The following is a 114307-nucleotide window of genomic DNA, read 5'->3' as shown; positions in this document are numbered from 1 at the left end:
CGGCCGTCACCCGCGCCAAGGGGCTGGTCGTCCTCGTCGGCTCCCGCAAGGCGATCGGCCAGGCGGTGCGCACGGTGTCGGCGGGCCGCCGCTGCACCGCCCTCGACTTCCGGCTCGCGGGCGGGCGCGGAAAATGATCGATCAAATGAGTCACGAAGGTCACAGAGCTCTTCCGCAACCGTGACGGAGGCGGCAGGATGAGCAAGTTGGCGGCACTGAGTGCCGTCGATAAGCCCAATGGCCGACCCCGAGTGCACTCTCATGCGCCAAATGGGGGATGGTAGAGACAGTCAGGGCAACCTCGAAGAAGAGGCACAACGTCGGTGAGGGATGACGTGAGCGAGCACACCAACAACGCTGTAGTACTGCGGTACGGCGACGGCGAGTACACCTACCCGGTGATCGACAGCACCGTCGGCGACAAGGGCTTCGACATCGGGAAGCTCCGCGCCCAGACCGGTCTCGTGACCCTGGACAGCGGCTACGGCAACACCGCCGCCTATAAATCCGCCATCACCTACCTCGACGGCGAACAGGGCATCCTCCGGTACCGCGGCTACCCGATCGAGCAGCTGGCCGAGCGGTCGACCTTCCTCGAGGTCGCGTACCTGCTGATCAACGGCGAGCTGCCGACCGTCGACGAGCTCACCGTCTTCAAGAACGACATCACGCAGCACACCCTGCTGCACGAGGACGTCAAGAACTTCTACAAGGGTTTCCCGCGCGACGCCCACCCGATGGCCATGCTGTCGTCGGTGGTGTCCGCGCTGTCCACGTTCTACCAGGACAGCCACAACCCGTTCGACGAGACGCAGCGCAACCTCTCGACGATCCGTCTGCTCGCCAAGCTCCCGACGATCGCGGCGTACGCCTACAAGAAGTCGATCGGTCACCCGTTCGTCTACCCGCGCAACGACCTCGGCTACGTCGAGAACTTCCTGCGCATGACCTTCTCGGTCCCCGCGCAGGAGTACGACCTGGACCCGGTCGTCGTCTCCGCGCTCGACAAGCTGCTGATCCTGCACGCGGACCACGAGCAGAACTGTTCGACGTCCACGGTCCGCCTGGTCGGCTCCTCGCAGGCCAACATGTTCGCCTCGATCTCGGCCGGCATCAACGCCCTGTGGGGCCCGCTGCACGGCGGCGCCAACCAGTCCGTCCTGGAGATGCTCGAGGGCATCCAGGCCAACGGCGGCGACGTCGACTCCTTCATCCGCAAGGTGAAGAACAAGGAGGACGGCGTCCGCCTGATGGGCTTCGGCCACCGGGTGTACAAGTCCTTCGACCCGCGCGCGAAGATCATCAAGGCCGCGGCCCACGACGTCCTCTCCGCCCTCGGCAAGTCCGACGAGCTGCTGGACATCGCGCTCAAGCTGGAGGAGCACGCGCTCTCCGACGACTACTTCGTCTCGCGCAACCTCTACCCGAACGTCGACTTCTACACCGGCCTGATCTACCGGGCCATGGGCTTCCCGACCGAGATGTTCACGGTCCTGTTCGCCCTCGGCCGCCTGCCGGGCTGGATCGCCCAGTGGCACGAGATGATCAAGGAGCCGGGCTCTCGCATCGGCCGCCCGCGCCAGATCTACACGGGCATCGTCGAGCGTGACTTCGTCCCGGTCGAGGAGCGCTGACGGCTTCCGGCGGCGAGCGCTGACACCTGTCGGCGCGGGGTGCCTCTTTCCGGTGCCCCGGCTGCCCGGGTCGCGTCTGCTCGGCTTTGGCCGGCGGGGCCTTTCGGCAGGGGCGCGGGTGGCTTGCGGGTCCGGCCGGGGGTCCGGGGGTTGTCCCCCGGGGCAGTACAGCCGCGGGCGTCGTCGAGCGTGACTTCGTCCCGGTCGAGGAGCGCTGACGGCTTCCGGCGGCGAGCGCTGACACCTGTCGGCGCGGGGTGCCTCTCTCCGGTGCCCCGCTGCCCGGGTCGCGCGGGCGCACGGCCGAGGGGCTGTCCGAAAGGGCAGCCCCGTACGCGCCGCACGGCCCGGCGGGCATGAAGAAGGCGCCCTGGTGCGTCGGTCCCCCCACGGGCCGACGACCAGGGCGCCTTCCCATGTCCCGGTGCGGATTCCCCCCACGGGATCCGGCCGGGCGTCTGGAGGACACAGCGCCTGAATTCGCTGATGCCGTATGTGATTGTCGTGCGGCCGGAGTCGAGCGGAACGAGCGGGACTCGTCGTACTCCTGCCGTGTGCGGTCTGCCGGGACAGCGCACGCTGGGAGGGCCGCTCAAAGCTTCCCGGTGTGCGTGCCCCGGCAACGCATCTCTGGAGAAGTCCCCCAAGACATCCCCAGATGCCAGTCCGCGCCCCCCAAGACGCTTCCTGACATCGCCAACTTAGACCGTCGAACCCCTTCGATGGTTACGTTCACATCACTGTGATCTGTGTCTCTTGCGTATGTCCCGTTAGATACGCAAGAGCCCGGATACGGCGATCGAGGCCCAAGCGTAAGGATGATGCGCGAGCCTTGTGAAGAGCTTATGTGAGGCTCGCGCCGGACTCCAGGGGGGCCGTGGTCTCGACTTGGTCCTAATCGCCGGTAACTTCCCGGTGCTTCGTTCCCCGTCGGAGGAGCGTCCGCAGCCGCAAACTGTTCGTCACCGCGAACGCGGACGAGAAGGCCGTCGCAGCCCCGGCGGGCATCGGGTCGAGCGGCCCGGTCGCGGCCGGCGGCAGTGCGGCCGCGTTGTGGCCGAAGGCCCGCACAGGGTTGCCCTTGATGACGGCCGGGGTTCGCCGGGACGGCCGGAGACGACCGGCTCGAAGGGGTGCCGCATGCCGGACGTGCCCGCGCCGCCCAGGGGCAGCGCCCGCAGCGACCGGCCGAACGCCGCCACGGTGCCGACGGCTCGCGGTCCCCGGGGTGCCCGGAGACGGCCGGGTTCGTGAGGGTGGTGCTGGACGTGTCCGTGACGCCAGGGAGCGGAACGGGCCGTGCCGACCGGTGAACACCGGTCGCCACGGCCCGCTGTCGGGGAACGGCTCAGGCGCGGCCGGCCAGCTCGAAGCCGGCCTCGTCGACGGCGGCGCGCACGGCCTCGTCGTCCAGTGCGGTGGCGGAGACGACGGTGACCTCGCCGGTGGAGGCGACGGCCTTCACCGAGGTGACGCCGGGAAGCCGGGAGATCTCGCCGGAGACGGCGCCCTCGCAGTGGCCGCAGCTCATGCCGCTCACCTGATAGACGGCGGTGACGGTTCCCGGAGTGTCGGTGTGGGCGGTCATCTCGTTACTCCTCGTCGAGGCGGGTGGGCTGGGTGGTCGGCCGCGGGCCCGACGCGGGCCGGCCGCAGACCGGCCGAGGTGGTCCTGGAGGGCCTCCACTCCGCCCACGTTATACCCCTGGGGGGTATTTCTCAAAGGCGCCCCGCCGGTGCCCCGCCGCGGCCGAGGCGCTCGCCGACCAGTGGTTCGAGGTAGCGGACGAGGACGTTCTTCAGCTCCCGGACATACGCCTCCCGCTCGGCGCCCTCGTGGCCGAGGACCAGCTCCAGGCCCGCCTTGTACAGGCCCAGGCACATCTGCGCGGTGCGGGAGAGGTCGGCGGGGGAGGTGTCGGGCAGCAGCGAGGAGAGCAGTCCCTCGACCCGGGCGAGCAGGGTGGCGTGCAGTGCGTCGTGCTCCTCGGCGATGCGGCCGGGGATGTCGGGGCCGTGCATGAGGGCGAAGAACACCGGGTGGTCGCAGTTGAAGGCGATGAACCGGTCGACGGCGGCGCCGACTGCCTCCTCCAGGGGGGTCGCGGGGTCCACCGGGGCGAGCGCCTCGCCGTAGGCGTCGCGCATCTCGTGCATCAGCCGGTCGCCCAGCTCGATGGCGATCGCTTCCTTGTTCGGGAAGAACTGGTAGAGCGTGCCGGGGGAGACCCCGGCCTCGCGGGCGATGGCGTTGGTGCTCGCGGCCGTGTAGCCGGTGGTGCAGAAGACCGAGGCGGCGGCCTCGAGGAGTTGGGCGATCCGGCGCTCGCCGCGGGCCTGTCGGCGGCGCGGCTGTTCCTTCGCCCGGTTCTCCGGCTGTTCCTTCGCCTGGTTCTCGGCGGTGTCGGGCACGAGTTTTCCCCAGCTATCCGAACGCGATTGACAAACACGAGTGACCGCTCACATTCTGGTTCCGGTGAAACGCGAGCGATGTCTCGTGTTTGTCAGTCTATGGCAGTGGTGACCCATGCTGCCTGCTCATGTCGGCACGGGTCACGTCCAATCATGCTGAGGGGACACCGCACGATGACCGAAGTCAACCGCCCACCGCGGGTCGGGGGCTGGACCCGCTTCGTGACAGCCCGGCCCGGGCTGTCACTGCTCGCCGCCCTGGTGCTGACCGTGCTCGCGGTGCTGGCGGGCAGCGGGGTCGCCGACAGACTGGGCAGCGGCGGCTGGGAGGACCCGGACGCCGAGTCCACCTACGCCACCAAGGCCCTGGAGCGCGAGTTCCCCGGCTCCCAGCCCAATCTGCTGCTGCTCGTCGACTCCGGCCGCGCCTTTGTCGACGCCCCGGCCGTCGCCGCCGAGGCCACCCGCCTCACCGAGCGGCTGTCGGCCGAGGAAGGCGTCGTGGGCGTCGGCTCCTACTGGCTGACCAGGACACCCGCCCTGCGCGCGGAGGACGGCCACGAGGCGGTGATCGCCGCCCGCATCACGGGCGACGAGAAGACCATGGGCGAGACCCTCGACCGCATCGCCCCCTCCTACCGTGGCACCCGGGGCCCGCTGGAGGTCAGGATCGGCGGCGCCGTGGCCGTGCGGCACGAGATGCAGACGATCATCCAGGAGGATCTCACCCGCGCCGAGATCATCGCCCTGCCGGTCACACTCGTGCTGCTGGTGATGGTCTTCGGCAGCGCGGTCGCCGCCCTGCTGCCGCTCGGCATCGGCATCGTCGCCATCCTCGGCACCAACGCGGTCCTCGCCGGCCTCACGGAGTTCACCGACGTCTCCGTCTTCGCGATGAACCTCACGACCGCCCTGGGCCTCGGCCTCGCCATCGACTACGCCCTGTTCATCGTCCGCCGCTTCCGCGAGGAACTCTCCGGCGGCGCCGACCCGACGGCCGCCATCGGCACCACCCTGCGCACGGCCGGCCGCACCGTGCTGTTCTCCGCGCTCACGGTCGCGGTCTCGCTGGCCGCGATGCTCGTCTTCCCCCAGTACTTCCTGCGCTCCTTCGCCTACGCCGGCATCGCGGTCGTCCTGCTCGCCGCGGCCGCCGCGCTGATCCTGCTCCCGGCGGCCCTGATCCTGCTCGGCCACCGGGTCGACTCCCTCGACCTGCGCCGCCTGTTCCGGCGCGGGCGGGCGAAGGACGCCGGCCCTGGCCCGGACGCCGGCACGGCCTGGGGGCGCGCGGCGATCCTCGTCATGCGCCGCGCCCCCTTCTTCGCGCTGGGCACGACGGCCGTCCTCGTGCTGCTCGGACTGCCCTTCCTGGGCGTGAAGTTCGGCACCGCCGACGACCGTCAGCTGCCCTCCTCCGCCGAGTCCCACGTCGTGCAGCAGCACCTCAGGGACGGCTTCCCCGGCACCCCCGGCGGCGGCCTGGAGGTCCTCGCCGAGGGCAGGGCCACACAGGCCGAGTACGCCGCCTACAAGGAACGCGTCGCCGCTCTCCCGGAAGTCGCGCGCGTGGACGGTCCGCTGGTGAACGGCGACTCGGCGTACTTCACGGTGCAGCCCGAGGGCGAGGCCGTCGACGACGCCGCCCAGCGGCTGGTGGGCGACCTGCGCGCCACCGGGGCCCCCTTCGACACCAAGGTGACCGGCGCCGCCGCCGTGCTGGTCGACTCCAAGGACGCGATAGGCGGCCGGCTTCCCCTGGCGGCGGTCTTCATCACCGTGGTCACCCTGCTCCTGGTGTTCCTCCTGACCGGCAGCGTGCTGATACCGGTCCAGGCCGTCCTGCTCAACGCGCTCAGCCTGACCGCGATGTTCGGTGCCGTGGTGTGGGTCTTCCAGGACGGCCACCTCTCCGGCCTGCTCGGCTTCACCGGCACCGGCTCCATCGAGACGACCCTGCCGGTCCTGATGTTCTGCGTGGCCTTCGGCCTCTCCATGGACTACGGCGTGTTCCTGCTCTCCCGCATCAAGGAGGAGCACGACCGCAGCGGCGACCACGAGGGGGCGGTCCGGCTGGGCCTGCAGCGCACGGGCGGTCTGATCACGGCGGCGGCGGTCATCCTGGCCGTCGTGATGGTCGCGATCGGCACCTCGCGGGTCACCAACACCAAGATGCTCGGGCTGGGCATCGCCCTCGCGGTCCTGATGGACGCGATGGTCGTCCGCAGCCTGCTGGTGCCGGCCATCATGCGCCTCACCGGCAGGGCCACCTGGTGGGCGCCGGCCCCGCTGCGCAGGTTCCACCAGCGGTTCGGCCTCAGCGAGGGAGAGCCGGCCCCGGCCGGGGACCGGGAGCCGGACCCGGAGCCGGACCTGGAGCCGGACGTGGTGGGAGCGCGCGGCTAGAGGCTCCCGCTCGAACCACGGCGCAGCCGCAGAAGCGGACCCGGCCCGGCGCGATCAGCTTCCGCAGGGCCGGCCCGGTGAGACCGGCCTCCACCCACCCTGCCTTCCTGGGCTCGACCGCTCGACCGCTCGACCGCTCGACCGCTCGACCGCTCGACCCGGCCGTTCGGGCGGGAGCCGCTCGGCCGCTCACCGGGCGCCGTCGCCACCCCGCCACCCGATCGACGGGACCGGGCATTAGCGTTCACGGTGATCGCCCCCGCGCGGCGGGCGGCGGTGACCGGGACGGATGGAAGGAGCCGCGCATGCGGGCTGTGGTGTTCGAGCGGTACGGGGAGCCGGCCGAGGTCCGGGAGGTGCCCGACCCGCGGCCCGCCGACCACGGCGTGGTGGTCCGCGTCGAGGCCACCGGCCTGTGCCGCAGCGACTGGCACGGCTGGATGGGCCACGACCCGGACATCACCCTGCCGCACGTTCCGGGCCACGAACTCGCCGGTGTCGTCGAGGAGGCCGGCGCCCGCGTCACCCGGTGGAGCCGCGGCGACCGGGTGACCGTGCCCTTCGTGTGCGGTTGCGGCAGCTGCCCGTCCTGCGCGGCGGGCGACCACCAGGTCTGCGAGCGCCAGACCCAGCCCGGCTTCACGCACTGGGGCTCCTTCGCCCAGTACGTGGCGCTGGACCACGCCGACGTGAACCTGGTCGCGATCCCCGGCGACCTGTCCTACGCCACCGCCGCCGGCCTCGGCTGCCGGTTCGCCACCGCGTTCCGGGCGGTCGTGCAGCAGGGCCGGGTCGCGGCGGGGGAGTGGGTGGCCGTGCACGGCTGCGGCGGGGTGGGCCTGTCCGCGGTGATGATCGCGGCGGCCTCGGGAGCGCGGGTCATCGCCGTGGACGTCGCTCCGAAGGCCCTGGACCTGGCGCGGACGTTCGGCGCCGCCGCGTGCGTGGACGCGCGGGACACCCCGGACACCGCTGCGGCGGTCCGGGAACTGACCGGCGGCGGGGCGCACCTCTCCCTCGACGCCCTCGGTTCCCCCACCACCTGTGCCGCCTCGGTGAACGGCCTGCGCCGCCGCGGCCGGCACGTCCAGGTCGGCCTGCTGCCCTCGGCGGACGGCACGACCCCCGTCCCCCTGGCCCGCGCCATCGCCCTGGAGCTGGAACTGCTCGGCAGTCACGGCATGGCCGCCCACACCTACCCCCCGATGCTGGAGCTGGTCCGGGCGGGCGTACTCCGGCCCGACCTGCTGGTGACGTCCACGATCGTCCTGGACGCCGTACCGGACGCGTTGGCGGCGATGGGGGCGGCGCCGGCCGCCGGGGCCACGGTCATCGAGCCGTGGCGGTGAGGGCGGCCCACTCCCGGTCCAGGAGCGCCATCAGCACCTCGTCCACCCAGCCCCCGTCCCGCGGCGCGGCCTCCCGCCGTACGCCCTCCACCACGAAGCCGACCTTCTCGTAGACGCGCCGGGCCCGGGCATTGTCGCCGTACAGCTCCAGCTGGATGCGGTGCAGGCCCAGGTGCCCGAAGCCGTGGCCGACGATCAGGCGGGTCGCCTCGGTGCCCAGTCCGCGGCCGCGGCCCCGGGGGCCGATCAGGGTGCGGAAGGTGCAGGTGCGGGTGTGCGCGTCGTACTCGTGGAGGACCACTTCGCCGACCAGTTCGCCGGTGGCCCGGTCGGTGACGGCGAGGTCGAGGCGGTCGGGCTGCGCGGAGCGCGTGGCGTACCAGGAGCGCAGCCGCTCCAGGGTGAGTTCGCCGTTCGCCGGGAAGGTGAAGCGGACGACCTCGGGGTCCCTGATGATCTCCCACATGGTCTCGGCGTCCGCCTCGGTGAACGGCCGCAGCACGGTCGTCTCGCCGGTGAGCCGCGGTTTGAAGGAGAAGCCGGAGAAGCCCGAGAAGCCGGAGAGGTCCATGCACGGCACTGTGCCCCACCCGGAGGTGGGGCACGGAACGGTTTTCCGGTGGGGCGGTCGGTCCCCGCGGAACGGTCCTCCGGGCGGGCGGTCGGTCCCGCACGGTTCGGTTTCCCGTCGGGACGGTCAGCCCCGGCGGCCCCGGTTTCCGGGCCGTGCGGCGACCCAGGTGCGGACGGTGTCGGCGTACCAGTAGGGCTTGCCGCCCTCCACGTGGTCGGGCGGGGGAAGCAGTCCGTGCTTGCGGTAGGACCGCACGGTGTCCGTCTGCACCTTGATGTGTGCCGCGATCTCCTTGTAGGACCAGAGCCTTCGGTCGGTCATGAGACGCACCTCCGTGCGCGTGCGGGCGGCGGCCGGGAGGCCGCCGGGGGGAGCCCGGCGCTGCGCTGGCGATCACCAGGCCTGTGCCCGCTCAACGACGCACGGTGACAGAGGGGAAGCGGCTGTCGACAGCGTGCGACGTGGCGTGAACGTAGCCGCGACATCGGTGACGGGAGGCGGACTTTCGTGACGTGAGTGTCACAAAAGAACCCAAGAGGTGCGAGGGGCGGGAGGGCCGCGCCCGGCCGCCTCCGCCCCGTTCCGCTCTTGCTCCGTCCGCGGCCGCCTACGCCCCGCAGGACCGCAGGAACGCCCGGGTCCGCCGGGCGATGGGCAGCGGCGCGTCCGGCTCGCACGGGTACATGTCCTGCTCCACGATCGCGAACAGGTCGACGTCCAGCTTCTGCGCGGCCTCCAGCACGGGCCCCAGGGCCGGCACCCCCGAGGGCGGCTCGCACATCACCCCGCGCGCGACGGCCGGCCCGAAGGGCACCTCCTGCGCCCGCACCTGCGCGAGGATCTCGGGGTCGACCTGCTTGAGGTGCAGGTACCCGATCCGCTCCCCGTAGGTCTCGATCAGCTTGACGCTGTCGCCGCCGCAGTAGGCGTAGTGCCCGGTGTCGAGGCACAGGGACACCAGGTCCGGGTCGGTGCCGTCCAGGAACCGGACGACGTTCTCCTCGCTGTCGATGTGGGTGTCGGCGTGCGGGTGGACCACGATCTGCAGCCCGTACCGCTCCCGCACGTGCTTGCCGAGCCGCTCGGTCAGCGAGGTGAGGTTGCGCCACTGTTCGGGCGTGAGCGTGTCCGGCTCCAGCACCTCGCCGGTCTTGTCGTCCCGCCAGAAGGAGGGGATGACCACCAGGTGCCGGGCCCCCATGGCCTGCGCGAGCACCGCGTTGTCGGCGACGTGCGCCCAGGTCTTCTCCCACACGGCCTCGCCGTGGTGCAGCCCCGTGAACACCGTGCCGGCCGACACCTTCAGGCCGCGCCTGGCGGTCTCCTCGGTGAGGACGGCGGGATCGGTCGGCAGGTAGCCGTAGGGGCCGAGTTCGATCCACTCGTAGCCGGAGAGCGCGACCTCGTCGAGGAAGCGCTGCCAGGGCACCTGCCGCGGATCGTCCGGGAACCAGACGCCCCAGCTGTCGGGGGCCGAACCGACCCGGATGCGGGAAAGTGAGGGCTGAGGTGACAACGACGTCATGGCCGTCAGCGTGCGGTCTGGCCACAGGGGTGTCAAGAGCTGGTCCGAATGTCTGGACAAAACATTGACAGGGTCCGTCGTGCGGGACTAGAAAGCCGTGGAGAGCCGATACGAAGGGAACTCGATGGCCTACGACCTGATCACCATGGGGCGGATCGGAGTGGACCTCTACCCGTTGCAGACGGGCGTGCCGCTGCCGCAGGTCACGTCCTTCGGGAAGTTCCTGGGCGGCTCCGCCACCAACGTCGCGGTCGCCGCCGCCCGCCTCGGCCGGACCACCGCGGTGATCACCCGCACCGGCGACGACCCCTTCGGCACCTACCTCCACGAGGCCCTGCGCGACTTCGGCGTCGACGACCGCTGGGTGACCCCGGTCCCCGGCCTGCCGACCCCCGTCACCTTCTGCGAGGTCTTCCCCCCGGACGACTTCCCGCTCTACTTCTACCGCCTGCCCAAGGCGCCCGACCTGGAGATCGACGCCCACGACCTCGACCTCGACGCCGTCCGCGAGGCTCGCGTCTTCTGGGTCACCGGCACCGGCCTGAGCGAGGAGCCCAGCCGTACGGCGACGCTGGCCGCCCTCGCCCACCGCGCCAAGGCCGGCACCACCGTCTTCGACCTCGACTGGCGGTCCATGTTCTGGTCCGACCCGGACGCGGCCCGCCCCTTCTACGCCGAGGCCCTGAAGCACACCACCGTCGCCGTGGGCAACCTGGACGAGGTGGAGGTCGCCACCGGGGTGCGCGACCCGCACGACGCCGCCCGCGCCCTCCTCGACGCCGGGGTCGAACTCGCCGTCGTCAAGCAGGGTCCCAAGGGCGTCCTGGCCGTCAGCGGCGCGGGCGAGCGTGCCGAGGTCCCGCCGCTCCCCGTGCACGTCCTCAACGGCCTCGGGGCCGGCGACGCCTTCGGGGGCTCCCTCTGCCACGGCCTGCTCGCGGGCTGGGACCTGGAGAAGACCATGCGCCACGCCAACGCCGCCGGCGCCATCGTCGCCTCCCGCCTGGAGTGCTCCTCCGCCATGCCGACGCCCGCCGAGATCGAGGAAGCGCTCACCGCCGGAGCGGTGCTGTGAGGGCGGGCCGCGGGGCGGCGACCCCGCCGCCGGACACCGGCCCGGCAGCCACGGCCGCGACCGTCCCCGCCCCCACCCCCGCTCCCACGACCGTCGACGTCTCCGAACTGGTCCGCCTGCGCACCCACCGCCCCGAGGCGGTCGCCGAGGCCGCCGCCCGCCGCACCCGCCGCCCGCTCGTCGACACGACCGGCCGGCTGATGATCGTCGCCGCCGACCACCCGGCCCGCGGCGCCCTCGGCGTCGGCGGCCGCAAGCTGGCCATGGCCAACCGCGCCGACCTGCTGGAACGCCTCTGCCTGGCGCTCGGCAGACCCGGCGTGGACGGCGTCCTCGCGACCGCCGACATCCTCGACGACCTGCTCCTTCTCGGCGCCCTCGACGGCAAGGTCGTCATGGGCTCGATGAACCGCGGCGGCCTCCAGGGCGCCCGCTTCGAACTCGACGACCGCTTCACCGGCCACCGCGCCGAGGACATCGAGCGGCTCGGATTCGACGCGGGCAAGCTGCTCCTGCGCATCGACTACGACGACCCGGGCTCGCTCACCACCCTGGAGTCCACCGCCCGCGCGATCGACGACATGGCGGCCCGCCGGCTGCCCCTCTTCGTCGAGCCGTTCATCAGCCGGCGCGCCCCGGACGGAAAGCTGGCCAACGACCTCTCCGCCGAGGCCGTCACCAGGTCGATCGCCATCGCCTCCGGCCTGGGCGGCACCTCCGCCTACACCTGGCTGAAGGTCCCGGTCACCGACGACCCCGACGACATGGCCGAGGTCATGGCGACCTCCACGCTCCCCGCCGTCCTGCTGGGCGGCGAGGTGGGCGACGACCAGGACGGCGCGTACGAGAAGTGGCGCGGCGCGCTGCGGCTCCCCACCGTCCGCGGCCTGGTGGTCGGCCGTTCGCTGCTGTACCCGGCGGACGGCGATGTGGCCGCCGCCGTGGACACCGCCGTAGGACTGCTGTGAGGGCCGCGTCGACCGCGAGCGTCGCGGGGAACGTGAGGGTGGCGGGGAACGTGAGGGTGGCAAGGAGCGTGAGGGCCGCATGAACGACCGGTTGTACATTCCGCACGGCAGCACCGCCGACCCGCGGCACGTGCTCGACATCGGCCCCGAGCGGGCCGGCTGGACGCACAGCAGTCTGCGGATCGTCGAGCTGCCGCCGGGCGGCACCCATGACTTCACCACCGGTGACAGCGAGTGGATCGTGCTTCCGCTGGACGGCGGATGTACCGTGCGCACAGCCGACGAAGAGTTCCAACTCCTGGGCAGGGAAAGCGTGTTCGCGTCGGTCACCGACTTCGCGTACGTTCCCCGCGACGCCCGGGTCCAGATCGCCTCCGGCGCGGGAGGCCGCTTCGCCCTGGCAGGAGCGAAGTGCGAGCGCCAACTCCCCGCCCGCTACGGCCCCGCGCCGGAGGTCCCCGTCGAGGAACGCGGCAGTGGCGACTGCGCCCGCCTGGTGCGCAACTTCGCCTCCGCCGACGCCTTCGACTGCGACAAGCTGATCGCCGTCGAGGTCGTCACCCCCGGCGGCAACTGGTCCTCGTACCCGCCGCACAAGCACGACGAGCACCGGCCGGGCGAGGAGTCGGAGCTGGAGGAGATCTACTACTTCGAGATCGACGGCCCCGACGGCTTCGGCTACCAGCGCGTGTCCCCCTCGCGCGAGGGCGGCTCCGACGTCCTCGCCGAGGTCCGCTCCGGCGACGCCGTCCTGGTCCCCGACGGCTGGCACGGCCCGTCGATCGCCCAGCCCGGCCACGCCATGTACTACCTCAACGTCATGGCCGGACCCGGCGAGACCCGCGAGTGGCGGATCTGCTTCCACCCGGCCCACACCGCGACCACAGGGGGTTACCGATGACCACCAGGCTCACCGTGGCCCAGGCGCTGGTGCGCTTCCTCGCCGCCCAGTACACCGAGCGCGACGGCGTGCGGCGGCGGCTGATCGGCGCTACCTGGGGCATCTTCGGCCACGGCAACGTCGCCGGTCTCGGCCAGGCGCTCGTCGAGTACGCCGACGAGATGCCCTACCACCAGGGCCGCAACGAGCAGTCCATGGTGCACGCGGCCGTCGGCTACGCCCGCCAGTCCAACCGCCTCTCCACGCACGCGGTGACCACCTCCATCGGCCCCGGCGCGACCAACCTGGTCACCGGAGCCGCCCTGGCGACCGTCAACCACCTCCCGGTCCTCCTCCTGCCCGGCGACACCTTCGCGACCCGGGTCGCCGACCCCGTCCTCCAGCAGCTCGAAGTCCCCTACGCGGGCGACGTGTCGGTCAACGACGCGCTGCGCCCGGTGTCGAGGTACTTCGACCGCGTCACCCGCCCCGAGGCCCTGATCCCGGCCGCCCTCCAGGCGATGCGGGTGCTGACGGACCCGGTGGAGACGGGCGCGGTCACCCTCGCGCTGCCCCAGGACGTCCAGGCCGAGGCCCACGACTGGCCCGACGAGTTCTTCGCCGAGCGCACCTGGACCGTACGGCGTCCGGGCGCCGACCCCACCGAACTCGCCGAGGCGGTGACCGCCGTCCGTGCGGCGAAGCGCCCCCTGCTCGTCGCGGGCGGCGGCGTCCACCACAGCCGCGCCGAGGAGGCCCTCGCCGAGTTCGCTGCCGCCACCGGCATCCCGGTCGCCTCCACCCAGGCCGGCAAGGGCTCGCTGCGCCACGACCACCCCCAGGACGTCGGCGGCGTCGGCCACACCGGCACCGCGACGGCGGACGAACTGGCCCGCACCGCCGACCTGGTGATCGGCGTCGGCACCCGCTGGACCGACTTCACCACGGCCTCGAGCACCCTCTTCGGCCACCCCGGCGTCCGCTTCCTCAACCTGAACATCGCGCCCTACGACGGCCACAAGCTCGCCGGGATGCCGCTCGTCGCGGACGCCCGCAGCGGCCTCCAGGAGCTGACCGAGGCCCTCGGCATGCACGGCCACCGCGTCGCGGACGCCTACCTCGCCGAGTACGCCGAGGACAAGGAGCGCTGGGAACAGCGCGTCGACGCCTGCTACGAGGCCGAGGAGCCCGACGTACGCCCGACGCAGCCGCAGGTGCTCGGCGCGCTGGACGCGATCGTCGACGAGTCGGACGTGATCATCAACGCGGCCGGCTCGCTCCCCGGCGACCTGCACAAGCTGTGGCGGACCCGCTCGCGCGACCAGTACCACCTGGAGTACGGCTACTCCTGCATGGGCTACGAGATCCCGGCCGCGATCGGCGTGAAGCTCGCCGCGCCCGACCGGCCGGTGTGGGCGCTGGTCGGCGACGGCACCTACCTGATGATGCCGACGGAGATCGTCACGGCCGTGCAGGAGGGGATCGCGATCAAGATCCTGCTCGTGCAGAACCACGGCTACGCCTCCATCGGCGGTCTGTCCGAGGAGACCGGCGGCGAGCGCTACGGCACCGCCTACCGCTACCGGGCCGACGACGGGACGTTCACCGGCGCCCCGCTCCCCGTCGACCTCGCCGCCAACGTGGCCAGCCTCGGCATGCGCGTCCTGCGCGCGAGGACCGTCCACGACCTGCGCGAGGCCCTCGCCGAGGCGCGCGCCGCCGACACTCCCACTTGTGTCTACGTCGAGACCCGAACGGCAGACACTGTGTCGGGCGCGCCTCCGGCGCAGGCCTGGTGGGATGTACCCGTGGCCGAGACCGCGACCCGAGCGTCCGCGGTGAAGGCCCGTGAGCTGTACGAACGGCACGTCTCGACCCGACGCCGCCATCTGTGAAGGAGTACTCGGTCATGACGAAGATCGTCAACCACTGGATCGGCGGCAAGTCCGTCGAAGGCGCGTCGGGTACGTACGGGCCGGTCACCGACCCGGCGACCGGCGCGGTCACCACCAAGGTCGCGTTCGCGACCGTCGACGAGGTCGACGCCGCCGTGGCCGCCGCCAAGGACGCCTACGTCACCTGGGGACAGTCCTCGCTGGCCAGGCGGACGGAGATCCTCTTCCGCTTCCGCGCCCTGCTCGACGCCAACCGCGACGCGATCGCCGAGCTGATCACCGCCGAGCACGGCAAGGTGCACTCCGACGCGCTCGGCGAGGTCGCCCGCGGCCTGGAGATCGTCGACCTGGCCTGCGGCATCAGCGTCCAGCTGAAGGGCGAGCTGTCCACGCAGGTCGCCAGCCGCGTCGACGTGTCGTCGATCCGGCAGCCGCTGGGCGTCGTCGCCGGCATCACGCCGTTCAACTTCCCGGCCATGGTGCCGATGTGGATGTTCCCGATCGCCATCGCGTGCGGCAACACCTTCGTGCTGAAGCCGAGCGAGAAGGACCCGTCGGCGTCCCTGAAGCTCGCCGAGCTGCTCGCGGAGGCCGGCCTGCCGGACGGCGTCTTCAACGTCGTCCACGGTGACAAGGTCGCCGTCGACCGGCTCCTGGAGCACCCGGACGTCAAGGCCGTCTCCTTCGTCGGCTCGACCCCGATCGCCCGGTACATCCACACCACGGCCTCGGCCAACCACAAGCGCGTCCAGGCCCTGGGCGGCGCCAAGAACCACATGCTGGTCCTCCCGGACGCGGACCTGGACGCGGCGGCGGACGCGGCGGTCAGCGCGGCCTACGGCTCGGCCGGCGAGCGCTGCATGGCCATCTCGGCCGTGGTCGCGGTCGGCGCGGTCGGCGACGAGCTGGTGGCGAAGATCCGCGAGCGCGCCGAGAAGATCAGGATCGGTCCCGGCAACGACCCGTCCTCCGAGATGGGCCCGCTCATCACCAAGGCCCACCGCGACAAGGTGGCGTCGTACGTCGAGGGCGCGGCCGCCGAGGGGGCCGAGGTCGTCCTGGACGGCACCGGCCACACCGTCGAGGGCTTCGAGGACGGCCACTGGATCGGCATCTCGCTGCTCGACAGGGTGCCGACCACCGCGAAGGCCTACCAGGACGAGATCTTCGGCCCCGTCCTGTGCGTCCTGCGCGTGGACACCTACGACGAGGGTGTGGCGCTGATCAACGCGTCGCCCTTCGGCAACGGCACCGCGATCTTCACCCGCGACGGCGGCGCCGCCCGCCGCTTCCAGCTGGAGATCGAGGCCGGCATGGTCGGCGTGAACGTCCCGATCCCGGTCCCCGTCGGCTACCACAGCTTCGGCGGCTGGAAGGACTCCCTCTTCGGCGACCACCACATCTACGGCAACGACGGCACGCACTTCTACACCCGCGGCAAGGTCGTCACCACCCGCTGGCCGGACCCGGCCGACGCCCCGTCGGGCGTCGACCTGGGCTTCCCGCGCAACCACTGACCCGGCGGCACGGTGCCCCGTCCCCTCGCGGGGCGGGGCACCGCCGTGTCACTGCGCCGCGCCGCTCTCCTTGAGAGCCTCGGTGAGGTCGCCGGTCTGCGCGGCCGGCGGGGCCTTCACCGCGGCCGTCTCGCCGAACTTGTCGAAGTCCATGGTGACCTTGATGGTGCCGAACTCCTGGATCATGCGGACCGGAAGGTCCTTCGCACCCACCCAGACCTCCATCGTGAGGGAGGTGGCACCCGAGCCCGTGAGGGTTCCGAAGGCGTCCTTGAACTTGCCCATCTGCTCCTGGCCGACGACGGCCCGGTAGTGGGTCGTGGCCTTCCCGTTCACCGTCTCCGGACCGAGGTCCTCGACGTCGTCGGCGTACTTCAGGCCCTTCATGGACGCCGACGGGCTGCCGTTGCTGCCGCTGAGGGCCTGCGCGCCCTGCTCGCCGAACACGGCCGAGCTGTCGACCTTCATCCACTCCTTGCCCTCCAGGGGGCCGGTGGTCTGCGGGTCGACGTCGTAGTAGTACGCCCCGTCCACGAACAGCATGCGCGTCGTCGGAGCGTCCTGGAGCTGCTGCATCTGCGCGGCGGCGGTGTCCATCTCGACGTCGAACGCGTACCCGTCGCCCCAGGAGTAGGTGCCCTCCATGGTGACCGGGGCGCCGGTGCCCATGTCGGTGGTCATCCGCACCTCGGCCGAGCCGAGCTGCTCGGTCCGGTCCGTCGCGCGCGTGAGCGCCGCCATGATCTGCTCGGAGCTGTCGGCCACCTCGGCGGCCTTGCGCGCGGTGTCCCTGACCGGGTCGGAGCTGCACCCGGTGGCCGCCATCAGTGCCGCCGCCGTGAACCCCACCCAGGCAGCGGTGTACTTGACCTTCATTCGTCCCCACCCCGTTGCTGTGAACCGTCTGTGTCCCAGACTCTAGGGCCTCTCGTTTGGATCATGCCGGGCTCGCGGGGCCTGGCACCGTCCCTCGCCGCGTTGTCGTCGGTTGCCAGGGCTCCGCCATGGCGCCCTCCTCCGCCTTGCGATGAACGGCACCAGGCCCCGCTCCCTGATCCGGCCTGATCCAAACGAAAGACCCTGGCGGCCCCCACCGACACGTCCGGATAGCGGACGGCGGCACGTTTTTTCACCCCCTCCCCTACGGTTCCCGTACGCCCCACCACCCCTTCGGGGCTTGCCTGTCGCTGCGGAATACCTCCATCAACTCACCCATGGTCAACGGATTCCGTAGATGAACACCTATTGACGCAGTGGTTTTCGTCGAGGTTCCATGCAGCGCCGGGAGCGGCCACAACGAGTACCACCCCAGCCGCCGGAGGCGATAGCGCTCCCGACCGAACCTCGCCGCACCAGTCGATCGGAACTCCATGACCGACACGCTCCGCCCCGCCCAGGCCCCCGCCGACGGGACCGCCGTCCCCGACGCCCAGGACGGCCCCCAGAAGCTCAAGCGTTCCATCGGAGTGGTCGGCGGCACCCTGCTGACCCTGTCCTGCGTGACCCCCGCCTCCACCCTGTTCGTCGTCGTGCCCGACCTGTTCGGCTCGCTCGGCACCGCGACCGCCCTCACGATCGCGATCGGCTCCCTCCTCTGCGTCGCGGTGGCGTTCTGCTACTCGGAACTGGGCACCCTCATCCCCAGCGCGGGCGGCGAGTACGCGATGGTCTCCACGATGGCCGGGCGGCTCGCGGGCTGGCTGGTGTTCGTCCTCTCCCTCCTGGTCGTGATGATCGTCCCGCCGGTGATCGCCATGGGCACGGCCGACTACCTGGCCCCCGTCGTCCACCTCGACCCGTCGCTGGCCGGCGCCGCCGTGATGCTGCTCGCCACCCTCGCGGGCCTGCTCGACCTGCGCGCCAACGCCTGGATCACCGGCGTCTTCCTGGTCCTGGAGGTCATCGCGGCGGCCGTCGTCGCGGTGCTGGGCTTCGCGCACAGCGAGCGCGGCGCCGGCAGCCTGGTCTCCCTGGAGGTCGCGGGCGCGGACGGCCACGCCGACACCGTGACGGCCATGCTGATCGTCTCCGGCCTCGCCATCGCCCTCTTCGTCACCCAGGGCTTCTCCACCGCCGTCTACCTCTCCGAGGAACTGGAGAACCCGCGCCGCAACGTCGCCCGCACGGTGCTGGCCACCCTCGCCATCTCCACCGTGATCATCCTCGTCCCGGTCGTCGGCATCACCCTCGGCGCCTCCGACCTCACCGAACTGACCGGCGGCGACATCGGCGCCATGGTGACCGCCTGGTCCAACTCCGCCGTCGGCACCTTCGTCAGCCTCTGCGTGGCCCTCGCCATCGTCAACGCCGGCATCGTCATGGTCATCCAGAACTCCCGCGTCCTGTTCGCCTCCGCCCGCGACCAGGCCTGGCCGCAGCCGGTCAACACCGTCTTCGCCAAGCTCGGCCGCTTCGGCTCCCCGTGGGTGGCCACCCTCGCCGTCGGCGTCCCCGGCGCCCTGCTCTGCTTCGTCGACCTGGACACCCTGTACGGCGTCACCGGCGTCTCCGTGACCGGCATGTACCTGCTCGTCGCGGTCGCCGCACTGCTCTCCCGCCGCGGCCACCACCGCCACACGCACGCCTGGCGCATGCCCCTGTGGCCGGTCGTCCCGGCCCTCCTGATCGCGGTCCTGGCCTACATCCTGACCCAGCAGGAGACCGTCTACCTGCTGTGGACCGGCGGCATCACCGTCGCGGCCAGCCTCTACTGGGCGTTCTACCTCCGGCCCCGTCCCACCACCCGCTGGCTGGTGTCGGTCCCGGACGACGCGCGGGACTGACCCGTACCGCGCCTGCTGTACGCCGGCACCCCGCCGTACACCCACGGGAGGTCGGGGAGTTCGGTCTCCGGTCGACAACTCCCCGACAGTTTCACCCCGTACCGTTGACGCATGGATCTTCGACTGCGCGGACTGCGGCGGCCGCGGCGGATCATCGCCGCCGCGGCCGCCGTCGCCGTGCTCGCCGCCGGCGGCACCTGGACGGCCGTGGCCTCGGACGACACGCCCCCCGTGCACCGCGCCGACCGGGTCATGGCCGTGAACGGCGTGCGCCTGGACACCTCCTGGTTCACCTCCGGCGGCTCCGGCCGCCGCCCCGCCGTCCTGCTCGGACACGGCTTCGGCGGCAGCAAGGAGGACGTCCGCGAGCAGGCGGAGGACCTGGCCGCCGACGGCTACGCGGTACTGACCTGGTCCGCACGCGGCTTCGGCAGGTCCACCGGGAAGATCGGACTGAACGACCCCGAGGGCGAGGTCGCCGACGTCTCCCGGCTGATCGACTGGGTGGCGAAGCAGCCCCAGGTCCGGCTCGACAAGGCCGGCGACCCGCGCGTGGGCCTGGCCGGCGCCTCCTACGGCGGCGCGATCGCCCTGCTGGCCGCCGGACACGACGACCGCGTCGACGCCATCGCCCCCGCGATCACCTACTGGAACCTCGCCGACGCCCTGTTCCCCGGCGGCGTGTTCAAGAAGCTGTGGACCGGCGTCTTCTTCAACAGCGGCGGCGGCTGCGCCGAGTTCGAGCCCGCGCTGTGCGCGATGTACGAGCGGGTCGCCGAGTCCGGCACCCCCGACGCCGCCGCCCGCGCACTCCTCGAGGAGCGCTCCCCGTCCGCCGTCGGCGACCGCATCGAGGCGCCCACCCTGCTGCTCCAGGGACAGACCGACTCCCTCTTCACCCTCGCCCAGTCCGACGCGGCCGCCAGGGCGATCCGCGCGAACGGCGCCCCCGTCGACGTCGACTGGATCGCGGGCGGCCACGACGGCGGCGATCTGGAGGCGAGCCGCGTCCAGGCCCGCGTCACCTCCTGGTTCGACCGTCACCTCAAGGACGACGAGGGCGCCGGCACCGGTCCCGCCTTCCGGATCACCCGCACCGGAGGCGTCGACTCCACCGACGGCGCCGCCCTCCTGCGCGGCGCGAGCGGCGACACCTACCCCGGCCTCACCGGCGGCGCCCGCCCGATCGCCCTCACCGGCCGCGAGCAGTCCTTCGCCAACCCGCCCGGTGCCAGTCCGCCCGCCGTCTCCGCCCTGCCGGGACTCGGCGGCGGCGGCCTCTCCCAGCTGTCCTCCCTCGGCGTCGGCGTCTCCCTCGACTTCCCCGGCCAGTTCGCCGCCTTCACCTCCGCCCCCCTCACCGCGGACCTGCGCGTCACCGGCTCCCCGACGGCCACCGTCCACGTCAGGTCGACCAGCGAGGACGCCGTCCTGTTCGGCAAGGTCTACGACGTCGGCCCGGACGGCCGGCAGCAGGTGCTGCCCTCCCAGCTGGTCGCCCCGATCCGCGTCGAGGGCGCCAAGGCCGGCAAGGACGTGACGCTCACCCTCCCGGCCGTCGACCACGAGGTCGACAAGGGCCACCGCCTGCGCCTGGTCCTGGCCTCCACCGACCTCGGCTACGCCTCCCCGGCCGCCCCGGCGACGTACACCGTCTCCCTGAAGGGCGACCTGAAGGTGCCCACCGCCGCCGGCGTGAGCACCGCGGCCGCCCCGCTGCCGTCCTGGGTGTGGTGGCTGCCCCTCGCGGGCGCGGGCCTCGCCCTGGCCCTGCTGCTCACGGGCCGCCGCCGCACCGCGACCCCGGCCCCCGACCCGGAGCTGGCCGAGGTCCCGCTCCAGATCACCGACCTGAGCAAGAAGTACGCGGGCGGTGACCGCTACAGCGTCCGCGACCTCTCCTTCCGCGTCGAGAAGGGCCAGGTCCTCGGCCTGCTCGGCCCCAACGGCGCCGGCAAGACGACCACCCTGCGCATGCTGATGGGCCTCATCAAGCCGGACGGCGGCGAGATCCGCGTCTTCGGCCACGCCATCCGCCCCGGCGCCCCCGTCCTCTCCCGCGTCGGCGCCTTCGTCGAGGGTGCCGGCTTCCTCCCCCACCTGTCCGGCCGGCAGAACCTGGAGCTGTACTGGCAGGCCACCGGCCGCCCGGCCGAGGACGCCCACCTGGACGAGGCCCTGGAGATCGCCGGCCTCGGCGACGCCCTGGCCCGCGCCGTGCGCACCTACTCGCAGGGCATGCGCCAGCGCCTGGCCATCGCCCAGGCCATGCTCGGCCTGCCCGACCTGCTCATCCTCGACGAACCGACCAACGGCCTGGACCCGCCCCAGATCCGCGAGATGCGCGAGGTGATGATCCGGTACGCCGCCGCGGGCCGCACGGTGATCGTCTCCAGCCACCTGCTGGCGGAGGTCGAACAGACCTGCACCCACCTCGTGGTCATGGACCGCGGCCGGCTCGTCCAGGCGGGCCCGGTCGGCGTGATCGTCGGCTCCGGCGACACCCTCCTCGTCGGCACCGCCCACCCGGTGGAGGAACCGGTCGCGGAGAAGGTGGCCGCGCTGCCCGGCGTCGCCTCGGCCGTCCGCACCGACGACGGACTCCTCGTCCGCCTCGACACCGACGGCAGCGCCCAGCGCCTGGTCGCCGAACTGGTGCGGCTCGACGTGCCCGTCCGGTCGGTCGGCCCGCACCGCCGCCTGGAAGACGCCTTCCTCACCCTGATCGGAGGCTCCGCATGAGCACGACGACCGAGCCGGACCGGCACACCGGACCCACCGCGCCCGTCACCACCGCCACCGCCCCCGCCTCCGGCTACCACGCCGCGCGCACCCTGCCGTTGCGCGTCGAACTGGCCCGCCAGCTCAAGCGCCGCCGCACCCTGGTCATGGGCGCCGTCCTCGCCGCTCTGCCGTTCGTCCTCGCCGTCGCCTTCGCGATCGGCGGCGAACCGGGCGGCGGCGAGGGCGGCGACCGGATCAACCTGATGGACACGGCCACCGCGTCCGGCGCCAACTTCGCCGCGGTCAACCTGTTCGTCTCCGCGGGCTTCCTGCTGGTCATTCCCGTGGCCCTGTTCTGCGGCGACACCGTGGCCTCGGAGGCCGGCTGGTCCTCCCTGCGCTACCTCCTCGCCGCCCCCGTCCCGCGCGCCCGCCTGCTGTGGTCCAAGCTCGTCGTCGGACTCGGCCTGAGCCTGGCCGCGATGGTCCTGCTGCCGCTGGTCGCCCTCGCCGTCGGCACCGCCGCCTACGGCTGGGGCCCCCTGGCGATCCCCACCGGCGGCGCCCTCGACGCGGGCACCGCCGCCCAGCGGCTCGTGGTGATCGTCGGATACGTCTTCGTGTCCCAGCTGGTCACCGCCGGGCTCGCGTTCTGGCTGTCGACGAGGACCGACGCCCCGCTCGGCGCGGTCGGCGGCGCGGTCGGCCTGACCATCGTCGGCAACGTCCTGGACGCCGTCACCGCCCTCGGCGACTGGCGCGACTTCCTGCCCGCGCACTGGCAGTTCGCGTGGGCCGACGCCATCCAGCCCACCCCCGAGTACGCGGGCATGATCCAGGGCACCGTCGTCTCGGTGACGTACGCGCTCGTCCTGTTCGCCCTGGCCTTCCGCGGCTTCGCCCGCAAGGACATCGTCTCGTAGACGTCCGGGGCATCCGGAAGATCACCCACCGGTCTCGACGGCCGCCCGTCGTGCCCTCTTCGAGACCCATCCGCAACACCCCGTGCCGCACGTTCGGGCCCCCGGTGGCGTCACAGTCGCAGAAGCCGACGCCAACGACCGCAGGGGGAACCGCAGATGGAGACGACCCACCGCATCCGGGGACTGCTCGCCGGCACGGCCGCCGCACTGGTGCTGCTCACCGGCTGCAGCGCGAGCGGCCCGCACGGCAGCGCCGACAGCGCCAAGCGCGGCGGGGGCCACCCCGCCCCCGCCGACGCCGACACCGCGCCCCGGGACCAGGAGCGGGAACCCGCCCGGGACCACCTCTCGACCTTCGCCCTGGACGTCGACACCGCCTCCTACGGCTACGCCCGCCGCGCCCTCGCCGACGGCGACAGCCCCGACCCGTCGACGATCCGCCCCGAGGAGTTCGTCAACAACTTCCGGCAGGACTACCCACGCCCGAACGGCAACGGCTTCTCGGTCACCGTCGACGGCGCCCGCACCGGCGAGGACTGGTCCCTCCTGCGCGTCGGCCTCGCCACCCGCGCCACGACCGCCACCGGCGACCGCCCGCCCGCCGCCCTCACCTTCGTGATCGACATCTCCGGCTCGATGGCCGAACCCGGACGCCTCGACCTCGCCAAGGAGTCCCTCGGCACGATGACCGACCGGCTGCGCGACGACGACTCCGTCGCCCTCGTCACCTTCAGCGGCGAGGCCGAGACCGTGCTGCCGATGACCCGCCTCGGCGACCGCCGCGGCCGTGTCCACGACGCCGTCGACAGCCTGGAGCCGACCGACTCCACCAACCTCGGAGCCGGCGTCGAGACCGGCTACGCCACCGCCGTCGAAGGACTGCGCAAGGGCGCCACCAACCGTGTCGTCCTCGTCTCCGACGCCCTCGCCAACACCGGCGACACCGACGCCGACACCATCCTGGAACGCGTCGCGGGCGCCCGCCGAGACCACGGCATCACCCTCTTCGGCGTCGGCGTCGGCAGCGACTACGGCGACGCCCTGATGGAACGCCTCGCCGACCGGGGCGACGGCCACACCACCTACGTCTCGGACGACGCCGACGCCGAGAAGGTCTTCTGCGAGGAACTCCCGCTCCACGTCGACCTGACCGCCCGCGACGCCAAGGCCCAGGTCGCCTTCGACCCGCGCACGGTCGAGGAGTTCCGCCTCGTCGGCTACGACAACCGCCGGGTCGCCGACGACGACTTCCGCGACGACAGCGTCGACGGCGGCGAGGTCGGCCCCGGCCACACGGTCACCGCGCTGTACGCCGTCCGCACCCGGCCCGGCGCCGAGGGCCACCTCGCCACGGCCACCGTCCGCTGGCTCGACCCCGCCACCCGCACCCCGCACGAGTCCTCGGGCCAGGTGGAGACGGACGCCCTGCACGCGGACCTGCCGAGCGCCCCCGCCCGTTTCCAGGTCGCCGCCACCGCCGCCTACTTCGCCGACGCCCTGCGCTCCGGCGACGACCGCTTCGGCACCCTGCCCGACGCCCCGTCCCTCACCGAACTCGGCAGGACGGCCCGCACCCTGGCGAAGCGGACCGAGGACCCGGAGGTCGGCCGCCTCGCCGACACGATCGACCTGGCCCGCCGGGACGGCGGCCGGTAGCCGGACCGGCACGTGGAAGGGGCGGGCACCGGTACCGGTGCCCGCCCCTTCCACGCGTCGGCGTCAGTCCTCGCTGTTCGCGGACAGGACCGACACGTCCTCCAGGAGGTGGGCCAGCGCACCGTCGCGCTTGGTCTGGGTGGAGTTCTCGGCGCACTGCTGCGTCAGGTCGTCCGACAGGATCGGGATGTTCTGGACCGGGACGAGGTTGACGACGGCGACGGGAATGTCGTTCACGGCGATGCACGGCTTGTTGAACGAGCCCTGGATGAGCGCCATCTGCGGGCTCATGCTGCCGTACGTGGCGGAGTTGCCGTAGCTCTGCATCGCGCCGTTGCCGTTCGCCAGCGTGGGGCCGCTGTCGTCGCCGATCGCCAGAGCCTGCGGAGCGGCGGCGGCGGAGACTCCCATGACGGAAGCGGCGATTGCCGTAGTGGCAAGAACCTTCTTGAACACTGGTCTGTCCTTTCTGCGGAAACCCCGTCCACCGGAGCCTCCTGGTCAACTCCGAACAGGCGAACCGGTTTCTCCCGTTCACCCGGTTGGCTCATGTCCACGGGCGGCGAGCGGTCCGTCCCGGACCGATTCCGCGGCTTTGCGGCCAACCGGGTGAACCCCCGCAACCAAAACCCCTGAGCAGGGTTGATCTCGCCGTAGGACAGTGCGTCGCTACGACGAAAGGAACGCGAAGTGCTCAAGAAGGCAATGGTCGCTGCGGCGGCCGCCGCTTCTGTCATCGGTATGTCGGTTGCGGCCGCTCCCCAGGCTCTTGCCACGGGTGACGACTCGGGACCCACCGTGTCCAACGGCAACGGAAGTTCGTCGGCGTTCGGCAACTCGTCCACCAAGGGCGACATGAGCCCCCAGCTCTCGCTGGTCGACGGCTCGCTCAACAAGCCCTGTGCGGCCCTCGACGACATCAACGTCGCCGCCGTCAACCTCGTCCCGATCCAGGATGTCCCGATCCTGTCGGACGACCTGACGCAGCAGTGCTCCGACAACTCCACCCAGAGCAAGCGCGACGGTGCCCTGTCGCACATCCTGGAGGACCTGTCGGTCCTGTCGGCGAACGGCGGCTGAGACCGATTCGTCCCGCGCGCGGCCCGCTGAGTTCGTTGCGGGCCGCGCGTTCGTGTCCGGCGCGGTTGCTCCCGACGGGGGAGTGGAGCGTCTCGGGGTGGGGCATTCGCGTGAATTCGCCGTGTCGCGGGTTCCGTGGTCGCTTCGGTCGTCAATTCCTCGTGTGCAGGCTGTGGTCATGGTGCGGGCCGTCCCCGTTGTGCCCGCTCGGTTCCGACCGTCACCCAGGCGTGACCGCAGAGAAGGGAAAATCATGAAGAAGACCGCTGCTGTCGTCGCAGGTCTGGTTCTGGCCCTCGGCGGGGCTGCCCCCGCTTTCGCCGACTCCGGTGCCAACGGCACGGCCATCGGCTCCGGTGGTGTCCTCTCCGGCAACGTCATCCAGGTGCCGATCCACATTCCGGTCAACGTCTGCGGCAACAGCGTCAACGTCATCGGTCTGCTGAACCCGGCAGCCGGCAACGTCTGCGTCAACGACTGACCGAAAGCGAAAGCCCTGCCGGCCGCCTGGCCGGATCGAGGCCGGCCCCGGACACCGAGTGGTACGTCCAGGGCCGGCTTTTCCCACTTCTTCAAGCAGGAAGACCACGAGATTGCGACAGACCCTGAGCAGGGGAATGGTCGCGGCCGCCGCCGCGACGAGCATTCTGGCCCTGTACGGAGGTTCCGCCCTGGCCGACTCGCACGCGGGCGGCACCGCTAGGAACTCGCCCGGAGCCGTGTCGGGCAACGGCGCTGAGGCCCCGCTGACGGCCCCGGCGAACGCCTGCGGCGACTCGGTCGACGTCGCCGCCGCCCTGACCCCGGCCTTCGGCGACTCCTGTGCGCACACCTCCGGGGACGAGGAGAAGGACCGCTCCCCCGAGGCACCGCCGTCCGGTGACGACGAGCCGGGCCACGCCGGCTCCGAGTCCGGCGGTGCGGAGCCTGGCTACGGCGCTTCCGAGTCCGGCGAGGACCAGTCGGGTTACGGCGGTTCTGAGTCCGGTGATGAGGAGCCTGGTTACGGCGGTTCTGAGTCCGGTGATGAGGAGCCTGGCTACGGTGGCTCCCAGTCCGGCGAGGATCAGTCGGGCTATGGCGGTTCTGAGTCCGGTGAGGGCAAGCCGGGTTACGGCGGTTCTGAGTCCGGCGAGAGCAAGCCGGGTTACGGCGCTTCCGGGTCCGGTGATGCGGAGCCTGGCTACGGCGCTTCTGAGTCCAGCGAGGATCAGTCGGGCTACGGCGGTTCTGAGTCCGGCGAGGACAAGTCGGGCTACGGCGGTTCCCAGTCTGGCGAGAGCAAGCCGGGTTACGGCGCTTCCGGGTCCGGTGATGCGGAGCCTGGCTACGGCGCTTCCGAGTCCAGCGAGGATCAGTCGGGCTACGGCGGTTCTGAGTCCGGCGAGGACAAGTCGGGCTACGGCGGTTCTGAGTCTGGCGAGAGCAAGCCGGGTTACGGCGGTTCTGAGTCCGGTGACGAGGAGCCTGGCTACGGTGGCTCCCAGCCCAGCGAGGACCAGCCGGGTTACGGCGCTTCCGAGTCCGGCAAGGACGAGCAGGGCTACGGCCACTCCCAGCCAGGCGACGACGAGTCCGGTTACGGCGAGTCCGGTTACGGCCCCGAGGAGGACTGCGGGGGCTACGGGGACACCTGCGGCGGCGAGACGACCCCGCCCCCCGGTGGGCACACGTCCCCGCCTCCGGGACATCACACGCCGCCGCCTCCCGGTGAGCACACCCCGCCCCCGCCCGGTGATCACTCCACCCCGCCTCCGCCTTCCGGTGAGCACCCGACTCCGCCGCCCGGCGGGAACCGGCCGGAGCTGCCGCAGACCGGTAGCGGGGCTCTGCTCGCCGCCTCGGGGGTCAGCGCCGTGCTGATCACCGCGGGCGCCCTGCTGTACCGACGGGGCCGCGCCGCCTCCCGTCGCTGACGGCGCCGGGCGCCGGGCGCCTCGCACGCGCCCGGCGCCCGTGCCGGTCCCCGGGCTCGCGGGCCGAGCCCGGCGGCTGCGGCACGGGACGCCACCGACAGGCCGTACGGCCCGGACCCCACCACCGGCGGGTCGTAGGTCAGCGGCTGCTCGCTCTCTCGTCGTCGGCCGGAACGGCCGACGTCCGCGGTGGGTACGGCACCTCGGGGAGGCCGGTCGAGGACGGCGGCGGCGGGCCCTGGCGGACCACGCGGGGCCGGACGCCGGTCGCGCCCGCCGCGCCCGCCGCGCCCGCCGTGCCGGTCCGGCGCAGCCGGCCCAGCAGACGGCGGGTCACGTGGGCGGTCCACAGGTTCCACATGGCCCGGCCGGGAGCGGTGTCGTCCCCGGCGTGCCAGGCGAGTTCGCGGCTGGCGGGGGCGGTCCTGCGCAGGGCGGTCAGCGGCGCGTAGTTCTCCACGACGAAGGTCCGCCCGGGGAGCGCCCGGCCGTCCGGCAGCGGACGGTGCGTCAGGTCGAGGTGCTGGGCGCGCACGACGTCGAGGCCCGCGGTGTCGGTGAAGAGGGGGCGGCGCCGGGCGGTGGCGGGGGATGCAGCCGACCGACGAACCGGGATCTGCGGACGGGACTTCGGGTCGCCTCGGCGACCAGATGGACGTCGATCCCGGCCCTGCCGAGCGAGCACACGGCCCCCAGGGTTCCGTGATGGAAGGGATTCCGGTCGATGCGCAGGAGTACGGCGGGGACGCGGGTGTCGAGCTGCGACACGTCTTCTTCCTTCGGTTGTCTCACCGGTGCGGGCCATCGGGACACCCGAAAGCCGTAACGCCGGTGGCGTGGTTCCTTTTCCTGTGACTTTCATATGACTGCGTGTCAGTCATGCGCTCGCGCACCGGTGACAGCACGAGAGCGGCGACAAGGAGCAGGCATGACCCCACAGCAGCGACGTGCCCGGTCCCGGCGGCCGGCCGTCGTCGTCGCGGCGGCGGTCGCGGTGGCGGCGGCACTGGCGTCCGGTCCCGGATTCGCCGCGGGCGCGGGCGCGGGCGTGGGGGTGGGCGTGGCGCGGGTCGCCGGTTCTCCCGCTCCCACGCCGAGCGTCCCCGTCACCGCCGGACCGGGGACCTCCGCCGGACCGGCACCGGCCACGCCCCCCGTGGGCACCCCGGCACCGACCGCGAGCCCGAGCGTGACGCCGGCCCCGTCCCGGACCCCGGCCGCGACCGGCACTCCGTCGCCGGCGCCGACCGCGAGGTCCGGACCCGCCTTCGGCGCCTACCTCGACTACGGTCCGCTGGGCGTGGCCCGGATGGCCCGGCTCAGCGGCTGGCTCGGCGGCGCCGAGCTGCGCGTCGGCCACACCTACCTGCCGGGCGACCTGTGGAGCAACATCGAGGGCCGGCCCGGCTTCCTCGACGCGTGGGCCCACTGGCGGACCGAGAAGGACGACCGGATGCTCGTCCTCAACGTCCCCATGCTGGAGCGCAACGAGGAGGGCGTGCCCGACGCAGAGGTGCGCCGACTGCTGCGGCAGGGCGCGGAGGGCCGGTTCGACCACCACTTCCGCGCTCTGGCCGAGCGGCTGGTGAAGGCGAACGTGCCGGACACGGTGATCGTGCTCGGCTGGGAGATGAACGGCATCACGTACACCCACCGCTGCGGACCGGACCCGCAGGCCTGGAAGACGTACTGGAAGCGGATCGTCACCACCATGCGGGCCGTGCCGGGCCAGAAGTTCAGGTTCGACTTCACGCCGAACCGTGGCCGGGACGCCGTTCCCTGGACCGAGTGCTATCCGGGGGACGACACCGTCGACATCATCGGAATGGATTCCTACGACCAGCCGAGCGGAATCTCCTTCGACGAGCAGGTGACGGAGCCCTACGGACTCCAGGCACACGTGGACTTCGCCAGGAGCCACGGCAAGCCCGTCTCCTATCCGGAATGGGGCCTCTTCCGCAACGGTGACAACCCCGAGTACATGCGGCGCATGCTCGCCTGGATGGACGAGCACGAACCGCTGTACAACACGGTGACCGACTACTGCCCGCACGGTGTGTGGCAGTGCTCGAAGAACCCCGAGGCGTCGGAGGTCTACCGTGCGGTCCTCTCCGGCCGCACCGACGGACCGGCGACCGGGCCGACGGCCACGGTCCCGCCCGCACCGGCGACCTCCCCGCCCTCGACCGCGCCCACGACCGAGCCGTCCCCGCGGCCCACGGTGGACTGCTCGCCGCTGGACCTCGGCGACTGGGCCGAGTACTGGATGGGCGGCAAGCCGTGCGTGCGCCTGAACGGGTGGCTGCGCGGCTCCTGAGCCGTCCCCGCGGAGCGCCCCCACCGGCGGCAGGTCCACGTCAGGACCGGCCGCCGGCGGCACGTTCCCGCCGGTCCCGCTCGTCGCCCCGGTCCGGATGCCCCCGCCGTTCCTCCCAGCGGCGCACCAGCTCCTTGCCCCGCCGTCGCGCGGCCACGTCCCACACCGCCGCCGACAGCAGCGGGGCGGTGCGCCGGCGGGCCAGCAGCAGCCGCTGGTTGACGACCGGCTCCGGCCGCCAGTGGTGCTTGTACGGCTCGTTGCCGCGCAGCAGGCTCAGGGTGCCGCGCGCCTCGTGCCGGGTGTGCTCCGCGCAGGCGTCGAGCAGCATCACCGCCACGTCCGCCTTGTGTTCGCGCAGCCGCGGGTGGGCGCCGTAGAGGTAGCCGCCGGCCAGGCGGCGCGAGAGCAGGGTGAGGTCGACGGCCACCACGTCGTCGTCGAGGCGGAACTCGGTGACCACCGCGTCCCCGGAGCGCACCATCGGGCCCACCGAGCGCACCAGGTGCTCGCAGAACCGGTCGCGCAGGTGCTCGCCGGTCACCTTGCGGCCCTGCCACTGCAACCGGTGCAGCTCCAGCAGCCGCCGCAGCGCCGAGTCCACCTCGTCGGGGCGGACCACCTCGCGCCGCACGCCGAGCGCGGTCAGCCGGCGCAGCTTGGCGCGCACCCGCTGGGCCTTCGCCGACGGCAGCCGCGCCACCAGCTCGTCCATCGGTACGGCGGGCAGCTCCAGGCACACCGAGTCGCTCACCCGGTGCCGCGGCCCGCTCCAGCGCTCGTAGACCCGCTCGACGGCGCTGCCCGGCCGGACCTCGCGGAAGTCGATCAGCGCGGTGCGGGCGGCCGCGGCGAGCGCCTCGGTGAGCGCGGCGACGGCCGTCTCGCCCCGCTCGTCGTCGACCAGGACGTCCCCGTAGTCGGAGATCGCCCCGCCGAGCGGCACCAGCGCGGGCAGCGGGCGGCGCACGGCCATCAGCGGGGCGACGGCGAGGAGGTCGTCGCCGGAGCGCACCACGAGCAGCCGCAGCCGGCCCCGCCCGCCGTAGGACAGCCACCACGAGTGCAGCCAGGGGTGGCTCTGGAAGGGGGTGGCCGTCGCGCACTGCCGGTACAGGCGCGCCCAGGCGGGGGCCAGGGCGGCGAAGTCCTGCTCGTCGGTGACGACGTCGGTGACGACGTCGGTGGGGTACGCCGGCTTCACAGCGTTCCGTGGGCGTCGGCGGCGGGTGCCGGGCTCGGCACGGCGGCCGGTCTCCCGGGCTCCGGCCTGCTCCCCCTCGGCCGCACCAGCAGGAACAGCCCGCCCAGCAGGCCGCCCGCGCTCGCGCCGACCAGCCCGGTCAGCACGGGGGACGCCGAGGACGGCCCGGCGGGCTCGACCGCGCGCGCGAACGGCTCGAGTTCGACGTGGGTGGTGGCCTTCGCCCCGGCGGCGTGCCGGGTCAGCGCGCGCGACACCGCGTTGGCCATGTCGGCGGCCAGGTCGGCGCGCGAGGAGGTCGCGGTGATCGACACCATCGGCGCGTCGGGCGAGGTCGCCGTGCGCACCGCGCCCTGGAGGGTCCGCACCGGGACGCCCGCCCACACCTGCGCGTCCCCGAGCACCGCGAGCTGGGTGGCGACCCGGCCGTAGGCCTGCGCGAAGCCGAGGGCGGACGCCGGGTCGGACTTCTCCGTGGGGACGGCGACGACGTACGCCGTGGCGCTGTACACGGGTGGCTTCAGGGCCCCGTAGGCGCCGCCGAGGAGACCGCCGGTGAGGGCGCCGACGGCGAGCAGGGACCACGGCGGCAGCGTCCTGGCGCGGCCCAGGGCGCCGGCTCGGCGGTGCGGGCGGGTGGGGTGGTCGGTCATGAGGAAGGCACTCCCTGGGGTGACGGGGCGGACGAGGGGGACGGCAGGGGCCGGCGGGCCGCCGTGGCCGTGTACACGTCCATGAGCCGGGCGGCGCTGCGGGTGATGTCGTAGTGGCGGGCGGCGTCGGGCGCGGTGCGCGGGCCGGGGGCGGCGGCCCGGGTCTCGGCGAGTGCCCGCACGAAGGCCTCGGGGCCGCCGGTGACGCGCCGGGCGGCGGGCGCGGTGTGCGCGGGGAGGTCCTCGATCGCCGGGCAGGACGCGTACAGCACCGGCAGTCCCGAGGCGAGGGCCTCGACGGCGGCCAGGCCGAACGCCTCCTCCGGCGAGGGGGAGACGAGCACGTCCATCGCGCAGGCGAGGGAGGGCAGGTCGGGGCCGGGGCTGCCGTCCGGGACACAGGGCCGTTCGCCGGTGAACAGGACCCGGTCGGCGACGCCGGCCTCGTGCGCGGTGCGGCGCAGCGCGCTCTCCTCGGGGCCGCCGCCGACCAGCAGCAGGTAGTGGTCGGCCGGGAGCGCGGCGAGGGCGGTGACCAGGACGTCGAAGCGTTTGCCCGGGTGCAGGCGTCCGATGCCGCCGATGACCCGGGCGTGGTCGGGCAGGCCCAGGCGGCGGCGGGTGCGGTGGCGCCGGACCGGGTCGAAGCGGAACCGGGCCAGATCGATGCCGTTGGGGACGACCTCGATCCGGTCGGCCCGGACACCCCAGCGCCGCAGGCGTTCGGCGACCGTGGGGGAGACGGCGACCGTGGTGCGGCCCAGCCGCTCGCCTGCCAGGTACAGGGCGCGGACGCCCGGGGTGAGCGGGCGGCCCTCCATCTGGGAGTCCCCCAGGGAGTGTTCGGTGGCGACGACGGCGCGCACCCCGGCGAGCCGGGCGGCGAGGCGGCCGTAGAGGCAGGCGCGGTAGAGGTGGGTGTGGACGAGGTCGTAGCGGCCGGAGCGGACGATCCGGACCAGGCGGGGCAGGGCGGCCAGGTCGCGGTTGCCGGCCATGCCGAGGTGGACGACGCGCACCCCGTCCGCGGTCAGCCCGTCGGCCACCGGTCCCGGGTCGGTCAGCGTCACGACGTCGCAGTCGGCGGGCAGGTGGCGCAGCAGCAGCCGCAGTTGCTGCTCGGCGCCGCCGATCCCGAGCCCCGTGATGACGTGCAGCACCCTCATCGCAGGCCTGCCACGGGACGGCGGCGCAGCCGGTGCAGCCGGTGCTTGAGGAACAGCCGGGCGGCGGTGTCGTTCTGCCCGACGTGGACGCGCGGCAGGGCGTGCGGGCCGGTCAGCGGGCCGGGGTCGATCGCACAGGCGTACGCGTATCCGGCGTCCCGTACGGCGTCCACGGCGCGCCGGTCGACCGTCCCGTACGGGTAGCAGAATCCCGCGACGTCCGTTCCCAGCAGCTCGGCGAGTGCGGCGCGGCTGCCGGCGGTCTCGGCCGCCAGGGTGCGGTCGTCCGCCCGGGTGAGGTCGACGTGGGTCAGGCCGTGCGAGCCGATCTCGACGCCCTCGGCGGCGGCCTCGCGGATGCCGTCGGCGGTCAGCAGCGGTCTGCGCGGGCCGAGCGGGTCCCAGGCGTTGTCGCCGCCGAGCCGGCCGGGCAGCACGAAGAGGGTCGCGGTGCAGCCGTGCCGGCGCAGCACGGGCAGGGCGCCGGTGAGGAAGTCGGCGTAGCCGTCGTCGAAGGTCAGGCCGGCCAGGTCGCGGCCCCCGCCCCGCGCGCGGGCGGCGAGCAGCACGGCCAGCGAGACACCCCGCAGGCCCCATCGCGCCAGCAGGGTCAGGTGCCGGTCCAGCCGCTCGGGCGTGACCGTGATGCGGTACGGGTCGTCGGAGCAGTCGCCCACGGAGTGGTACATCGCCACCCACGGGACGGGGCCGGTTGCGGTGTCAACGGGAACGGACATGCGGGAGCCTTCGGGTCGCGGGACGAACGGATCGGAGTGCGGAGGCGATGCCCTGGGCGCCCAGCGCCCAGCCCAGCAGGACGAAGACGGCGGTCACGGTGAGCGACCCGGCGGCCAGCCCCGCCGCGGGGCCGTCGAAACGGCTCCCGGCGAAGGCGCCGGCGGGGGCCGCGGCCAGAGCGGCCAGTACCGGCCGGCTCAACTCGTTGACGACGCCCGGGACATGGAGCGGGACGCCGCGCGGCACGCGGTGCGCGCCCCGCCGCGGGCGTGAGCCGGCCGGCCCGCCCGCGGTGCCGGCCAGCAGCACCAGGGCGGTGACGGTGATGCCGGCCGCGTTGGCGGCGGCGATCCCGTACACCCCCCAGGGCGCCACGCACAGCGCGCCCAGCCCGGAGGTCGTGAGGATCCCGACGGCCATCGCGCCGGCCGGGTACCAGGAGGCGCGGCCCGTCGAGAAGTAGGAGCGGGCCAGCACCCCGACCAGCGTCTGGCCGAGCAGCCCGAGCGCGTACACCCGCATCACGCCCGCCGTCGCCGCCGTGTCCCCCGCGGTGAACGCGCCCCGCTGGAAGAACAGTTCGATCATCTGCGGCGCACAGGCGACGACCCCCGCCGTGCCGAGCAGCACCACGCACGCGGCCAGCGCCAGGTCCTGCTGCACCCGGTCGCGGGCCCGCTCGGTGTCACCCTCGGCCAGTGCCCGCGCGACCACCGGGAAGGTGACCGTGCACACCATCAACGACAGGATCATGGGCATCTGCGCGACCTTCTGCGCGTAGTTCAGGTGCGAGATCGCCCCCGACGGCAGCTGCGAGGCGAGGAACCGCTCGACCAGGACCTGCGACTGCCGGCACAGCGCGAACAGCAGCACGGTCGCCACCACGGCCCCGCCCAGCGGCCGCGGCTCCTCGGCGACGTCGCCCACCGGCCGCGCCCCGCGCCTGCGCAACTGCTGCCACAGCGAGGGAAGTTGCACGGCCACCATCAGAAAGCCGCCGACCGCGACCCCGGCCGCCGCCGACCGCACCCCCCAGCGTTCGCCGAGCACGAACATCCCCGTGACGATCCCGGTGTTGTACGCCACGTAGATCGCCGCCGGCGCCACGAACCGCCGGTGCGCGCGCAGGGCCGCGCTGCAGTACCCGGCGAGCCCGAAGCTCACCACGCAGGTCGCGGTGAGCCGGGTGCAGCCGACGGCGAGCCCGGGGTCGGGCAGGCCGGGCGCGAGGACTCCGACCAACTGCGGGGCGAGCGCCGCCACGAGGACGCCGACCGCCACGAACGCCAGCGACAGCCGCGGGAGCGTCCCGGCCACCAGGGCGCGCACCGGGTCGCCGCCGCCCCCCTGGGCGCGCCGGGCCAGGGCCAGGCTGAACGCCGGGATCAGCGCGAACGCCAGCCCGTCCTCGATGAGCAGCGTGGCCGCGAACTCCGGCACCGTCCACGCGACGAGGAAGGCGTCCGTGTCCCGGCCCGCCCCGAACAGCCGGGCCAGCGCCTGGTCGCGGACCAGTCCGAGCAGCGACCCGGCCACCGACAGGAGGGCGGTGACCAGGGCGGCACGGGCCAGGAACCCACCGGACGCCCGCGATTCCCGTGACTCCCGCGATTCCTGTGACTCCCCTGATTCCCGCGGCTTTCGCGATTCCAGGGGCGACCTTCCGGCCGTCTCCCCGGGCCGCGCCACGGGCCGCGCCGGCGGTACGGCCGTGCCGTCGGCCCCGTCGCCGTCCGTCCGCGGGGACCGGGAAGGCGTCACCGTCATCGCCCGAGCGCCTCCTCGCGCCCACCGCTCCCGGGCGTCCGCGCGCGCCCCTCGTGCCCAGTCCGCCCTTCGGCCCCGCGGTCCTGCCCGCCCCCGGCCAGCGCCCACCAGGCCGCGAGCCCCAGCACCACCGCCGTCAGCACCGTCGAGGGCCCGCCGATGTCGGCGTACAGGAAGTCGGTGAGCTGCCAGACGAGCAGGCCGCAGGCGACGAGGGCGCAGTCGAGGCCGTCCGCGCGACGGGCCCGGACCAGTCCCCGCAGCGCGCACACCAGCAGGGCCAGCCAGCTGCCCGCCAGCGCGAGCAGCCCGATCAGGCCCTGCTCACCCAGGACCAGCAGGTACATGTTGTGCGGGGACAGCAGCGGCTGCTTGCGGAAGCCGGCGCCGGCGCCCTCGGTGTCGCTGCCGGCGGACAGCGCCAGCGAGGCGTGTGCGTCCCGGTGCTCGGGGAAACCCTTCAACCCGACCCCGGTCAGCGGGTGTTCGCGCCACATGTCGGCCGCCGCCGACCACATCGTGTACCGGTCGGTGACCGACTGGTCGGGGGCGTCCGCGACCTGCGTGATGCTGCTGACGCGCTCCTGGAGCATCGCCGTACCGACGCCGAGGCCACCGACCAGGACCACGCCCGCCGCCACCGCCACCGCGCCGGCCTTCACCGCCCGCCGCGGCCCGGCCAGCACCAGCTGCGCCGAGCAGGTCACCGCCGTCGCGATCCACGCGCCCCGGCTGAAGGACAGCGCGAGCGGCAGCAGCAGTCCGAGGGCGCAGGCGGTGGCGACGGCCCGCTGCCGCGCCGGGGACCGGCCCAGGGCGAGGCCGACCGCGCAGACCAGCCCGAAGGACACGACCGTCGCCATGCCCATCACGTCCTGCGCCCCGAAGGTGCCGACGGCCCGGATCTCCTCGCCCTGGTAGGAGGCGCCCGTCCCGGTGACGTACTGGTGCACGCCGACCGCGCCCTGCCAGCCCGCGAGAGCCACGAACGACCAGGCCAGCAGCCGGAAATCGGACCGGTCGCGGATCAGCAGCAGCACCGCCGCCGGGACCAGGACGAACACCTGGAGATAGCGGCCGAGGCCACCGATCCCCGCGCCCGGCGAGGACGCCCCCATCGCGGCGAGCGCGAGCCCGGCCACCGGCAGCCCCAGCACCACGGCCGCCGTACGGGACAGCGGGCGCCGCCGCTGCCGCAGCAGCCGCACCGCGCAGAACAGCACGACGAGCGCGGAGAACGCGTCGGCCGGTCCCGCGCCGCCCTCGCCGCCGGGGGAGACCGGCAGCGCGAGCAGGGCCACCACGGCGACGACGGGCAGCACCGGCGACAGCGTCCGGGCACGGGGCGGGGGCGGGGCGAGGGTCATCGGACGGTTTCAGCTCCCGGTCGGTCGCACGAGGGCGGCCGCGGTGCGCAGCAGGATGCAGACGTCCTGCCACAGCGACCAGTTGTCGATGTAGGCGTTGTCGAACCGGGCCCGGTCCTCGATGGAGGTGTCACCGCGCAGCCCGTGGACCTGGGCGAGGCCGGTGATGCCGGTCCGCATCCGGTGCCGGGCCGCGTAACCGGGATAGGTCTGGCTGAACTGGGCGACGAAATAGGGGCGTTCGGGGCGCGGACCGACCAGGCTCATGTCGCCCCGCAGCACGTTCCACAGCTGGAGCAGTTCGTCCAGCGAGGTCTCGCGCAGGAAGCGGCAGAACGGACTCATCCGCACCTCTCCCGCCACGCTCCACCTGGTCGCCGACTCGTGCTCGTCCACCGGGCGGTGGGTGCGGAACTTCAGCAGGGTGAACGGGCGGCCGTCCCGGCCGATGCGCTCCTGCCGGAACACCACGCCCGGCCCGCCGGTCAGCCGCAGCACCGCCGCGAACACCAGCAGCAGCGGGCTGACCAGCACCAGCAGCGTCCCCGACACCGCGATGTCCAGCAGTCGCTTGCGGAGGCCGCCGCCGCGCCCGCCGCCCATGGCCAGCCGCCGGCAGGGGAACCCGGCGAGCTGTTCGCGGGTCGCGTACGACGGGGTGTCGGCGTCGACCTCCCACACGGTGCAGCCCGACTCGGCGAGCGCCCGCAGCAGGGGACCCTGCGCGGTGCGCACCGAGGGGTGCACGCACAGCACCTCGCGGACACCGTTCTGGATGAGGGCCCGCTGCACCTCCTGGCCGGTGGTCAGCACCGGGAGCCCGTCGGTCCCGTCGGGACGGCCGGGGTGTTCGGCGACGATACCGACCGGCCGTACCCCGTAGCGGGGGTGGCGCAGGACGGCGGCGGCCACCCGCTGCGCGGTGGCCACCGGCCCGACGACCAGGGCGGCGCGCGGCCGGTGCAGCAGCGCCCGGCGGCGCCGCAGATGGACGACGGCCCGACCGGCGCAGCCGGCCAGGGCCTGCGCGGCGAACCCGAGGGCCAGCGTCCGCGCGGACAGCGTGTGCGCCGGGGCGTACGCCGCCACGAGCGCCCCCAGCGTGAGCCAGGCCACCGCGATCCGCCCGCACACGGCGGGCAGCTCGTCCAGGATCCCGGTCACAGGCCGGGAGCGGTGGGGGCGCGGCAGTATCGTCGCCGCCACCAGTACGGCGACGAGCAGCGGGCGGCGCTGCGCCCCGGCCAGGGCCAGGGCGCCCGCCAGTGCGGCGAGGCCGTCGGCGAGCAACAGGGGCAGCGGCGAGAGCGGCCGGGTGGCGGGCCGCCGGGCCGGGAACCGGAATCCCGCCGCGCTCTCACGCCGCGGCATGACCGAGACGTGGGCGAACCCGGGCTGCGCGCCGGGCGGGGGGACGGTGCTTTCCGCAGTCGGCGGAGGGACGGTGCTTTCCGCAGTCACGAGTGGATGGACTCCCTGCACTCGGTGGGCACGACCCGCGCCGGGTGACCGGCGGCGGACGGCTGCCGGCCGAGGAGGCCGCGGTACACGTCCGCGACCTGCTCGACCGTGCGCCGCACGTCGTGCGTGGACAGGACGTAACGGCGCCCCTGATGGCCGAGGGACTCCCGCAGCAGCGGGTCGAGCAGCAGACCGGTGACCGCGCGGGCCAGCGCGGCGGCGTCCTGCGGGGCGACCAGACAGCGGGGCGCGAGCGCGGCCGGCAGGCTCTCGCGGGCACCGTCCACATCGGTCACCACCACCGGCCGCCCGCAGGCCAGCGCCTCCAGCGGGGCCAGCGCCATGCCCTCCCAGCGCGAGGGCAGCACCACCAGGTCGGCCCCCTGGTACCAGGGGGCCGAGTCGGCGACGGGCCCCGCGAACAGCACCGACTCCGGGGCGCGGGAGCGCAGCGCGTCGCGGTCCGGACCGTCGCCGACCAGGGCGAGCCGGGCCCCCGGCACCCTGGCCGCGACGGCGTCCCACGCGTCCAGCAGCACGTCCTGCCCCTTCTGCCGGCACAGCCGCCCCACGCACACCACGAGCGGGGCGGCCGGGTCGGTGCCCGGCAGGAGCGCGGCGCGCACGGTGCCGGCGGGGGCCGGGTGGAAGCGCCGCGGATCGATGCCGTTGGGGACGACCGCCCACCGCCCGGCGATGCCGGCCCGCACTCCGGTCGCCCGCTCCGCCTCGCTCACGCACACCAGCCGGTCGGCCCAGCGCGCCCCGAACCGCTCCCACCGGAGGGCCAGCGCGGCGGTGGCCCCGCCGACCGCCTCGAACGACCATGCGTGCGGCTGGAACACGGTCGGGATCCGCCCCCGTACGGCGAGCCGCCCGGCGAGTCCGGCCTTGGCGCTGTGCGCGTGCACCAGGTCGGGCCGCACCGCGTCGAGCACCCGTGCGAGCCGCCGCACCTCACCGGGCAGCGAGGGCCCCGGCGCCCGCGACGCCTCCCACCCCCGCACGTCCGCGCCCAGGGACCGCAGGTCCTCGGCGAGGGAACCGGCGGGGCAGGCGACGGCGACGCTCAGTCCGGCGGCGAGCTGGGCGCGCGCCAGGTCCGTCACGACGCGGGCGACCCCGCCGTCCACGGGTTGGGTGAGGTGCAGGACCCGCGGTCCGACGTCGGGTTCTGGCTGGTGCATCGCGCGGTTTCCTCGCTCACGGTGGCGCTCGGGAAGGGCGGGAACGCGCCTACTGCTTCCGTGTGCCGACGGTGACGAAGAGCCCGCCGGCCCACGCCGCGTCCCGCTGGGAAACGAGCCGGGAGGCCGGCTGGTCACCGCCGCGCCGCAAACCCGCTCGCCGATCGAACACATCGGAGTCCTGACCGGGCGTGTGGGCGTACGCCGGGACACGCGCCGCCGGAGCCGCCCCCGGCTCGCTGATCGTGGATTTCGACGCATCGTCGGATGAGCCGACCGGGCCGGACGACGCCGGGACACCCCGCGAGCCGGTCGAGAGCATGAACGAATCACCCGAACGGCCGCGGTCCCCGTCGTTGCCGCCCGCGAGGCGCTCGGCCTCCGGGGCGGCCTGTGCGGGAGCGGCCGGGGCACCGGCCGGGGCCCGGCGGGAGGCGAGGGCGACGACTCCCACCGTCGCGCGGCGCGGCAGCGGACCCAGGAGATGGCACATGACCGGCGTGCCCTTTCAGGAAAGGTGCGAGGGGGTGGGCGACAGGCGTGCGGGGGCGAGCCGTCACTCTAGTCAGCAACGTGATGAATCAGGAGAAGTCGGTCACCTGTGTCGGAGTCGTGAAGGCCGGCGCGGCGACGCTTCACCCGTTCGGAGGCAAAACTCCGGGCGATGTCACGCGTTGACACACCGCCGGGCACCCCCGCCCGGGTGTATGTGTCAAAACCCCAAGGAGCACCTCTCCATGTCGCGTATCGCGAAGGGCCTGGTCCTGACCTCCGTTGCCGCCGCGGCCGTCGCCGGCGCCTCCGGCATCGCCGCCGCCGACAGTGGCGCCGAAGCGGTCGCCGCGCACTCCCCGGGCGTGCTGTCGGGCAACGTCGTCCAGCTTCCCGTCCACATCCCGGTCAACGTCTGCGGCAACACCGTCGACGTGATCGGCCTGCTGAACCCGGCGTTCGGCAACGCCTGCGTCAACAGCTGACGTCACCTCGACCGAGGTCGCGACGCGTACGGCGTCACACGGCCGCCCTTCCGCCAGAAGGGCGGCCGTTCGCGTCGTCCGCACCGCCCTGTGCGCCACCCTCGTCCTCGGCTTCCCCGCCCCCTGACGGCCGCTCCTCCTTCTGGCGCCCCGGCGTTCGGGTGGGCCCGCGCCGGGGCGCGGAATTCTTCCGCGTCCGGGGTTTCCGCCGTCGCCGCACATCGTTAGGCACGGCGACACAATCCCCCTGGTGACCCGAGTCGCCGGGGCGCCGAAGAAAGGTCCCCGATGAAGTCCCTGAAGGCTGCCGCCGTCGTTGCCGGATCCCTGGTGATCGCGGGTGCCGCCGCACCGGCATTCGCGAACGACACCGCCGACCTCACCCCCACCAGCCTCAACGGCGCCGTCAACACGCTCACCAAGGGCCCCATCGACGTGATGCCGCTGAAGCACCGGTCGAACGCGCTCGACACGGAGAACCAGAACTCCCCCCTCAGCACGGTCAAGGGCGCGACCACCGCGCTCAACGCCCCCGGTTCGCTCCTCGGCGGCCTGCCCCTGCGGGGCTGACGTACCGCCCGCAGACCTTGCCGACGGCCGGTCCCGGCACGAACGGGACCGGCCGTCCGCGCTGTTCGAGACGAGCCGCCCGCACCGTCCCCCGTTCGTGTGGAGCACGCGCCCGATGTCCTCCGCCCGGGTGACAACCGCCGGGGCGGACCCCGGGAACGCCTTAGGGTCGCGCGGTGACCTCAACCTCCAGCACGATCCGCCCCTTTCCCGCCGCCGACCTCGGGACCCTCGTCATGATGCCGTGGAGCGGCGAGGCCGCGGACGGCCGTGCGATGCCCTACCTCCTCGCCTGTTCCCTCGGCAACGGTCCCGGCGGCCCCGAGGGCGCGACGGCCGCTGTCGAGCGGCTGCTGGACTACAGCGGCCTGCCGGTCGGCGACATCACCGACGGCACCCAGAGGCCGAGCCTGCCCGTCAGCATGCTGGTCGTGGCCGGCCAGGCCGTCGTGACCATGCCGTGGCTCAAGACCCAGTGCACGGTGCGGCCGGAGTGGCTCGAAGCGGTGGCCGAGCGCGGCTTCGCCTACCTCCTCTTCACCACCCGCCCCTGGTCCGGTGACATGCCCGGTGCGACGGTCCCGCCCGAGGCGCTGAACGCGTTCGCGGGCGACGAGGAGACCTTGAAGGCGGCCGCGCACATCATCCTGCCCGCCCGGAGCCTGCGCGCCTGACGCCGCGGACCGCCGGCCCCCGCGGCCGCCGCCCGGACGGTACGACGGCTGCCGGTCCGCACGGGCGCGGGGACGCACGAACGCAGCGGGCGCACGAACGCGGCGGGCGCGGCGGCCCTCCCCGGGGAACAGCCCGCACGCCCACACGCCCGCCACCGGATCGACGGACGGTCCGGCCGTCCCGCGGTCGCACCACTGCGGCATCCGGGTGATTCGTGAACTGGTGCCGTTTTCCGGCTCGTTACCCGGTACGCAGGCCACCGCCCCGTCCAGAACTCCGAAAGGGCCCGTACCGAGATGAAGTCGACCACCCGAGGAACCCTCGCCGCCGTGCTCACCTGTGTGGCGGCCGCGGCCGGCGCCGCGACCCCCGCCGCCGCGGTCGGCACGGTCCCCGTCCCCGTCCCGCTGGACGGCGTGGAGAAGTCCCTCCACGTGGAACTGCCCCGGGTCGGCGGCGAGGCCCCGCTGCCGTTGCCGGGCGCCCCCGAAGGCCCGCGGTACGTCGAGGGCCGCCTCCTCCCGGAGCGGGTGGTCCCGCGACTGCCGGTCTCCGCCGGGCTTCCCGGACTGGACACGCGCACGCCGCTGCCCGAGGTCCTCGGCGACGGGTTCCACCACGTCGGCGTCGACGCCCCCGCCTCCGACCTGCGCGCCCTCGGCCCCGGCCTGGCCCTGGACGCCCCGCTCACCGCCCCCGACCCCGACCGGTTCGGCCTGCCGGGTCTCCAACTGCCGCAGGCCGGCGTGCTCACCCCGGTCCTGCAGACGACGCCGGGCGCCGACCTCGGACTCGGCCAGGGCCTGTAGCCGGCCCGCCCGGCCCCCTGAGCAAGCACACCCGACCACACGCCCGGACCCCGCCGTCCGGGCCTGTCGTCCTTCCCGGTCCGCACGGTGACCCCGCGGGCCGCCGGGCGGTTACCGCTGGTGGACAACAGAACCGGACGAGGAGCACACATGGTCGTCAGCGTGGACGGAACCGCCGCCGTGACCACGGCCCCGGCACAGCCGCCGAGACGCACGACACGCAGGGACGCGCTGCGCGGACTGTTCGCCGCCGCCGCGGCCCTCGCGCTCACCCCGCTCGTCGCCGCCTCGCGGCCCGCCCGCCGCCGGGACGGCCCCGGGCCCGCGGAAGCCGCCTTCGACGAGACCTACCTCGGGCGCCACCTGCTCGGCCGGCTCGTCCCGCCGGCCGACGCGGCCGACGCGGCCGACGCGGCCGGCGCCGGGCGCTGGGAGATCACCGTCGACGGCCGCCCGCTGCACCTCATGCGCCGCGCCGACGGCACCTGGCTGAGCATGGTCGACCACTACCGCTCGTACGCCAGTCCGCTGGACGCGGCCCGCGCCGCCGTCGACGAACTGGGCCCCGGACAGATGCTGCGGGCCGCCGCCACCGGCCGTCACACACACCTGGGGGGACACCATGGCCTACATCCGTAAGGACGTCAGCACGCTCACCGCCGACGAGCGCCGGCGCTTCGTCAGAGCCCTGCTGAAGCTGAAACGCCGGGGCGAGTACGACGAGTTCGTGCGCATGCACATCGACCACTACGTCTCCGACGGCGAGGGCGGCCTGCGGACGGCCCACATGGCGCCGTCCTTCCTGCCCTGGCACCGCCGGTTCCTGCTGGACCTGGAGAACGCGCTGCGTCGCGTCGATCCCTCGGTGACGGTGCCGTACTGGGACTGGACGCGGGACCGCACGGCGACCTCCGTGCCCTGGACCGCGGACCTCCTCGGCGGCAACGGGCGGCGCTCCGACCGCCAGGTGACGACGGGGCCGTTCGCCTACGCGACGGGCAACTGGACGATCAGGGAGAACGTCACCGACGTCGAGTTCCTCACCCGCGACCTCGGCCGGGCCCGCGACCCGATCGGACTGCCGACGAAGGCCGACGTCGAGCGGGCGCTGAAGGACCCGGTCTACGACGTCCCGCCCTGGGACTCGACGGTCACCCGCGGCTTCCGCAACAAGCTGGAGGGCTGGGGGACCGGCCGGGGCAGCACCGCCTGGCGCAACCACAACCGGGTGCACCGGTGGGTGGGCGGGGCCATGGTCGGCGGGGCGTCCGTCAACGACCCGGTGTTCTGGCTGCACCACGCCTTCATCGACCTGCTGTGGACCCGCTGGCAGCGACGGCACCGCGAACACCGCTATCTGCCCGCCCGGCCACCGCTGCCGGGCAGTGCCCAGCACGACCGGGTCGTCGCCCGGTACCAGCCGCTGCCCCCGTGGGACGTCACCCCCGACCAGCTGGAGGACGCGGGACGGATCTACCGGTACGCCTGAGCCCGCCTCGCCGACGAGCGCCGGCGCCGGCGGAGGCGCGGGAGTGCGGAGGGCGGGCTGGCGGGCTGGCGGGCTGGCGGGCGGCCCGGGACGGCGTTCCGGAGAAACCGGAAGGAACCGCGGGGAAGCGCGAAGAAAGGCGGGAAAAGGCGGGGAAGGCGGGAAAGAGGAGAGCCCCGGCGCTCGAGGTACCGGGGCTCTCCCGCGGGGTGCCGCGGGACGACGTCAGCCGCCGTAGCCACCGGCGTCGCCACCGTTGTGGTGCTCGCCGCCCTTGTCGTCGCCGCCCTTGTGCTCACCCTCGTCGTGGCCGCTGACGTTGGCGCAGGTGTTGCCGAAGGCCGGGTTGAGCAGGCCGACGACGTTGACGGTGTTGCCGCACAGGTTGACCGGCACGTGGACCGGGGCCTGGACGACGTTGCCGGACAGGACGCCCGGCGAGCCCACGGCCGCGCCCTGCGCGCCCGCGTCCGCCATGGCCAGGCCGGCTCCGCTGACCATCACGGCGCCGGCGCCGACGGCGACAGCGGCTGCCTTCGCGATGCGAGACATCACGTTCTCCTTAGTGATTCGGTTCGCACGGCAGCAGATCGCGCCACCGCACTCCCCGTTCAACGCCGGCTCCCCGGGCAGGTCACGGCGGCACCCGCCGGATCACCCTTGTCGCGCACACGCGGGAGCGCGCGCCTCAGACGGCGCCCCGGTGCGCGGTCACGAAGTCCGTCAGGGTGGCGATGGACTGGAGGCTGTCCAGGCTGAGGTCGAGCGCGGCGACGTCGACACCGAACCGGGCGTCGACCGCGCCCAGCAGCGCCACCCCGGCCAGCGAGGTCAGGCCGATCTCCGGGCCGAACAGGTCGGTGTCGGCGGGGAGCCCGGCGACCAGGGCGGCGTCCAGGCGGGCGGCCTCCGCGATCATCGAGCGGAGTTCCCGCTCCACCGCCGCGCGGTCCGTGGAGGAGGTGTGGGCGTCCGTCACGCGTCGGCGTCCTTTCGGGGGGAGACATGCAGCCAGGCGGGAGGTTTCGGCAGGTCGCCGCCCTCCAGGGAGCGGGCCAGCACCGCCCCGTCGTCGCGGTCGCCGTCGTCCTCGGTACGGCGCAGACCCGCCTGGCGGAGCAGGATCCGCATCTCCAGGTTGGCGTCCGTCGGCCGCAGCGTCACCCGGAACTCCCCGGCACCGGATTCCCGCGCCCGCTCCATCAGCCAGAACAGGAACGCCGCGGCGGCACCCCGGCCGGCGACCCGGCAGGAGAGCGCCAGCAGCGGCACCGACCAGGAGCCGGGGGCGGCCCGGTCGACGAGGGCGGCGCCGATGATGCCGTACTCCCCGAAACGGTCGGACATACGGGCGGTGTACAGCTCGTGCCCGTCCGCGGCGGCCAGCGCGCGCAGCCGGTCGGGGGTCAGGCCGGAGGAGTTCAGACGGTGGGTGCGCGCGGCGAGTTCCAGCGCCCGAGGGACCTCGTCCAGGGCGGCCGGGCCCACCGTGAGGCGCATGTCGCACCAGCGCAGGAACTCCTCCCGGGTGCCCTGGAAGCGCTCGCCCTCGGTCCGGCGGGTCTCCTCGGTGCGGTAGCGGCGGACCCGCTCCCGCGACTCGGGGGTGACCTCGCGGTCCTCGAAGGCGGCGAGCAGCGCGGGGACTTCGCCGGGGGCGAGGGTGCGCACGCCCGGCAGCAGTGCCTCCACCTCGGCGCGCTCGTAGGGGGAGTCGTCGACCAGGACCAGTGCCTCCACGGCGATCCCGAGATCCTTCGCGATCCGGCGCAGCGACTCGCTCTTGTCCTGCCAGGACACCTGCGGGGCCAGGAAGCGCTCCCTCACTTCCGGCACGGCACTCATCCGGTCGAGGACGGCGGGCGCGCTGCGGCTCGCGACGCTGCTGAGCACGCCGCGGGCCGCCAGCGCGTCGATCGCGGCCAGCATCTCGGCCCGGGGGACGGGCAGTTCGTCGGTGGGGGTCTCCACCGCGACCTCGTCCCACAGGGTGCCGTCCAGGTCCCAGACGACGCACTTGATCCGGTCGGGGTCGTAACCGGTCGGGTCGGGCGTCCCCGGCGCACCGGTCATCGGGGGTCCTCCTGCGGAAGGCGCAGCTTCATCGTCAGGGTGGCGGGGTCGAAGCCGAACTTGCGGTAGACCGTGCGCATCGGGACGTTGCCGACGTGGACGCGGCCGACGACCTCCGTGATGCCGTTCGCCAGGCAGAACTCCAGGCCCTCGGTGAGGAGGAGTTCGGCCACGTCGGCGCGGTTGTCCAGGGGCGCGACCGCGAGGGACCGGAAGTTGGCGTAGCGGTCGCCGGTCATCTGGTTCTGGTTGATGCTCACCCAGCACCAGCCGACCACCTCCCCGTCCGGCCGGTGGGCGACGATCATGCCCTCCCTGGACTTCTCCATGGAACGGCCCACGCGGGAGGCGTGCCGGGCGGGGTCGTCCACGGCGTCCTCGCCGAAGGAGATGCGGGCGATCTCGGCCTCGAACTCACCGATGGCCGGCAGGTCGCCCTCGTCGGCCTGACGGGTGAGGCAGGGCCGCGCCCGCTGCTCGAGGGCGGCGCGGGCCGCGGGGTCGGGACGGTGCCAGCCGGGGTGCTGGGGGTGGGAGGGGGCGGGGGCGGGCACCTGTGCCGGCGCCTGTGCTTGTGCCTGTGTCTGTGCCTGAGCTTGGGTCGGTGCTGGTGCTGGTGCTGGTGCTGGTGCTGGTGCCTGCGCCGGTGCGGTGGCGGGTGCCGGTGGTGCGGTGGGTGCCGTGGTTCCGGGTTCGTCCGCCGGGACCAGGCGGCCGGGGCGGAAGGGGCCCTCGCCGCACCGGGGGCAGCCGTCGGCGCGCAGGGCGGCGACCGACGTCCAGCGGGCACCGGGCCCGACACGGAGCTTCGTGCCGCAGGCCACGCACTCGTACTCGCGCTGCCGGGTCCGCTTGTCGCCCGTGTAGAGGGGACCCTCGTAGGCACCCTGCCGGGAGGCCGTCGAGGTGGTGGTCAGCAGGTGCTGGAAGAAGCCGACCCCGCCGAGGATGCCGCTGCCCTCGTACTCGTTGAAATTGCGGATGTAGCCGTTGGTGACCAGGCCGAGCGCCATGATCTCGCGCTGCACCTCGAGCATCTCGTCCGGGCTCTTGCCGCCGAAGGAGAAGAAGATGCTGTGCGCGGGGCCGGGGCGCAGGCCCTCCACGGCGCGCGACAGGAACAGCCGGGCGCCCTCCGGGGTGTACGGCGGGTCGGTCATCGCCACGTCGAAGCCGCCGTGCAGTTCGGCGGGGAGCGGCTCGCGCAGGTCGTGCTCGACCGTCTCGACGCGGGTGCCCAGGCCCGCGGACACCTTCCGGACGTAGGCGAGGATCTCGGGGGAGATGTCGACGACGGTCACACGCTCGACGATCGGGGCGCCGAGGACGTCCCCGACGACGGCGACCGCCAGCGAGACGAGGTCGTCGTCCCCGATCAGCAGCAGGGATCCGCCGGGCAGCGCGCCCGCCGCGAGCAGCGCGAGGACGCGGCGCACCTTGGTCTCGGGCGTGCAGTGGGACTGGTCGATCGCCATGTCGGCGGCGGGACCGGACTCCATCAGGGCGCGCAGTCGTCGTACGGCCTCGTCCAGGACGGACGGGATCACCAGCTCACGGCCTTCGCAGGTGCCGCAGGTCGCGTCGAGCGTGAGGTCCATGCCCAGCTCGGCCACCAGGTCCAGGCCGGCCGGGGTCAGCCGGGAGGGGCGCTCCTTGGTGAGCAGATCGCGGCGGCGCAGTTCGTTCCCCAGCGCGGCCACGATCGGGACGGGCAGGCCGGTGGCCCGGCTGATGTCCTTCGTGGAGGCGGGGGCCAGGCGGCGCAGGGCTCGCAGCACGGAGCGCACTCCGGGCGGGCCCTCCTGAAGCCTGACGGCGTCCGCGACTTCCGTGAGCACTCGATCGGCGGGGATGCTCCGGCGGTGTCGAGGCGCGTTTTTCACAAAGCTGCTCCGGGCGGGCTGATGGAATCCAGGACTGTCGAGTATACGGGCTGGCACGCCGTCGACCGGACCCGGCCGCGACGCTGGTGATGCGGAAAAGGAAAAGAGAAAGGGGAAAGCTCTTTTCCGGGCGTCCGAAGGATTCTTTAGTCGGTATTCGGAGGGTGATGAGGGGGGAGGCGTCGCAGTCCTTGACAGCGTGCGCGCGCGAGCCGTAGAGCGACCCGGATGCTAGGCTGGGCCTCATCGAGCGCCGGTTTTCGGTCTCGGTACCTTCCCCTTCGGACGCGCGGACCAGCGCACCTCTACGTGAAAGGAGACGGGGGCAGCGGATCGCGACCCCCGGTTCCCCATGACCAACTCCGCAAGCCTCGCCACCGAGGGCATAAACGTCGATGATTTGTGCTCCTACGCCGTAGACGTGTGGGTGAGCGACCACAGCATCCTGACCGACGAGGAGCGACTCCTCCAGGTGCTGCGTACGGCCGCCGAAAAAGGAAACGCGCAGGTGCTCGGTGAATCCTCGCACGTTTTCCCCAATGGTGCGGTCACCGCGATTCTGCTGCTTTCGGCCTCCCATCTGAGCATTCACACCTGGCCGGAATTCAGCCTGGCCAACGTCGATCTGCTGGCCTATGGCCGACTGAACGGCGAGCGGATGATGCAGAGTGTGGAACTCGGTCTTTCGCCGACGAAGATCAATGTCACGCGTATGCTGCGTGCGGTGCACTGACTCGGGCACGACGTGATCCGTGACGCCGTGATTCCGATTCCGCGATGCTTCGCTTTTCCGTGTGCATCGATTTCACGGCGCACCGATTTCCCGCCGTACTGACGTCACCGCCACCCCGAGAAGGAGCCGACGAACGCGTCGAACCGGTCCCGGTGGATGGGGGGCGGCGAGCCGGGCACCGTACGCACCTCGAAGCCCCGCCGCACGAGTCCGCCCGCGCCCGCGCGCTCACGAGCGTGCTCGGGCCCGGCACCTGGACCAGCGGAGGGGGCTACGGCCTTCTCCGGGCCGTGGACGGACCTGTGAACTGGTGAACCGGCGGGCCTGCGGGCCTGCGGGCCTGCGGAAAGAGCTGAGGAGCCGTGGCAGTGACAGCGGCAGCGGCAGCACCGGAGCGCGAGGTGCTGGTGTGGTGGGCCCGTACGGGCGACGCCCGGCCCGAGCTCCTCGGCCTGCTCGACGCCGTCGAGCGGGCCCGCCACGAAGCCACCGTCCGGCCGGGCGACAAAGCGCGCTTCCTTGTCGGGTGCGCGCTCAGCCGTGTCGCCCTCGGCGGGCTTCTCGGCGTGCCTCCCGCCGACGTCCCCCTGCGCCGTGTGTGCCCGCGCTGCGGCGGGCCGCACGGCAAGGTGGGGCTGACGGTGCCGGAGCGCTCGCCGTACGCGGACGTCGACTTCTCCGTCACCCACAGCGGGGAGGTGGTCGGGGTCGCGGTCTGCCGGGGGGCCGCCGTGGGGCTCGACGCGGAGGACGACGGCATCGACCTCGACGTGGACGCGGCGGCGCGCACCGCCCTCGGCGAGGGCGAACGGAGGGCTCTGCGCGCCCGCCCGCCGGCCGCGCGCCGCGCCGCCTTCCTGCGCACCTGGACCCGCAAGGAGGCCGTACTGAAGGCGCTCGGCGTGGGACTCCATGTGCCCTTGCGCGAGCTGGAGCTGTCCGCACCGGACGCCGCACCGGCCGTCCTCGGCTGGCCCGGGCGGCTCGGCCGGCTCGGCCGACGTCCCGAGGTGAGCCTGACGGACCTGACGGTCGCGGGGACGCACCCGGCGGCCGTCGCGGTGCTGGCAGGGGGCGGCGTGCGGGTGGCCGTACAGGCGGATCCCGTCCTCTGACGCAGGTCCTTCTCTGACGCCGGTCCTCCGGCGGCGGTCCGCCCCGGGCGGGCCTCAAGGATGAAGCAGGACGAGTGTGAGGGTGGGCAGGAACGTGCCGGCGCCGCTGAGCGGCCAGTGGTTCTGAGCGGACAGTGAGGTCCGGCGGGCGAGGGCACTGTCGGCCGCCCACCACAGCAGCACGTGGAGACCGACCACGGGCGCGATGATCACCAGCCGGAGGGCCGTGCCGTCGTTCCCGTCGGTTCCGGGTCGTACCGGCTCGCCGCCAGGAACCACAGCAGCCAGATCGGCACCACCCCGGAGTGCCGAGCAGCAGGTTGGCACTTCGGGGCCGTCGGCCACCGTCCGATCATCTTTCCGCCCTCTGCCCTCTGCCCTCCGCCCTCCGCCTTCCCCGTGAGCGACCGCGGGGACAGTACAGCGCGGGTCGGCGAGGCTTCGTCGCGTCCGGTGAAACGCGCCGCGAACAGCGAGAAGCCCTTCCCGAGGGGAGGGTGGAGAGCGGGCGCCCCCGGCAGGACTCGAACCTGCGGCCAAGCGCTTGGAAGGCGCCTGGCGAGATCACCGGCACATGTCCTCTGACCTGGCGTTCTCCGGTTGACAACTGCGGGCGCGCGGCGCCCGCGCGGCGCCTTCGACACGCATTCGGCAGAGGGGCGGGCAACACGTGTCGGCTGAAGCCGCACGCCCGGGGTATCCGCCTGAACATGCTTGCTCTGACTGCGTACCGCTCGTACCACGGCGCAACGACCGTGTGGGCTTTCGTGGTTGCCATTCTCATCGTGCTGGTGGCGGGTTGGTACATCCGACGCCGAAGGTAGGCGTGACACCCGCAGACCTGCTTGCCCGGGCCCCGCAGGCAGCTACGGACGGTTGATCGGGATCTCGTGGACGATCTCGCAGTGAGCGGCGGGCACCACGATGTCCGCCGTCTCCACGGGCCGCCCCTGGTCGCTGCAGTACGTCCGTCGGGGCCCGGGGGCAAGCCCTGCTACCTGAGCACGGATGACAAGGGTGACTACATGTCCCGCCTGGCGGACAACATCGAAGCGGACCGACTCGACACGTTCGCGATCCTGTTGGAGCAAGCCTCGGACACCCTCGACGACCAGGACGCGGACCCGGAGGACCTACGCCGGTTGACCGGGGAACTGACCGGGACTCTCCGGGACGTGCTCCGCATCGCCACCAGCCGCGGTCATTTTTTTGGGAGTGAGCGAACCGCACCGCTCCTGAAACAGCGGCCGCAGGCAACGCCCGCCGCCGACGACCCTCCGTTTCAACCGGGGAGGGGAGCTCGAATATGACTCGGCTCCCCTCCCCGCCGCGTTACGCCGGCCACCGCTGAGACTGCGGGCACCCCAGGGCTTCGGCGCAGTCGGCGGGCGTCTGTTTCGTGACCACTCGCGGTGAGGGGAGCGCGAGCGGACGGTTCCTGTCTCATGTCCGTTGCGCCTCGGTGGCCTGCGTCTCCGCGCACCGTCGGGCGGAGCCGGCCGACGGTGCCGGGGGATGATCCCCTGCGTGGCTGAAGAGACAGGTGCAGATGCGGACGACGCTCGTGCACGGGATGAGCGGCGGGGCTGGGCGTTCTGGCTGACAGCAGATGATCCGGCTGCGAGGAGTGCGGCACGCGCCGGCCGTCGTCCTCGACCTGACCGCGTGCGCGATGGCGGACCGACAGCGCACCCCGCGCTATGGCGACCTGGCGCGACCTCGCGGTCGGCGCCCTGCGACTGAACGGCGCGAAGAACATCGCCTCCGGCCGTCGCCGCACTGCGCGTGACGCCCGCCGACCCCTCACGCTCCCCGGCCTCGCCCGAGCACGAAGTGGACGTCACTCGACCGCGCCGAAGCCCTGAGGGCTGTCGCAGAACAACTTCAGGTTTTGATCTTGGTCGGGCGGGCTGTCTCGCGAGGTCATCGAGTGGAACGATGCTTCGGCGTTCGTGAGTTGTTTTCCGACGACTCCCTGGGCCGCTCAGGGATCGACCGGGGCCGACGCATGCGTTCTCGGTGTTCTCTCAGGCCGAGAAAGAGAGGTGACGCCGCCTCAGATGGTCGGGGTGTCGTCAACGATCGGCCTGTGAACCTCGACGACCGGCTTCCACCCCGCGGAGAACTCGATGAAGTCCGCACGGGTGGGGTAGGTGTCGATCGCGCGACGGTCACGCTTGGGGCTGTCGCCCCCCTTGCGCCCCCGGGGAATCTGCTCCTCGAAGATGTCGACCTTCACGTCGGGAACCTCCTTGAGGCCCTGGCGCCAGATCTGCACGACGTCGGCGCCGAACGCCTGCCGGGCCGCAGCGTAAAGGGCCGTGAGGGCCCCCTTGTCCCCACCAGGGACGAAAAGTGCCAGGTCCAGCACGACACCGGCGGACTGGAGGACCTCGATGGTCACCGAGCCGTTCTCGTCGGCCAAGTAGATTCCGGCATCATTCTCGTCGTCGGGAAGGCAGGAGACCTCTTCCTGGAATACGGTCCTCGCCGTGATCGAGCCGCCCTCGAAATTCTCACCGGACTTGGTCAGAAAAGCAGGCACATAGCAGTCGGGAAGCTTGAGTTCTGCCGTGTCGGCGGAAACGAAGATCCTGTCCTTCACGCCGAGCTTCGTCACCTCTTCCAGCGAGAGGCGGCGAGCGGCGATCTTCTCCGTGTTCACGATTTCCCTTTCAGGTTGCACTTTCCCTCCGGACGAGGACGCTACCACGAAACCCTGAGGTCAACTGCCCAGTAATCCTTGGGTAAATGGCCTCCGACGGGCTGCACGGGAGGATACCGAAGCGAGTGCCACTCGGTCGGGAACGTACATCCGCCAGGTAGTGTCCCTCGTCGTGCTGTTGGGGATCAACTGGCGGTTGCGTTTCAGTGCGTTGGGTAGCGCGGAGGAACTAAAAGAGAGCTTACAGTAGATATCGCCCATATCGCCTTCAGGGGGGCGGCGAGGTAAGGCGATCCATTCGTCGCGCATCTCGAAGGACGCAGCGGAAACCAACCGGAAGTCGCGTACTGTCGCGCCCTCTTCGGTCAGGACTTCGGCGTAGTCGGCTGACGCCCGGTTGCTGACGTCTCGTCATGTTGGGCGGGGTTCGGTACACGGCAGGCAGGGACGTCCGCGATCATGGAGTTCTCTACGCTCTGTGACCTTGGACTGTCCGTGCCTGCCAACGCATCACCTCTGGTCCCCCCTTGCTTTTGAACAGCTCAGACCGCATCCGGAAGTGTCCGGGAGCGATCTTCCGGATCTGCCGGAACGCCTCGCACAGGTCCCGGAGCCGTGGGATCCACCGGGATCCACGGGGATCCATGGGGAGTACGGCACCCTCTCGTCACGCTCCTGGCACTGACGGCCTGCGCGGTCCTCGCCGGGGCGCGATCCCTGCTCGCGGTGAGTCAATGGGTGGCCGACGCACCGCCGGCCCTGCTCGAACGGCTCGGCACGGCCGTCGACTCGCTGCTCCCGAAACGGTCCTGGCCCGCGGAATCCATGATCCGGCGACCGCTCGCCGGAATCGACGAGGACGCCCTGGACCGGGCGGTCGGAGCCTGGCTCGCGAACCGGCAGACCAGGAGACAAGGGCTGCGAGGGCTCGCGGTCGACGGGAAGTCGCTGCGGGGTGCGGCCCGCGCGAAGGGACGGAAGATCCACCTCCTGGCCGCCCGCGACCACGTGAACGCACTGGTCCTGGCCCAGATGGACGTCGGTGAGAAGACCGACGAGATCACCCGCTTCCGGCCTCTGCTCGACACCCTCGAGGATCTGGCCGGCACAGTCGTCACCAGCGACGCGAGGCACACCCAGCATGACCACGCCGTCCACCTGCTCGACCGGCAGGCCCACTACATCGTGATCGCCAAGCGCAACACGAAGAAGCTCCGCCGGCAGCTCAAGTCCCTTCCCTGGACGCAGATCCCACTGCAGGACAGGACCCGTGCGACTGGTCACGGCCGCCGGGAGATCCGCCGGCTGAAGGTGTGCACGGTCAACAACCTGCTCTTCCCCGGCGCCCGCGAGGCCGTCCAGATCGTCCGCCGCCGCGTCCACCGCAAGACCGGGAAGATCAGCCTCAAGACCGTCTACGCGGTCACCAGCCTCACCGCCGAGCAGGCCGGCCCGGCTCGGCTCGCCCGACTGATCCGAGGGCGCTGGACCATCGAGGCCCTGCACCACGTCAGGGACGTCACCTTCGCCGAGGACGCCTCCCAGCTGCGGACCGGAAACACCCCCAGAGCGATGGCCACCTGCAGAAACCTCGCGATCGGAGCTCTCCGCCTGACCGGCGCCCGCAACATCGCCTCCGGCCTCCGACGGCCTGAACCTCAGCCGACGACAGTCAGCCACGACGGCGGGTGCGCCGACCGATCAGGCGCGCGTGTGCCTCGCTGTACCCTTACCGGCCTCAGCCACGCTATCGGGGTTTGTCGTTCACCAGAGCAAGCCGCGACGGTCGGTCCGTGAACGGCGGCGGGAGCTCTCGGCTTGGGAAGCTGTCTATGAGACACGTACGCGAAGGGTGCACAAGGGGGCGATCCGGCCACGTCACGGCCACAGGCACGATTGATCGTTCCGTCATCCTGCGGTAGCAATGCCGGATGATACGCGGCGACAAGGTCGGGCTGCGGGCCCGGCACGAAACTGACATTCCAGTGCTCCACGCGGTGCTTTACGACGACGTGGCAACCCGGTCGCGCCAGGATCCTCGGCCCTGGTATCCGCTACCGCCAGGGTCTGCCCACTCTCCCTATGTGGTCGCTGAACCGTCGGACGAGGCAGCACCCTTTTCGGTGGTGGAACTCGATTCGCAGGAACTGGTAGGCGCCGCCTCGCTGTGGGGCATCGACGCTCACAACAGGACGGCGCACCTGGGGATCTCCGTGCTCCCTGAATTCCGCGGTCGTGGGTTTAGCTCGGACATCGTCCGTGTGCTGTGTGAGTACGGGTTCGCGGTACGCGGACTGCAGCGACTTCAGGTGGAGACCATGGCGGACAACGCGCCGATGATCGCGGCGGCGAAGAGAGCGGGGTTCACGATCGAGGGCACGTTACGGCGCTCGGCCTGGGTATATGGAGCATTCGTCGACCAGGTGATCCTCGGCCTCCTCGCTCATGAGTGGACTCCCTGAGGGTGAAGAGGTTGGAGGCCGGGCGACTGATTGCCGAAGAAGCGACGGGCCGGTTCTCTGATCTGGGGTCGTGAAGTCGATCAACACGGGGCCCCCAGTGACCCGATGAGACCTGTGACCGCTGCGTACATGAGGTTGAACGTGAGATTGACCGCCCCAGCCACGAGGTGTTCTGAACCTTGTGCACTTGTGTGCCTACCCCTTGGGCGGGAGCGGACGGCCGGCGGTGCCGAGCGGGGCGGAGCTCGGCGGCAACAGCCGTAAGGACACCGCCAAGACCCTGACGGCGGTCACCATCGCGCTGCTGCGTGCCCAGCCGACCCAGTTGGCCCCGGTGGCCGTGCGGACCGCGCTGCGCGAGTGGGCGTTCAACGCGTCCCGCCGCGCGGACGCCCCGCGGGACGTGGTGACCATCCTCAGGTGGGTGGAGCGCAACTCCCTGCCGGTCTCGGCCTGGGAGGAGCCGGAGAGGGTGGATGAGGTCCTGCGAGCGGTCGACACGTGCCTCGACGGCAAGCAGGCTGCGGCCTGGTCCAGGAAGCGCCATCGCCGGATCCTCAACGTCGTCATGAAGCACGCGATCCGGCGGCGTGTCCTGCGGACCACCCCCCTCCCCAAGGGGAAGGAGTCGACGGCCGTCACCAGGACCAGCGACGCCGTGGACAAGCGGTCCTTGATGAACGCGGACCAGGCGGCGGAGCTCCTCGACTGGATCCGGCGCCGGCCGCGCGGGGGACCGCGACTCCACGCCTTCTTCGCCACGCTGTACTACTGCGCCCTCCGACCGGAGGAAGCCGTAGCCATGCGGGTGCAGGACGTGACGCTGCCCGGTCCCGACGCCGGGGACCAGTGGTGTGAGCTGTTGATCCACACGGCGACCCCGGAGGTCGGCAGGCAGTGGACCGACACCGAGGAGATCCACGAGGAACGCGACCTGAAGGGCTGCGGGCCGAGGGCGAGACGCGCGCCGTGCCGGGGCATCCCGCCCTGACGCGCATCCTGCGGCAGCACATCGAGGACGAGCGGCTCAAGCCCGGGGATCTCCTCTTTCAGGGGGAGACGGGCGGTGTCCTCGCGGATTCGGTCACCCGCCGGGCGTGGCGCGGTGCGCGCAAGGCCGTCCTGCCCCCGCACGTCTTGGAGTCGCCCACCGGCAGGCGGGTGTACGACAACCGGCACACGCGCCTCACGAAGTGGCTCGACGACGGTATCCCGCCCGCCCAGGTGGCCGAATGGACCGGGAACAGCGTGCCGGTGCTGCCGGCCACCTACGCCCGGTGCGTCGAGGGGCGGCTGCCCGACCTGAAACGGCCCCTGGAGGCCGCGGAGGACCTCCCCGAGCCGCCCGGCGCGGACTGAGGTTCCTCGCCGAGAGCTCCGCCGAGAACTGCACCGAGGACTGCACCGAGAACTTCGACACGTATTCGACACAGCCACCCGCGAAAACCCGGTGGCACCCGGACGGCCCCGGACCCTCCTCATGATCATCGGAGGAGTGTCCGGGGCTTCATCACGCCCGGATGGACGTACTCTGACCAGCAAAAATGCCCTCCCGGAGGGAGGGCGGAGACTTGCGCCCCCGGCAGGACTCGAACCTGCGGCCAAGCGCTTAGAAGGCGCCTGCTCTATCCACTGAGCTACGGGGGCCGGTTGTGGTGGCCTCGTACCCGGTGCCCGGGTGCGGGCCGATCCGTGACGCTGCCGGGGACAAGGATAGGGCTCCCGATTCCTTGTCCTGCGTGCTTCGCCTCCGTGGCTCGATGTGGAGGTTCAGTGAAGCGGTCCTGATAATCGCAGGCAGGTACGAATCGTGCACCGCTTTTGGCGCCTGGAGCGCCGGGTGTTGTGCACTCGTTATGCCTGCGCTGCGCCTCTGTCCCGGTCGTACCTTCCGTCCCTTGTGTCCCATCGGCGCGCAGGCATGTCCATATGCTTCATAAATCCCCCGAAATTAGGCATTCTTCGCATGTGGTGACCTTGGACGTACGGCCTCAGCTGCTCAACGCACTCTCCGCCCTGCGCGAACGTGTCGCCGCCGCACGCTTCCCGCTGCCCCTGGCGGGGGCGCCACGCGCGCGTGCCAACCGCGACGAACTCCTCGCCCAGCTCGACGACTATCTGGTGCCCCGGCTGAGACAGCCCGAAGCGCCCTTGCTGGCCGTCGTGGGCGGGTCCACCGGCGCCGGCAAGTCGACCCTCGTCAACTCCCTGGTGGGGCGAAGAGTCAGCGAGGCGGGAGTGCTGCGGCCGACGACCCGGACGCCGGTACTGGTGTGCCATCCGGAGGACCATCACTGGTTCAGCGGAATGCGGGTGCTCCCCGACCTCACGCGCGTGTGGGTGCCCCATCAGGAGCCCGCGGACGACCTGTTGCTGCCCGGCGAGGACGGCAGACGCCTGCTGCGCATCGAGACCGCGGAGACCCTTCCGCCCGGTCTCGCCCTCCTGGACGCGCCCGACGTCGACTCCCTGGTCGCCGACAACCGTGTCCTGGCAGCCGAACTCATCTGCGCCGCCGACATCTGGGTCATGGTCACCACGGCCGCACGGTACGCCGATGCCGTGCCCTGGCATCTCCTGCGCACCGCCAAGGAGTACAACGCGACGCTCGTGAGCGTCCTCGACCGCGTACCCCACCAGGTCGTCTCCGAGGTGTCCCGCCAGTACGGCGCCCTGCTCACCAAGGCAGGCCTGGGTCACGTACCGCGCTTCACCGTGCCCGAACTGCCCGAGTCCGCCTGGGGCGGAGGGCTGCTTCCGGCCACAGCGGTGGCACCGTTGCGCACCTGGCTCATCCATCACGCACAGGACCGGGCCGCCCGCCGCGACGTGATGGCCCGCACGGCGTACGGCGTCCTCGACTCGCTCAACTCCCGGATGCCCGAACTGGCCGGTGCCGCGGCCGCGCAGTACGCGGCCGCACTGCGGCTCACCTCGGCCGTCGACGGGGCGTACGACAGCGAATACGCGCGCGTGCGAGGCCGATTGCAGAGCGGTGCCGTGCTCGCGGGTGACGCCCTCAAGCGCTGGCGGGCCTTCCCGCTGGACTGCACCGCCGGGGAACTGCTCGACGCCCTCGTGGAGAGCCTGGCCGCGCTCCTGCTGTGCGCCGTCACCGCGGCCGACGAGCGGGTCGACGAGGCCTGGCGCCTCGAACCGGCCGCGGGTGCCCCCGAACTGCTCGACCGCGACACCTCCCTGGAGACCGCCGAACATCGCATCGGCATGGCCGTACGGCGCTGGCGGCGCGAGTTGGAGGAGTACGCCGAGGACGAAGTGCGCCACCTCGAACGCGGCGCCGCACCCGACCCCGAATTCGTCGCAGCCCTCGTCGCCACCGTCCTGCTGGGCGGCCGCAGGGCCCGCTCGGCGGGCGAGGGGCTCGCCGAGCGGATCGGCGCCCACGGCGCGCTGCGGCTGCGCGACCGGGGCGGGCGGCTGCTCACCGAACACCTCGACCGTGTCATGCACAACGAACGCGAGCGCCGGCTCGCCCCGCTCGACGGACTCGACGTCCACGTCGAACCCCAGGCCGAACTCATCGCCGCGCTGTCCGTACTGCAGAAGGAGAGGTGACCGGTGACCGCCGTCACGAACCAGGACCACACCGACCACACCGAACACACGGGCCGCACGGATCACATGAACCACATGGACCACACAGATGACACGGATCACGTGGAACTCACCGAGAGTGAGGGGCGTGAGGGGCGGTCGACGCAGGCGGGATGCGAGGGGGGCGGGGGCCCGTCGCGAGCCGGGGGAGGGGCGCGGGAGCGGGAGCGGCAGCCCGAGCGGGGCGAGGGAGACGGCGCCTCGTCCTCGGGCGGTCGGGAGGACCCCCGGGACCCCCAGGGCACCCAGGACGAACAGGTGGGCGAAGGGCGGTCTGCCCCAGGCGCGGCAGAGGGAGAGCGCTCCGCCGAGGCGGCGGGAGAGGACCCCTCCGCAGGTGCGGCCGAGGGAGCCGTGTCCGAGGACGGGAGCGAAGGAGGTCCTCCCGCGAAGGCGGTGGGGGACGGCTCCTCGACGCCCGCCGAGGCGGACGACCGTCCGGCGCGAGCGCACGAGACCGACGAGTCCGCGGGCGGCCGGTCCAGGGCCGAAGCCGTCCCTCACACGCGCGTGCGCGGCAGAGTGCCGGCCGAGGGCAGCCCCGCGCGTGGTGGCAAGGACAGCACCGCGCGCGCGGGCGAGGACAGCCACGCGCGCGTGCCGGACGGCGAACGCTCCCGGCGCTCGCCCGGCACCGACCGTCCCGCACACCCGCCGGAGACCGAGGCCCCCGTACGCGGCCAGGACAGCCGGGGAGGGGACCGTGGCGCCCATCCCCCGCAGGAGGGCCCCGGTCCCGGTGAACCCTGGGGCGACGGTCTCATCGCGCGTCGCGTGAGCGAGGCCACCGCCGCCGAGCAGGCCGCCGCCGCCCTGGAGGTCCGGTCCGGCAGCTCCCAGGCCGCCGCGGCCCCCCTGGCCTACGACGGCCACCTGCGCTCCCGGCTCGACGCGCTGCGGGAACTGGTGGGACTCTCCCGCGCGCGGCTCGACAACAGGACGCTCTCCGAGGCGGGCCGGGTTCTCGACGAGGCGGCTGCCCGGCGCCGGCTCTCCGGACAGCACACCGTGGTCGCCATCGCCGGGGCCACCGGCAGCGGCAAGTCCCAGTTGTTCAACGCCCTCGCCGGGGTGAACATCTCGGAGACGGGCGTACGGCGGCCCACCACCGCCGCCCCCATCGCGTGCAGTTGGAGCGACGGCGCGGCGACCCTGATCGACCGGCTCGGCATCCCCGGCCGGCTGCGCCGCCGCCCGGTGCAGAGCGCGGACGCGGAGGCCCAGCTGCGCGGACTCGTCCTGGTGGACCTGCCCGACCACGACTCGGCCGCCGTGCAGCACCGTGAGCAGGTCGACCGGGTCCTGGCCCTCGTGGACGCCGTCATCTGGGTCGTCGACCCGGAGAAGTACGCCGACGCCGTGCTCCACGAGCGCTACCTGCGGCCCATGGCGGGACACGCGGAGGTCATGTTCGTCGTCCTGAACCAGATCGACCGACTGCCGGGCGAGGCCGCCGAGATGGTCCTCGACGACCTGCGGCGGCTGCTGGACGAGGACGGCGTCGCCCTCGGCGAGTACGGCGAACCGGGCGCGACCGTCCTCGCGCTGTCCGCGCTGACCGGCGACGGCATCGGGGAACTGCGCGAACTGCTCGGTCAGTTCGTCGCGGAGCGCGGTGCAGCGGCGCGGCGCATCTCGGCCGATGTCGACGCCGCCGGTTGGCAGCTGCGGCCCGTCTACGCGACGACGCGGCGCACCGGCCTGAGCGAGGAGGCCCGGGACGACTTCGCCGCCCGCCTCGCGGACGCGGTGGGCGCCACGGCCGCGGGCGAGGCCGCCGAACGCGCCTGGCTGCGCAACGCCAACCGCGCGTGCGGGACGCCGTGGCTGAGGCTGTGGCGGTGGTACCAGGACCGCGGTGATCCCCCCACCGGCAGCGTCCGGGTCCGCTCGCAGGCCGACGAGGAGGCCACCGCGCGGCAGCGCGTGGAGCAGGCGGTGCGCACGGTGTCGGAACGGGCCTCGGCGGGGCTGCCCGCGCCGTGGGCGCAGGCGGTGCGGGAGGCCGCCGTACGCGGCGCGCAGGGGCTGTCCGAGGCGCTGGACGAGCTGACCGCGCGGGCCGGAGTGCCGCAGGGGCGCCCGCCGCGGCCGGGCTGGTGGCCGGTGGCCGTGCTGGCGCAGGCGTCCATGACGGTCCTGCAGGTCCTCGGCGGACTGTGGCTGGTCGGCCAGATCGCCGGGGTCATGTCGCCGAACCTGGGAGTGCCGGTGCTGCTGATGGTGGCCGGCATCATCGGCGGCCCGCTGGTGGAGTGGAGCTGCCGGATCGCGGCCCGCGGCCCCGCACGCAGATACGGCCAGGACGCGGAACGGCGCCTGCGGGAGGCCGCCGCCGGGTGCGGCAGGGCGAGGGTCCTGGACCCCGTGGCCGCCGAGCTGCTGCGGTACCGGGAGGTGCGGGAGCAGTACGGCAGGGTGATGGGCGCACAGGCGCTGACCAGGTGAGAAGGGGACGTGCGGACGCGGGCCGGGGCGTCGGTCCGGGGACGGTGCGACGCGGATCCCCCGTCCGGGTGACGGCTTTTTCCACAGGCGGGTGGTGATCCACAGCGCTCGGCGGGCTCGGCCCGGCGGAGGCAGTCTGGTTTCGCGGCGATCGTGGCGAAGCGGTCGTGGCGACGGCGGCGGTGAGCGGCTCGGGGCGTACGCCTCGCGGCCGCCGCCGCCCCGGCAGACGCAGCCGTACGGGACGGGCCCGTACGCGTATCCGCCCGGTGGCGACGCCAGGGCGAGGGAGGGGTCCTCGATGAACGAGACGATGGTCTGCGCGGTGGGGAACGTGGCGACGCAGCCGGTGTACCGGGAACTGTCGGCGGGACCGTCGGCGCGGTTCCGGCTGGCGGTGACCTCGCGTTACTGGGACCGGGAGAAGAACACCTGGGCCGACGGCCACACCAACTTCTTCACGGTGTGGGCCAACCGGCAGCTGGCGGCGAACGTGGCCGCGTCGCTGAACGTGGGTGAGGCGGTGATCGTGCAGGGCCGGCTGAAGGTGCGCGCGGAAGCGCGCGAGGGACAGAACTGGACGTCGGCCGACCTCGACGCCGTGGCGATCGGACACGACCTCGCCCGCGGCACCTCGGCCTTCCGCCGCGCGGCCAGGCCCGAGCCGGCCGCCGCGGCCGGCGCACCCGCGCAGCCGGAACCCGACTGGCAGACCCCTGCGGGGCAGTCTCCGGCGGAGCCGGAATCACCGCGGCGACGCGAGCCGGCAGCCGTGACCTGATGTCAGGGAGTGTGCCGGTCCGGCCGATCGGCGGCTTATCGGCGGATATGGCCCTGCGTGGTGGGTTGATTTGTCGATAAGCCCTGCTCGGTCGCGATCTTGGGGATAACGATTCCGAGTCGGATCACCCATCGGACGACCTGACCGGGAAGGCCGGTACGCCCGCCTCTCTAGGATGCCGAACGTGGCTCACGGGGCTTCTGATTCTGCTGGTGGGACCCGTCCCCCCACGTCAACGGGTCCTGCTGGAAGGGAAATTACGTGATTTCTTCGTTCTCCGCGCCGCTCGGGCGCGGACGGGGCGCGGTGCGCCTCGCGGCGGGGACGCTCGTGTCCGGGCTCGTCGCCGCCGGGGTCCTCGCCGCCGCGGGCCCGGCCGCCGCCGAGACCGCGGCGCAGACCCAGGGCGGAGCGACGGCGACGATAGGCGGCCTCAAGACGTACGGGGCCGCCGTGCTGCACGACGAGAGCGGGGACCAGGAGGTCTCGGCCGGCCTGTTCGAGATGTCCGTCGAGGGCGGCGGCACCCTCCAGACCTACTGCGTCGACCTCCACAACCCCACGCAGAAGGACGCCAAGTACCAGGAGACTCCCTGGAGCGGCACCTCACTGGCCGTCAACAAGGACGCCGGCCGCATCCGCTGGATCCTGCAGAACTCCTACCCCCAGGTCAACAACCTGGCGACACTGGCCAAGAAGGCCGGTATCGCCGGGGGCCTCACCGAGCAGGACGCGGCGGCCGGCACCCAGGTGGCGATCTGGCGCTACTCGGACGGCGCGGACGTCGAAGCCGTCGACCCGCAGGCCGAACGGCTCGCGGACCACCTCCAGAAAGCCGCCCGCGCCGTGGCGGAACCCCAGGCCTCACTGACCCTTGACGGTGCCGCGGTCTCCGGACGTCCCGGCGAACTGCTCGGCCCGGTCACCGTCCGGACCGGCGCGAGCGCCGTGACGGTGTCACCGCCGCTGGACTCGGCCACCACCGGCGTCCGGATCGTCGGCAAGGACGGCAAGCCCGTCACCTCCGCGCAGGACGGCAGCGAGCTGTTCTTCGACGTGCCCGCCGACACCGCGGCCGGCGCCGCGGAGCTGACCGTCCAGGCCTCCACCACCGTCCCCGTCGGCCGCGCCTTCACCTCCGAGAGTCGCAGCCAGACCCAGATCCTGGCCGGCTCCAGCGAGTCGACCGTCTCCGCGACGGCGTCCGCGACCTGGGCCGGGGCCGGCGCCGTACCGGCCCTTTCCGCGGCGAAGAACTGCACGAGGAACGGCGTCGATCTCACCGCGGCCAACCAGGGCGACCAGGCCTTCACCTTCGAACTGATGGGTGTGCGACACAGCATCCCCGCCGGCACGTCCCGGACGGTGACGATCCCCCTCCAGGAGGATCAGGCCTACGACTTCACCCTCACGGGCCCGCAGGGCACCCAGAGCCGCTTCACCGGCGTCCTCGACTGTCGCACCAGAGCCGCCGAGTCCGGCCTGGCCGCCCAGACGCTCACCGAACCGAGTCCGGCCACGGTGGGCGGCACCGCGCCCTCGGGCACCGACCTCGCCCAGACGGGTGGCTCCGACGTCACCCCCCTGATCGCGGGCACCGCGATCGGCCTGGTCGTCATCGGCGGCACCGTCCTGGTCCTCGTGGGCCGCAAGGAGAACGACGCGCGGGGCTGACCGGCACCCACCACGACACCCACGGCCCCCTCGGGGGCCCGCCGGCGGACGAGGCTCCAGCTGGAGCTGACCCGCGACGATGTGTTCCGGGCCGTCCCCGGGCCCTCCGGCGTGCCCCGGAGTCACCCGACGACGACCGGCCGGGCCGGGCCGGGCCGGGACGGGGACGACAGCCGACCGGGACGCGGCGGACACCACCGGCCACGGTGAAACCGCAGGTCAGAGCCTCTCGCCGGATTGGGTTTCCCCCGGGGGTAGCCGTCCGGCAACCCGAAGAGGTCAGCAGGGCCCGCCGCTGGACCCGCGACATCCTGCGCGGCTCCCCTTTGGCGGACGACGCCGAACTCATCGTGAGCGAGCTGAGCGCGAACGCGATCCTCCACACGGCCAGCGGCCGGGCCTTCGGCAGTTTCCACCTGGCTGTGGCCGTCTCGGCGCAGGTGGTCGCCGTGTCGGTGACGGACGACGGAGGCACCGGCACGGCCCCGAAGGCCGAGCACGACCAGGAGCAGGACGCCGAACACGGCCGGGGCCTGGGCATGGTCAGCGCGATCGCCCACCGGGTCGTCGTCCACGGCAGCGACCACGGCCACACCGTCACCGCGGAACTGTTCACCGACACCCGGTCAGGAGGTCACCCGTGCTGACGAAGGAACTCCGACGCGGCTACTGGTGCGAGTGCTGGACGGAAGACCTCGGCGAAGGGGAAGCGCCGGCGCTACGGGCATCCTTCGACGCCTACTCGGCGCCCCAGGCGGACCGTTGGGTGGCGGTCACCCTCCGCACGATCTCACCGGCCCTCGACGCGGACGCCTCGAACGAGGCATGGCACTGGCTGCACGACGGCCGCATCGAGACCCGACGAGCCCTGCTGAACTCCGAGCCCTGCACGGTCTCGGTGACCCACGCCGGCACCCGCATCACGTGGACGATCCGCCCAGTGTTCTACCTGCCACTCGCACACCGCGATCAGGGTGAACTGCCTCTCTGTGAGCATGACTTCAAGGCGGCTCGCTCCGCTCCCCGGGCGCGGCCCGGCCCCCGGCTGGGCCTGCGCTCCTGTCTCCGCCCCGCTCCAGCCCGGTCGGCGCCCGTGCCGCGTGCTCAGCGATCAGCCATCTACCGGCAGAGAAGGGAGTGCGTCGTGGCCGGGGGCGGTCGGCTCCGCGGCTTTGAGGATGAAGCCACGTGCATGAAACAGCCTGTCGACCCATGAGCGGTAGATCGAAGCCCAGCCCAGACCGAGGGGTGCCGAGCCACCAGTTCCCACGCGGCAGCCGCCACTGCGCCGGAAGCGTCAACTTCGTTGGCGCTGATTCATCCTGAGTGCGGGTGAGCACAGGGGGCATAACAGGGTTTTTCCGGCCATGACAGGAGTGCGCAGAGAGAGCGACGGGGCCTGTGTTGTGGGAGTGGCATGCCGGAGACCGCCCGGGTGACGAGAGGGCGATCGTTGTCCCGGGGTAGGTCTCGCAAACTTGCCTCGCTGGATTGGCCTGCCCCACCCGGACATCACTTTACGTATCCACGTGAAGGCGCTGAGCTGCCGATTGCTTCGGCTCCGTCACGGCCCGCAGATGCGGCCGGTCGGCGGTGCCATTCCAGCAGCGTCAACGCAAGGGAAAGAAACCACGGCTACACCTTCCGCTGCTCCGCTCCGAGTTGTCCTGACCAACGGCAGCTTCGAGCAGCCCACGGTGACCGGTGTGGAGATCCTGCCGGACGCCTCCCAGACGCAGGCGACCAAGTGGGTCCCGGGCTGGCTCACCACCGCCTCCGACCACAAGATCGAGCTGTGGCATTCGGGCTTCAACGGCGTGCCGGCAGCCGACGGCGCCCAGTTCGCCGAGCTCAACGCGAACGAGGTCTCCACGCTCTACCAGGACCTGCCGACCACGCCCGGTACGAAGCTGTACTGGCGGCTGCACCACCGCGGCCGCCAGGGGCAGGACACCATGGCGCTGGACATCGGCGCGCCGGGCTCCACGGCGGAGCAGAGGCGCTTCACCGACGGCAACACCGCCTGGGGTTACTACACCGGCACCTACACCGTCCCGGCAGGCCAGACGTTGACACGCTTCGCCTTCCGTTCCATCTCCGCCGCCGGCGGCAACCGCGGTGTCGGCAACTTCCTGGACGGCATCTTCTTCGGCACAGCTCCCTACGTGGAACTCGCCAAGACCGCCATCCCCGCCGGGCCGCTGGAGGTGGGCGACGTCGTCACCTACCGCATCACCGCCAGGAACGAGGGCGGCGGCGCGGCCGAGAACCTCATCCTGAGCGACGTCGTCCCGCAGGGCACGACGTATCTGCCCGGTTCCCTGCGGATCGTCGACGGCCCGAACGCCGGGACGAAGAGCGATGCCCAGGGTGACGACCAGGCATACCACGATGCCGCGGCGAACAAGGTCGTCTTCCATCTCGGCAACGGTGCCACCGCCGTGGACGGGGGCAGCCTTCCCAACACCGAGACCGTGCCGGCAGGGACCACGGTGGAGTACCGGGCCGTCATCGACCGGGCCAGCGGCGGCAAGCAGATCAGCAACACCGCAACCGCCTCCTACGACAACCGGCTCGGCGATACGCCGGAACCCCTGACGTCCACCTCCAACGAACAGGTCACACAGGTCAAGCCGGCCGCCGACCTGACCATGACGAAGGCAGCCGACGTCACCACTGTCACCGTCGGCCAGACCGTGACCTACCGCATCACCGTCCACAACACCGGTCCGAACGACGCCACCGGCGTCACCGTCACCGACCAGCTCCCCGACAACCTCACCTTCCTGTCCGCCGACGGCACACCCGGAAACTACGACCCGGCCACCGGGCAGTGGACCGTGGGAGACCTGGCCGACGGCGCCACCGCCACCCTCGTACTGCGGGCCAAGGCCGACAAGGCCGGCCTGACCAGCAACACCGCCACCGCCACCAGTAACGAAAAGGACCCCGACACCACCAACAACACCGACGCAGTCACCGTCTGCATCGAACCCGCCCCCTCCTGCTGCGACCCCTGCTCCACCCAGAAGTAACGCCCTGGACAAGCGCGCCACCCCGTGGTCGCCGGCAGGCCATCGCGGGGTGCTCTGGTGGAGACCCCGATAGCGTGGCTGAGGCCGGTGGGGGTGCGGCGAGGCACACGCGTGCCTGGTCGGTCGGCGCACCCGCCGTCGTGGCCGGCTGTCGTCGGCCGAGGTTCGGGCCGGCCGCACCGAGGGGGCCGTCGTCGGTCGACCGGCCGTCCGCGATGATCGACCCTGGGCCGTCTCTGGGCCGTCTCTGGGCCGTCCGAGGTTCGCCGAGGGCACTCGACGGCGACCGTCAGTGACAGACCTTCCGCAGCCGCCAGTAGTGAAACCGCAGGTCAGAGGCTCCCGGTCAATCGGGTTTCCCCCCAGGGGTAGCCGTCCGGCAAGATGGGGTGTATCTGCCCACTGCCAGAATTCAAGCTGCCGGACGGTTTCTCTTGGCTGAGTACATCTACACCATGCGCAAGACGCGCAAGGCGCACGGCGACAAGGTCATCCTTGACGACGTGACGCTGAGCTTCCTGCCCGGCGCGAAGATCGGTGTGGTCGGTCCGAACGGTGCCGGTAAGTCCACCGTTCTCAAGATCATGGCCGGGCTGGAGCAGCCGTCCAACGGCGACGCGTTCCTGTCGCCCGGCTACTCCGTCGGGATGCTGCTGCAGGAGCCGCCGCTCGACGAGTCCAAGACGGTCCTGGAGAACGTGCAGGACGGCGCCGCCGAGATCATGGGCAAGCTCAAGCGCTTCAACGAGGTCGCCGAGCTGATGGCGACCGACTACTCGGACGCGCTCATGGAGGAGATGGGCAAGCTCCAGGACGACCTGGACCACGCCAACGCGTGGGACCTGGACGCCCAGTTGGAGCAGGCCATGGACGCCCTGGGCTGCCCGCCCGGCGACTGGCCGGTCACCAACCTCTCCGGTGGCGAGAAGCGCCGCGTCGCGCTGTGCAAGCTGCTGATCGAGGCCCCCGACCTGCTGCTGCTCGACGAGCCCACCAACCACCTGGACGCCGAGTCCGTCCAGTGGCTGGAGCAGCACCTCGCGAAGTACGCGGGCACCGTCGTCGCCGTCACCCACGACAGGTACTTCCTGGACAACGTGGCCGGCTGGATCCTCGAGCTGGACCGCGGCCGCGCCATCGGCTACGAGGGCAACTACTCCACCTACCTGGAGTCCAAGGCCTCCCGCCTCAAGGTCGAGGGCCAGAAGGACGCCAAGCGCGCCAAGCGCCTCAAGGAGGAGCTGGAGTGGGTGCGGTCGAACGCCAAGGGGCGTCAGGCCAAGTCCAAGGCGCGTCTGGCGCGCTACGAGGAGATGGCCGCCGAGGCCGACAAGATGCGGAAGCTGGACTTCGAGGAGATCCAGATCCCGCCGGGCCCGCGGCTGGGCAACGTCGTCGTCGAGGTCGACAACCTCAGCAAGGCCTTCGGCGAGAAGGTCCTCATCGACGACCTCTCCTTCACGCTGCCGCGTAACGGCATCGTCGGTGTCATCGGCCCGAACGGCGCCGGCAAGACCACCCTCTTCAAGATGATCCAGGGCCTGGAGGAGCCGGACTCCGGCTCGATCAGGGTCGGCGACACCGTCAAGATCTCGTACGTCGACCAGAGCCGCGAGAGCATCGACCCGAAGAAGTCGCTGTGGGCCGTCGTCTCGGACGAGCTGGACTACATCAACGTCGGCCAGGTCGAGATGCCCTCGCGGGCCTACGTCTCCGCCTTCGGCTTCAAGGGCCCGGACCAGCAGAAGCCGGCCGGCGTCCTGTCCGGCGGTGAGCGCAACCGCCTGAACCTCGCGCTCACCCTCAAGCAGGGCGGCAACCTGCTGCTCCTCGACGAGCCGACCAACGACCTCGACGTCGAGACCCTGTCCTCCCTCGAGAACGCGCTGCTCGAATTCCCGGGTGCGGCCGTGGTCGTCTCCCACGACCGGTGGTTCCTGGACCGGGTCGCCACGCACATCCTCGCCTACGAGGGTGACTCCAAGTGGTTCTGGTTCGAGGGCAACTACGAGTCGTACGAGAAGAACAAGATCGAGCGGCTCGGTCCGGACGCGGCCCGTCCGCACCGCGCCACCTACAAGAAGCTGACCCGGGGCTGATCCTTCTTGCGGCACATCTACCGCTGCCCGCTGCGCTGGGCGGACATGGACGCGTACGGCCACGTCAACAACGTGGTGTTCCTCCGTTACCTGGAGGAAGCCCGCATCGACTTCCTGTTCCGCCCGGAGAAGGACTTCCAGCAGGGGTCCGTGGTGGCACGCCACGAGATCGACTACAAGCGGCAGCTCGTCCACCGGCACCGGCCCGTGGACATCGAGCTGTGGATCACGCAGATACGCGCCGCGTCCTTCACCATCGCCTACGAGGTGAAGGACGGCGACCAGGTCTACGTCAGCGCGTCGACGGTGATCGTGCCGTTCGACTTCGCGGCGCAGCGGCCTCGCCGGATCACCGACGAGGAGCGTGAGTTCCTCGAGGAGTACCGGGACGACGACAAGGAGGCCGTCGCCGCATGACGGTGCTCCACCTCGCCGACGAGGGGGAGGCGGCGGATCTCGCGGCCTTCCTCTCCCGGCTGCTCCACTACGACCGCGCGGCGGCGGTCCGGCTCCAGGCGGCCGGTACCGCGCTGGCCGTCTTCGGACGGCCGCCGTCCTTCGAGGTCCTCGCGGTCCGGGCGGTCCGGCTGGCGAAGCCGTACGAGAACGGCCTCGACGTCACGCTGGACGTGACCGTGTCCGCGGGGGAGCTGCTGGAGGGCCTCGACGAGACGGCGGCCACGGCCGCCGTGCCCGCCGAGGTGACCGGGCCGCCCTGGGCGGGCGTGCTGCCGCCCCGCGGCGGCTGGGAGCCGCTGGCGGGCCTTCCGGAGCCGGACGGGTTGCGCGCGATGGTCGGCGCGGCGGTCGCGGAGTTCCGCCGTCGTACCGAGGAGCTGCCGGCCGAGCGCCGTACGCGCGCCGAACTCGACCGGATCGGGCGGGAGATCTGGTCCCGGACGGTCGGGGACACCGGCCTGCCCGTGCGCGCGGTGCACGCGGCCCAGTCGCTGGGCTTCCTGCGGCCGGCCACCGCGGCCCGGGACACCGGGCTCTACTCCTCGGGGTCGTGGCTGCGGCTGCGGACGCCGTACGGCTCGATCGCGGTACGGCGGGCGGGGTTCGGCGGCCTGGGCCTCAGCGTGCGCTGAGCGGCCGTACGCCCCGGCCCCGGCCCCCGCACGCCGGCCCCCGTGCGCCGGTCAGTCCGCGGTGTTCACCATGGACGCCGCCGCGTACGTCAGGTAGTTCCACAGCGTCTGCTCGTGCTCCTCGGACAGCCCCAGCTCGTCCACCGCGTCCCGCATGTGCCTGAGCCAGGCGTCGTGCGCGGCCCGGTCCACGGTGAAGGGCGCGTGCCGCATCCGCAGCCGGGGGTGGCCGCGGTTCTCGCTGTACGTCGTGGGGCCGCCCCAGTACTGGATCAGGAACAGCGTGAGCCGCTCCTCGGCCGGGCCCAGGTCCTCCTCGGGGTACATGGGCCGCAGGAGCGGGTCCTCGGCCACTCCCTCGTAGAAACGGTGGACCAGTCGGCGGAAGGTGTCCTCCCCGCCGACCTGCTCGTAGAAGGTCTGCTCCTGAAGCGTGCCGCGCCGGATCTCTTTCACGTCCCCCATGGTCTCAGACCCGGGGAGCGGGTGGTCCAGGCCCGGGGCCTTCCGGCACGGGGCCCTTGCACACCGAGTCTCCGGGCCGGCGGGCGCGGGCACTCGCCCCGCGGGCTCCCGCGTCGCACAGTGGACGTATGGCAACGCGTGTGCTCGGCAAGGAGCTGGAGGAGCTCGCCGCCTCCGAGCGGGCGGCGTTGGTGCGGGAGATCGAGGCGAGCGGGGCCTTCGCCGCCGATCCGGCCTGGCGGGAGGCCTTCGCCGTCGTCCCCCGCCATCTCTTCGTGCCGTACTACTACGCCGGCGGCGCGGCCGGGTACGAGCGGCGCTGGGGGGAGAGTGCCGATCCACGGGCCCGCGAGCGGTGGGTGCGCGGCGCGTACGAGGACGTACCGCTGGCCACCCGGCTGCGGGACGGCGACCTGGTCTCCTCGAGCAGCCAGCCCTCGTTGATGGCCGAGATGCTGGCCGAGCTGCGGGTCCGGGAGGGGGACCGGGTGCTGGAGATCGGTGCCGGCACGGGATACAACGCGGCGCTGCTGTCGTACCGGCTCGGGGACGAGCGGGTCACCACCGTGGACCTCGATCCGGAGATCGCCGAGTCCGCCCGGCGGCACCTCGCCGAGGCCGGCTACCGGCCGACCGTCGTCACCGGCGACGGCGCCCGCGGGGTTCCCGAACGCGCGCCCTTCGACCGGATCGTCGCGACCTGCGAGCTGGCGTCGGTGCCACGGGCCTGGGTCGCCCAGTGCCGTCCCGGCGGCCGCATCCTGACCCCGCTGGCCACCGGGCTGCTCGCGCTGACGGTGGGAGGGACCGGGCAGGCCGAGGGGAACTTCCTGCACACCCCCGCCTACTTCGTCCCGCTGCGCGGCACCGAGCGGCCCGCGCCGGAGCCGGTCGCCCTCGGCGGGGTGCCGCCGAGGGTCAGGGAGGACGAGCTGTTCCGCTTCCTGCTGGCCCTCACCCGGGAGACCCTCGACCCCCAGGAGGCGTACGCGCTGTGGGAGCGCGAGGACAGGCCCGGACGGCACCGGTACGGCGTCACCGTGGGCGGCGGGCGGATGTGGGCGTGGCTGGACGACCCGGAGGGACCGTACGCCTGGCCCCTGCCGGGATCGTCGGGCCCCAGCCTCGTCGCGACCTGATCCTCTGGGGACCTGGCCCTCTCGGGGCCGGCCCCGAGAGGGCCAGGTCGCCGGGACTCAGCCCCGTCGGACCGTGATCGTGGTCCACGCGCCGACGTGGACGCGGTCGCCGTCCTGGAGGGGGACGGGCACGAAGGGCTGGATCGGCTCGTCGGAGCCGTTGACCGTCGTGCCGTTCGTCGAGTTCTGGTCGACGACGGCCCAGCCGCCGTCGGGCTGCTGCACCAGCACCGCGTGCTGGTGCGAGACCCCCGGGTCCTCCGGCGGCACCGACAGGTCGATGTCGGGGGTCTCACCGGTGGAGTGCCGGCGGCGGCCGATGGTGATCTGGTTGCCGTCGAGCGTGCGCTGCTGCTCGGGGGAGTAGGCGGGCAGGTTCAGGCCCGCGGCCTCCGGTCCCGAGCGGTGCATCATCGCCATGAAGTACTCGCGGTCCGGGCCTATCGTCGCCGTCCAGGTCTCCGGCTGCTGCGGGAAGGCCTGGGCGGGCGGGGCCTGGTGGCCGCCGGGCTGGGGGTAGCCGTAGCCGCCGCCCTGGTCGCCGCCGGGACCGGTGTGGGACGGCGGGGGGAGCACCCAGTCGTCGTCACCGCCGCCGAAGGCCGGGCCGGACGGCTGCTGCGTCCGGCCGGTCCCCTGCGGGTAACCGGCCGGGGCCTGCGAGCCGCCGGGCGGCTGGAAAGCCTGCGGGGCGCGTCCCCCGGGGCCACCAGGACCGCCGTGACCACCAGGACCGCCGTGACCCCCCGGGCCGCCGTGACCACCAGGACCGCTGTGACCCCCCGGGCCGCCGGGGCCACCAGGACCGCCGCGACCACCAGGGCCGCCGGGACCGCCCTGGCCGCCAGGACCGCCGGGCTGCGGCGAACCGCCGTAGCCGCCGCCCTGGCCGCCGGGCTCGCGTGCGAAGGGGTCGGAGGACGGGTTCGCGGGGCCGGGGCGGCGCCCGAAGGGGTCGCCGGGGGCACCCGACGGGTCACGCCCGTAGGCGCCCGCGGGCGATCCGCCGCCGGGGCCGTCGGCCGGGCCGCCCGGCGTGCCGCCAGGACCCTGCCCGTGTCCCTGCCCCGGTCCCTGCCCCTGGGGCCCGCCGGGCGGACCACCGAACGGCCGACCGCCGCCGGGGTTGCCGGGACCACCCGGTCCACCGGGACCGCCCTGGCCGCCCTGCTCGTGACCGAAGGGCCGGCCGCCCCCCTGGCCCGGAGGCCGCGAGGGGTCGCCGCCGAACGGCGGGCCCGGCGGGATCGGCTCGGCGGGACGGTTCACCTGGGACGGACGGGAGCTCTGGTAGTCGAACGCGTCGCTCCCGCCGAAGGACGGGGGCGGCGGCTGGAACCGCGCGTCCGGACCCGCTCCGGGACCGCCGGGCCCACCCGGTCCACCGGGACCGCCGGGTCTGCCGAGTCCGCCGGGACCCCCCGGTCCACCGGGCCCACCAGGCCCACTCGGGCCGGGTCCGCCGGGACCCGGTGTGCGCGGGGCGGCGGGCGTGTACGAGGTCGCCGTGTTGGTCAGGAAGTTCCACCGGCATTCCTCGCAGAACGGCGCGCCGCCCTCACGAGGAGTCCGGCACTGCGGGCACAGCTCCGGCTCGGCGTTCGGCACCGCGGACAGGTGCCGGTTGTCGGGACGGCCGCCGGCGCCCGGCGGGGGCGGCGGGAAGCCGTAGCCCCCGCCGGCCGGGGGCGGCGGGGGAGGGGGCGGAGGTACGGCACCGGCCATGCGGTGACCGCAGACCTCGCACCAGTCGTCGGAACCCGACTGGTGTCCGTTCGGGCAGGTCGGCATGTCGGCGCGTCCCCCTTTCCTTCGGTGTTCCTCTAGCGTCCGCTAGGTCACTTCTTTACACGAACAGTCTTCGTGGACCTGGTCTCGAGGGTCATCTCGTCTGCCTCCGCGACCTTCGCCTTCAATCGCACAGTACCTGTCGGCGCGTCGACCACGTCCACCACCTTCGCAAGCAGTTTCGCAGTATCCGCGTTCCCGGACGCGCTCGCGAGCTGAACGGCCCGGCCCAGTTTGGCCGTTGCTCCATCCATATCGCCCGCTTTGCGAAGATCCAGCCCCTGCTGGATGGCCTGGGCCAGTTCGGCCTGCCCGGTGTAGTGGGCGACCTGCGGGTTGATCGAGGTGGAGGCCGTCATGTCGTCGGTCCACACGGCCCGTACGAGGCCCTGCGCGCCCAGGTTCCGCACCGTGTCCCCGGGTTCCGGGATCACCAGGGAGACGCGCGCGGCCAGCATCTCCTGGCCGATGCCGGCCGCCGGGACCTCGACGCACACGTGGTAGTCGCGCGACTCGTCGCCCCAGGAACCGGTGGGGTAGTCGCCGGAACGCGGGCCCGACTCGGTGCGCCTGCCGGTCAGTTCCGCGACCGTCGGCGCGACCTGCTTGACGAACCGGACGGCCGCGCCGGCCGGGGTCCACAGCCGCAGGGCGACGTCCGCGACCTCCTTGCCCATGGCCGTCTCCATCATCCGCGTGAAGTCGGCGGCCAGCCCGGCCGGGTCGGCGACGATGTCGGCGGTACCGAGCAGGGCGGAGGCGACCGCTGTGACTTCTTTCACTTCCCAGTCGGTGCCCACACCGCGCGCGTCACAGGTGAAGCGGCCCGCGCAGGAGTCCAGCGCGGCCTTGAGGTCCTCGGACGACTCGTGTTCGTTGCGACCGTCGGTGAGCAGGATGCCGTGCCGGATGGCGACGTCGGCGGTGGACAGCAGCCGGTCGGCCAGCCGCAGCCAGGTGCCGATGGCCGTGCCGCCGCCCGCGCTGAGCCGGCGCAGCGCCTGCTTGGCCTGCTCGCGGGTGGCGGGGTCGGCCACCGCGAGGCGTCCGCCGCCCGGATAGACCTCCGTGGCCACGTGCGTGCCGCCGATCACCGAGAAGTGCACGCCGTCGCGGAGCGTGTCGACGGCGGCGGCGGTCGCGTCGCGCGCGTTGCGCATCTTGGTCGGCGGGTAGTCCATCGAACCCGAGCAGTCCACCATGATCACCACGGCGGCCGACGGGCCCGCGCCCGGCGCGTACAGGTGTGGTGCCGTGACCCCGGTGCCGACGCTGCCGACGGTGCCGCCGCCGGTGGCGGTCACCGTCACGATCGCGTTGACCTCGCGGCCGCCCTCCGGCAGGTAGGCGTTCTGGTAGACGTCCACCGCGAACCGCGGCACGTTCGACTTCGAGAAATTGGCCATGCTTTTTCCCTCCCCCTCGGAAACTCCCACGGCGCGCGGGGCGACGACGCGGGCGGACCGGTCCCCTCCGGTCCGCCACCGCCTCCCCGTGCACCCGTCGGCCCGCGCCCGCGGGCCCGGCCGGCGCTCTGTCCGTGCGTGGCCTCAGACCGATCCTGCCCCCTGCGCGGGAGCGGGGAACGGCACGACGGCCACTGTTACGTTGTCGTGGCCCCCGCCGTCCAGGGCGTGGCCGACGAGCACCCGGGCGGCGTGCAGCGGGCGGGCGGCGGCGTCCGCGGGGAGCGCCTCGGCCATCTCCCCCGCCCCTTCGGCGTAGTTCCACAGGCCGTCGGTGCACACGATCACCACGCCCGGCCGGTCGGGCTTGAACGCGGCGGTGTGCGGCTCCAGTTCGTAGGCGTCGGCGCCGAGCCAGCCGGTGATCGCGTGGGCGCGCTCGTCGGCGTAGGCCTCGGCCTCGTTCATCAGACCCGCGGAGACCATCTGGGCGGCCCAGGAGTCGTCCTCGGTGAGCCGGGCGGGCGGTGCGCCGCGGTCCTCCGGGACCCAGTAGACGCGGCTGTCGCCGACCCAGCCGACGACCAGCAGGCCCGCGGTGACGACCGCGCCGACGAGGGTGCAGGCGGGCGCGTTCTGGTGCGGGGCGTGCTCGCGGGCCGTGGCCGGCTCCTCGGCGAGCGCGTCGACCGCGTGTGAGGCGGCCACGATCGCCTCGTGCATGGCCTGTTGCGGGTGCGTGCCCTGCGGCAGGGCCGCCAGCAGGGTCCGTCCGGCGGCCTGTGCCGCGGCGTGCGAGGCGTCGTCGGGGCGGGTCGCGGAGGAGACGCCGTCGCAGACGATCGCCACCAGCGCGGGGCCGCCGTCGGGCAGCGTCGTGCTGCCGACGGTGAAGGAGTCCTCGTTGCGGTGGTGGCGCAGGCCGCGGTCGCTGACGGCGGCGACCGGGCCCGACTCCTGCTCCATGTGGTCGCGTTCACGCGGCTGGGCGTGCCCGCAGTTCTCGCAGTACCCGTCGTCGTCCACCCGGCCCGCCCGGCAGGCCACGCACACCTTGGCGACGGCCAGCCGCGGGTCGGGCGCCTGGAGGGGGTATTCCTCCGGCTCGGAGGGCCGGTCGAACCGGACTCCGGGGGCGGGGACCGCGGGGTCGGGAGCCGCGGCGGCGGTCGGCGCCACCGGCCCGCCCGCCGGCACACGAGCCGCCGCGACGGGCGCGGCGACGGGTGCGGGCGGGGCGGCCGGCGGCTGCGGGACCGCCGACGGCGGCGCACCGGCCGGGAGCGGCGGCGCACCGGCCGTACCCGGCGGCGGACCGTCGGCGCCCCGCGCGGCCGGCACCTCCGCCGCGCTCATGGTGAGCGTCGGGGTGTCCTGCGGCCGTGCCGGCACGGCGGACAGGTCGTACCCGCACGCACCGCAGAAACGGTCACCCGCGTCGATCGGCTCCGCGCAGCTCGGGCACGTGGGCAGGGAGGCCTGCCCGGGGATCTGGGACATCAACTACACCCACGTCCGGGGGCGGTAACGATTGGCACGTTCCACCAGGTCGATCCTCTCCTCAGCGCCGGTCGCCAGCCGGGCCAGCATGCGGTACGAGCGCTCCAGTCCGAAGCGCAGCCCCCGCTCGTCCAGGTCGCTGCCGAGCAGCGCCCCCCGGTCGCCGGGGCCGGTGCTGCCCCGGCCACCGGAGAGTATCCAGTCCAGCGCGCAGCCGAGGACTTCGGTGGACAGCTGCTCCCGGCGCGTCGGATCCAGTCCGTAGGCGTCCAGGGCCTCGACCTGCGCCGCGGCGGCGGCGAGGTCCTCCTGGAAGGGGACGTCGGCGGCGGCCGCCGTCCGCTGCCGCAGCCGGGCGCGGACGGCCGCGACGCGGGCGGCGGTGTAGTGGATGGAGGACTCCGGCACCGACTCCAGCGTCCGTACGGCGCTTCGGCGGTCGCCCGCCGCGAGCTGGACGCGTGCCAGGCCGAACGCGGCGCTCACGAAGCTCGGGTCGGTCGACCACACGAGGCGGTAGTACTCGGCGGCGTTGTCCAGCTGGCCCAGCACCTCCGCGCACAGGCCGAGCGCCAGCTTCGGTGCCGGCTCGCCGGGGAAGGCGTCGTAGATCGCGTCGAAGGCGAGCGCGGCGCCCGCCCGGTCGCCGGTGACCAGCGAGGCCACGCCCCGGTACCAGACGACCCGCCAGTCGTCGGGCCGTTCGCCCTCCAGGTCGGCCAGCGACCTCAGGGCGGCCTCGAAGTCGCCGTTCTCCAGCCGGGCGCGGATCTCCCGCAGCCGGCTCTCCACGGACGGGGCCGGCGCGGCCGCGAGGGCGGTGATCAGCTCGGCGGGCGCGGAGGCCAGCAGACCGGTGAGGAAACCGGCGTTGGGGTCGGAGGGGTCGACGTGCGGGACCGGCAGGGCGAGTCCGGCGGCGGGCGCGGGGACGGGCCTGACCAGCCCCGTCGCGGCACCGCCGTCCCCGGCAGGGGCGGTACCGGCAGGCCCGGCCCCGGACGGGGCGGTGCCGGGCAGGCGGGGCGAGGGCACGAGCCCGGCCGCGCCGGTCCCGCCCGCCGGCGCGCCGCCCGGGCCGGCCGCCCGGCCCGGGCCCCGCCGTGACGCGACGGCCCGGGACCCCAGCCGTGACACCTCCGCGTCCAGCTTCGGGAACAACTCCGCGTCCGTGACCCGTACTTCGGGGCCGAACAGGGTGGACAGCGCGGGCCGGGCCCGCCCCGACTGGAGCGAGACGACCTCGCGCAGCACACCGGTCAGCTGCTCGGCCATCTCCTGGGCGGAGGAGAACCGGCGGGCCGGGTCGGGGTCGGTGGCGCGGACCAGGAACCGGTAGAAGGACTCGTACCGGTGGAAGACCTCGATGGAGTCGGGGTCGGGCAGGGAGTCCACGAAGGCCGTGGTGTAGCCCTGGAAGTCGAAGGTGAGCACCGCCAGGGTGCGGCCGACCGTGTAGAGGTCGCTCGCCACCGACGGGCCGGCCTCCGCCACCTCCGGGGCCTGGTAGCCGACCGTGCCGTAGATGGCCGACTCGTCGTCGTCCGTCCTGCGCACGGCGCCCATGTCGATGAGCTTGAGCTGGTCCTCGGTCTGGATGGCGTTGTCGACCTTGAAGTCGCAGTACAGCAGGTTGCGGCTGTGCAGGTGGCCGAGGGCTTCCAGGGCCTCGATGCCGAAGGCGCAGGCCTGCTCCACCGGCAGCGGGTCGCGCCTGCCGTCCGGGGTGCGGCGGGCGTTGGCGATCTCCTTGAGGGACTTGCCGCCGACGTACTCCATGACGATGTAGCCGTCCAGCGATCCGGTCCGCTGGTCGAGGTGTTCGACGAAGTTGTAGATCCGCACGATGTTGGCGTGCTCGATCTCGGCGAGGAAGCGCCGCTCGGAGATCGCCGCCGCCATCGCGTCCTGGTCGCCGGTGTCCAGCAGGCCCTTGAGGACCACCCAGCGGTCGGAGACCGCCCGGTCGACGGCGAGGTAGACCCAGCCGAGGCCGCCGTGCGCCAGACAGCCCGCCACCTCGTACTGGCCGTGCACGACGTCTCCGGCCCCCAGCTTGGGGACGAAGGAGTACGGGTGGCCGCACTTGGTGCAGAAGCCCTCCGTGCGGCCCTCGCGCGCACCGCGCGCCCGGCCCACCGGCGCGCCGCAGTCGGCGCGCGAGCAGAACCGCTTGCGCTCGGGCACCTCCGGGTTGTCGAGGACCATCGCGCGCGGGTCGGGGCGCGGCACCTGCGGCACCGCGACCAGTCCCGCCCCGAGGCGGGCCCGCCCGGACGAACCGGCTGTGGAACCGGAGCCGCGCACCGATACCGAGCGGCCGCCGGCCGCGCCCGACAGCGACCGCGAGAGCCGTCCGGACACCGAGCGGCGCGACTTCGACGACTGCGAGGAGGTGCGCGCACTGCGCGCGCTGGGGCGTGAACCGCCACTGCCCGTCGAGCCCCTGCCGCTGCGGGTCACGCCGGTCGGGGGTGAACCGACCAGGCCCGTCCCGGCGGGGGGACCCCCGGACGCGACGACGGGAGCCAGACCGCAGGCGTCGCAGTACAGCTCGCCCCCGCCCACGTCCTCGTACGAGCCCTCGCAGCCCGGTCGCTGGCACGTCTGCCCTGCCTGACTCATGACCTCTGCTCCCCCCTGTGGTCCTCGGGGCCGCCCTGCTCGGGCACGCGCGGCGCGGCCAGCAGTTCGGCGGCCGCCTGCTGGTAGCGCAGGACCGCCTGTTCGGCGACGCGCAGATCGCAGGGCGCGCTCCACAGCATCCGCCGGGCCGCGTCGTAGCGCTCGATGAGGAACGGGTCCTCGGCGAGCCCGTGCCGGGCGACCTTCGCCTTGTACGCGTCGAGCCGGCCGCGCAGTTCCGCGCGGACCGCGAGCGGCGCGGTGACCGCGGTCAACGACTCGCGGGCACGCAGCAGTTCGTCCTCCGCCTTGCGCTCCAGGGACTCCAGGAGCGGGGACAGGCGGTGCCACTGGGCGTGCCGGCGGTACTCGGCCGCCGTCGCCAACTGCTCCTGGAGCGCGGTCGGCGGGCCGCTGACGACCGGTACCTCGGTGGCGGCGATCTTCGCGAGCACCTCGCCGCGCGCGGTGCGCGCCTCGGCGAGGGTCCGGTCCGCGCGGCTGAGCACGTCCCGCAGCCGCACCAGCCGCTGCTCGGCGTCCTGGCGGACCGTCAGTACGGCGTCGATCTCCCGGCGCACGTCCTCCAGGGCGCGCGCCTCGCGGTCGTACACCGTGGTGTCGGGGCGGCCGCCGCCCGGCGCCGAACTGCCCTGCGCGGGAACCCAGAACGCCAGCGGGTCGGAGATCACCCGCTCGCGCAGCGAGGTCAGGGTGCGGGTGATGCGCTCCAGGTCGTCGCCCGCCGGATGCTCACCGGGGCGCACGCCCACGGAGTGCGCGAGCTGCCGGGTGCGCTGGAGTTCCGCGGCCAGGAGGTCTATCCGGGCGGGCAGCGCGGACCACACCGCGTCGGCGGTGACGACCAGGTCCAGCGAGGACGCGTACAGCTCGTTCATCCGGTCGACGAGGCCGGCCAGCGAGAAGCTCTCGCTGAGCCTGCCGGTGCCGGTCAGGGTCGGCGCGTTCGCCGTGGCGGCGGCCGGGCCGGCGACCGTGACGGACTCGCCGCGCAGCAGCTCCGTCAGCTCCACCAGGTCCTCACGGCTGGACCAGCGGCGCCGCGAGCGGATGTCCCGCGCGGAGCGCAACGCGTCGGTGTACGCGTCGAAGTACGTCCACAGCAGCGTGATCGACGCCTCCGCGGACGCCCAGCGCTCCTCGGTGACGCCGGTCAGCGCGGCGCCTTCGAGGAGTCTGCGGCCCGCGTGGTCCTGGAGGGCAAGGAGCGAGGTCTCGATCGCCTCGTGCTCCGCGCCGAGCCGCGCCAGCGCACGGTCGACCTCGTCCCGGTCCATCACCGGCCCGGGGGGTCCCGTGACGCCCATCGATCACCTCTCGTCGCTGTGTCCGTCTCCTGCTCGGTCCGCCGTCCGCCGTCCGTCCCGTCAACTCGTGCGCAGATACTGCGGCGCGGGCGGCATCGACGTCGACGAATCGGTACCCAGTGTCGCCGACAGCCAGTCGGCGTACGACCGCTGCCAGCCGTCCGCCCGGTACGCCACCAGGATCTGGTTGACGCGGCGCACCAGGTCGTCCGCGTCCTTGTTCATCGCCACGCCGTAGTACTCGGTCGTGAACGCGGCGCCCTTGAGTTCCACCGTCGGGTCCTGCGCGGCCTGGCTCGCCGCCAGGGCCCCGTCGGTGACGACGGCGTCGACCTCGCCGAGCTGCAGCCGCACCAGGCAGTCCAGTTGGTTGGGGACGGTGGTGGAGACGTCGGCGGTCGCGGGCAGCTTCCCGGCCTTCACGTCGTCGGTCAGCCGGGTGTTGGCGGTCGAACCGGCCGCCGTGCAGATCCGCTTCTTCGCCAGCGTGCCGTTGTAGCCCGTGACGGCCGACACCTTGGGGGCGAGCACCTGCTGGCCCGTCCTGAAGTACGGCGCGGAGAACGCGACGTCCTCGATCCGGTCGCAGGTGATCGTCATGGTGCGGACCACCATGTCGACCCGGCCCTCCTGGATGGCCGGGATGCGCTGGTTGGTCGGTATCGCCTTGAACTGGACGGCGTCGCGGTCGCCCAGGACGTCCTCGGCGATCCGCCGCACCAGGTCGATGTCGAAGCCCTCCAGCGCGGCGCCCGCGGTGTTGGGGTCGCGGTAGCCCCAGCGGTAGCTGTTCTGGTCGACACCGACGACCAGCTTGCGCTTCTCGCCCGTACGGGCCTTGATCGCGGCGATCGTCGGACCGTCCGCGGCCGACGGCGCCAGCGTCTGCTTCTCGGGCGCCCGGCACGTCGAGTCCGCCGCCGGGCTGCCCTCGGCGACGCCGGGGCCGCCGGTGCCGGTGCTGCCGTCGCCCCTCGACTGGGTCCAGGGCAGCAGCAGCACGAACGCCAGGGCGAGGACGCAGACGACCGCCATCGCGCCCACCCCGCCCCAGCCCCGCAGACCGGCCCGTATCCGTCGAGCACGCATCGTCACGCCCCCTCTCACCGGTACTCCGACAGCCTGCGGCCGATGCCGAGCACCGCGCCGGCCGCCGCCAGGACGGCGAGGCCGGCCGCGCCCAGCGGCATCCCGCCCATCGCGTCCAGGCCGTCACCGGCCGCCTGCCTGAACTCGTGCTGCTCGTGGTCGAGCGCGGTCGCCAGGCTGGCGTCGACGCCGTCGAAGCACGCGCCGGTCGCGCCCTTCGCGCCGATCACCAGGGCCAGTGCCTGCTCGTAGTTGCCGTTGTCGTCCTGGGCGCGGGCGGCGGCGTGGCGCTTCTTCCACTCCGCCATGTTGCCCTCCGCCGTCGCGACCGGCTTCTCGCCGGCCCGGTCGTCGGCGAGCTTCGCCGCCGCCGCGAGGCCCTTGCCGAGGGCGGCCATCTCCTCGGTGAAGTCGTGGTCGTAGGCGTCGACCGTCGTGTCGCCGGCCTTCACGGTCTCGGCGCCGCGGGCCACCAGGGTGAGGTTCTCGTTGCCGCGCGCCTTCAGCGAGGCGATACGGGCGTCGTGCAGGACGTCGAGGGAGCGCACGCCGTGGTCGTAGGAGTCGTTCAGCCCCGCGCGGGCCACGCTGTGACCGACGACCAGCCACAGCAGCACGGCGGCGGAGGCCGCGGACGCCGCGACCAGACCGTGGTTCAGCACCCGGTTCGTACGGCGGTAGTTGCGGTGCTGCGCCCAGGCGAGGGCGGCCAGCGCGAGGACGCCGAGGGCGATCGCCGCCCACGGGTACGGCTTCGCCGCCGCGTAGTCGTCCTGGAGGCGCTGGTTCTCCTTCTGGTAGAGGTCCTCGGCGGCCGGGAGCATCTCGTCCTGCATCTTCTGGTTGGCGTAGCGCAGGTACGCGCCGCCCACCGGGAAGCCCTGCCGGTTGTAGGTGCGGGCGCGTTCGACGAGGCCCTTGTACTCCGGGAGCAGGGTGTTGAGCTTCGTGATCGCCGCGGTGGAGGGGGAACCGGCGTCGGAGTTGTTCGCCGCGGTGACGAGCTTCGCGGCGGCCGTGTCGATGTCGTCCTCGTAGCGCTCGCGCGACTCGGCGGTCTCCTGGCCGCCCGCCAGGAAGCCGCTGGACGCGGCCGTGTTGGCGTCGGCGAGCGAACGGTAGATGTCCGCCGCGGCCGAACTGAGCGGCTGGCTCTTGTGCAGCACGTCGTCGGCGGCGGCCGCGCGGTCGCTCGTCTGCCAGGCGGTGACGGCGCCGAAGGCGACGACGAGGAGGGCGAGGACGGCGCCGATGACACGGAGCCTGCCCGGCTCGGTGGTCGCGGCGGAGCGCAACCGGTCGACACCCTCGGCGAATGCCGTCCGGCGGCCGGGCGGTGCCGCCGTGCCGGTTGTCGGCGCGTTTGCCACGTTTCCTGACCTCCCCCATGGTCAACTGTCCGCGCCAGTATCGCCGCTCGGCGCGGTGCGGTGCACCGGGCGCCGCCGGATCCTGACCGGATCGCGGCTCACCCCTGCCCGTGAACACGTCCTGGGTGTGTGTTCGGTTCCGGGGCCGGGCGGGGCGGGACCGTGGGCGGGTGCGGGTGCGGGTCGTTCGTGGCCGGCCGCGCGGTTCCCCGTCCCCCGGGCGGAGCCGCAGCAGTCGCCACCGTCAGTCCTCGAAGTGGGCGCGGAGCCTCGCCTGTGCGGCGAGGTCCGCTTCCAGACGGTCCAGGCCCAGCAGCGCGGCGCCCAGTACCGGGCGCTGCCGTACCACTCTCGGGACCGCCTTCGGCGCTCTGGCGGCCAGCAGTGCGCCGATGCCGTCGTCGAGCCGGCGGTGGCCCGCCGTGAGGACTCCGCCGCCCAGGAGCACCGGGGTCTCCTCCGTCAGGAGGTCCAGGCGGGCCAGGGCGACCGCGGCCATACCGACGACCTCCGCCGCCAGGCGGTCGACGATCGCGCGGGCCACCGCGTCACCGCCGGAGGCCGTCGCGAACAGGACCGGGGTCAGCTCGTGGCGGCGGGATACCGGGACGCGCTCCAGGTGGAGCGACTCGACGAGGGCGTACGTCGTGGGGAGGCCGAAGTGGGCCGGGAGGGTGTGGGCCAGGGCGGTGGCGGGACCCCGGCCGTCCTCGGCCCGGGCCGCGTGCCACACGGCCTCCTCCGCGAGGGCCCACCCGCCGCCCCAGTCACCGGAGATCCGGCCGAGCGCCGGGAAGCGGGCGGTGCGGCCGTCGGGGCGCAGACCGACGCAGTTGATGCCGGCGCCGCAGACGACGGCCACACCCCGCGGCTCGGCGACGCCCGCCCGCAGGATCGCGAAGGTGTCGTTGCGGACCTCGACGGTTCCGCCCCAGGCCCGCTCGTGCAGCGCCGCCGCCAACCGCTCCTCCTCGACGGGCAGGTCGGCGCCTGCGAGGCAGGCCGAGACGTGGGCCACCGAGGTGACGCCCGCCGCGGCGTACGCGCGCGTCACGGTGTCCGCGAGGGCGTCCACGGCGGGACCCATCCCCACCGCGGACGGCCGGAAGCCGCCGCCGCGGGCCGTGGCGAGCACCTCCCCGTCGGCCGCCACGACCGCCACGTCGGTCTTGCTGTTGCCCGCGTCGACGGCGAGGACACGTGCGGTCAGGCCCACGCGAGGTACTCCCGGTTGTGTGCGAGGAGTGCCTCGGTCAGCGTCTCGGCGTACGCGTACTGGCCGATCAGGGGATGGGCGAGGAGGGCCCGGAGGACGCGGTCGCGGCCGCCGCGCAGCGCCGCGTCCAGGGCGAGGTCCTCGTAGGCGGTGACGCTCGCCGTCAGGCCCGCGTACAGCGGGTCCACCGGCGTCACCGGCAGCGGGGAGGCACCCTCGGGGCCGACCGCGGCCTGGACCTCGATCACCGCGTCGTCGGGCAGGAAGGGCAGCGTGCCGTCGTTGCGGGTGTTCACCACCTGGTGGGTGCTGCCGGAGCCGGTGAGCAGCGCGGCCGCCAGGTCCACGGCCGCCTCGGAGTAGTGGGCGCCGCCCCGTCTCGCGAGCAGCGCCGGTTTCTCCTCCAGCGCCGGATCGCCGTACATCTCCAGCAACTCGCGCTCCATGGCCGCCACTTCGGCGGCCCGCGAGGGCTTGGTGCGCAGTTCGCGCACGACCTCGTCGTGGGCGTAGTAGTAGCGCAGGTAGTACGACGGGACCACGCCGAGCCGGTCCAGCAGGGGGCGCGGCAGACGCAGGTCGGCGGCGATCGCGTCGCCGTGGCCGGTCAGCAGTGCGGGCAGGACGTCCTCGCCCCCGGGGCCGCCGAGGCGCACCCCCGTCTCCCAGGTGAGGTGGTTGAGGCCCACGTGGTCGAGGTGGACCTCGGACGCGGCGACCCCCAGCAGGCCGGCGAACCTGCGCTGGAGGCCGATGGCCACGTTGCACAGCCCGACCGCCCGGTGCCCGGCCCGCAGCAGGGCGCGGGTGACGATGCCGACCGGGTTGGTGAAGTCGATGATCCAGGCGCGCGGGTTGGCGCGGCGGACCCGCTCGGCGATGTCGAGGACCACGGGGACCGTGCGCAGCGCCTTGGCCAGGCCGCCGGCGCCGGTCGTCTCCTGGCCGACGCAGCCGCACTCCAGGGGCCAGGTCTCGTCCTGTGCGCGGGCGGCCTGTCCGCCGACGCGGAGCTGGAGCAGGACCGCGTCGGCGCCGTCGACGCCCGCGTCCAGGTCGGCGGTGGTGACGATGCGGCCGGGATGGCCCTGCCGGGCGAAGATGCGCCGGGCGAGCCCGCCGACCGGCTCCAGCCGCTCGGCCGCCGGGTCGACGAGGACCAGTTCCTCGATCGGCAGGATGCCCCGCAGGCGGGCGAAGCCGTCGATCAGTTCGGGCGTGTAGGTCGAGCCTCCGCCGACCACGGTGAGTTTCATACTCGGCTAACCCTTCGCTCCGGTCGGGGTGACGCCCTCGACGGACGCGGCGGTCGGGGCGGTCGGGGCGGTCGGGGCGGTCGGGGCGAAAGCCACTTCCCGGGGCGCTTTCCGGGCCGCTTCGGGGCTGCGTGCGGGCATGACGGGCCTCCTGGGGACGGGTGCGGCGACGAGGATGGCGAGGGCGGCGAGGAGAGTGGGTACGGGGTCGGTCAGCGCGAGGTGTCGAACACCTCGTCGCGGGTGGCCGCCAGCGCGCTCTCCAGCGCGCCGCGCAGCACCGGCCGTTCGGTGACCTCGCCGACGACGAGCTTCGGCCGGGACGCGGCCAGTTCCTCCAGCTCGGCCTGGACGAGGCCGCGCAGCGCCTCGCCGCCGGCGGTCAGACAGGCGCCGCTGAGGACGACGAGTTCGGGGTCGAGGACGGAGACGAGGGAGGCGAGACCGGTCGCGAGCCGGGTCGCGTAGACGCCCAGCAGTTCGCGCAGCGGGCCGTCGTCCTCGGCGGCGGCCCGTGCGACGAGGGCGGCGGCGGTCTCGGCGTACGGGCCCGGGGGAATGCCGGTGACGCCCAGCCCGCGGGCCAGCTCCGGCAGGGCCTGGGAACCGGCGAGTTCCTGGTAGCCGCCGCTGTTGGCCCTGGTGACCTGCCGGACCAGGGGTGCGCCCGGCACGGGCAGGAAGCCGACCTCGCCCGCGCCGCCGGTCCAGCCGCGGTGCAGCCGGCCGCCGAGGACGAGGGCGGCGCCGAGGCCCCCCTCGTTCCACAGCAGCACGAAGTCCTCGTGCCCGCGGGCCGCGCCGAGCCGCTGTTCGGCCACGGCCACCAGGTTGACGTCGTTCTCGTACTCCACCGGCATCGGCAGGGCCGCCGCGAGCTCGTCGAGCAGCGTGGGCGAGTGCCAGCCCGGCAGGTGGGAGGCGTAGCGCAGCCGGCCGGTGGTGGGGTCGAAGGCGCCCGGCGTGGCGACGACCAGCCGCCGCACGTCGTCCCGGGCGAGCCCGGCGGCCTTCACCGCCCCGTCGAGCGCCTCGGTGACCTGCCCTACGACGGCCCCCACGCCCCTTCTGCCCGGCGTCGGCACCTCGTGCGTGCCCACCGTGCGGCCGGTGAGGTCGGCGACGGCGGCCAGGACGCGCTCGGGGGTGACGTCGAGGCCGGCGGCGTGCCCGGCGGCCGGGTTCACCTCGTACAGCTGGGCGCCCGGTCCCGGCCGTCCCCGCGTGGTGCCGGTGGCCAGGACCAGCCCCGCCGCCTCCAGACGGGCCAGGAGCTGGGAGGCGGTCGGCTTGGACAGGCCGGTGAGCTTGCCGATCCGGGTGCGGGACAGCGGGCCGTGGGCCAGCAGCAGGTCCAGGGCGGCGCGGTCGTTCATGGCGCGCAGGACGCGCGGCGTGCCCGGCGTTCCGGCGGTCCCTGCCACGGGGTCTGCACCTGCCTCTCTCGGCCGCCCGGCTTTTCAGTGATCCCGGAGGGAAGTCCGTCGAGGGTCCGCCGAAGGCCCGGCGCCCCTCGCACCGATCACTGTTAGGAAAGTTTCCTGTTCGATGCAGGGAAGGTAAGCCCGGCGTCCGGAAGGCGTCAAGGGGCGGGCGGTGGCACGGAAACACGAGGAAGAAGAAGGGAGCGCCGCGCCCGGGCCGGGACGCCGGAACGCCCGCCCCCCGACGGGGACGGGCGTTCCGTGGGCCGTGCGCTACTTCGGCGCTCCCGGCGGCGCCAGGGGCGTCAGCGGGGAGGCGGCCGCCGCCTGCGGCGAGCCCGGGTTGGAGTACGCCGACGGGGCGGCGACGGCGGCCGTCGGGTCGTTGTCCGGGTCCTGCTCCGGCGGGACCGTGGCACCGCCGACGATACGGATGTCCGCCGCGTCGAACGCGCGCTTGATGCGCCAGCGCAGCTCGCGCTCGACGGTCAGGGACTTGCCGGGCATCGTCTTCGCGGAGACGCGGACCACCATCGAGTCGATCAGGACGCTGTCCAGGCCGAGCACCTCGATCGGGCTCCACAGGAGCTCGTTCCAGGGCTCCTCCTTGTTCATCTTCTCGGCGACCTCGACGAGGGTGGCCCGGACGCGGTCCAGGTCCTCGGACGCCTTGACCGTGACGTCCACCCCGGCCGTCGCCCAGCCCTGCGAGAGGTTGCCGATCCGCTTGACCTCGCCGTTGCGGACGTACCAGATCTCACCGCTGTCGCCGCGCAGTTTGGTCACGCGCAGCCCGACCTCGATGACCTCGCCGGAGGCGACGCCCGCGTCGATCTTGTCGCCGACGCCGTACTGGTCCTCGAGGATCATGAACACGCCGGACAGGAAGTCCGTCACCAGGTTGCGGGCGCCGAAACCGATGGCCACACCCGCGACACCGGCGGAGGCCAGCAGCGGGGCCAGGTTGATCTCGAAGGCGCCGAGGACCATCAGGGCGGCGGTGCCGAGGATGAGGAAGCTCGCCACCGACCGCAGCACCGAGCCGATCGCCTGCGACCGCTGCCGGCGCCGCTCGACGTTGACCAGCAGACCGCCCAGCGCCGTGCCGTCGGCCGCCTGCACCGTGCGGTTCATCCGGTCGATGAACTTGGTGATGGCCCGCCGCACCACCATGCGCAGCACCGCGGCGATCACCAGGATCAGCAGGACCCGCAGGCCGATCGCGAGCCAGGTCGACCAGTTCTCCTCGACCCAGCTGGCGGCGTTCGTCGCGCTCTCCTGGGCGTCCTGGAGACTTGGGACGGTCACGGCGGTCGGCGACTCCGACGGGGTCGGCGACGGCGACGAACCGGCGGCCCTCAGGACGGCGGACAAGGACACGGCAGGTACCTCCAGGTGCGGCACTGCTCCCTCCGGCGCGGCGGTCAAGGTGGTCCAGGTCACGAAAAGGTCACCGCAGGGGCAGGGGCACCACACTAACGGGGCATTGTGTGTGCTTCGGCGGGATGTCCGGAGGAGGGACCGTGTCCGCCCGCGCTTGAACAGGTCGGGGTGCGGGGGATGTATCCAGGTGTGGTCGAAAACACTCCCAGCCCGTTACCGGGACATGGTGGCGCGTCCACCAGGCAAGAGGGGAGACTGACCTCAGATCGTCCCGGCGCGAGCCACGCGCCGCCGACGCCCAAGGAGGCATCCGTGCCGCATGTCCTGGTCCTGAACGCGTCGTACGAGCCGCTCGGCGTCGTACCGCTCCGCCGCGCGCTCGTCCTCGTCCTGGAGAACAAGGCTGTCTCCCTGGAGGAGTCCGGCGCCTTTCTGCACAGCGCGACCGTCACCGTCCCCGCACCCAGCGTGGTCCGGCTCAAGCGATTCGTCCGGGTTCCCTACCGGGGGCCCGTTCCGCTCACCCGACGGGCGCTCTTCGCCCGCGACGGGGGCCGGTGCATGTACTGCGGTGGCGTCGCGACCAGCGTCGACCACGTCATCCCGCGCAGCCGCGGGGGCAAGCACGTCTGGGACAACGTCGTGGCGTCCTGCCGGCGCTGCAACCACGTCAAGGCCGACCGCCATCTCGTCGAGATCGGCTGGCGGCTGCGGCACAAACCCGCCCCGCCCACCGGTCTGGCCTGGCGCATCATCGGGACCGGCCACCGGGATCCGCGCTGGCTGCCGTACCTGCAACCGTACGGCGCGGACGACGCCCTGGCCCGGATCGACGGCATCTCCGCCTGACCGATCCGGGCTTTTGCATGCCCCGTGGCACCGATGCGCCACGGGGCCCTGCGGGCCGGGCTCCGCGCCGGTCAGCGCGGTGCGGCCGCCGGGCGGGCGCCGCGCGCCGCGAACAGGGCCGTGCCCAGTACGAACGCCGTGCCGGCCGCCGCCCACGACCACGGCCGGTCGCCCGGCTGCACCGGCCAGGCCCACACCGTGACCGCCCGGCCGGCCACGCCGGCCGACGCCGGGATCACCGCGCCGACGTGGCCGAGGACCGGCAGCCAGCTCAGGCGGGCGCCCAGCACGGCCGCCGCGGCGGCCGTGACGCCGGTGCAGCCCAGCAGGTTGCGGAGCAGGGGAGCGGGGCCGAGGGCCGGACCGGCGTCGAGGACGGTGAGCGCCAGCAGCGCGCCCGCGAGCGCGGCCGGGCCGAGCAGATGGGCCAGCCGGCGGGGCCACCACGGGCGTACCGCCGTCCGGTCCAGCTCGTCGAAGGGGGTGGAAAGGCTCACGCCGATCACCGCGGCGGCCAGCGCCGGGACCACGGCGACCAGGACCCGCACCCGAGCCGGATCGGGGGCGGCGGCGCCCGTCCGCAGCGCCGCCCACCCGGCGAGGGCGACCGTCCCGGCGAGCACGGCCGGGGCCCAGGACAGGCCGCGGGAACGGGCGTACAGCAGGGCTCCGGTCACAGCGCGGGCACCTCGTCCGGATCGCAGTCGCCCGCCGTGGCGAAGTACTCCGTCAGCCAGGCGCGGCGCTCGTCCGCGGCCATCGACGCGAGGCGCGCACGGGCGGCCCGTCGCTCGCGCAGTCCGGCGCGGGCGGCCTCGTCGCCGTGGGCGTCCAGCGCGTCGAAGTGCTCCCGCGCGGGCTTCGGCGCGAGGAGGTTCTCCACGGCGTCGTCCGCGCGGCTCACCCGCGGGTCCGACGGCCCCTCGCAGTCGCCACGGTCCTGGAGCGCCGCCACGGCCTCCCACGCGTACTGCTCCGGATCGGTCAGTTCGCCCCGTACGAAGGACCGGCCCATCGGCGTCAGCAGGGGCAGCTCCGCCTCCCCGGGGCGGGGCGCCCCCGGCCGGTCCTCGAACCGGACCGGCAGGTTCCGTACGCCTTCCAGTCGGCCGGTGACACCCGAGAGAGCGGTCCTGACCTGCGGCAACAGGTCCTTGTAGCGGGCGTTCACACAGATCTGCGGCGTGGTCGAGGTGTCGCAGACCTGGCGGTCGCCGACCGGATCGGTGTGCCACAGCCCGGCACCGCCCTGTACCAGCAGCGCGCCCGCCGCCGTCGCCGCCGCGAGCGGCAGCAGGGCCGTCCACCGGCGCCGCGCCGCGTACGCCAGGACGGCGGCCGCCGCGAGGCCGGCCGCCCACACCGCCGCGGCCACGGGCTGCCACACCACCGGAACCAGGTCCTCCGGGACGGGGAGCGCCGGGTTCAGCCGACGGCCGGCGCCGGTGCCCGCCCGCGACGCCAGACCCAGTGCGACGTACCCGCCCACCGCCAGCAGCGGCGCAGCCGGCCGCAGCGGGACCAGCCGCCCCACCACCTGGCCGGCCACCGCGGCGGCCGCCACCGCCACCGCGTCCGCCGGCAGCAACTCCAGACCCGGCCCGTCCCCCCGGGCGTACGGCCAGGTCGCCAGCAGTGCCCCGGCCGCCGCCGTCACGTACCCGGCCGTCGTCCACCCGGCCACCGGCAGCGCCGACGCGAGGAACCGCGCCAGCGGCCCGCGCGCGGCCGTCCCCCACAACTCCTGCGTACGGTGCCGGCGCTCCCGTCCGCCCTGCCGGCAGCCCGCCGCCGCTGCCAGCGGCAGGACCACCAGCAGGACGCCGTGCAGTGCGGCGCGGGTCTCCGCCCAGCCGCCCTGCCAGCGGTCCGCCACCGCGGCCGGCAGCCCGGCGGCCGTCACGAGGACCGCCAGTCCCGCCCAGGGGGCGAACCCGCGCAGCGTCTCGCCGCGCAACGGGTGCACGCGGACCGCCGCGCGCCCCGGCGCCGTGACCGTGCGGCTCATCGCGCCGCCCCTTCCCGGGACGCGGGGCGGGCGCGGTGGGCCCGCAGCGCCGCCGTGTAGCCGCGCTCGATCGGGTTGTCGCCGACTCCGCCGCCGGTGCCGTCCTCGCCCAGCGCGCTCAGTGACCCGGGGGTGCCGCGGTAGGCGACCCGGCCCGCGTCGAGCAGGGTGACCTCCGTGCAGGCGGCGGCCACGTCCTCCACCAGGTGCGTCGAGACGATCACCGTGGCGGAGGCTCCCAGCCCGCGCAGCAGCGCCCGGAACTCCACCCGCTGCTCGGGGTCCAGGCCCGCGGTGGGCTCGTCCAGGAGCAGCACGTCGGGATCGTTGACGAGGGCCTGCGCGATGCCGAGCCGGCGGACCATGCCACCGGACAGCGTCCGCACCTTCGTGTCGATGCGGTCGCCGAGGCCGACCCGTTCGACGGCCCTCTCGACGGCGGCCGGGGTGTCGGCGACGGGCAACTCCTTCAGCCAGGCCACGTACGCGACGAACTCGCGGACCGTGAAACCCGGGTAGTACCCGAACTCCTGCGGGAGGTAGCCCAGCCGACGGCGGACCGGGCCGCGCCGCCCGGCCTCGCCGAGGTCCTCGCCGAGGATCTCCACCCGTCCCTCGGCGGGCGGCGCGACCGTGGCCAGCACCCGGATCAGGGAGGTCTTCCCGGCGCCGTTCGGCCCGAGCAGGCCGTGCACCCCCCGGTCCAGGGCGAGGTCCACCCCGTCGAGGGCGACGGTTCGGCGGTGCCGGACACGCAGCCCGGTCACTTCTATCGTGCTCAAGGGGTCTCCATCGGGCGGACGGGCAGAGGTGTGCCGGTCGGTGAGTGGGGGTGGGTGGGTGTCTGGCGGTGGGGGTGGGGGGAGGAGGAGGCCGGCCGGCGGGTGGGGACGTGCCGGGGTGGCCGGTCCGTGACGAGATGGCCGGTCCGTGAGTGGACGGGCGTCAGGGCGTCCGGTCGTAGACGGAACGCCGGGCGGCCAGCGCGGCGGCGGAGAGCACCGCCGCGGCCGCCCACGCGCCCTGGGCGAGCGGGCCGTCGAGGACGACGGTGAGCTGTTCGGCCAGCCGCGTCAGCCGGGCCGACGGGGCGCCGGACGGCGAGGCCAGCGCCGGTGCGAGCACCGCGCACAGCCAGCCCCCGCCGGTCACCGCCGCGCCGGGCCGGGGACCGACGTACCCGGCCAGGGCCAGCGAGGCCAGCGTCAGCGCGAGCCCCGGCAGCAGCCAGGCCGCCGCGCCCGGCGCACCCGGGCCGGGCAGCAGCAGCCCGGCCAGCGTCAGCACCGGCAGGCAGACCAGCAGTACGGCGGCCGTCCGGGTCAGCAGCAGCCGCAGCCCGCCGCCGGGCGAGGCCGCGGCGATCTCGTGCACCGGGTCGGCGTGCGGCCCGTACGACAGGGCCACCCCGAGGACCGGCACGACCGGTGCGAGGGCCAGCAGCAACGGCCGCGCCCCGGTCACCCCGGCCCCGTACGCCAACGCGACCGCCCCCAGCGCCACGACCACCACGGCGACGGACCAGGCCCCCCGCACGGCGGGGCCCGCAGCCCACAGGACGCGGGCGAGGCGGGGGACGCGGACCGGCGCGGGTCCGGCGCCCGCCGCCCGGCGGGAGGAGCGGCCGGTGCGGCGCGCGGCGAAGCCGCCGTCGGTGCGCGACGACCAGAGGCGGGCGCGGGGGGAGGGGGCGGCGGGGGCGGGCCGTGCGGGAGCGGGCGGCGGTGACGCGGCCCCGCTCGCCGGTGCCGGTGCCGGTGCTGCGGGTGCGGGTGCGGGTGCCGGTGCGGGCGCCACTGCCACTGCCGGTGCGGGGTTCGAGGCCTCTCGAAGCAACGCCCCCCGTACCTGCTCCAGAACGGCTCCCGCGGCGCCCTCCCGTACCGCGCGGGACACGCGGGTCGCGCAGGCCGTGCAGTGCTCCAGATGTCTCTCCAGGGACCAGGCGTCGGACTCCGGGAGGGTGCCGTCGGCGTAGCGGGCGGCCAGGGCGTCGGTCGCGTGCCGTCGGGTGGGGTTGTTCATGCCGGGCCTCCCGCCGGAGTCGGGTGCAACTGGGCTAGCGCCGCGCGCAGTTCGGCACGGGCGCGCATGGCGCGGGTCTTGACGGTGCCCTCGGGGATGCCGAGCAGCCGGGCGGCCTCGCGGGTGGTGAGCCCGTCGACGACGGTGGCGCGCAGCACCTCCCGCAGCTCGGGCGGGATCCGGTCGAGGGCGGTGCCGACGTCGCCGAACTCCAGCCCCGCCAGCACCCGCTCCTCCGCGGACGGCAGGGCCGCCGCCGGTGCCCGCTCCACCCGCTCGGTGTCCATCGGCGCCGTCTCGATCCGCGCGGAGCGCTCCTGTGCCCGCCGCGCGTCGACCAGCCGCCGGGCGGCGATGGTCCACAGCCAGCCGCCGGCCTCCCCGCCGCCGTGTCCGGCCGCCGACCGCCACACGGTCACGAACGTGTCCTGCACCACCTCCCGCACCACCTCGGGATCGGCGCAGCGCCGGGTGAGCCGCGCGTGCAGCCAGCCGGCGTGCCGGTCGTACAGGGTGGCCAGGGCCTGGGCGTCCCCGTCGGCGACGGACCGCAGCAGCGCGGCGTCCGTGCCGACCTCACCGTGGCCCCTCATGGGGCGGAACAGTCTCACACCCTGTCTGTCGGCCGGCCCGGCGCCGACGGTTCACGCCGGAACCCGGACGGCGCGCGGTCTGCCGTAATCGCCCCGCATTGGGGAGAATGTCAGGGTGAGGAATGTGACGAGACGCGTGTCGCCCCATACGGGGACGTCTGCCGCCGCGCCCGCTGGGTAGGGCTTTTGCGGTAACCAGCGAACACCGCCGGACACCGTCGGGCCCTGCCGGACACCGTCCGACGCTGTCGAGCGCCGTACGACGACGCCGCGCACCCCCTACGACGGCGCCGTCCCCGAACGAGGAGGCCACCGTGGTCGCACCGGCACACCAACTGCTCCCGGACCGCTCCAAACGCCCGGCGGCGCCGTCCGCCTACACCGAGGAACCCCACCTGTACGCGTGCAGCGCGGAGGGCGCCCGTACCGAGGCCCCGCTGACCAGCGAACCCCCGCTGCCCGACGCCGAGCCCCTCACCAGCGAACCGCCGCTCGCCGCCGCGGACTCCGACTTCACGAGGCCGTAGATGACCGCACCCCTCGGAGAGGACCTCACCCGGCTCGCCGCGCTGCACGGCGTCGCCGTCTCCTACCGGCCCTCCCCGGACCGCACGGTCACCGCCTCCGCCACCGCCGTCACCCGCGCCCTGGCCGCCCTCGGCGTGGACGCGGGCACCCCGCAGGCGACCAGTGCCGCGCTGGCCGACCGGGAACGCGAACTGGCCGAACGGCTGCTGCCGCCGACCGTGGTCCGCTGGAGCGGCGACGCCGAGCCGGAGGCCCTCGCCGCCCTTCCCGAGGGCACCCGCCTGCTGGTCGAGACCGAGCAGGGCGAGACCCACGCCTGCCTCGACCGGCTCCCGCCGGGCGTCCACACGATGATCGCGACCGCGCCCGACGGCCGTACCGCCCGCGCCCACCTGGTCGTGGCCCCGCCCCGGCTGCCCACGCCCGCCGGACGCTCGTACGGCCTCCTCGTCCAGCTCTACTCCCTGCTGTCCGACCGCTCCTGGGGCATGGGCGACCTCGGGGACCTCGCCGAGCTGGCCGACTGGGCCGGACGGGCGCTCGGCGCCGGATTCGTGCAGGTCAACCCGCTGCACGCGGCCGTCCCCGGCACCCCCACCGACCCCTCCCCGTACCGGCCCTCCTCCCGCCGCTTCCCCGACCCGGTGCACCTGCGGATCGAGGACGTCCCCGAGTTCGCGTACGCCACCGACCCCGAGCGGCTGCGGGAGCTGCGAGGACTGCGGGAGAGCGCCGCGCGGCTGCGGGAGACCGTCCTCGACAAGGGGGCGCTGATCGACCGGGACGCCGTCTGGGAGCTGAAACGGAAGGCACTGGAGCTGATCGCCGCCGTACCGCTCGGACCGGGCCGGCGCGCCGCCTACTGCGACTTCCTCGCCCGCGAGGGGCAGTCCCTGGAGGACCACGCCACCTGGTGCGCGCTGGCCGAGGTGCACGGCTCCGACTGGCACCGGTGGCCCCGGGAGCTGCGCGACCCGCGCTCCGCCGAGACCGCCCGGGCCCGCCTGGAGCTGATGGACCGCGTCGACTTCCACTCCCGTCTCGCCTGGCTCACCGACGCCCAGCTCACCGCCGCCCAGCGCACCGCGCGGGAGGCCGGCATGCCCCTCGGGATCGTGCACGACCTCGCGGTCGGCGTGCACCCCGGCGGCGCCGACGCCTGGGCCCAGCAGGACCACCTCGCGGCCGGCATGTCGGTCGGCGCGCCCCCGGACGCCTTCAACGCCCGCGGTCAGGACTGGGGCCTGCCCCCGTGGCGTCCCGACCGCCTCGCCGAGTCCGGCTACGCCCCGTACCGCCACCTCCTGCGCGCCGTCTTCCGCTACGCCGGCGCCCTGCGCATCGACCACGTGATGGGATTGTTCCGGCTCTGGTGGGTCCCCCAGGGCGAGCCGCCCACCGAGGGCACCTACGTCCGCTACGACGCCGAGGCCATGCTCGCCGTGCTGGTCCTGGAGGCGTCCCGGGCCGGCGCGGTGGTGATCGGCGAGGACCTCGGCACCGTGGAGCCTGGCGTGCGCGAGGCCCTGCGCGAACGCGGGGTGCTCGGCACCTCCGTCCTGTGGTTCGAACGCGACTGGGAGGGCGACGGCCGCCCGCTGCCCCCCGACCACTGGCGCGCCGACTGCCTCGCCACCGCCACCACCCACGACCTGCCCTCCACCGCCGCCCGCCTCACCGGCGAGCACGTCGAACTCCGCCACCGGCTCGACCTGTTGACCCGCCCGCTGGAGGAGGAACGCGCGGAGGCCGCCGCTGACACCGGCGAGTGGCTCGACCTGCTGTCCCGGCTCGACCTGCTCCAGGGCACCGGCGGAGGCGGCGACACCTCCTCGGAGGAGGCCGAGATCCAGGCCTTCCACCGGTTCCTGCTGCGCACCCCGGCCCGCATGATCGGCGTCTGGCTCCCGGACGCCGTCGGCGACCGCCGCCCGCAGAACCTCCCCGGCACCTGGGACCAGTACCCCAACTGGCGCCTGCCGGTCGCGGACGCCGACGGCCGGCCGGTCACGCTGGAGGAACTGTCGGCGTCCCCGCGCCTGCACGCGCTGATGGAGGTGCTGCGGGAGGAGGCCGACGGCTGAGGGCGACGGGTGAGGCCGACGGCTGAGGGCTGAGGGCGGCGGGTGAGTCCGGTGAGTGAGGGTCCCGGGCGGGGCCGACGGGCGGTGGCGGCGTGCGGGGCGGCCGGGACGCGCGGGGCGGCCGGGCGGGGCGGCCGGGCGGGGGTGTCCGCCTCTCGTGCCGCCTCATACGGCACCCCGGACGCGCGCGCCCGAACCCCGTTCGCTAACTTGGCACCGTGGACAAGAAGAACGCCCTGCGCGCCGGCGCCCTGGCTGCCGGTACGACGCTGATGATGCTGCTCATGTCGTCCCCCGCGCTCGCGCTGACCCGCGACGACGGCGACGACCCCGGTCAGGGCCTCAGCGTCATCGAGACGCTCGGCCTCTACGTGCTGGCTCCGCTCGCCCTGTTCGCCGTCATCACCGGCCTGGTGTGGGTGCTGGACCGGTCCAAGGACCGTGCCGACACCACCAGCTCCAACATCACCGTGAAGGGCGACGCCGCCAAGGCCGCCAAGGCCGGCTGACCCTTCCCCGGCACACCTCTCGAGGGCGCCGTCCCCGCCGTCCGTACGTGCACACCGCCGTACGACGCCGGAGACGGCGCCCTCGCGCTTCGTACGGCCACCGCGCGCCCACCGCCCACGGCGTCCACGGGTGCGGCGCGGTGGGCTGCCGTGCCCTCCGCGGTGCCTACGGGTGCGGTGCGGTGAGGTACCGCTGCACGGTCGGCGCCAGCCAGGCCACGGCCTCCTGCCGGGTCAGCGCCACGGCGGGCGGGAAGCGCAGCACGTAGCGGGTCAGCGCGAGCCCCAGCAGCTGAGCGGCGCAGAGCGCCGCACGGGCCGGCGTCTGCTCCGGGTCCGGGCACAGCGCGCGGGTGACCGGCAGCAACTGGTCGCGGAAGATGGCCTGCATCCGCTCGGCCCCGGCCTGGTTGGTCACACCGACGCGGAGCAGGGCGGTGAGGACCTCGTTCTCCTCCCACATGTCGAGGAAGTGCGTGACGAGGGCCCGCCCGGCGTCCTCACGGGCGAACGCGGACGGGTCCGGCAGCCTCAGGTCGACGGAGACGGCCGCCGCGAAGAGGCCCTCCTTGCTGCCGTAGTAGCGCATCACCATGGACGGATCGATGTGCGCGTCCCGGGCGATGGCCCGGATGGTGGCCCGCTCGTACCCGTCGGCGGCGAACCGCTCCCGGGCGGCGTCGAGGATTGCGCCGCGCGTGGCGTCGGAGCGGCGGGTGGTGGCGGGGGCGGTGCCGGTGGGGGTGGTGCCGGTGAGGGTGGTGAGGGTGGTGGGGGTGGCGGCGTCGGGTCGGCTGTCAGGCATGCCAACGAGCGTAGGCCAACATCTGTTGACACGCCACTCGTGACCGCTCTAACGTTGCCAACAAGTGTTGGTCAACAGTCGTTGGCGAGCGGATGCGGGCAAACGGCTGTTGGTGATCGAGCGTTGGCGAACAGGCGTAGGCAAACAGGCGTAGGCAAACAAATGTTGGCGAACGAGTGTTGGCACCCCAGGAGGCCCTCATGAACGGCACGACTGGCACCACCGGTTCCACAGGCACCACCGGTTCCACAGGTTCCGCCGACTTCACCACCCGCCCCGTGATCGTCGTCGGCTCCGGTCCGACCGGCCTCCTCCTCGCCGGGGACCTCGCCACCGCCGGCGTGTCCGTCACCCTGCTGGAGAAGCGCCCGCACGGGATCAGCAACCTCTCCCGCGCCTTCGTCCTGCACGCCCGCACCCTGGAGCAGCTCGACGGCCGCGGTCTCGCCGATCCGCTGGAGGCCGTCGGCCGCCCCCTCGACCGGCTCCGTCTCTTCGGCCGGCTCACCCTCGCCCTCGACACCCTCCCCTCCCGCTTCGGCCACCTCCTCGTCATCCCGCAGTACGAGGTCGAGAAGGTCCTGGAGCGGCGGGCGGTCGAGGCGGGGGTGGAGTTCCGGTACGGGACCGAGGTGACCGGGCTGGCCCAGGACGCGGACGGGGTGACGGTCGAGGTCCGGACCTCCGCCGGCGCCACCGGCACGCTCCGCGCCGGGTACGTCGTCGGCGCCGACGGCATGCGCAGCGCCGTACGGAACGCCCTGGGGCTTCCCTTCCCCGGCCGCTCCGTCATCCGCTCCGTCGTCCTGGCCGACGTCCGTCTCGCCGAGGAGCCCGAGACCCTGCTCACCGTCGACGCCGTCGGCGACGCCTTCGCCTTCCTCGCGCCCTTCGGTGACGGCTACCACCGGGTGATCGCCTGGAACCGGGCCCGCGACGTCCCCGACACCGAGCCCCTCGACCTCGACGAGGTCAGGGAGGTCACCCGGCTGGCCCTCGGCCGTGACTTCGGGATGCACGACGCCCGCTGGATGTCCCGCTTCCACAGTGACGAACGCCAGGCGCCCGCCTACCGCGTCGGGCGCGTCCTCCTCGCCGGGGACGCCGCGCACGTGCACACCCCGGCCGGCGGGCAGGGCATGAACACCGGTCTCCAGGACGCGGCCAACCTGAGCTGGAAGCTCGCCCGGGTGATCGACGGTCACGCGACCGCCGACCTCCTCGACACCTACCAGGCCGAACGCCACCCGGTGGGCAGGTCGGTCCTCCGCAGCAGCGGCGGCATCGTCCGCCTCGCCATGGCCGAACGCCCCTGGACCCTGGCCCTGCGGGCCGCGCTCACCACGTTCCTGAACCACGTAGGTCCCGCCCGGCGCAGGGCGGTCGGCCAGGTCACCGGCATCGGCTATCGCTACCCGGCCCCGCGCGGCGCCCACCGCCTGACCGGCGCGCGCGTCCCCGACGTCACCTTCGCGGACGGCAGCCGTCTGTACGAGGCCCAGCGCGGCGGCCGTTTCGTCCTCGTCACCCCGAAGGCCACCCCGCCGGGCGTCCACGACGAGGGACCGGACGGGCCCCGCGAGCGCCGCCTGGCGGTGCGGCACTGGGCGAGCGACCGGCGCACGGCGCTGCTGGTGCGGCCCGACGGGTACGTCGCCTGGGCGGCCGACGACGCGTGCCCGGCGGAGATCGGGACGGCGCTCGCCACGCACGTCGGCTGAGCCGCCCGCCGCCCGCCGCCCGCCGCCCGCCGCCCGCCGCCCGCCGCGCACGTCGGCTGAGCCGCCCGGCCCCGGCCCCGACCCCGCCGTCCGCCGTCCGCGGCTACCGTTCCGTCGCGAGCAGCAGTTCCCTCAGCAGGCCGGCCAGTTGGCCGGCCTGTCCGGCGTCCAGGGCCGCGGTCAGGGCCTCCGTCTGGACGGCGAGACCCGCGCCCACCGCCTCCTCGACCAGCGTCAGGCCCTGTTTGGTGAGGGTCACCCGCAGGCCCCGGCGGTCGTGTGGGTCGGGGGAGCGGCGCAGGAGTCCGGCCCCTTCCAGCTTGTCGAGGCGGCCGGTCATGCCGCCGGTGGTGAGCATCAGCGTGGCCGACAGCTGGCGGGGCGAGAGGGTGTACGGCTCGCCGGAGCGGCGCAGGGTGGCCAGCACGTCGAACTCGCCGCGCGAGATCCCGAGGCCCGCGTAGGCCTTCTCCATGCGGTCGCCCATCGCGCGGGCGAGCCGGGAGACGCGGCCGAAGACCTCCATGGCGGTGGTGTCGAGGTCGGGCCGTTCGGCCGCCCACTGCTCGACGATCGCGTCGACCGGATCCCGGCGCTGTGCACTCATGCGGGGAGTATCCGCCCGCTTCCGGTCGACCGCAAGAAAGTAGCTTGACGGCAAGTTGCTTACCGCTAAGCTAATCATCGCCAAGCCGCTTCCTCCGAGAGGGGTGCCGGTCATGAACCGGGCCGCGACCGTCCTGCTCACCGCCCTCGCCCCCGTCTCCTGGGGCACCACCTACGCCGTCACCACCGAGTTCCTGCCGGCCGACCGCCCGCTGTTCACCTCCCTCGTACGCGCCCTGCCCGCGGGCCTGCTGCTGCTCGCCCTCGTCCGGGTGCTGCCCCACGGCGTCTGGTGGGGCAGGGCGACGGCGCTCGGCGCCCTCAACATCGGGGCGTTCTTCCCGCTCCTGTTCCTCGCCGCGTACCGGATGCCGGGCGGCATGGCCGCCGTCGTCGGCTCGGCCGGACCGCTGTTCGTCATCGGGTTCTCGGCACTGCTGCTCGGGCAGCGGCCCGCCGCCCGCACCCTGCTGACCGGGGTCGTTGCCGCGTTCGGGGTCAGCCTGGTCGTGCTGAAGGCGGCCGGCGCGCTGGACGCGATCGGGCTGTCGGCGGCGGCCGCCTCCACGGCCTCGATGTCGGCCGGTCTCGTCCTGGCCAAGAGGTGGGGCACCCCCGAGGGGGTCGGCCCGCTGGCGCTCGCGGGCTGGCAGCTGACCATCGGCGGCCTGCTCGTCGCGCCCCTCGCCCTCCTCGTCGAGGGTGCCCCGCCCGCCCTGGACGCCACGGCCGTCGGCGGCTACCTCTACCTGGCGCTGGCGGGCACGGCGGTCGCGTACTGGCTGTGGTTCCGCGGGATCGGCCGGCTCAGCGCCACCCAGGTCACCTTCCTCGCGCCGCTCTCCCCGCTGACCGCGGCCGTGGTCGGCTGGGCGGCCCTCGGGGAGGCGCTGACGGCCCCGCAACTGGCCGGCATGGCGCTGGCGTTCGGCGCGACGGTGGCCGGACAGCTCGGCCCGCGCCGCACGACGACCACTCCTACGGCCATGACCGCCGCCACGGCTGCCACGGCCGCCACCGCCTTTACAGCCGCCACTCCCGCGACCACCGTCACCGCCCCCGCGACCCCCGCCCCCGCCCCCGCCGCAGGCGCGGTCCGCCCGCAAGGTCCCCCGCCTGCGCCGGAGAAGGTCGTCGCCCGACGCGGTGCCGCCGTGGAAGGATGACGCAACCGACACATCACGAGGAGATGACCGCGTGCCTGGCACAAACCTGACTCGCGAAGAGGCGCAGCAGCGGGCGAAGCTGCTCACCGTTGACTCGTACGAGATCGATCTCGACCTGTCCGGTGCGCAGGAGGGCGGGACCTACCGGTCCGTGACCACGGTGCGCTTCGACGTCGCGGAGGAGGGCGCCGAGTCCTTCATCGACCTGGTGGCGCCGACCGTCCACGAGGTGACGCTCAACGGGGACCCGCTCGACCCGGCCGAGGTGTTCGCCGACTCCAGGATCGCCCTGCCCGACCTCCCGGCGGGCCGCAACATCCTGCGCGTCGTCGCCGACTGCGCCTACACCAACACCGGTGAGGGACTGCACCGGTTCGTCGACCCGGTCGACGAGCAGGCCTACCTGTACACGCAGTTCGAGGTCCCGGACGCCCGCCGCGTCTTCGCCTCGTTCGAGCAGCCCGACCTCAAGGCGACCTTCCAGTTCACGGTGAAGGCGCCGAGCGGCTGGACCGTCATCTCCAACTCGCCGACGCCGGAGCCCAAGGACGACGTCTGGTCATTCGAGCCGACCCCGCGGATCTCCACCTACATCACCGCGCTGATCGTCGGCCCGTACCACTCCGTGCACAGCGTGTACGAGAAGGACGGCCAGAGCGTGCCCCTCGGCATCTACTGCCGGCCCTCGCTCGCCGAGTTCCTCGACTCGGACGCGATCTTCGAGGTCACCCGGCAGGGCTTCGACTGGTTCCAGGAGAAGTTCGACTACGCGTACCCGTTCAAGAAGTACGACCAGCTGTTCGTGCCGGAGTTCAACGCGGGCGCGATGGAGAACGCGGGCGCGGTGACCATCCGCGACCAGTACGTCTTCCGGTCCAAGGTGACCGACGCGGCGTACGAGGTGCGGGCCGAGACGATCCTGCACGAGCTGGCCCACATGTGGTTCGGCGACCTCGTCACCATGGAGTGGTGGAACGACCTGTGGCTGAACGAGTCGTTCGCCACCTACACCTCCATCGCCTGCCAGGCGTACGCCCCGGACAGCCGCTGGCCGCACTCCTGGACGACGTTCGCCAACTCCATGAAGACCTGGGCGTACCGGCAGGACCAGCTGCCGTCGACCCACCCGATCATGGCCGAGATCCGCGACCTGGACGACGTCCTCGTCAACTTCGACGGCATCACCTACGCCAAGGGCGCCAGCGTCCTGAAGCAGCTCGTGGCGTACGTCGGCATGGACGCGTTCTTCGCGGGCGTGCAGGCCTACTTCAAGCGGCACGCCTTCGGCAACACCCGGCTGTCCGACCTGCTGGGCGCGCTGGAGGAGACCTCCGGCCGCGACCTGGGCACCTGGTCGCAGAAGTGGCTGCGGACCGCCGGCATCAACATCCTGCGCCCCGAGATCGAGACCGACGCCGACGGCGTCATCACCTCCTTCGCCGTCCGCCAGGAGGCCCCCGCCCTGCCCGCCGGCGCCAAGGGCGAGCCGACCCTGCGCCCGCACCGCATCGCCGTCGGCCTGTACGACCTCGACGAGGCGAGCGGCAAGCTGGTGCGCGGCGAGCGCGTCGAGCTGGACGTGGACGGCGAGCTGACCGCCGTACCGCAGCTGGCCGGCAGGCGCAGGCCGGACGTCGTGCTGCTCAACGACGACGACCTGTCGTACGCCAAGGTCCGCCTCGACGAGCAGTCCCTCGCGTTCGTCACCGAGCACCTCGGCGACTTCGAGGCGTCCCTGCCGCGCGCCCTGTGCTGGGCGTCCGCCTGGGACATGACGCGCGACGCCGAACTGCCCACCCGCGACTACCTGTCCCTGGTGCTGTCCGGCATCGGCAAGGAGTCCGACATCGGTGTCGTGCAGTCCCTGCACCGCCAGGTCAAGCTCGCCCTCGACCTGTACGCCGACCCGGCCGCCCGCGAGGCGCTGCTGACCCGCTGGACCGACGCCACGCTGGCGCACCTGCGGACCGCCGAGGCGGGCAGCGACCACCAGCTGGCGTGGGCGCGCGCGTTCGCGGCCACCGCCCGCACGCCGGAGCAGCTGGACCTCCTGGAGGCGCTGCTGGAGGGCACGCAGACGATCGAGGGCCTCGCCGTCGACACCGAGCTGCGCTGGACGTTCGTGGAGCGCCTCGCGGCGGTCGGCCGCTTCGACGAGGCGGAGATCGCCGGCGAGTACGAGCGCGACCGCACCGCCGCCGGCGAGCGGCACGCGGCGACCGCCCGCGCCGCCCGCCCCACGGCGGAGGCCAAGGCGGAGGCGTGGGCGTCGGTCGTCGAGTCCGACAAGCTGCCCAACGCCGTCCAGGAGGCCGTCATCGGCGGCTTCGTGCAGACCGACCAGCGCGAGCTGCTGGCGCCGTACACGGACCGGTACTTCGACGTCGTCAAGGGCGTCTGGGACTCGCGTTCGCACGAGATCGCCCAGCAGATCGTGACCGGCCTCTACCCGGCCGTCCAGGTCTTTGAGGAGACCCTGCGCAAGACCGACGCCTGGCTGACCTCGGCCGAGCCGAACGCGGCCCTGCGCCGCCTCGTCTCCGAGGCCCGCTCGGGCGTGGAGCGCGCCCTGAAGGCCCAGGCGGCGGACGCGCGGTAGCAGCCGTCGTCCGTGTGGTCCGTACGGACCGTACGGGGGTGAGGGGCGCCCGGTGTCCGGCCGGGCGCCCCTCACCGTGCCGGGGGAGCGGCCGCGCGCCGCGGCGGCGGGCACGGCCCCGCGGGAGCGTTCACAGCCGCAGGGGCAGTCCGAAGGCCGGGAGGAGATGCGGCTCGAAGGACGTGATCTCCACGATCCGGTCGCCCTCGGCCCGCAGCACGTCGAGGGCCTGGGCGCGGTACACGTTCGTCCCCGGCCGGCGGAGGTAGACCCCCGTCGCGGGCTGCCCGTTGGCGCGGGCGGGCAGGTGCCGCCAGTGGCCCGGGAAGGCGGGGGAGGCCGGGGCCCGGCCCGGCCGCAGGAAGGCCAGGACGGCGTCCCGGCCCCGGCACCAGTACGGGTTCGGCGGCGTCGTCAGCAGCACGTCGTCGGCGAGCAGCCCGCCCCACGCCGCCGGGTCGCGTGCCTCCCCGGCGGCCATGTACCGGCTGAGCAGGGCGGCTTCGCGCTCGGCCGGCTCCCGCGTACGCCCGCCCGGCAGCAGGTCGCGCAGGGCGGGCCGGGCCCGCTGCAGCGCGCCGTCGACCGAGACCGGCGCCAGGTCGAGCGTCTCGGCGGTCTCCCCGAGGCTCAGCCCGAGCACGTCCCGCAGGACCAGCGCGGCCCGCTGCCGGGGCGGAAGGTGCTGCAGAGCCATCACGAGGGACAGCTCCAGGGACCCGTACGCGTCCACCGCGTCCCCCTCCCCGGCGGTCTCCGGCAGCTCGTCGTCCGGGAAGGGCTGCAGCCAGGTGACCCGTGCGGGCGGCTCGCCTCCCCGGCGGTCCGCGCCGGGCAGCGGCTCGTGGCCGTGGGGGCGGCGCGCGGTGCGGCGCAGCAGGTCCAGGCAGGCGGTGGTGGCGATCTGGTACAGCCAGGTCAGTACGTCCGTCCCGGCCCGGAAGGTGTCGCGGGCCCGCCAGGCCCGCAGGAAGGTCTCCCGGACGAGGTCCTCGGCGTCGTCGTAGGAGCCGGTCATGCGGTAGCAGTGGACCAGGAGCGCGCGGCGGTGCGTCTCGGCGAGCGCGGCGAAACCGGCCGCGGGCAGGGCGAGTCCGTACGGGCCGTCGTCCGGCTCGCCGCAGCCCCCGTCGTCCGCCGCCGCGGCCCGCACCGTCCAGGCCACCCGCCGCAGCCGGTCCACGGAGGCCGTCAGCCGCGCCACCCCCGCGTACAGCGCGTCCGGCTCGTCGGGCCTCAGCTCCGCCGCCCCCCGCCCGATCTCGTCGACGAGCCCCTCGACGGTCACCGCGCCACCGGGACGGGCGGGCGGCGGCTCCCCGCGGCCGGGGCGGGACTCTGCGGCGGACGAGGCCACGACACCTCCTGAAAGTTGAGATCGTGACGACCGTACGCCGGATCACGACCTCCGCAGCCCTGGAAGGTGAGATGCGCGCGATGTCCCGTGCCACGACGGCAGCGCGACGTCCGGAACCCGCCGGTGGGACGTCCCGCGGCGCGTGAACCTGGACGGCATGACGACCACGACCCGGACCTTCACGGCCCGTCCCCTCACCCCCGGCGCGCTGGCGGAACTCCGCGTCGTCGACGACGCCGGACGCCCCACGGCCGCGTTCACCGACGACGAGGGCGGCGCCCCGCTGCGCTGCTGCCTGCGCCACAGCACGCCGGGGGAGCGGATCGCCCTCGTCTCCTACGCGCCCCTGCGCCGCCGGGCCGCCGAGACGGGCACCGACCCCGGCGCGTACGACGAACAGGGCCCCGTCTTCGTCCACGCCGACCCGTGCCCGGGCCCGGACCGGGACGGCGGGGCCCTGCCCTTCACGAACGCGCACCGCACGGTCCGCCGCTACTCCGCCGAGGGCCGCATCCTCGGCGGCCGGCTCGTCGCGGAGCCCTCGCCGGAGGCGTTCGAGCGGGCCCTGGGGGAAGCGTTCGACGACCCGGCCGTGGCGCTCGTCCACGTCCGGGCCGTCGAGTACGGCTGCTACCTCTACGAGGTGACCGCAGAGGTGACCGAAGAGGTCACCGGGGGCTGACTAGCCCTTCAGCTCCTTCGCCACCAGCTCCGCGATCTGCACCGCGTTCAGGGCCGCGCCCTTGCGCAGGTTGTCGTTGGAGACGAACAGGGCGAGGCCGTTGTCCACGGTCTCGTCCCGGCGGATGCGGCCCACGTACGACGGGTCCTTGCCGGCCGCCTGGAGCGGGGTCGGGATGTCGGTGAGGACGACGCCCTCGGCGTCCGCGAGCAGCTCGGTGGCGCGCTCGGCGCTGATCGGGCGCGCGAAACGGGCGTTGACCTGGAGGGAGTGGCCGGAGAACACCGGGACGCGCACGCAGGTGCCGGAGACCTTCAGCTCGGGGATCTCCAGGATCTTGCGGGACTCGTTGCGGAGCTTCTGCTCCTCGTCCGTCTCGTTCAGGCCGTCGTCCACGATCGAGCCGGCCAGCGGGACGACGTTGAAGGCGATGGGCCGCCGGTAGACCTGCGGCTGCGGGAAGTCGACGGCCTCGCCGTCGTGGGTGAGCCGGTCGGCGTCGGCGACGACCTTCTGCGCCTGGCCGTGCAGCTCCGCGACGCCCGCGACACCGGAGCCGGACACCGCCTGGTAGGTGGCGACGACCAGCGCCTCCAGGCCCGCCTCGGCGTGCAGCGGCTTGAGGACCGGCATCGCGGCCATCGTGGTGCAGTTCGGGTTGGCGATGATGCCCTTGGGGCGGTTCGCGATCGCGTGCGGGTTCACCTCGGAGACGACCAGCGGCACGTCGGGGTCGCGGCGCCAGGCCGAGGAGTTGTCGATCACGACGGCGCCCTGCGAGGCGACCTTCTCGGCCAGCGCCTTCGAGGTCGCGCCACCGGCGGAGAACAGCACGATGTCGAGGCCGGAGTAGTCGGCGGTCGCCGCGTCCTCGACCGTCACACCGTCCAGCTCGGTCCCCGCGGAACGGGCCGAGGCGAACAGCCGCAGCTCCGTGACCGGGAAGTCACGCTCCTTGAGGATCCTGCGCATGACCGTGCCGACCTGACCGGTGGCTCCGACGATTCCGACCCTCACGGCGACTCCCTCTGTCTGTGCTTCTGCGTGCATGGTGCCTGGCCGAGGCTTTTCCATGATGCGGCCGACACGGGCCCGCCTGTCCAATCCTTTGACCGCCATGCCCGAGGACTGGGACGCCCCGCACCCCCGCACGGCTCCGGAAATCCCGCCCGCACCCCCGCTGAGCTGGAGGAATTCGCTCCGTCCAGGCTCCCCGCCGCAAGCTGTGCTGCCGCGCGCGGCGGTGTGACGTACGCCTCCGAACGATTTCCCGGCGCCGCGCCGAACGTTTCCGCGCGCGACGGCGTCGTAGAGGGGACACGGGGAGGGGAGGGGTGTCCGTGCTGCGCAGAACGGCCCGCCGCGGACCGGGGGAGGACACCGGGCACGGTGACCCGCTGGACGCGGCGCAGGAACGCCGGGTGCGGGCGGTGCTCGCGCTGGGCGGGGTACCGCAGGCGGACCTGCCGGACGGGGTGCAGCAGGTCCGCCTGCGGCTGCTGGAGCGGGCCGCCAAGGGGCACGACGCCCCGCGGGACGTCTCGGCGTGGGCGGCCGTCGTCGCCTCCAACCTCGCCATGGACTGGCACCGGGCCAAGCGCCGCCAGGAGCGCCTCGGGGAGCGGCTGGCGTCCCTGCGCCCGCACGAGCACCCCTCCGGCGAGGACACCAGCGTGCTCTCCCTCGCCGTCGCGCAGGGCCTGGACGACCTGCCCGACGCCCAGCGCCAGGTGGTCGTCCTGCGCTTCTACGCCGACCTGCCGGTGCGCTCGATAGCCGAGGAGCTGGGCGTCCCGGAGGGCACGGTCAAGAGCCGCCTGCACACGGCCGTCCGGGCCCTGCGCGCCCGCCTGCACGAGGACGAGGTGGTGTGACATGACCGCCGGACACGAACCCGACACCCACGACGACGGCCGCGAGGACCCCGGCGGCCGGTACGGCGACGGCCCTCGCGGCGGCCCGGACGGCCCGGACGGCACGGACCCGCTGATGGCGGCCATCCTGGACGTGCCGCTGTCCGGGGACGCGCGGACCGATCCCGCCCTCGTGGCCGGACACCGCGCCGCGGCGGCCGACGTGGCGCTCCTGCGCGAGCAGCTCGGCGTCCTCGCCGAGGCCCTCACCCGCCCGCCGGCGGCGGAGCCCGCGCTCCGGCCGGCCCCCGTCCCGCTCCGGCCGGCCCGCCGGCGCCTCCCGCCGGCCTTGAGGACGGTCGGGCTGGCGGCGGCCGGTGCGCTGGTCGCCGGGAGCGGATGGCTGCTCGTCCAGGTGAACGGGGGAGCCGCCGACATCGCCTCGTCCGGCGCCGACAAGTCGGCCGCCGACGAGAAGGCCGCCTCATCCGGCGCCCACGGCCCCCTCGCCGACCCCGGCTACCTCGCCTGCGCCCGGCTGGTGGTCGAGGGCGACGTGACGGACGTCGTCCCGGTGCGCGGCACCTCCCGCGAGCGGGTCACCCTGCGCGTGACCCGCTCCTACAAGCCCGGGGCCACGGCCCGGGAGGAGGTCGACTTCGTGGTGGAGCGGGACGTGGACCCGCCGGCCGCCGAGGGCGATCACGTCCTGGCCGGCTTCCCGCGGGGGTCCGCGTCCCCCGACGTGTGGATCGTCGGCGAGGCCGACATCGCCGCCGGCCGCTCGGCGCTGGCCCGCGCGCTGCCCGAGGCGGGCGGCGCGACCTGCGAATGAGCGAGGGGCGGGCGCCCGACCGGACGCCCGCCCCCCTTCGTTCAGCGGCTCAGGCGCTCATCGCGCTGCCGAGCCCCTGAGGTACCGCGTTACTGCGTGACCTTCTCGATGACCACGCTGCCGAGGCCCGCGACGGTGCCGCGCGCGTTCACCAGCTGGACCTGGCCGAAGAAGGACCGGCCCGCCGGCGCGGGGGCCGCGGCGGTGACGGTCGCGGAGACCGTCGCCGAGGCGCCCGTGGCCAGCTTCACCGGCGTCGACTCGTCGACGCCGACCGTGCCGAGCGCGGACGAGTAGAACACGTCCAGGTAGTCGTACGCGGTGGTGCCGGCCGGCACCGAGTAGCCCGCGACCTCGATGGTGTACGTCCCGGCGGCGGGCGACGGGATGGACACGGCCTCCTCGGAGTCGCCGTCGGCGGACTTGCCGACCTCCGTGCCCTCAGCGTCGTACACGGTCAGGTCGAGGTCGGCGGAGGCGTCGGAGACACCGCCGATGGAGACGTCCAGGGACTTGGCGCCCGCGGGCACCTCGACCGTGGTCGTCTGGTTCTCGTGGTCCGCGATGGTCGGACGGGCCGCCTTGGACGAGCCGAGCGGGCCCCCCTTCAGCTTGCCGTCGATGGCGGCGAAGTTGTTCGTCACCTTCCAGGAGACGGCGGCCGGGGTGCCGACCTTCGCCTCGGGCACGGTCACGGTCGCCGGGTCGAAGGCCGCGCCGTACACGGTGACGTCCAGCTTGTACGGGTTGTCGAGCAGCGGCGACGTGCGGCGCGACTCGACCTCGATCTCCCAGACGCCGGGCTGCGGGTCGGCGTAGGAACGCGCGTCCGGCTTGCAGCCGTTGCCGTCGAGGTAGTTGTTGTAGCAGTAGACGGTGGCGCTGTCCTCGACGGCGACACCGTAGGGGTGGATCGAGATGAACCGGGTCTGGCTCTTGTCCTTCAGCCCGCTCATCGCGACCTCCAGCGACGTCGCACCCTCGGGCACGGTCAGGAAGTAGTGCTGCGAGCTGTTGCGCTGCACGGTGTTCTGCGCGGAGAACGTGTGCGCCACCGGCGTCGAGACGACGACCGTGTTCAGGACCTGCTTGTCGATGCCCTCGGTCCGCGGGTCGTCGACCTCGAGGATCGCGCTCTTGATGCCGGCGGACTTCGGAGCGGCCTGGACCTTGACGGTCACCGGCTGGTTCAGCGGCAGCTTCACCTCGTCCGAGCCGAGGATCCTGAAGGTGCCGGCCGCGTTGTTCTCGAGGTGCAGCTCGTGGCGGATCGCCTTGTCGGCGCCGGTCGTACGGGTGATGGTGACGTCGTACGTCTTCTTCTGACCGGCCTTCAGACCGCCCTCGCGGTCGTAGATGCCGGTGCCGAAGCCGGGCGTCTTCAGGGCGAAGTCGATCGCGGTGTCGACCGGGGCCTTGACCGCGTACTCGTGGGCGGTGGCGCCGTCCTTGATGGAGTCCCAGGCGTCCACGATGTTGATGGCGCCCGCGCCCTCCTCGTAGGCCTGCAGGCCCTTGATGTGGTCGGCGGTCGAGGTCAGCGCCGTGCGCAGGGTGGCGGGCGTCAGCTCGATGCCCTTCTGCTTCGCGGCGCTCAGCAGCAGCGCCGAGGCGCCGGCGGCCTGCGGGGAGGCCATCGAGGTGCCCTGGAGCATCGCGTAGCCGGCCGGCAGCTTGTACCCGGACTCGGCGACCGGGGCGCCCGGCAGCCAGGTCTGGATGGTGTTGATGGCGGCGCCCGGCGCGACGAGGGTCGGCGTGAAGCCGCCGTCCTCACGCGGGCCGCGCGAGGAGAACGGCAGCAGCGCGTACTTCTTCTCCACCTGCGAGCCGTAGTTGGCGGCCCAGGTCTCCTTGGAGATGGCCGCGCCGACCGAGATGACCTTGTCGGCCAGGCCGGGGTCGCCGATCGTGTTGGCGCCGGGGCCCTCGTTGCCCGCCGAGATGACGAGCTGGACGCCGTAGGTGTCGATGAGGCGCGTGTACAGCTCGGCGCGCGCGTTGTTGCCGTCGTTCAGCGCGGGGAGGCCGCCGATGGACATGTTGACGATGTCGACGCCGCGGTTCACGACCAGGTCGATCATGCCCTCGGTGAGCGCGACGTTGGTGCAGCCGCCGGTCCAGGAGCAGGCACGGGAGGAGACGACCTTGGCGCCGGGGGCGGCGCCGTTCATCTTCCCGCCGAACAGGCCGTTGGCCGCGGTGATGCCCGCGACGTGGGTGCCGTGCTCGGACTCGATGACGCCGACGTTGACGAAGTCGGCCTTCTTGCCGACCCAGTCGCCGCCGTACGGGTCGGTGGGCACGTCCTTGCGGATCTCGACGACGAACGGCTGCCGCTCGACGATGTCGGTGGCCGGGTCGTCGGTACCGAAGTAGCCGACCTGGTAGCCGTCCTTGTACGGCTTCATCGGCGCGTCGTCGGTGAAGTCGAAGTTGTTGTTCAGGTCGACGCGGACGGTGCCGGCGGCCGGGTCGTAGAGCAGGCCCCAGACGTCGGTGGTGTCGCCGTCCCGGTTGGCGTCGCCCTTGGCGTCGCCGCCGGCGGTGACCGACTCGCGGAACAGGTTGACCTGGTAGCTGCCCTCGGGCGCCTTCCAGGACGCGCCGCCGTAGGTGAAGGCCGGGCCGCTGACGGGGTTGGTCATCCGGCGCCAGGTGCCGTCGCTGTCGACGATCGGGTCGGTCGCGGTGACCCAGTCGACGATCTTGCGCTCGCCGGTGGTGGTCTTCTGGAGTGCGGGGTGCCCGAGGTCCACGCCGGAGTCCAGCACGCCGATGGTGACGCCGCGGCCGTCCGCCTTCGGGTGGTCGCCCACGAAGTCGACGGCGCCCGTCTCGAAGGACGGGTTGTACGGGTTCTCGGCCGGGGTCTTCCTGCCGGGCGCGGGATACGTCTTCGCGCTCGCGGTGGCGCCCGCGCCCTTCGCGGTGTCGGCGCTCGGCGTCGGGTCGTCGAGGGCGATCTCCTGCCGCAGGTCGATCGCGTGCACCGAGGACAGCTTGGCCGCGGCGGCGATGGCCGCGTCCGCCTTGGCGGTCGGGACGGTGGCGCGGACGTAGCCGAGCTTGTCGTAGGACCGGCCGACGGAACCGCCCTTGACCGCGTCCAGCTCGTCGGCGACCTGCTCGGTCTTCCCGGGCGAGGTGGCGACCATCAGGGTGACGTTCTTGTCACCGGCGGCCTTGGCGTCGGCGAGGACGTCGGCGTCGTCGGAGCCCAGCTTGTCGGCGGCGGACTTCACGCCCGGGTCGGCGGCCGGAGTCTGGTCGGCGGAGAAGGCCAGCGGTATCGGCCCGGCCGCGGACAGCGCGGCCACCAGACCGGCGGCCACGGCTATCCGGGCCGCACGTCTCGCGCCCGGTATCGGTTCGCGCTGGGGGGTGTGGGTCATCGGCATCCCTTGGAGGTAAAGGAACGAGCGTCACGCGACCGGGCCGTTCCTGCCTGATCGCGGTCGCCGGAAAGTGATCCCGGACGATCGCACAGCCTTGTCCAAGGGACAGATGTTTGGGGAGAGTTGACCGAATCGATATGGATGTATGGGGAAAACCCTCTACGAGTCACCTGTGCAAGGGCTTTCGGCCGTCCGGATCTCGACGGCCGGGCGACGGCCGGGGTTCGCGGGGGCGTTGACATGGTGTCGCGGGGTGCCCGCGTGGTGCGGTGCGGGCGTCGGCTGGTGCCGCGGCAGGCAACGTCTGCCCGTCGAGGAGCGGCGTCCGGTGCTGTGCTGTCGGTGTGACGGCCGGCAGTCCCCGTGCTGGACGTAATGGGGCTTTCGGCCGGTGCGGCGAGAGGGCGTGCCGGGCGTCGCGACGGGGCGAACGTTGCCTGATGCGGCACCAGGTGCCGGTGGGGCGTCGTGCGGGCGTCGGTCGGACGCGCGCGGGCGCCGGTCGGGCAGGGTGCGCGACCTCGCCGACCACGTCGGCCGGTCCGTCGGCGAGGGCATCCGGTCCGTCGCCGCCGCCTTCCTGGAGCTCCAGCCGCAGCTGGTCCTGGGCGCCGCCGATCCCGTGACCGGCGAGGTGTGGGCCTCGGTGATCACGGGTACCCCCGGCTTCGTCCGGGCCACCGGGCCCCGGCGGATCTCCGTCGCGGGAGGGCCACCCCCGACCGACCCTCTCGCGACGGCCTTCGCCACTCCCGGCACCCCCGTCGGCACGATCGCCCTCGACCCGCGCACCCGCCGCCGCATGCGCCTCGACGGCCGGCTGCGGCCCACCCCGCACGGCTTCGCCGTCGAGGCCGACCGGGTCTTCGCCAACTGCCCCAAGTACCTCCAGCGGCGGGAGACGTACGGGACGGTGTCCGGCCGCCTCCCCGGTCCGCCCCGGCACGGCACCGAACTGACCCCGGAACAGGCCGGGTTCGTCGCCGCGTCCGACACCTTCTTCCTCGCCAGCGTGCGCGAGGGCGGCGCCGACGCCAGTCACCGCGGCGGCAACCCCGGCTTCGTCCGGGTCGTCTCGCCGGGCGAACTGGCCTGGCGCGACTACCCCGGCAACTCCATGTTCCTCAGCCTCGGCAACCTCGCGGCCGACCCGCGCGCCGGACTGCTGTTCCTCGACTGGACGACGGGCCGCACCCTCCAGCTCACCGGGCGGGCCCGCACCGAGTTCGGCCCGGACGGCGAGCGCACGGTCCGGTTCACCGTGACGCGGGCCCTCGGCACCCCGGCCGCGCTGCCCCTGCGCTGGTCCGCGCCCGAATACTCACCTGCCAACCCGGACCGGGACCGCTAACGTCCAGGTGTGCGCGAGAAGCTGAGGGTGGCGGCCTACGCCGTGTGCGTCCGGGACGGACAACTGCTGCTGGCCCGCTCGCCCGCGCCCGACGGCACCCTTGAGTGGGTGCTGCCCGGCGGCGGCATGGAGCACGGCGAGGACCCGCACGACACGGTGGTGCGGGAGCTGGAGGAGGAGACCGGCTACCGCGTCGAGGTGACCGGTCTGCTCGGCGTGGACTCCTCCCGCCACACCGTGCCCCGCGGGAACCTGCGCGGTCCCGTCGACCACCACGCGGTGCGCATCGTCTACGAGGGCCGGGTGACCGGCGGTGAACTCCGCAACGAGATCGGCGGCTCGACCGACCTGGCCGCCTGGCACGACCTGTCGGCCGTACCGGAGCTGACCCGGATACGGCTGGTCGACGTGGCGCTGAGACTGTGGCGCGAGCGGCCCGCGAACGGGCGGGTGCCGTCCTGAGGAGGGGCCCGCCGGGCCGTACCCGGCGGGCCCCTCCTCTCCCCTCCGGGCCGTGCCCGGCGGCCCCTCCTCTCCCCTCCGGGGACCGCCCCGGTCCGTCACTACCGGGGCAGCACCACGACGTACGCCGCCGGATCACGGTCCCCCGACGCCATCAGGGCGGTCCGCACCACCGCCGCCTGCTGTTCCGTCCCCTCCCTGAGCTTCCTCGGCGTGATGTGCACGACCGTGATGCCCAGCCGCTCCAGGTGCTCCCGCTTGCGGGTGTACTCCGACCACATCGCGTCCTCGTCCTGGCGCGGTGCCCGCGTGTCCAGCTCCACCGCCACCGCCTGCTGCGGCCAGTACGCGTCCAGGCCCCCCAGGTGCGGGCCGCCCGGCAGCCGCAGGTCCACGTTCCACACCGGGTCCGGCAGGTTGAACTCCCGCACCATCGCGTAGAGGCGGTCCTCGGCGATCGCCCGTCCCTCGGCCAGCAGCGCGTCCACCGCGTCCGCCACGTGCGGACGGCCCAGCAGCTTGGCCTGGTCCAACTCCCTGATGATCGCGGCCGGTTCGCAGTGGCCGGCGCGCACCGCCTCCGACAGCAGCCGCCGTACCGTCCCCGCGTCCGTCAGCTGCGACACCGCGTCCGCCAGGGCGCGCGGCACCGGTGCCACCGGCACCCCGGTGGCCTCCTCCGGCGTCGGCAGGGCCGCGGCGCGCAGGACGTGCGCGCAGCCCGTCGAGCGCAGCCGGCGCAACCGGGGCACCAGGACGTCGATGCGGTCCAGGGAGGGCAGCGCGGGCGCGGAGGCGAAGCCGTGCAGGGTGAGCGCGGCCAGCCCCGTGATCATCGCCTCGCGGTACCCGGGCCGGTGCGGCTGCCCCGGCTCCGGCTGGGCCGGCACTGCGGGCGCCGTCACCTCGCGGGCCGCGTACAGCAGCACCGCGTGCAGCCGCTCCTCGCTGGTCGGCGGCCCCTGGTGGAGCAGGTAGACGCCCGGCAGGAACTGCTGCCAGGGGCCGCCGGACCGGCACTGTTCGTTCCGCTCGCCCGGTGACACGCCGAGCGAGCGGAGCTGGGCCGTGGACAGTACGCGCCGCTGCGCGCCGGGGAGGTGGCGCGCGGGACGGGCGGCGGCCGGGGTGAGGGGGGTGTTGTGGTTCATGACCCCGAGATTCCCGTCCCCGGTCCCTCCGGTAACCGTTGTTACGAGTCCGTCGACAAACTCGGACAAGCTCACCCTAAAGGACGGGTGTTCGGATGCCGAGTAGGGGCCGGAAACCCCTGGTCCGCTCGGGGGGGAGGCGGGGGTTACGGTTCCGATTGACTGAATTCCGTAACGGTCACCGTCCGCCGGAGTTCAGGCCAAGGGTCAGGTGGATGCCGGGCCCGGCCGGGCACCGCCGACCGGGCGGGCGGTGGTTCTCGGCCGGCAGCGGCGGGGGGGGGGGGGGGGGGGGGGGGGCCCCGCGGGGGGGGGGGGGGGGGGGGGGGGTGGGGAGGCGTTCGGGGTGTGAGGGGTCGGTGTGC

Annotated in this window: 96 protein-coding genes, 2 tRNA genes and 3 pseudogenes (1 of these 101 running past the window's edge); 52 read left to right on the top strand and 49 right to left on the bottom strand. The window is 73.4% G+C overall.

Annotated features, from left to right (window positions below; genetic code table 11):
* Both ACH4N1_RS03420 and ACH4N1_RS03415 read left to right on the top strand, forming a co-directional pair.
* On the top strand, positions 1–137 hold the 3' portion of the coding sequence (locus ACH4N1_RS03420) for an ATP-dependent RecD-like DNA helicase (protein WP_398094166.1). The gene continues 2131 nt to the left of window position 1, outside the view; the window shows 137 of its 2268 coding nt (coding positions 2132–2268); its start codon lies off the left edge, out of view; it ends in the stop codon at positions 135–137.
* Between the two features lie 198 nt (positions 138–335).
* Positions 336–1634, top strand: a complete 1299-nt coding sequence (locus tag ACH4N1_RS03415) for a citrate synthase (protein ID WP_398094164.1) — start codon at positions 336–338, stop codon at positions 1632–1634.
* Positions 1635–2528: 894 nt separating this feature from the next.
* Here the strand turns inward: ACH4N1_RS03415 and ACH4N1_RS03410 are convergent.
* From ACH4N1_RS03410 to ACH4N1_RS03400, 3 genes and pseudogenes are all read right to left on the bottom strand, one after another.
* Positions 2529–2819, bottom strand: a pseudogene (locus ACH4N1_RS03410) (hypothetical protein); the annotation flags it as partial.
* A gap of 163 nt (positions 2820–2982) precedes the next feature.
* Entirely contained in the window at positions 2983–3222 is a 240-nt protein-coding gene (locus ACH4N1_RS03405) for a heavy-metal-associated domain-containing protein (protein ID WP_398094162.1), read from the bottom strand.
* A 131-nt stretch (positions 3223–3353) separates the two neighbouring features.
* Complete coding sequence (locus ACH4N1_RS03400; protein ID WP_398094160.1) at positions 3354–4046, bottom strand: TetR/AcrR family transcriptional regulator; 693 nt, start codon at positions 4044–4046, stop codon at positions 3354–3356.
* Positions 4047–4220: 174 nt separating this feature from the next.
* Here ACH4N1_RS03400 and ACH4N1_RS03395 point away from each other — a divergent pair, with 174 nt between their 5' ends.
* On the top strand, positions 4221–6452 hold the full coding sequence (locus ACH4N1_RS03395) for an MMPL family transporter (protein WP_398094159.1): 2232 nt from the start codon (positions 4221–4223) through the stop codon (positions 6450–6452).
* Between the two features lie 305 nt (positions 6453–6757).
* The gene (locus ACH4N1_RS03390) at positions 6758–7801 is read left to right on the top strand and encodes a zinc-dependent alcohol dehydrogenase family protein (RefSeq protein WP_398094158.1); all 1044 of its coding nucleotides are present in this window, start codon (positions 6758–6760) and stop codon (positions 7799–7801) included.
* On the opposite strand, the gene ACH4N1_RS03385 is transcribed toward ACH4N1_RS03390, so the two are convergent.
* The 3 genes from ACH4N1_RS03385 to ACH4N1_RS03375 form a co-directional block, all read right to left on the bottom strand.
* Positions 7782–8372 (bottom strand): GNAT family N-acetyltransferase, encoded by a 591-nt coding sequence (locus ACH4N1_RS03385; protein WP_398094157.1) that lies wholly within the window; start codon positions 8370–8372, stop codon positions 7782–7784. The genes ACH4N1_RS03390 and ACH4N1_RS03385 overlap by 20 nt on opposite strands.
* 126 nt (positions 8373–8498) lie before the next feature.
* The gene (locus tag ACH4N1_RS03380) at positions 8499–8696 is read right to left on the bottom strand and encodes a helix-turn-helix transcriptional regulator (RefSeq protein ID WP_398094155.1); all 198 of its coding nucleotides are present in this window, start codon (positions 8694–8696) and stop codon (positions 8499–8501) included.
* A 286-nt stretch (positions 8697–8982) separates the two neighbouring features.
* The gene (locus ACH4N1_RS03375; protein WP_398094153.1) at positions 8983–9900 is read right to left on the bottom strand and encodes a sugar phosphate isomerase/epimerase family protein; all 918 of its coding nucleotides are present in this window, start codon (positions 9898–9900) and stop codon (positions 8983–8985) included.
* A gap of 124 nt (positions 9901–10024) precedes the next feature.
* Here ACH4N1_RS03375 and iolC point away from each other — a divergent pair, with 124 nt between their 5' ends.
* The 5 genes from iolC (at position 10025) to mmsA (ending at position 16235) form a co-directional block, all read left to right on the top strand.
* On the top strand, positions 10025–10975 hold the full coding sequence (gene iolC / locus ACH4N1_RS03370; RefSeq protein WP_398094151.1) for a 5-dehydro-2-deoxygluconokinase: 951 nt from the start codon (positions 10025–10027) through the stop codon (positions 10973–10975).
* Positions 10972–11943 carry a deoxyribose-phosphate aldolase gene (locus ACH4N1_RS03365; RefSeq protein ID WP_398094150.1) on the top strand — a complete coding sequence of 324 codons (972 nt, stop codon included), beginning with the start codon at positions 10972–10974 and terminating at the stop codon, positions 11941–11943. Before iolC ends, ACH4N1_RS03365 begins: the two co-directional genes overlap by 4 nt.
* A gap of 79 nt (positions 11944–12022) precedes the next feature.
* Complete coding sequence (gene iolB, locus ACH4N1_RS03360) at positions 12023–12844, top strand: 5-deoxy-glucuronate isomerase (RefSeq protein WP_398094148.1); 822 nt, start codon at positions 12023–12025, stop codon at positions 12842–12844.
* Positions 12841–14718: a 3D-(3,5/4)-trihydroxycyclohexane-1,2-dione acylhydrolase (decyclizing) gene (gene iolD, locus ACH4N1_RS03355; protein ID WP_398094146.1), complete on the top strand. Its 1878-nt coding sequence runs from the start codon at positions 12841–12843 to the stop codon at positions 14716–14718. The genes iolB and iolD overlap by 4 nt, the downstream gene beginning before the upstream one ends.
* 14 nt (positions 14719–14732) lie before the next feature.
* Positions 14733–16235, top strand: coding sequence for a CoA-acylating methylmalonate-semialdehyde dehydrogenase (gene mmsA, locus ACH4N1_RS03350; RefSeq protein WP_398094144.1), 1503 nt, complete (start codon positions 14733–14735; stop codon positions 16233–16235).
* 48 nt (positions 16236–16283) lie between these two features.
* Here mmsA and ACH4N1_RS03345 read toward each other — a convergent pair whose 3' ends face one another.
* The gene (locus tag ACH4N1_RS03345) at positions 16284–17111 is read right to left on the bottom strand and encodes a hypothetical protein (protein ID WP_398094142.1); all 828 of its coding nucleotides are present in this window, start codon (positions 17109–17111) and stop codon (positions 16284–16286) included.
* A gap of 494 nt (positions 17112–17605) precedes the next feature.
* Here ACH4N1_RS03345 and ACH4N1_RS03340 point away from each other — a divergent pair, with 494 nt between their 5' ends.
* The 4 genes from ACH4N1_RS03340 to ACH4N1_RS03325 all read left to right on the top strand — a co-directional run bounded on the left by ACH4N1_RS03340 (position 17606) and on the right by ACH4N1_RS03325 (position 24321).
* The gene (locus ACH4N1_RS03340) at positions 17606–19018 is read left to right on the top strand and encodes an APC family permease (protein WP_398094141.1); all 1413 of its coding nucleotides are present in this window, start codon (positions 17606–17608) and stop codon (positions 19016–19018) included.
* A 111-nt stretch (positions 19019–19129) separates the two neighbouring features.
* Positions 19130–21760 carry a CocE/NonD family hydrolase gene (locus ACH4N1_RS03335; RefSeq protein WP_398094139.1) on the top strand — a complete coding sequence of 877 codons (2631 nt, stop codon included), beginning with the start codon at positions 19130–19132 and terminating at the stop codon, positions 21758–21760.
* Positions 21757–22665 carry an ABC transporter permease gene (locus ACH4N1_RS03330; protein WP_398094138.1) on the top strand — a complete coding sequence of 303 codons (909 nt, stop codon included), beginning with the start codon at positions 21757–21759 and terminating at the stop codon, positions 22663–22665. The genes ACH4N1_RS03335 and ACH4N1_RS03330 overlap by 4 nt, the downstream gene beginning before the upstream one ends.
* Positions 22666–22821: 156 nt before the next feature.
* Positions 22822–24321, top strand: a complete 1500-nt coding sequence (locus tag ACH4N1_RS03325) for a von Willebrand factor type A domain-containing protein (RefSeq protein ID WP_398094136.1) — start codon at positions 22822–22824, stop codon at positions 24319–24321.
* A 63-nt stretch (positions 24322–24384) separates the two neighbouring features.
* Here ACH4N1_RS03325 and ACH4N1_RS03320 read toward each other — a convergent pair whose 3' ends face one another.
* The gene (locus ACH4N1_RS03320; protein WP_398094135.1) at positions 24385–24777 is read right to left on the bottom strand and encodes a rodlin; all 393 of its coding nucleotides are present in this window, start codon (positions 24775–24777) and stop codon (positions 24385–24387) included.
* Positions 24778–25011: 234 nt separating this feature from the next.
* Between ACH4N1_RS03320 and ACH4N1_RS03315 the strand changes: the two genes are divergently transcribed.
* The 3 genes from ACH4N1_RS03315 (at position 25012) to ACH4N1_RS03305 (ending at position 27317) form a co-directional block, all read left to right on the top strand.
* Positions 25012–25401 carry a rodlin gene (locus ACH4N1_RS03315; protein WP_398094133.1) on the top strand — a complete coding sequence of 130 codons (390 nt, stop codon included), beginning with the start codon at positions 25012–25014 and terminating at the stop codon, positions 25399–25401.
* Between the two features lie 253 nt (positions 25402–25654).
* Positions 25655–25882 (top strand): chaplin, encoded by a 228-nt coding sequence (locus ACH4N1_RS03310; protein ID WP_398094132.1) that lies wholly within the window; start codon positions 25655–25657, stop codon positions 25880–25882.
* Positions 25883–25994: 112 nt separating this feature from the next.
* On the top strand, positions 25995–27317 hold the full coding sequence (locus tag ACH4N1_RS03305; RefSeq protein WP_398094131.1) for a chaplin family protein: 1323 nt from the start codon (positions 25995–25997) through the stop codon (positions 27315–27317).
* Positions 27318–27456: 139 nt separating this feature from the next.
* Here the strand turns inward: ACH4N1_RS03305 and ACH4N1_RS03300 are convergent, their stop codons facing one another.
* The gene (locus tag ACH4N1_RS03300; RefSeq protein ID WP_398094129.1) at positions 27457–27852 is read right to left on the bottom strand and encodes a hypothetical protein; all 396 of its coding nucleotides are present in this window, start codon (positions 27850–27852) and stop codon (positions 27457–27459) included.
* 393 nt (positions 27853–28245) lie between these two features.
* On the opposite strand from ACH4N1_RS03300, the gene ACH4N1_RS03295 reads away from it, so the two are divergent.
* On the top strand, positions 28246–29634 hold the full coding sequence (locus tag ACH4N1_RS03295) for a glycosyl hydrolase (protein ID WP_398094127.1): 1389 nt from the start codon (positions 28246–28248) through the stop codon (positions 29632–29634).
* Positions 29635–29674: 40 nt separating this feature from the next.
* On the opposite strand, the gene ACH4N1_RS03290 is transcribed toward ACH4N1_RS03295, so the two are convergent.
* From ACH4N1_RS03290 to ACH4N1_RS03255, 8 genes are all read right to left on the bottom strand, one after another.
* Positions 29675–30838, bottom strand: a complete 1164-nt coding sequence (locus tag ACH4N1_RS03290) for a GNAT family N-acetyltransferase (protein ID WP_398094125.1) — start codon at positions 30836–30838, stop codon at positions 29675–29677.
* On the bottom strand, positions 30835–31491 hold the full coding sequence (locus ACH4N1_RS03285; protein ID WP_398094124.1) for a lipopolysaccharide biosynthesis protein: 657 nt from the start codon (positions 31489–31491) through the stop codon (positions 30835–30837). The genes ACH4N1_RS03290 and ACH4N1_RS03285 overlap by 4 nt, the downstream gene beginning before the upstream one ends.
* Positions 31488–32657, bottom strand: coding sequence for a glycosyltransferase (locus ACH4N1_RS03280; RefSeq protein ID WP_398094123.1), 1170 nt, complete (start codon positions 32655–32657; stop codon positions 31488–31490). The genes ACH4N1_RS03285 and ACH4N1_RS03280 overlap by 4 nt, the downstream gene beginning before the upstream one ends.
* On the bottom strand, positions 32654–33394 hold the full coding sequence (locus tag ACH4N1_RS03275) for a polysaccharide deacetylase family protein (protein WP_398094122.1): 741 nt from the start codon (positions 33392–33394) through the stop codon (positions 32654–32656). The genes ACH4N1_RS03280 and ACH4N1_RS03275 overlap by 4 nt, the downstream gene beginning before the upstream one ends.
* Positions 33378–35162 carry a lipid II flippase MurJ gene (locus ACH4N1_RS03270; RefSeq protein WP_398094120.1) on the bottom strand — a complete coding sequence of 595 codons (1785 nt, stop codon included), beginning with the start codon at positions 35160–35162 and terminating at the stop codon, positions 33378–33380. The genes ACH4N1_RS03275 and ACH4N1_RS03270 overlap by 17 nt, the downstream gene beginning before the upstream one ends.
* The gene (locus tag ACH4N1_RS03265) at positions 35159–36529 is read right to left on the bottom strand and encodes an O-antigen ligase family protein (protein ID WP_398094118.1); all 1371 of its coding nucleotides are present in this window, start codon (positions 36527–36529) and stop codon (positions 35159–35161) included. Before ACH4N1_RS03265 ends, ACH4N1_RS03270 begins: the two co-directional genes overlap by 4 nt.
* Positions 36530–36538: 9 nt before the next feature.
* A complete protein-coding gene (locus ACH4N1_RS03260; RefSeq protein ID WP_398094116.1) occupies positions 36539–37900 on the bottom strand; it encodes an exopolysaccharide biosynthesis polyprenyl glycosylphosphotransferase in 1362 nt (453 codons plus the stop codon).
* 86 nt (positions 37901–37986) lie between these two features.
* Entirely contained in the window at positions 37987–39177 is a 1191-nt protein-coding gene (locus ACH4N1_RS03255; protein WP_398094115.1) for a glycosyltransferase, read from the bottom strand.
* Between the two features lie 737 nt (positions 39178–39914).
* Here ACH4N1_RS03255 and chpG point away from each other — a divergent pair.
* The 6 genes from chpG to ACH4N1_RS03225 all read left to right on the top strand — a co-directional run bounded on the left by chpG (position 39915) and on the right by ACH4N1_RS03225 (position 43697).
* The gene (chpG, locus tag ACH4N1_RS03250) at positions 39915–40154 is read left to right on the top strand and encodes a chaplin ChpG (protein WP_398094114.1); all 240 of its coding nucleotides are present in this window, start codon (positions 39915–39917) and stop codon (positions 40152–40154) included.
* 288 nt (positions 40155–40442) lie between these two features.
* Entirely contained in the window at positions 40443–40724 is a 282-nt protein-coding gene (locus tag ACH4N1_RS03245) for a hypothetical protein (protein ID WP_398094113.1), read from the top strand.
* Between the two features lie 176 nt (positions 40725–40900).
* Positions 40901–41398: a DUF5949 family protein gene (locus ACH4N1_RS03240; RefSeq protein WP_398094112.1), complete on the top strand. Its 498-nt coding sequence runs from the start codon at positions 40901–40903 to the stop codon at positions 41396–41398.
* A gap of 297 nt (positions 41399–41695) precedes the next feature.
* Positions 41696–42208 carry a hypothetical protein gene (locus ACH4N1_RS03235; RefSeq protein WP_398094110.1) on the top strand — a complete coding sequence of 171 codons (513 nt, stop codon included), beginning with the start codon at positions 41696–41698 and terminating at the stop codon, positions 42206–42208.
* Positions 42209–42358: 150 nt separating this feature from the next.
* Positions 42359–42847 carry a tyrosinase family oxidase copper chaperone gene (locus ACH4N1_RS03230; protein WP_398094109.1) on the top strand — a complete coding sequence of 163 codons (489 nt, stop codon included), beginning with the start codon at positions 42359–42361 and terminating at the stop codon, positions 42845–42847.
* Positions 42831–43697 (top strand): tyrosinase family protein, encoded by an 867-nt coding sequence (locus ACH4N1_RS03225; RefSeq protein ID WP_398094108.1) that lies wholly within the window; start codon positions 42831–42833, stop codon positions 43695–43697. The genes ACH4N1_RS03230 and ACH4N1_RS03225 overlap by 17 nt, the downstream gene beginning before the upstream one ends.
* A 225-nt stretch (positions 43698–43922) precedes the next feature.
* Here ACH4N1_RS03225 and ACH4N1_RS03220 read toward each other — a convergent pair whose 3' ends face one another.
* The 4 genes from ACH4N1_RS03220 to ACH4N1_RS03205 form a co-directional block, all read right to left on the bottom strand.
* Positions 43923–44249: a chaplin gene (locus ACH4N1_RS03220; protein WP_398094106.1), complete on the bottom strand. Its 327-nt coding sequence runs from the start codon at positions 44247–44249 to the stop codon at positions 43923–43925.
* A gap of 136 nt (positions 44250–44385) precedes the next feature.
* Entirely contained in the window at positions 44386–44676 is a 291-nt protein-coding gene (locus ACH4N1_RS03215) for an acyl carrier protein (RefSeq protein WP_398094104.1), read from the bottom strand.
* A complete protein-coding gene (locus tag ACH4N1_RS03210) occupies positions 44673–45770 on the bottom strand; it encodes an HAD-IIIC family phosphatase (RefSeq protein ID WP_398094103.1) in 1098 nt (365 codons plus the stop codon). The genes ACH4N1_RS03215 and ACH4N1_RS03210 overlap by 4 nt, the downstream gene beginning before the upstream one ends.
* On the bottom strand, positions 45767–47608 hold the full coding sequence (locus ACH4N1_RS03205; RefSeq protein WP_398094101.1) for a GNAT family N-acetyltransferase: 1842 nt from the start codon (positions 47606–47608) through the stop codon (positions 45767–45769). The genes ACH4N1_RS03210 and ACH4N1_RS03205 overlap by 4 nt, the downstream gene beginning before the upstream one ends.
* 397 nt (positions 47609–48005) lie before the next feature.
* On the opposite strand from ACH4N1_RS03205, the gene ACH4N1_RS03200 reads away from it, so the two are divergent.
* Positions 48006–48386 (top strand): S-adenosylmethionine decarboxylase, encoded by a 381-nt coding sequence (locus tag ACH4N1_RS03200; RefSeq protein ID WP_363088326.1) that lies wholly within the window; start codon positions 48006–48008, stop codon positions 48384–48386.
* A gap of 368 nt (positions 48387–48754) precedes the next feature.
* Entirely contained in the window at positions 48755–49501 is a 747-nt protein-coding gene (locus ACH4N1_RS03195) for a 4'-phosphopantetheinyl transferase family protein (RefSeq protein WP_398094099.1), read from the top strand.
* Positions 49502–49555: 54 nt separating this feature from the next.
* Here the strand turns inward: ACH4N1_RS03195 and ACH4N1_RS03190 are convergent, their stop codons facing one another.
* The 4 genes and pseudogenes from ACH4N1_RS03190 to ACH4N1_RS03175 all read right to left on the bottom strand — a co-directional run bounded on the left by ACH4N1_RS03190 (position 49556) and on the right by ACH4N1_RS03175 (position 52166).
* Positions 49556–49699 (bottom strand): hypothetical protein, encoded by a 144-nt coding sequence (locus ACH4N1_RS03190; RefSeq protein WP_398094097.1) that lies wholly within the window; start codon positions 49697–49699, stop codon positions 49556–49558.
* Positions 49700–50010: 311 nt separating this feature from the next.
* Positions 50011–50092 (bottom strand) — tRNA-Gly (locus tag ACH4N1_RS03185).
* Positions 50093–50367: 275 nt separating this feature from the next.
* Positions 50368–50481: pseudogene (locus ACH4N1_RS03180) on the bottom strand (GntR family transcriptional regulator); the annotation flags it as partial.
* Between the two features lie 1076 nt (positions 50482–51557).
* A complete protein-coding gene (locus ACH4N1_RS03175) occupies positions 51558–52166 on the bottom strand; it encodes a hypothetical protein (RefSeq protein ID WP_398094095.1) in 609 nt (202 codons plus the stop codon).
* Positions 52167–52781: 615 nt separating this feature from the next.
* On the opposite strand from ACH4N1_RS03175, the gene ACH4N1_RS03170 reads away from it, so the two are divergent.
* The 4 genes from ACH4N1_RS03170 to ACH4N1_RS03155 all read left to right on the top strand — a co-directional run bounded on the left by ACH4N1_RS03170 (position 52782) and on the right by ACH4N1_RS03155 (position 55987).
* Positions 52782–53963 carry an ISAs1 family transposase gene (locus tag ACH4N1_RS03170; RefSeq protein WP_398094093.1) on the top strand — a complete coding sequence of 394 codons (1182 nt, stop codon included), beginning with the start codon at positions 52782–52784 and terminating at the stop codon, positions 53961–53963.
* A gap of 134 nt (positions 53964–54097) precedes the next feature.
* Positions 54098–54628 (top strand): GNAT family N-acetyltransferase, encoded by a 531-nt coding sequence (locus tag ACH4N1_RS03165; RefSeq protein WP_398094091.1) that lies wholly within the window; start codon positions 54098–54100, stop codon positions 54626–54628.
* A gap of 226 nt (positions 54629–54854) precedes the next feature.
* Positions 54855–55619: a hypothetical protein gene (locus ACH4N1_RS03160; protein ID WP_398094089.1), complete on the top strand. Its 765-nt coding sequence runs from the start codon at positions 54855–54857 to the stop codon at positions 55617–55619.
* On the top strand, positions 55598–55987 hold the full coding sequence (locus ACH4N1_RS03155; protein ID WP_398094088.1) for a hypothetical protein: 390 nt from the start codon (positions 55598–55600) through the stop codon (positions 55985–55987). The genes ACH4N1_RS03160 and ACH4N1_RS03155 overlap by 22 nt, the downstream gene beginning before the upstream one ends.
* Before the next feature lie 215 nt (positions 55988–56202).
* Here ACH4N1_RS03155 and ACH4N1_RS03150 read toward each other — a convergent pair.
* Positions 56203–56275: transfer RNA gene (locus ACH4N1_RS03150), tRNA-Arg, on the bottom strand.
* Positions 56276–56596: 321 nt separating this feature from the next.
* Between ACH4N1_RS03150 and ACH4N1_RS03145 the strand changes: the two genes are divergently transcribed.
* The 10 genes and pseudogenes from ACH4N1_RS03145 to ACH4N1_RS03100 all read left to right on the top strand — a co-directional run bounded on the left by ACH4N1_RS03145 (position 56597) and on the right by ACH4N1_RS03100 (position 69371).
* Positions 56597–58204 (top strand): dynamin family protein, encoded by a 1608-nt coding sequence (locus ACH4N1_RS03145; protein ID WP_398094087.1) that lies wholly within the window; start codon positions 56597–56599, stop codon positions 58202–58204.
* A 3-nt stretch (positions 58205–58207) separates the two neighbouring features.
* Entirely contained in the window at positions 58208–60691 is a 2484-nt protein-coding gene (locus ACH4N1_RS03140; RefSeq protein WP_398094086.1) for a GTPase, read from the top strand.
* Positions 60692–60992: 301 nt separating this feature from the next.
* Entirely contained in the window at positions 60993–61472 is a 480-nt protein-coding gene (locus ACH4N1_RS03135) for a single-stranded DNA-binding protein (RefSeq protein ID WP_398094085.1), read from the top strand.
* Positions 61473–61733: 261 nt separating this feature from the next.
* A complete protein-coding gene (locus ACH4N1_RS03130; RefSeq protein ID WP_398094083.1) occupies positions 61734–63146 on the top strand; it encodes a TQXA domain-containing protein in 1413 nt (470 codons plus the stop codon).
* A 236-nt stretch (positions 63147–63382) separates the two neighbouring features.
* A complete protein-coding gene (locus ACH4N1_RS03125) occupies positions 63383–63793 on the top strand; it encodes an ATP-binding protein (protein WP_398094397.1) in 411 nt (136 codons plus the stop codon).
* Positions 63787–64152, top strand: a pseudogene (locus ACH4N1_RS03120) (hypothetical protein); the annotation flags it as partial. The gene ACH4N1_RS03125 and the pseudogene ACH4N1_RS03120, both read left to right, overlap by 7 nt.
* A 571-nt stretch (positions 64153–64723) precedes the next feature.
* Entirely contained in the window at positions 64724–66181 is a 1458-nt protein-coding gene (locus ACH4N1_RS03115; RefSeq protein WP_398094082.1) for a hypothetical protein, read from the top strand.
* A 434-nt stretch (positions 66182–66615) separates the two neighbouring features.
* The gene (ettA, locus tag ACH4N1_RS03110; RefSeq protein WP_382792220.1) at positions 66616–68280 is read left to right on the top strand and encodes an energy-dependent translational throttle protein EttA; all 1665 of its coding nucleotides are present in this window, start codon (positions 66616–66618) and stop codon (positions 68278–68280) included.
* Between the two features lie 6 nt (positions 68281–68286).
* The gene (locus ACH4N1_RS03105) at positions 68287–68697 is read left to right on the top strand and encodes an acyl-CoA thioesterase (RefSeq protein WP_398094081.1); all 411 of its coding nucleotides are present in this window, start codon (positions 68287–68289) and stop codon (positions 68695–68697) included.
* Positions 68694–69371: a hypothetical protein gene (locus ACH4N1_RS03100; RefSeq protein WP_398094080.1), complete on the top strand. Its 678-nt coding sequence runs from the start codon at positions 68694–68696 to the stop codon at positions 69369–69371. Before ACH4N1_RS03105 ends, ACH4N1_RS03100 begins: the two co-directional genes overlap by 4 nt.
* A 51-nt stretch (positions 69372–69422) precedes the next feature.
* Here ACH4N1_RS03100 and ACH4N1_RS03095 read toward each other — a convergent pair whose 3' ends face one another.
* Entirely contained in the window at positions 69423–69836 is a 414-nt protein-coding gene (locus ACH4N1_RS03095; protein ID WP_382788858.1) for a globin, read from the bottom strand.
* Between the two features lie 128 nt (positions 69837–69964).
* On the opposite strand from ACH4N1_RS03095, the gene ACH4N1_RS03090 reads away from it, so the two are divergent.
* Positions 69965–70975, top strand: coding sequence for a methyltransferase domain-containing protein (locus ACH4N1_RS03090; protein ID WP_398094078.1), 1011 nt, complete (start codon positions 69965–69967; stop codon positions 70973–70975).
* 57 nt (positions 70976–71032) lie between these two features.
* On the opposite strand, the gene ACH4N1_RS03085 is transcribed toward ACH4N1_RS03090, so the two are convergent.
* The 11 genes from ACH4N1_RS03085 to ACH4N1_RS03035 all read right to left on the bottom strand — a co-directional run bounded on the left by ACH4N1_RS03085 (position 71033) and on the right by ACH4N1_RS03035 (position 87357).
* Positions 71033–72766 carry an FHA domain-containing protein gene (locus ACH4N1_RS03085; protein WP_398094076.1) on the bottom strand — a complete coding sequence of 578 codons (1734 nt, stop codon included), beginning with the start codon at positions 72764–72766 and terminating at the stop codon, positions 71033–71035.
* 47 nt (positions 72767–72813) lie between these two features.
* Entirely contained in the window at positions 72814–74169 is a 1356-nt protein-coding gene (locus tag ACH4N1_RS03080; RefSeq protein WP_398094074.1) for a VWA domain-containing protein, read from the bottom strand.
* Positions 74170–74313: 144 nt separating this feature from the next.
* Positions 74314–75669, bottom strand: a complete 1356-nt coding sequence (locus ACH4N1_RS03075) for a PP2C family serine/threonine-protein phosphatase (RefSeq protein WP_398094072.1) — start codon at positions 75667–75669, stop codon at positions 74314–74316.
* A 3-nt stretch (positions 75670–75672) separates the two neighbouring features.
* A complete protein-coding gene (locus ACH4N1_RS03070) occupies positions 75673–78294 on the bottom strand; it encodes a tetratricopeptide repeat protein (RefSeq protein ID WP_398094070.1) in 2622 nt (873 codons plus the stop codon).
* Positions 78291–79622 carry a hypothetical protein gene (locus ACH4N1_RS03065; RefSeq protein ID WP_398094069.1) on the bottom strand — a complete coding sequence of 444 codons (1332 nt, stop codon included), beginning with the start codon at positions 79620–79622 and terminating at the stop codon, positions 78291–78293. The genes ACH4N1_RS03070 and ACH4N1_RS03065 overlap by 4 nt, the downstream gene beginning before the upstream one ends.
* Before the next feature lie 60 nt (positions 79623–79682).
* Positions 79683–80711 carry a glutamate ABC transporter substrate-binding protein gene (locus tag ACH4N1_RS03060; protein WP_398094068.1) on the bottom strand — a complete coding sequence of 343 codons (1029 nt, stop codon included), beginning with the start codon at positions 80709–80711 and terminating at the stop codon, positions 79683–79685.
* Positions 80712–80725: 14 nt separating this feature from the next.
* Positions 80726–82081 (bottom strand): hypothetical protein, encoded by a 1356-nt coding sequence (locus ACH4N1_RS03055; protein ID WP_398094066.1) that lies wholly within the window; start codon positions 82079–82081, stop codon positions 80726–80728.
* Positions 82082–82325: 244 nt separating this feature from the next.
* Positions 82326–83297: an N-acetylglucosamine kinase gene (locus ACH4N1_RS03050; RefSeq protein WP_398094064.1), complete on the bottom strand. Its 972-nt coding sequence runs from the start codon at positions 83295–83297 to the stop codon at positions 82326–82328.
* Entirely contained in the window at positions 83288–84553 is a 1266-nt protein-coding gene (locus ACH4N1_RS03045; RefSeq protein ID WP_398094062.1) for a 6-phospho-beta-glucosidase, read from the bottom strand. The genes ACH4N1_RS03050 and ACH4N1_RS03045 overlap by 10 nt, the downstream gene beginning before the upstream one ends.
* A 212-nt stretch (positions 84554–84765) precedes the next feature.
* Positions 84766–85977, bottom strand: coding sequence for an ROK family protein (locus ACH4N1_RS03040; protein ID WP_398094060.1), 1212 nt, complete (start codon positions 85975–85977; stop codon positions 84766–84768).
* Positions 85978–86250: 273 nt separating this feature from the next.
* Positions 86251–87357, bottom strand: coding sequence for a mechanosensitive ion channel family protein (locus ACH4N1_RS03035; RefSeq protein WP_398094396.1), 1107 nt, complete (start codon positions 87355–87357; stop codon positions 86251–86253).
* A gap of 315 nt (positions 87358–87672) precedes the next feature.
* Here ACH4N1_RS03035 and ACH4N1_RS03030 point away from each other — a divergent pair, with 315 nt between their 5' ends.
* Entirely contained in the window at positions 87673–88209 is a 537-nt protein-coding gene (locus ACH4N1_RS03030) for an HNH endonuclease (protein ID WP_067244152.1), read from the top strand.
* Positions 88210–88280: 71 nt separating this feature from the next.
* On the opposite strand, the gene ACH4N1_RS03025 is transcribed toward ACH4N1_RS03030, so the two are convergent.
* The 5 genes from ACH4N1_RS03025 to ACH4N1_RS03005 form a co-directional block, all read right to left on the bottom strand.
* Positions 88281–88886: a hypothetical protein gene (locus ACH4N1_RS03025; RefSeq protein WP_398094058.1), complete on the bottom strand. Its 606-nt coding sequence runs from the start codon at positions 88884–88886 to the stop codon at positions 88281–88283.
* Positions 88883–90217 (bottom strand): hypothetical protein, encoded by a 1335-nt coding sequence (locus ACH4N1_RS03020; protein ID WP_398094057.1) that lies wholly within the window; start codon positions 90215–90217, stop codon positions 88883–88885. The genes ACH4N1_RS03025 and ACH4N1_RS03020 overlap by 4 nt, the downstream gene beginning before the upstream one ends.
* Complete coding sequence (locus ACH4N1_RS03015) at positions 90214–90999, bottom strand: ABC transporter ATP-binding protein (protein WP_398094055.1); 786 nt, start codon at positions 90997–90999, stop codon at positions 90214–90216. Before ACH4N1_RS03015 ends, ACH4N1_RS03020 begins: the two co-directional genes overlap by 4 nt.
* Positions 91000–91162: 163 nt before the next feature.
* Positions 91163–92242, bottom strand: a complete 1080-nt coding sequence (locus ACH4N1_RS03010) for a zf-HC2 domain-containing protein (RefSeq protein ID WP_398094054.1) — start codon at positions 92240–92242, stop codon at positions 91163–91165.
* Positions 92239–92835 (bottom strand): RNA polymerase sigma factor, encoded by a 597-nt coding sequence (locus ACH4N1_RS03005; RefSeq protein ID WP_398094052.1) that lies wholly within the window; start codon positions 92833–92835, stop codon positions 92239–92241. Before ACH4N1_RS03005 ends, ACH4N1_RS03010 begins: the two co-directional genes overlap by 4 nt.
* A 314-nt stretch (positions 92836–93149) precedes the next feature.
* Here ACH4N1_RS03005 and ACH4N1_RS03000 point away from each other — a divergent pair, with 314 nt between their 5' ends.
* From ACH4N1_RS03000 to ACH4N1_RS02990, 3 genes are all read left to right on the top strand, one after another.
* On the top strand, positions 93150–93362 hold the full coding sequence (locus ACH4N1_RS03000) for a hypothetical protein (protein ID WP_366057575.1): 213 nt from the start codon (positions 93150–93152) through the stop codon (positions 93360–93362).
* Positions 93363–95447: a 4-alpha-glucanotransferase gene (gene malQ, locus ACH4N1_RS02995; RefSeq protein ID WP_398094051.1), complete on the top strand. Its 2085-nt coding sequence runs from the start codon at positions 93363–93365 to the stop codon at positions 95445–95447.
* A 218-nt stretch (positions 95448–95665) separates the two neighbouring features.
* On the top strand, positions 95666–95956 hold the full coding sequence (locus tag ACH4N1_RS02990; RefSeq protein WP_398094050.1) for a hypothetical protein: 291 nt from the start codon (positions 95666–95668) through the stop codon (positions 95954–95956).
* 166 nt (positions 95957–96122) lie between these two features.
* On the opposite strand, the gene ACH4N1_RS02985 is transcribed toward ACH4N1_RS02990, so the two are convergent.
* Positions 96123–96761, bottom strand: coding sequence for a TetR family transcriptional regulator (locus tag ACH4N1_RS02985; protein WP_398094049.1), 639 nt, complete (start codon positions 96759–96761; stop codon positions 96123–96125).
* A 200-nt stretch (positions 96762–96961) separates the two neighbouring features.
* Between ACH4N1_RS02985 and ACH4N1_RS02980 the strand changes: the two genes are divergently transcribed.
* Positions 96962–98482, top strand: a complete 1521-nt coding sequence (locus tag ACH4N1_RS02980; RefSeq protein ID WP_398094048.1) for an FAD-dependent monooxygenase — start codon at positions 96962–96964, stop codon at positions 98480–98482.
* Between the two features lie 103 nt (positions 98483–98585).
* On the opposite strand, the gene ACH4N1_RS02975 is transcribed toward ACH4N1_RS02980, so the two are convergent.
* Positions 98586–99089, bottom strand: coding sequence for a MarR family winged helix-turn-helix transcriptional regulator (locus ACH4N1_RS02975; protein ID WP_398094046.1), 504 nt, complete (start codon positions 99087–99089; stop codon positions 98586–98588).
* 112 nt (positions 99090–99201) lie between these two features.
* Here ACH4N1_RS02975 and ACH4N1_RS02970 point away from each other — a divergent pair, with 112 nt between their 5' ends.
* Both ACH4N1_RS02970 and pepN read left to right on the top strand, forming a co-directional pair.
* On the top strand, positions 99202–100254 hold the full coding sequence (locus tag ACH4N1_RS02970; RefSeq protein WP_398094044.1) for an EamA family transporter: 1053 nt from the start codon (positions 99202–99204) through the stop codon (positions 100252–100254).
* A gap of 31 nt (positions 100255–100285) precedes the next feature.
* The gene (pepN, locus tag ACH4N1_RS02965; RefSeq protein ID WP_398094043.1) at positions 100286–102853 is read left to right on the top strand and encodes an aminopeptidase N; all 2568 of its coding nucleotides are present in this window, start codon (positions 100286–100288) and stop codon (positions 102851–102853) included.
* A gap of 130 nt (positions 102854–102983) precedes the next feature.
* On the opposite strand, the gene ACH4N1_RS02960 is transcribed toward pepN, so the two are convergent.
* Positions 102984–104210 carry an RNA polymerase subunit sigma-70 gene (locus ACH4N1_RS02960; RefSeq protein ID WP_398094041.1) on the bottom strand — a complete coding sequence of 409 codons (1227 nt, stop codon included), beginning with the start codon at positions 104208–104210 and terminating at the stop codon, positions 102984–102986.
* Positions 104211–104367: 157 nt separating this feature from the next.
* Here ACH4N1_RS02960 and ACH4N1_RS02955 point away from each other — a divergent pair, with 157 nt between their 5' ends.
* Positions 104368–104892, top strand: coding sequence for a DUF1203 domain-containing protein (locus ACH4N1_RS02955; RefSeq protein WP_398094040.1), 525 nt, complete (start codon positions 104368–104370; stop codon positions 104890–104892).
* Here ACH4N1_RS02955 and ACH4N1_RS02950 read toward each other — a convergent pair whose 3' ends face one another.
* Complete coding sequence (locus ACH4N1_RS02950) at positions 104893–105909, bottom strand: aspartate-semialdehyde dehydrogenase (RefSeq protein WP_398094039.1); 1017 nt, start codon at positions 105907–105909, stop codon at positions 104893–104895.
* A 323-nt stretch (positions 105910–106232) separates the two neighbouring features.
* Between ACH4N1_RS02950 and ACH4N1_RS02945 the strand changes: the two genes are divergently transcribed.
* Complete coding sequence (locus ACH4N1_RS02945; RefSeq protein ID WP_393287509.1) at positions 106233–106766, top strand: RNA polymerase sigma factor; 534 nt, start codon at positions 106233–106235, stop codon at positions 106764–106766.
* 1 nt (position 106767) lies between these two features.
* On the top strand, positions 106768–107580 hold the full coding sequence (locus tag ACH4N1_RS02940) for a hypothetical protein (RefSeq protein ID WP_398094037.1): 813 nt from the start codon (positions 106768–106770) through the stop codon (positions 107578–107580).
* 89 nt (positions 107581–107669) lie between these two features.
* On the opposite strand, the gene ACH4N1_RS02935 is transcribed toward ACH4N1_RS02940, so the two are convergent.
* Positions 107670–110975, bottom strand: a complete 3306-nt coding sequence (locus ACH4N1_RS02935) for a S8 family serine peptidase (protein WP_398094036.1) — start codon at positions 110973–110975, stop codon at positions 107670–107672.
* A 514-nt stretch (positions 110976–111489) separates the two neighbouring features.
* Between ACH4N1_RS02935 and ACH4N1_RS02930 the strand changes: the two genes are divergently transcribed.
* Both ACH4N1_RS02930 and ACH4N1_RS02925 read left to right on the top strand, forming a co-directional pair.
* Entirely contained in the window at positions 111490–112329 is an 840-nt protein-coding gene (locus ACH4N1_RS02930; RefSeq protein WP_398094034.1) for a pyridoxamine 5'-phosphate oxidase family protein, read from the top strand.
* A 9-nt stretch (positions 112330–112338) separates the two neighbouring features.
* Positions 112339–112791 (top strand): NUDIX hydrolase, encoded by a 453-nt coding sequence (locus ACH4N1_RS02925; RefSeq protein WP_398094032.1) that lies wholly within the window; start codon positions 112339–112341, stop codon positions 112789–112791.
* A 101-nt stretch (positions 112792–112892) separates the two neighbouring features.
* Here the strand turns inward: ACH4N1_RS02925 and ACH4N1_RS02920 are convergent, their stop codons facing one another.
* Positions 112893–113942, bottom strand: coding sequence for a hypothetical protein (locus ACH4N1_RS02920; protein WP_398094030.1), 1050 nt, complete (start codon positions 113940–113942; stop codon positions 112893–112895).
* Positions 113943–114307 lie beyond the last annotated feature (365 nt).

It is taken from the genome of Streptomyces sp. NPDC017202 (assembly GCF_044331705.1).
Classification (GTDB): Bacteria; Actinomycetota; Actinomycetes; order Streptomycetales; family Streptomycetaceae; genus Streptomyces.
This window is presented reverse-complemented; position numbering and strand designations above follow the sequence as displayed.

Bases quoted from the DNA above. Each gene is read 5' to 3' on its own strand.
- ACH4N1_RS03405 (WP_398094162.1), bottom strand. From the start codon at position 3,222: ATGACCGCCCACACCGACACTCCGGGAACCGTCACCGCCGTCTATCAG.
- ACH4N1_RS03395 (WP_398094159.1), top strand. From the start codon at position 4,221: ATGACCGAAGTCAACCGCCCACCGCGGGTCGGGGGCTGGACCCGCTTC.
- ACH4N1_RS03390 (WP_398094158.1), top strand. From the start codon at position 6,758: ATGCGGGCTGTGGTGTTCGAGCGGTACGGGGAGCCGGCCGAGGTCCGG.
- ACH4N1_RS03385 (WP_398094157.1), bottom strand. From the start codon at position 8,372: ATGGACCTCTCCGGCTTCTCGGGCTTCTCCGGCTTCTCCTTCAAACCG.
- ACH4N1_RS03380 (WP_398094155.1), bottom strand. From the start codon at position 8,696: ATGACCGACCGAAGGCTCTGGTCCTACAAGGAGATCGCGGCACACATC.
- ACH4N1_RS03375 (WP_398094153.1), bottom strand. From the start codon at position 9,900: ATGACGTCGTTGTCACCTCAGCCCTCACTTTCCCGCATCCGGGTCGGT.
- iolC (WP_398094151.1), top strand. From the start codon at position 10,025: ATGGCCTACGACCTGATCACCATGGGGCGGATCGGAGTGGACCTCTAC.
- iolB (WP_398094148.1), top strand. From the start codon at position 12,023: ATGAACGACCGGTTGTACATTCCGCACGGCAGCACCGCCGACCCGCGG.
- iolD (WP_398094146.1), top strand. From the start codon at position 12,841: ATGACCACCAGGCTCACCGTGGCCCAGGCGCTGGTGCGCTTCCTCGCC.
- mmsA (WP_398094144.1), top strand. From the start codon at position 14,733: ATGACGAAGATCGTCAACCACTGGATCGGCGGCAAGTCCGTCGAAGGC.
- ACH4N1_RS03345 (WP_398094142.1), bottom strand. From the start codon at position 17,111: ATGAAGGTCAAGTACACCGCTGCCTGGGTGGGGTTCACGGCGGCGGCA.
- ACH4N1_RS03340 (WP_398094141.1), top strand. From the start codon at position 17,606: ATGACCGACACGCTCCGCCCCGCCCAGGCCCCCGCCGACGGGACCGCC.
- ACH4N1_RS03335 (WP_398094139.1), top strand. From the start codon at position 19,130: ATGGATCTTCGACTGCGCGGACTGCGGCGGCCGCGGCGGATCATCGCC.
- ACH4N1_RS03330 (WP_398094138.1), top strand. From the start codon at position 21,757: ATGAGCACGACGACCGAGCCGGACCGGCACACCGGACCCACCGCGCCC.
- ACH4N1_RS03325 (WP_398094136.1), top strand. From the start codon at position 22,822: ATGGAGACGACCCACCGCATCCGGGGACTGCTCGCCGGCACGGCCGCC.
- ACH4N1_RS03310 (WP_398094132.1), top strand. From the start codon at position 25,655: ATGAAGAAGACCGCTGCTGTCGTCGCAGGTCTGGTTCTGGCCCTCGGC.
- ACH4N1_RS03295 (WP_398094127.1), top strand. From the start codon at position 28,246: ATGACCCCACAGCAGCGACGTGCCCGGTCCCGGCGGCCGGCCGTCGTC.
- ACH4N1_RS03285 (WP_398094124.1), bottom strand. From the start codon at position 31,491: ATGACCGACCACCCCACCCGCCCGCACCGCCGAGCCGGCGCCCTGGGC.
- ACH4N1_RS03280 (WP_398094123.1), bottom strand. From the start codon at position 32,657: ATGAGGGTGCTGCACGTCATCACGGGGCTCGGGATCGGCGGCGCCGAG.
- ACH4N1_RS03275 (WP_398094122.1), bottom strand. From the start codon at position 33,394: ATGTCCGTTCCCGTTGACACCGCAACCGGCCCCGTCCCGTGGGTGGCG.
- ACH4N1_RS03270 (WP_398094120.1), bottom strand. From the start codon at position 35,162: ATGACGGTGACGCCTTCCCGGTCCCCGCGGACGGACGGCGACGGGGCC.
- ACH4N1_RS03265 (WP_398094118.1), bottom strand. From the start codon at position 36,529: ATGACCCTCGCCCCGCCCCCGCCCCGTGCCCGGACGCTGTCGCCGGTG.
- ACH4N1_RS03260 (WP_398094116.1), bottom strand. From the start codon at position 37,900: ATGCCGCGGCGTGAGAGCGCGGCGGGATTCCGGTTCCCGGCCCGGCGG.
- ACH4N1_RS03255 (WP_398094115.1), bottom strand. From the start codon at position 39,177: ATGCACCAGCCAGAACCCGACGTCGGACCGCGGGTCCTGCACCTCACC.
- chpG (WP_398094114.1), top strand. From the start codon at position 39,915: ATGTCGCGTATCGCGAAGGGCCTGGTCCTGACCTCCGTTGCCGCCGCG.
- ACH4N1_RS03245 (WP_398094113.1), top strand. From the start codon at position 40,443: ATGAAGTCCCTGAAGGCTGCCGCCGTCGTTGCCGGATCCCTGGTGATC.
- ACH4N1_RS03235 (WP_398094110.1), top strand. From the start codon at position 41,696: ATGAAGTCGACCACCCGAGGAACCCTCGCCGCCGTGCTCACCTGTGTG.
- ACH4N1_RS03230 (WP_398094109.1), top strand. From the start codon at position 42,359: ATGGTCGTCAGCGTGGACGGAACCGCCGCCGTGACCACGGCCCCGGCA.
- ACH4N1_RS03225 (WP_398094108.1), top strand. From the start codon at position 42,831: ATGGCCTACATCCGTAAGGACGTCAGCACGCTCACCGCCGACGAGCGC.
- ACH4N1_RS03220 (WP_398094106.1), bottom strand. From the start codon at position 44,249: ATGTCTCGCATCGCGAAGGCAGCCGCTGTCGCCGTCGGCGCCGGCGCC.
- ACH4N1_RS03210 (WP_398094103.1), bottom strand. From the start codon at position 45,770: ATGACCGGTGCGCCGGGGACGCCCGACCCGACCGGTTACGACCCCGAC.
- ACH4N1_RS03200 (WP_363088326.1), top strand. From the start codon at position 48,006: ATGACCAACTCCGCAAGCCTCGCCACCGAGGGCATAAACGTCGATGAT.
- ACH4N1_RS03165 (WP_398094091.1), top strand. From the start codon at position 54,098: ATGATACGCGGCGACAAGGTCGGGCTGCGGGCCCGGCACGAAACTGAC.
- ACH4N1_RS03135 (WP_398094085.1), top strand. From the start codon at position 60,993: ATGAACGAGACGATGGTCTGCGCGGTGGGGAACGTGGCGACGCAGCCG.
- ACH4N1_RS03115 (WP_398094082.1), top strand. From the start codon at position 64,724: ATGCGGCCGGTCGGCGGTGCCATTCCAGCAGCGTCAACGCAAGGGAAA.
- ACH4N1_RS03100 (WP_398094080.1), top strand. From the start codon at position 68,694: ATGACGGTGCTCCACCTCGCCGACGAGGGGGAGGCGGCGGATCTCGCG.
- ACH4N1_RS03095 (WP_382788858.1), bottom strand. From the start codon at position 69,836: ATGGGGGACGTGAAAGAGATCCGGCGCGGCACGCTTCAGGAGCAGACC.
- ACH4N1_RS03090 (WP_398094078.1), top strand. From the start codon at position 69,965: ATGGCAACGCGTGTGCTCGGCAAGGAGCTGGAGGAGCTCGCCGCCTCC.
- ACH4N1_RS03085 (WP_398094076.1), bottom strand. From the start codon at position 72,766: ATGCCGACCTGCCCGAACGGACACCAGTCGGGTTCCGACGACTGGTGC.
- ACH4N1_RS03080 (WP_398094074.1), bottom strand. From the start codon at position 74,169: ATGGCCAATTTCTCGAAGTCGAACGTGCCGCGGTTCGCGGTGGACGTC.
- ACH4N1_RS03075 (WP_398094072.1), bottom strand. From the start codon at position 75,669: ATGTCCCAGATCCCCGGGCAGGCCTCCCTGCCCACGTGCCCGAGCTGC.
- ACH4N1_RS03070 (WP_398094070.1), bottom strand. From the start codon at position 78,294: ATGAGTCAGGCAGGGCAGACGTGCCAGCGACCGGGCTGCGAGGGCTCG.
- ACH4N1_RS03065 (WP_398094069.1), bottom strand. From the start codon at position 79,622: ATGGGCGTCACGGGACCCCCCGGGCCGGTGATGGACCGGGACGAGGTC.
- ACH4N1_RS03060 (WP_398094068.1), bottom strand. From the start codon at position 80,711: ATGCGTGCTCGACGGATACGGGCCGGTCTGCGGGGCTGGGGCGGGGTG.
- ACH4N1_RS03045 (WP_398094062.1), bottom strand. From the start codon at position 84,553: ATGAAACTCACCGTGGTCGGCGGAGGCTCGACCTACACGCCCGAACTG.
- ACH4N1_RS03020 (WP_398094057.1), bottom strand. From the start codon at position 90,217: ATGAGCCGCACGGTCACGGCGCCGGGGCGCGCGGCGGTCCGCGTGCAC.
- ACH4N1_RS03010 (WP_398094054.1), bottom strand. From the start codon at position 92,242: ATGAACAACCCCACCCGACGGCACGCGACCGACGCCCTGGCCGCCCGC.
- ACH4N1_RS03005 (WP_398094052.1), bottom strand. From the start codon at position 92,835: ATGAGGGGCCACGGTGAGGTCGGCACGGACGCCGCGCTGCTGCGGTCC.
- malQ (WP_398094051.1), top strand. From the start codon at position 93,363: ATGACCGCACCCCTCGGAGAGGACCTCACCCGGCTCGCCGCGCTGCAC.
- ACH4N1_RS02985 (WP_398094049.1), bottom strand. From the start codon at position 96,761: ATGCCTGACAGCCGACCCGACGCCGCCACCCCCACCACCCTCACCACC.
- ACH4N1_RS02980 (WP_398094048.1), top strand. From the start codon at position 96,962: ATGAACGGCACGACTGGCACCACCGGTTCCACAGGCACCACCGGTTCC.
- ACH4N1_RS02975 (WP_398094046.1), bottom strand. From the start codon at position 99,089: ATGAGTGCACAGCGCCGGGATCCGGTCGACGCGATCGTCGAGCAGTGG.
- ACH4N1_RS02970 (WP_398094044.1), top strand. From the start codon at position 99,202: ATGAACCGGGCCGCGACCGTCCTGCTCACCGCCCTCGCCCCCGTCTCC.
- ACH4N1_RS02955 (WP_398094040.1), top strand. From the start codon at position 104,368: ATGACGACCACGACCCGGACCTTCACGGCCCGTCCCCTCACCCCCGGC.
- ACH4N1_RS02940 (WP_398094037.1), top strand. From the start codon at position 106,768: ATGACCGCCGGACACGAACCCGACACCCACGACGACGGCCGCGAGGAC.
- ACH4N1_RS02935 (WP_398094036.1), bottom strand. From the start codon at position 110,975: ATGACCCACACCCCCCAGCGCGAACCGATACCGGGCGCGAGACGTGCG.
- ACH4N1_RS02920 (WP_398094030.1), bottom strand. From the start codon at position 113,942: ATGAACCACAACACCCCCCTCACCCCGGCCGCCGCCCGTCCCGCGCGC.